This window comes from Streptomyces sp. WMMC940, assembly GCF_027460265.1.
Taxonomy (GTDB): Bacteria; Actinomycetota; Actinomycetes; order Streptomycetales; family Streptomycetaceae; genus Streptomyces.
On the sequence record NZ_JAPZBC010000001.1, the window covers coordinates 3037295 to 3150704 of the forward strand.

The 113410-nt window shown below is 71.2% G+C and carries 106 protein-coding genes, 4 tRNA genes and 5 pseudogenes (2 of these 115 cut by a window edge); 43 read left to right on the forward strand and 72 right to left on the reverse strand.

The features are described 5' to 3' along the window. Positions 1-190, forward strand: partial view of an IS30 family transposase gene (locus O7595_RS13290; RefSeq protein ID WP_269732418.1) — the 3' portion only. Its footprint begins 989 nt before the window's first position; 190 of the gene's 1179 nt are visible here — the last part of the coding sequence; its start codon lies beyond the left edge, outside the window; it ends in the stop codon at positions 188-190. 131 nt (positions 191-321) lie between these two features. After that, entirely contained in the window at positions 322-1374 is a 1053-nt protein-coding gene (locus O7595_RS13295; RefSeq protein ID WP_269728905.1) for an adenosine deaminase, read from the forward strand. A gap of 269 nt (positions 1375-1643) precedes the next feature. On the opposite strand, the gene O7595_RS13300 is transcribed toward O7595_RS13295, so the two are convergent. The 6 genes from O7595_RS13300 to O7595_RS13325 all read right to left on the reverse strand — a co-directional run bounded on the left by O7595_RS13300 (position 1644) and on the right by O7595_RS13325 (position 4412). Then, positions 1644-2699: a UDP-N-acetylmuramate dehydrogenase gene (locus O7595_RS13300; protein ID WP_269728906.1), complete on the reverse strand. Its 1056-nt coding sequence runs from the start codon at positions 2697-2699 to the stop codon at positions 1644-1646. A gap of 263 nt (positions 2700-2962) precedes the next feature. Further along, entirely contained in the window at positions 2963-3391 is a 429-nt protein-coding gene (locus tag O7595_RS13305; RefSeq protein ID WP_269728907.1) for a MaoC family dehydratase, read from the reverse strand. A 4-nt stretch (positions 3392-3395) separates the two neighbouring features. Continuing rightward, complete coding sequence (locus tag O7595_RS13310; protein WP_269728908.1) at positions 3396-3848, reverse strand: MaoC family dehydratase N-terminal domain-containing protein; 453 nt, start codon at positions 3846-3848, stop codon at positions 3396-3398. 120 nt (positions 3849-3968) lie between these two features. Next, entirely contained in the window at positions 3969-4133 is a 165-nt protein-coding gene (rpmG, locus tag O7595_RS13315) for a 50S ribosomal protein L33 (RefSeq protein ID WP_003948671.1), read from the reverse strand. 86 nt (positions 4134-4219) lie between these two features. Next, positions 4220-4292: transfer RNA gene (locus O7595_RS13320), tRNA-Met, on the reverse strand. A 47-nt stretch (positions 4293-4339) separates the two neighbouring features. Further along, positions 4340-4412: transfer RNA gene (locus tag O7595_RS13325), tRNA-Thr, on the reverse strand. Between the two features lie 288 nt (positions 4413-4700). Here O7595_RS13325 and O7595_RS13330 point away from each other — a divergent pair. From O7595_RS13330 to O7595_RS13340, 3 genes are all read left to right on the forward strand, one after another. Then, on the forward strand, positions 4701-5948 hold the full coding sequence (locus O7595_RS13330) for an amidohydrolase family protein (protein ID WP_269728909.1): 1248 nt from the start codon (positions 4701-4703) through the stop codon (positions 5946-5948). 358 nt (positions 5949-6306) lie between these two features. Then, positions 6307-6963: an NAD(P)H-binding protein gene (locus tag O7595_RS13335; protein ID WP_269728910.1), complete on the forward strand. Its 657-nt coding sequence runs from the start codon at positions 6307-6309 to the stop codon at positions 6961-6963. Positions 6964-8073: 1110 nt separating this feature from the next. Beyond that, on the forward strand, positions 8074-8532 hold the full coding sequence (locus O7595_RS13340) for a transglycosylase SLT domain-containing protein (RefSeq protein WP_269728911.1): 459 nt from the start codon (positions 8074-8076) through the stop codon (positions 8530-8532). Positions 8533-8953: 421 nt separating this feature from the next. Here O7595_RS13340 and O7595_RS13345 read toward each other — a convergent pair whose 3' ends face one another. Further along, positions 8954-10735 carry an FAD-dependent monooxygenase gene (locus tag O7595_RS13345; RefSeq protein ID WP_269728912.1) on the reverse strand — a complete coding sequence of 594 codons (1782 nt, stop codon included), beginning with the start codon at positions 10733-10735 and terminating at the stop codon, positions 8954-8956. A 681-nt stretch (positions 10736-11416) separates the two neighbouring features. Here O7595_RS13345 and O7595_RS13350 point away from each other — a divergent pair. Continuing rightward, complete coding sequence (locus O7595_RS13350; RefSeq protein WP_269728913.1) at positions 11417-12652, forward strand: cation:proton antiporter; 1236 nt, start codon at positions 11417-11419, stop codon at positions 12650-12652. 700 nt (positions 12653-13352) lie between these two features. After that, positions 13353-14183, forward strand: coding sequence for an ammonia-dependent NAD(+) synthetase (gene nadE, locus O7595_RS13355; protein ID WP_269728914.1), 831 nt, complete (start codon positions 13353-13355; stop codon positions 14181-14183). 328 nt (positions 14184-14511) lie between these two features. Here the strand turns inward: nadE and O7595_RS13360 are convergent. Further along, positions 14512-14585, reverse strand: a tRNA-OTHER gene (locus tag O7595_RS13360). Positions 14586-15039: 454 nt separating this feature from the next. Between O7595_RS13360 and selD the strand changes: the two genes are divergently transcribed. The 6 genes and pseudogenes from selD to O7595_RS13390 all read left to right on the forward strand — a co-directional run. Beyond that, the gene (selD, locus tag O7595_RS13365; RefSeq protein ID WP_269728915.1) at positions 15040-16101 is read left to right on the forward strand and encodes a selenide, water dikinase SelD; all 1062 of its coding nucleotides are present in this window, start codon (positions 15040-15042) and stop codon (positions 16099-16101) included. 37 nt (positions 16102-16138) lie between these two features. Beyond that, the gene (locus O7595_RS13370; RefSeq protein WP_269728916.1) at positions 16139-16954 is read left to right on the forward strand and encodes a hypothetical protein; all 816 of its coding nucleotides are present in this window, start codon (positions 16139-16141) and stop codon (positions 16952-16954) included. Between the two features lie 92 nt (positions 16955-17046). Further along, positions 17047-18195 (forward strand): hypothetical protein, encoded by a 1149-nt coding sequence (locus tag O7595_RS13375; protein ID WP_269728917.1) that lies wholly within the window; start codon positions 17047-17049, stop codon positions 18193-18195. A gap of 23 nt (positions 18196-18218) precedes the next feature. After that, on the forward strand, positions 18219-19004 hold the full coding sequence (locus tag O7595_RS13380) for a class I SAM-dependent methyltransferase (RefSeq protein ID WP_269728918.1): 786 nt from the start codon (positions 18219-18221) through the stop codon (positions 19002-19004). A 5-nt stretch (positions 19005-19009) separates the two neighbouring features. Continuing rightward, positions 19010-19528: an adenylyltransferase/cytidyltransferase family protein gene (locus O7595_RS13385; protein WP_269728919.1), complete on the forward strand. Its 519-nt coding sequence runs from the start codon at positions 19010-19012 to the stop codon at positions 19526-19528. 78 nt (positions 19529-19606) lie between these two features. After that, positions 19607-20281 (forward strand): annotated as a pseudogene (locus O7595_RS13390) (tyrosine-type recombinase/integrase); the annotation flags it as partial. A 158-nt stretch (positions 20282-20439) separates the two neighbouring features. On the opposite strand, the gene O7595_RS13395 reads toward O7595_RS13390, so the two are convergent. Further along, a tRNA-Tyr gene (locus tag O7595_RS13395) sits at positions 20440-20521 on the reverse strand. A gap of 190 nt (positions 20522-20711) precedes the next feature. Here O7595_RS13395 and O7595_RS13400 point away from each other — a divergent pair. From O7595_RS13400 to O7595_RS13410, 3 genes are all read left to right on the forward strand, one after another. Next, positions 20712-21200, forward strand: a complete 489-nt coding sequence (locus tag O7595_RS13400; protein WP_138053700.1) for a YajQ family cyclic di-GMP-binding protein — start codon at positions 20712-20714, stop codon at positions 21198-21200. A 212-nt stretch (positions 21201-21412) separates the two neighbouring features. Then, the gene (locus O7595_RS13405; protein WP_269728920.1) at positions 21413-21919 is read left to right on the forward strand and encodes a methylated-DNA--[protein]-cysteine S-methyltransferase; all 507 of its coding nucleotides are present in this window, start codon (positions 21413-21415) and stop codon (positions 21917-21919) included. Continuing rightward, on the forward strand, positions 21916-22587 hold the full coding sequence (locus O7595_RS13410) for an alpha-ketoglutarate-dependent dioxygenase AlkB family protein (RefSeq protein WP_269728921.1): 672 nt from the start codon (positions 21916-21918) through the stop codon (positions 22585-22587). Before O7595_RS13405 ends, O7595_RS13410 begins: the two co-directional genes overlap by 4 nt. Positions 22588-22626: 39 nt before the next feature. Here O7595_RS13410 and O7595_RS13415 read toward each other — a convergent pair whose 3' ends face one another. Beyond that, a complete protein-coding gene (locus tag O7595_RS13415) occupies positions 22627-22896 on the reverse strand; it encodes a GlsB/YeaQ/YmgE family stress response membrane protein (protein ID WP_138053703.1) in 270 nt (89 codons plus the stop codon). Between the two features lie 115 nt (positions 22897-23011). Here O7595_RS13415 and O7595_RS13420 point away from each other — a divergent pair, with 115 nt between their 5' ends. After that, entirely contained in the window at positions 23012-24256 is a 1245-nt protein-coding gene (locus tag O7595_RS13420) for an APC family permease (protein WP_269728922.1), read from the forward strand. A gap of 235 nt (positions 24257-24491) precedes the next feature. On the opposite strand, the gene O7595_RS13425 is transcribed toward O7595_RS13420, so the two are convergent. The 13 genes from O7595_RS13425 to O7595_RS13485 form a co-directional block, all read right to left on the reverse strand. Further along, a complete protein-coding gene (locus tag O7595_RS13425; protein ID WP_269728923.1) occupies positions 24492-24884 on the reverse strand; it encodes a YccF domain-containing protein in 393 nt (130 codons plus the stop codon). Further along, positions 24881-25744 carry a zinc metalloprotease HtpX gene (htpX, locus tag O7595_RS13430; RefSeq protein WP_269728924.1) on the reverse strand — a complete coding sequence of 288 codons (864 nt, stop codon included), beginning with the start codon at positions 25742-25744 and terminating at the stop codon, positions 24881-24883. Before htpX ends, O7595_RS13425 begins: the two co-directional genes overlap by 4 nt. 163 nt (positions 25745-25907) lie before the next feature. Then, positions 25908-26366 carry a large conductance mechanosensitive channel protein MscL gene (gene mscL / locus O7595_RS13435; protein WP_138053707.1) on the reverse strand — a complete coding sequence of 153 codons (459 nt, stop codon included), beginning with the start codon at positions 26364-26366 and terminating at the stop codon, positions 25908-25910. Positions 26367-26554: 188 nt separating this feature from the next. Continuing rightward, positions 26555-28093: an NADH-quinone oxidoreductase subunit N gene (locus tag O7595_RS13440; RefSeq protein WP_269728925.1), complete on the reverse strand. Its 1539-nt coding sequence runs from the start codon at positions 28091-28093 to the stop codon at positions 26555-26557. After that, on the reverse strand, positions 28090-29643 hold the full coding sequence (locus tag O7595_RS13445; RefSeq protein ID WP_269732479.1) for an NADH-quinone oxidoreductase subunit M: 1554 nt from the start codon (positions 29641-29643) through the stop codon (positions 28090-28092). Before O7595_RS13445 ends, O7595_RS13440 begins: the two co-directional genes overlap by 4 nt. Positions 29644-29670: 27 nt before the next feature. Then, positions 29671-31662 carry an NADH-quinone oxidoreductase subunit 5 family protein gene (locus O7595_RS13450; protein ID WP_269728926.1) on the reverse strand — a complete coding sequence of 664 codons (1992 nt, stop codon included), beginning with the start codon at positions 31660-31662 and terminating at the stop codon, positions 29671-29673. Further along, on the reverse strand, positions 31659-32018 hold the full coding sequence (nuoK, locus tag O7595_RS13455; RefSeq protein WP_269728927.1) for an NADH-quinone oxidoreductase subunit NuoK: 360 nt from the start codon (positions 32016-32018) through the stop codon (positions 31659-31661). The genes O7595_RS13450 and nuoK (O7595_RS13455) overlap by 4 nt, the downstream gene beginning before the upstream one ends. Next, on the reverse strand, positions 32018-32587 hold the full coding sequence (locus O7595_RS13460; RefSeq protein WP_269728928.1) for an NADH-quinone oxidoreductase subunit J family protein: 570 nt from the start codon (positions 32585-32587) through the stop codon (positions 32018-32020). Before O7595_RS13460 ends, nuoK (O7595_RS13455) begins: the two co-directional genes overlap by 1 nt. Further along, positions 32584-33210, reverse strand: coding sequence for a NuoI/complex I 23 kDa subunit family protein (locus O7595_RS13465; protein WP_269728929.1), 627 nt, complete (start codon positions 33208-33210; stop codon positions 32584-32586). Before O7595_RS13465 ends, O7595_RS13460 begins: the two co-directional genes overlap by 4 nt. After that, positions 33207-34178, reverse strand: a complete 972-nt coding sequence (locus O7595_RS13470) for a complex I subunit 1/NuoH family protein (protein WP_269728930.1) — start codon at positions 34176-34178, stop codon at positions 33207-33209. The genes O7595_RS13465 and O7595_RS13470 overlap by 4 nt, the downstream gene beginning before the upstream one ends. Next, complete coding sequence (locus O7595_RS13475) at positions 34175-35620, reverse strand: NADH-quinone oxidoreductase subunit C (protein WP_269728931.1); 1446 nt, start codon at positions 35618-35620, stop codon at positions 34175-34177. Before O7595_RS13475 ends, O7595_RS13470 begins: the two co-directional genes overlap by 4 nt. Continuing rightward, positions 35617-36321: an NADH-quinone oxidoreductase subunit B gene (locus tag O7595_RS13480; RefSeq protein WP_269728932.1), complete on the reverse strand. Its 705-nt coding sequence runs from the start codon at positions 36319-36321 to the stop codon at positions 35617-35619. Before O7595_RS13480 ends, O7595_RS13475 begins: the two co-directional genes overlap by 4 nt. Continuing rightward, positions 36312-36713, reverse strand: a complete 402-nt coding sequence (locus tag O7595_RS13485; RefSeq protein WP_269728933.1) for an NADH-quinone oxidoreductase subunit A — start codon at positions 36711-36713, stop codon at positions 36312-36314. The genes O7595_RS13480 and O7595_RS13485 overlap by 10 nt, the downstream gene beginning before the upstream one ends. Positions 36714-36886: 173 nt before the next feature. Between O7595_RS13485 and O7595_RS13490 the strand changes: the two are divergent. The 7 genes and pseudogenes from O7595_RS13490 to O7595_RS13525 all read left to right on the forward strand — a co-directional run. Next, positions 36887-37269, forward strand: a pseudogene (locus O7595_RS13490) (sensor domain-containing protein); the annotation flags it as partial. Positions 37270-37618: 349 nt separating this feature from the next. Beyond that, positions 37619-38265, forward strand: a pseudogene (locus O7595_RS13495) (DNA-binding response regulator). A 224-nt stretch (positions 38266-38489) separates the two neighbouring features. Next, complete coding sequence (locus O7595_RS13500; RefSeq protein ID WP_269728934.1) at positions 38490-40436, forward strand: 2-oxoacid:acceptor oxidoreductase subunit alpha; 1947 nt, start codon at positions 38490-38492, stop codon at positions 40434-40436. Next, on the forward strand, positions 40429-41490 hold the full coding sequence (locus O7595_RS13505) for a 2-oxoacid:ferredoxin oxidoreductase subunit beta (RefSeq protein WP_269728935.1): 1062 nt from the start codon (positions 40429-40431) through the stop codon (positions 41488-41490). Before O7595_RS13500 ends, O7595_RS13505 begins: the two co-directional genes overlap by 8 nt. 446 nt (positions 41491-41936) lie before the next feature. Then, positions 41937-42941 carry an EamA family transporter RarD gene (gene rarD, locus O7595_RS13515; RefSeq protein WP_269728936.1) on the forward strand — a complete coding sequence of 335 codons (1005 nt, stop codon included), beginning with the start codon at positions 41937-41939 and terminating at the stop codon, positions 42939-42941. A 130-nt stretch (positions 42942-43071) separates the two neighbouring features. Next, a pseudogene (locus O7595_RS13520) lies at positions 43072-43366 on the forward strand (VOC family protein); the annotation flags it as partial. A 287-nt stretch (positions 43367-43653) separates the two neighbouring features. Continuing rightward, positions 43654-45009, forward strand: a complete 1356-nt coding sequence (locus O7595_RS13525; protein WP_269728937.1) for a M28 family metallopeptidase — start codon at positions 43654-43656, stop codon at positions 45007-45009. A gap of 233 nt (positions 45010-45242) precedes the next feature. Here the strand turns inward: O7595_RS13525 and O7595_RS13530 are convergent, their stop codons facing one another. Further along, a complete protein-coding gene (locus tag O7595_RS13530) occupies positions 45243-46496 on the reverse strand; it encodes a LolA family protein (protein ID WP_269728938.1) in 1254 nt (417 codons plus the stop codon). Between the two features lie 230 nt (positions 46497-46726). After that, a complete protein-coding gene (locus tag O7595_RS13535; RefSeq protein WP_269728939.1) occupies positions 46727-47737 on the reverse strand; it encodes a polyprenyl synthetase family protein in 1011 nt (336 codons plus the stop codon). Positions 47738-48021: 284 nt separating this feature from the next. On the opposite strand from O7595_RS13535, the gene O7595_RS13540 reads away from it, so the two are divergent. Together O7595_RS13540 and fahA are read left to right on the forward strand one after the other, a co-directional pair. Next, positions 48022-50130, forward strand: coding sequence for a CocE/NonD family hydrolase (locus O7595_RS13540; protein ID WP_269728940.1), 2109 nt, complete (start codon positions 48022-48024; stop codon positions 50128-50130). 107 nt (positions 50131-50237) lie between these two features. Further along, on the forward strand, positions 50238-51482 hold the full coding sequence (fahA, locus tag O7595_RS13545) for a fumarylacetoacetase (protein ID WP_269728941.1): 1245 nt from the start codon (positions 50238-50240) through the stop codon (positions 51480-51482). Between the two features lie 282 nt (positions 51483-51764). Here fahA and O7595_RS13550 read toward each other — a convergent pair whose 3' ends face one another. The 16 genes from O7595_RS13550 to O7595_RS13625 form a co-directional block, all read right to left on the reverse strand. Further along, complete coding sequence (locus O7595_RS13550; RefSeq protein WP_269728942.1) at positions 51765-52115, reverse strand: hypothetical protein; 351 nt, start codon at positions 52113-52115, stop codon at positions 51765-51767. Between the two features lie 236 nt (positions 52116-52351). Next, on the reverse strand, positions 52352-52501 hold the full coding sequence (locus tag O7595_RS13555) for a hypothetical protein (protein ID WP_269728943.1): 150 nt from the start codon (positions 52499-52501) through the stop codon (positions 52352-52354). Positions 52502-52696: 195 nt separating this feature from the next. Then, complete coding sequence (gene nuoN / locus O7595_RS13560) at positions 52697-54346, reverse strand: NADH-quinone oxidoreductase subunit NuoN (protein ID WP_269728944.1); 1650 nt, start codon at positions 54344-54346, stop codon at positions 52697-52699. Then, positions 54343-55968 carry an NADH-quinone oxidoreductase subunit M gene (locus O7595_RS13565; RefSeq protein ID WP_269728945.1) on the reverse strand — a complete coding sequence of 542 codons (1626 nt, stop codon included), beginning with the start codon at positions 55966-55968 and terminating at the stop codon, positions 54343-54345. The genes nuoN and O7595_RS13565 overlap by 4 nt, the downstream gene beginning before the upstream one ends. A 5-nt stretch (positions 55969-55973) precedes the next feature. Next, on the reverse strand, positions 55974-57878 hold the full coding sequence (gene nuoL / locus O7595_RS13570) for an NADH-quinone oxidoreductase subunit L (RefSeq protein ID WP_269728946.1): 1905 nt from the start codon (positions 57876-57878) through the stop codon (positions 55974-55976). A 14-nt stretch (positions 57879-57892) separates the two neighbouring features. Continuing rightward, positions 57893-58192, reverse strand: a complete 300-nt coding sequence (gene nuoK / locus O7595_RS13575) for an NADH-quinone oxidoreductase subunit NuoK (protein ID WP_093661653.1) — start codon at positions 58190-58192, stop codon at positions 57893-57895. Further along, positions 58189-59088: an NADH-quinone oxidoreductase subunit J gene (locus O7595_RS13580; protein WP_269728947.1), complete on the reverse strand. Its 900-nt coding sequence runs from the start codon at positions 59086-59088 to the stop codon at positions 58189-58191. Before O7595_RS13580 ends, nuoK (O7595_RS13575) begins: the two co-directional genes overlap by 4 nt. Beyond that, positions 59085-59726: an NADH-quinone oxidoreductase subunit NuoI gene (gene nuoI / locus O7595_RS13585; RefSeq protein WP_269728948.1), complete on the reverse strand. Its 642-nt coding sequence runs from the start codon at positions 59724-59726 to the stop codon at positions 59085-59087. The genes O7595_RS13580 and nuoI overlap by 4 nt, the downstream gene beginning before the upstream one ends. Further along, positions 59719-61128 carry an NADH-quinone oxidoreductase subunit NuoH gene (nuoH, locus tag O7595_RS13590; protein WP_269728949.1) on the reverse strand — a complete coding sequence of 470 codons (1410 nt, stop codon included), beginning with the start codon at positions 61126-61128 and terminating at the stop codon, positions 59719-59721. The genes nuoI and nuoH overlap by 8 nt, the downstream gene beginning before the upstream one ends. Further along, on the reverse strand, positions 61125-63653 hold the full coding sequence (locus tag O7595_RS13595) for an NADH-quinone oxidoreductase subunit G (RefSeq protein WP_269728950.1): 2529 nt from the start codon (positions 63651-63653) through the stop codon (positions 61125-61127). Before O7595_RS13595 ends, nuoH begins: the two co-directional genes overlap by 4 nt. Beyond that, positions 63650-65014 (reverse strand): NADH-quinone oxidoreductase subunit NuoF, encoded by a 1365-nt coding sequence (gene nuoF / locus O7595_RS13600; protein ID WP_269728951.1) that lies wholly within the window; start codon positions 65012-65014, stop codon positions 63650-63652. Before nuoF ends, O7595_RS13595 begins: the two co-directional genes overlap by 4 nt. Beyond that, positions 65014-65820: an NADH-quinone oxidoreductase subunit NuoE gene (gene nuoE, locus O7595_RS13605; RefSeq protein ID WP_269732480.1), complete on the reverse strand. Its 807-nt coding sequence runs from the start codon at positions 65818-65820 to the stop codon at positions 65014-65016. Before nuoE ends, nuoF begins: the two co-directional genes overlap by 1 nt. A gap of 17 nt (positions 65821-65837) precedes the next feature. After that, on the reverse strand, positions 65838-67160 hold the full coding sequence (locus O7595_RS13610) for an NADH-quinone oxidoreductase subunit D (RefSeq protein WP_269728952.1): 1323 nt from the start codon (positions 67158-67160) through the stop codon (positions 65838-65840). Beyond that, positions 67157-67885: an NADH-quinone oxidoreductase subunit C gene (locus O7595_RS13615; RefSeq protein WP_269728953.1), complete on the reverse strand. Its 729-nt coding sequence runs from the start codon at positions 67883-67885 to the stop codon at positions 67157-67159. Before O7595_RS13615 ends, O7595_RS13610 begins: the two co-directional genes overlap by 4 nt. 88 nt (positions 67886-67973) lie before the next feature. Continuing rightward, positions 67974-68528, reverse strand: a complete 555-nt coding sequence (locus O7595_RS13620; protein WP_007383964.1) for a NuoB/complex I 20 kDa subunit family protein — start codon at positions 68526-68528, stop codon at positions 67974-67976. A 14-nt stretch (positions 68529-68542) separates the two neighbouring features. Continuing rightward, positions 68543-68902, reverse strand: a complete 360-nt coding sequence (locus tag O7595_RS13625) for an NADH-quinone oxidoreductase subunit A (protein ID WP_093661633.1) — start codon at positions 68900-68902, stop codon at positions 68543-68545. A 692-nt stretch (positions 68903-69594) separates the two neighbouring features. On the opposite strand from O7595_RS13625, the gene O7595_RS13630 reads away from it, so the two are divergent. After that, positions 69595-70392 (forward strand): C40 family peptidase, encoded by a 798-nt coding sequence (locus O7595_RS13630; protein WP_269728954.1) that lies wholly within the window; start codon positions 69595-69597, stop codon positions 70390-70392. Between the two features lie 227 nt (positions 70393-70619). On the opposite strand, the gene O7595_RS13635 is transcribed toward O7595_RS13630, so the two are convergent. Then, on the reverse strand, positions 70620-71909 hold the full coding sequence (locus O7595_RS13635) for a geranylgeranyl reductase family protein (protein ID WP_269728955.1): 1290 nt from the start codon (positions 71907-71909) through the stop codon (positions 70620-70622). A gap of 98 nt (positions 71910-72007) precedes the next feature. Between O7595_RS13635 and O7595_RS13640 the strand changes: the two genes are divergently transcribed. Then, the gene (locus O7595_RS13640; protein ID WP_269728956.1) at positions 72008-72520 is read left to right on the forward strand and encodes a GNAT family N-acetyltransferase; all 513 of its coding nucleotides are present in this window, start codon (positions 72008-72010) and stop codon (positions 72518-72520) included. Here O7595_RS13640 and O7595_RS13645 read toward each other — a convergent pair. The 6 genes from O7595_RS13645 to O7595_RS13670 form a co-directional block, all read right to left on the reverse strand. Further along, the gene (locus O7595_RS13645) at positions 72510-73418 is read right to left on the reverse strand and encodes a zinc ribbon domain-containing protein (protein WP_269728957.1); all 909 of its coding nucleotides are present in this window, start codon (positions 73416-73418) and stop codon (positions 72510-72512) included. The two genes, O7595_RS13640 and O7595_RS13645, sit on opposite strands and share 11 nt — an antisense overlap. 145 nt (positions 73419-73563) lie before the next feature. Then, positions 73564-74475: a glutaminase gene (locus O7595_RS13650; RefSeq protein ID WP_269728958.1), complete on the reverse strand. Its 912-nt coding sequence runs from the start codon at positions 74473-74475 to the stop codon at positions 73564-73566. 18 nt (positions 74476-74493) lie between these two features. Then, positions 74494-75189, reverse strand: a complete 696-nt coding sequence (locus tag O7595_RS13655) for a demethylmenaquinone methyltransferase (RefSeq protein WP_269728959.1) — start codon at positions 75187-75189, stop codon at positions 74494-74496. A 360-nt stretch (positions 75190-75549) separates the two neighbouring features. After that, positions 75550-76203 (reverse strand): imidazolonepropionase-like domain-containing protein, encoded by a 654-nt coding sequence (locus tag O7595_RS13660; protein ID WP_269728960.1) that lies wholly within the window; start codon positions 76201-76203, stop codon positions 75550-75552. Positions 76204-76210: 7 nt separating this feature from the next. Further along, complete coding sequence (gene mqnC / locus O7595_RS13665) at positions 76211-77410, reverse strand: cyclic dehypoxanthinyl futalosine synthase (protein ID WP_269728961.1); 1200 nt, start codon at positions 77408-77410, stop codon at positions 76211-76213. 149 nt (positions 77411-77559) lie between these two features. Beyond that, entirely contained in the window at positions 77560-79194 is a 1635-nt protein-coding gene (locus O7595_RS13670) for a serine/threonine-protein kinase (RefSeq protein WP_269728962.1), read from the reverse strand. Between the two features lie 206 nt (positions 79195-79400). On the opposite strand from O7595_RS13670, the gene O7595_RS13675 reads away from it, so the two are divergent. Further along, a complete protein-coding gene (locus O7595_RS13675) occupies positions 79401-80420 on the forward strand; it encodes an alpha/beta hydrolase (protein WP_269728963.1) in 1020 nt (339 codons plus the stop codon). Positions 80421-80614: 194 nt separating this feature from the next. Here the strand turns inward: O7595_RS13675 and O7595_RS13680 are convergent, their stop codons facing one another. Continuing rightward, positions 80615-81517: a menaquinone biosynthetic enzyme MqnA/MqnD family protein gene (locus O7595_RS13680; RefSeq protein ID WP_269728964.1), complete on the reverse strand. Its 903-nt coding sequence runs from the start codon at positions 81515-81517 to the stop codon at positions 80615-80617. Between the two features lie 270 nt (positions 81518-81787). On the opposite strand from O7595_RS13680, the gene O7595_RS13685 reads away from it, so the two are divergent. Next, positions 81788-81991, forward strand: a complete 204-nt coding sequence (locus O7595_RS13685; RefSeq protein WP_017948713.1) for a cold-shock protein — start codon at positions 81788-81790, stop codon at positions 81989-81991. Positions 81992-82216: 225 nt separating this feature from the next. On the opposite strand, the gene O7595_RS13690 is transcribed toward O7595_RS13685, so the two are convergent. After that, complete coding sequence (locus O7595_RS13690; protein ID WP_269728965.1) at positions 82217-82699, reverse strand: GNAT family N-acetyltransferase; 483 nt, start codon at positions 82697-82699, stop codon at positions 82217-82219. A gap of 57 nt (positions 82700-82756) precedes the next feature. Between O7595_RS13690 and O7595_RS13695 the strand changes: the two genes are divergently transcribed. Then, the gene (locus tag O7595_RS13695) at positions 82757-83155 is read left to right on the forward strand and encodes a J-domain-containing protein (protein WP_269728966.1); all 399 of its coding nucleotides are present in this window, start codon (positions 82757-82759) and stop codon (positions 83153-83155) included. Positions 83156-83377: 222 nt separating this feature from the next. Here the strand turns inward: O7595_RS13695 and O7595_RS13700 are convergent, their stop codons facing one another. The 8 genes from O7595_RS13700 to O7595_RS13730 form a co-directional block, all read right to left on the reverse strand. Then, on the reverse strand, positions 83378-83998 hold the full coding sequence (locus O7595_RS13700) for a TetR/AcrR family transcriptional regulator (RefSeq protein WP_269728967.1): 621 nt from the start codon (positions 83996-83998) through the stop codon (positions 83378-83380). 184 nt (positions 83999-84182) lie between these two features. After that, positions 84183-84257 (reverse strand): 50S ribosomal protein bL37, encoded by a 75-nt coding sequence (locus O7595_RS33835; protein WP_106430099.1) that lies wholly within the window; start codon positions 84255-84257, stop codon positions 84183-84185. Positions 84258-84397: 140 nt separating this feature from the next. Further along, positions 84398-85729: a dicarboxylate/amino acid:cation symporter gene (locus O7595_RS13705; RefSeq protein WP_269728968.1), complete on the reverse strand. Its 1332-nt coding sequence runs from the start codon at positions 85727-85729 to the stop codon at positions 84398-84400. A gap of 425 nt (positions 85730-86154) precedes the next feature. Beyond that, positions 86155-86445, reverse strand: coding sequence for a DUF4229 domain-containing protein (locus tag O7595_RS13710; RefSeq protein ID WP_269728969.1), 291 nt, complete (start codon positions 86443-86445; stop codon positions 86155-86157). Between the two features lie 106 nt (positions 86446-86551). Continuing rightward, on the reverse strand, positions 86552-87076 hold the full coding sequence (locus O7595_RS13715) for a GNAT family N-acetyltransferase (protein ID WP_269728970.1): 525 nt from the start codon (positions 87074-87076) through the stop codon (positions 86552-86554). 149 nt (positions 87077-87225) lie between these two features. After that, on the reverse strand, positions 87226-88389 hold the full coding sequence (gene mqnE, locus O7595_RS13720; protein WP_269728971.1) for an aminofutalosine synthase MqnE: 1164 nt from the start codon (positions 88387-88389) through the stop codon (positions 87226-87228). A gap of 259 nt (positions 88390-88648) precedes the next feature. Further along, positions 88649-89104: an Lrp/AsnC family transcriptional regulator gene (locus tag O7595_RS13725; protein ID WP_138053755.1), complete on the reverse strand. Its 456-nt coding sequence runs from the start codon at positions 89102-89104 to the stop codon at positions 88649-88651. A gap of 156 nt (positions 89105-89260) precedes the next feature. Continuing rightward, entirely contained in the window at positions 89261-89926 is a 666-nt protein-coding gene (locus O7595_RS13730; protein ID WP_269728972.1) for a UbiX family flavin prenyltransferase, read from the reverse strand. Positions 89927-90018: 92 nt separating this feature from the next. Here O7595_RS13730 and O7595_RS13735 point away from each other — a divergent pair, with 92 nt between their 5' ends. Beyond that, complete coding sequence (locus tag O7595_RS13735) at positions 90019-90618, forward strand: rhomboid family intramembrane serine protease (RefSeq protein ID WP_269728973.1); 600 nt, start codon at positions 90019-90021, stop codon at positions 90616-90618. A 44-nt stretch (positions 90619-90662) separates the two neighbouring features. Here O7595_RS13735 and O7595_RS13740 read toward each other — a convergent pair whose 3' ends face one another. From O7595_RS13740 to O7595_RS13750, 3 genes are read right to left on the reverse strand one after another with little or no spacing between them, the layout of a single operon-like run. Next, entirely contained in the window at positions 90663-91253 is a 591-nt protein-coding gene (locus O7595_RS13740) for a Uma2 family endonuclease (protein WP_269728974.1), read from the reverse strand. Between the two features lie 26 nt (positions 91254-91279). Beyond that, positions 91280-92182 (reverse strand): menaquinone biosynthesis prenyltransferase MqnP, encoded by a 903-nt coding sequence (gene mqnP, locus O7595_RS13745; protein ID WP_269728975.1) that lies wholly within the window; start codon positions 92180-92182, stop codon positions 91280-91282. Beyond that, on the reverse strand, positions 92179-93630 hold the full coding sequence (locus tag O7595_RS13750; RefSeq protein WP_269728976.1) for a menaquinone biosynthesis decarboxylase: 1452 nt from the start codon (positions 93628-93630) through the stop codon (positions 92179-92181). The genes mqnP and O7595_RS13750 overlap by 4 nt, the downstream gene beginning before the upstream one ends. A gap of 85 nt (positions 93631-93715) precedes the next feature. Between O7595_RS13750 and O7595_RS13755 the strand changes: the two genes are divergently transcribed. Both O7595_RS13755 and O7595_RS13760 read left to right on the forward strand, forming a co-directional pair. Beyond that, on the forward strand, positions 93716-94042 hold the full coding sequence (locus O7595_RS13755; RefSeq protein ID WP_269728977.1) for a PLD nuclease N-terminal domain-containing protein: 327 nt from the start codon (positions 93716-93718) through the stop codon (positions 94040-94042). A 19-nt stretch (positions 94043-94061) separates the two neighbouring features. After that, positions 94062-94517, forward strand: a complete 456-nt coding sequence (locus tag O7595_RS13760; RefSeq protein WP_269728978.1) for a nucleoside deaminase — start codon at positions 94062-94064, stop codon at positions 94515-94517. 30 nt (positions 94518-94547) lie between these two features. Here O7595_RS13760 and O7595_RS13765 read toward each other — a convergent pair whose 3' ends face one another. From O7595_RS13765 to hemL, 8 genes are all read right to left on the reverse strand, one after another. After that, positions 94548-95078 carry an SRPBCC domain-containing protein gene (locus O7595_RS13765; RefSeq protein WP_269728979.1) on the reverse strand — a complete coding sequence of 177 codons (531 nt, stop codon included), beginning with the start codon at positions 95076-95078 and terminating at the stop codon, positions 94548-94550. 102 nt (positions 95079-95180) lie between these two features. Next, complete coding sequence (gene ccsB, locus O7595_RS13770) at positions 95181-96260, reverse strand: c-type cytochrome biogenesis protein CcsB (RefSeq protein WP_269728980.1); 1080 nt, start codon at positions 96258-96260, stop codon at positions 95181-95183. After that, a complete protein-coding gene (resB, locus tag O7595_RS13775) occupies positions 96257-98020 on the reverse strand; it encodes a cytochrome c biogenesis protein ResB (protein ID WP_269728981.1) in 1764 nt (587 codons plus the stop codon). Before resB ends, ccsB begins: the two co-directional genes overlap by 4 nt. A 2-nt stretch (positions 98021-98022) precedes the next feature. Continuing rightward, a complete protein-coding gene (locus tag O7595_RS13780; protein ID WP_269728982.1) occupies positions 98023-98763 on the reverse strand; it encodes a cytochrome c biogenesis CcdA family protein in 741 nt (246 codons plus the stop codon). Positions 98764-98765: 2 nt separating this feature from the next. After that, a complete protein-coding gene (locus O7595_RS13785) occupies positions 98766-99365 on the reverse strand; it encodes a TlpA family protein disulfide reductase (protein ID WP_269728983.1) in 600 nt (199 codons plus the stop codon). Between the two features lie 126 nt (positions 99366-99491). Beyond that, a complete protein-coding gene (locus tag O7595_RS13790; RefSeq protein ID WP_269728984.1) occupies positions 99492-100742 on the reverse strand; it encodes a hypothetical protein in 1251 nt (416 codons plus the stop codon). Positions 100743-100857: 115 nt separating this feature from the next. Beyond that, on the reverse strand, positions 100858-101550 hold the full coding sequence (locus tag O7595_RS13795; protein ID WP_269728985.1) for a histidine phosphatase family protein: 693 nt from the start codon (positions 101548-101550) through the stop codon (positions 100858-100860). Next, a complete protein-coding gene (gene hemL / locus O7595_RS13800; RefSeq protein WP_269728986.1) occupies positions 101547-102863 on the reverse strand; it encodes a glutamate-1-semialdehyde 2,1-aminomutase in 1317 nt (438 codons plus the stop codon). The genes O7595_RS13795 and hemL overlap by 4 nt, the downstream gene beginning before the upstream one ends. 126 nt (positions 102864-102989) lie before the next feature. On the opposite strand from hemL, the gene O7595_RS13805 reads away from it, so the two are divergent. After that, complete coding sequence (locus tag O7595_RS13805) at positions 102990-103553, forward strand: hypothetical protein (protein ID WP_138053771.1); 564 nt, start codon at positions 102990-102992, stop codon at positions 103551-103553. A gap of 127 nt (positions 103554-103680) precedes the next feature. Here the strand turns inward: O7595_RS13805 and O7595_RS13810 are convergent. Next, positions 103681-103977, reverse strand: a pseudogene (locus O7595_RS13810) (CorA family divalent cation transporter); the annotation flags it as partial. Positions 103978-104383: 406 nt separating this feature from the next. Here O7595_RS13810 and O7595_RS13815 point away from each other — a divergent pair. Further along, positions 104384-104788, forward strand: coding sequence for a hypothetical protein (locus O7595_RS13815; RefSeq protein WP_269728988.1), 405 nt, complete (start codon positions 104384-104386; stop codon positions 104786-104788). Here O7595_RS13815 and O7595_RS13820 read toward each other — a convergent pair. Beyond that, positions 104709-105278 carry a TIGR03086 family metal-binding protein gene (locus O7595_RS13820; protein WP_269728989.1) on the reverse strand — a complete coding sequence of 190 codons (570 nt, stop codon included), beginning with the start codon at positions 105276-105278 and terminating at the stop codon, positions 104709-104711. The two genes, O7595_RS13815 and O7595_RS13820, sit on opposite strands and share 80 nt — an antisense overlap. Before the next feature lie 62 nt (positions 105279-105340). On the opposite strand from O7595_RS13820, the gene O7595_RS13825 reads away from it, so the two are divergent. The 3 genes from O7595_RS13825 (at position 105341) to O7595_RS13835 (ending at position 107998) form a co-directional block, all read left to right on the forward strand. Then, positions 105341-106309, forward strand: coding sequence for a helix-turn-helix domain-containing protein (locus tag O7595_RS13825; protein ID WP_269728990.1), 969 nt, complete (start codon positions 105341-105343; stop codon positions 106307-106309). A 76-nt stretch (positions 106310-106385) separates the two neighbouring features. Beyond that, the gene (locus O7595_RS13830; RefSeq protein WP_269728991.1) at positions 106386-106910 is read left to right on the forward strand and encodes a GNAT family N-acetyltransferase; all 525 of its coding nucleotides are present in this window, start codon (positions 106386-106388) and stop codon (positions 106908-106910) included. A 353-nt stretch (positions 106911-107263) separates the two neighbouring features. After that, on the forward strand, positions 107264-107998 hold the full coding sequence (locus O7595_RS13835) for a Mut7-C RNAse domain-containing protein (protein ID WP_269728992.1): 735 nt from the start codon (positions 107264-107266) through the stop codon (positions 107996-107998). Positions 107999-108102: 104 nt separating this feature from the next. Here the strand turns inward: O7595_RS13835 and O7595_RS13840 are convergent, their stop codons facing one another. Beyond that, on the reverse strand, positions 108103-108678 hold the full coding sequence (locus O7595_RS13840) for a TetR/AcrR family transcriptional regulator (protein WP_269728993.1): 576 nt from the start codon (positions 108676-108678) through the stop codon (positions 108103-108105). Positions 108679-108851: 173 nt separating this feature from the next. Here O7595_RS13840 and O7595_RS13845 point away from each other — a divergent pair, with 173 nt between their 5' ends. The 4 genes from O7595_RS13845 to O7595_RS13860 form a co-directional block, all read left to right on the forward strand. Beyond that, the gene (locus O7595_RS13845) at positions 108852-110303 is read left to right on the forward strand and encodes an FAD-dependent monooxygenase (RefSeq protein WP_269728994.1); all 1452 of its coding nucleotides are present in this window, start codon (positions 108852-108854) and stop codon (positions 110301-110303) included. A 79-nt stretch (positions 110304-110382) separates the two neighbouring features. Then, positions 110383-110718 carry a YnfA family protein gene (locus O7595_RS13850; protein ID WP_269728995.1) on the forward strand — a complete coding sequence of 112 codons (336 nt, stop codon included), beginning with the start codon at positions 110383-110385 and terminating at the stop codon, positions 110716-110718. 51 nt (positions 110719-110769) lie between these two features. Further along, positions 110770-111537, forward strand: coding sequence for an SDR family NAD(P)-dependent oxidoreductase (locus O7595_RS13855; RefSeq protein ID WP_269728996.1), 768 nt, complete (start codon positions 110770-110772; stop codon positions 111535-111537). Positions 111538-111818: 281 nt separating this feature from the next. After that, a protein-coding gene (locus O7595_RS13860) for an alpha/beta hydrolase (protein WP_269728997.1) crosses the window boundary here: on the forward strand, positions 111819-113410 show its 5' portion. It continues 34 nt past the right edge of the window; only the first 1592 of its 1626 coding nucleotides appear in the window; it begins with the start codon at positions 111819-111821; its stop codon lies off the right edge, out of view.

Sequence of the window (113410 nt, forward strand, 5' to 3'; positions counted from 1 at the left end):
GCAGCGGGGCTCGAACGAGAACACGAACGGCCTGCTGCGGCAGTATTTCCCTAAGGGCACCGACCTGAGCACCCACACCCCCGAGCACCTCCAGGCCGTCGCCGCCGAACTCAACAGCCGCCCACGCAAAACGCTCGACTGGGAAACCCCAGCCGAGCGCCTCGCTAAGCTACTGGACCTAGCCAGCTGACCAGCAGGCCGGGGCCCGTTCTCCTTCCCCGGGCTCCGCCTCCCCCGCCGGGACGCGATTCTTCGTTCGGGCGAGGACTCGATCGGGGAAAGGGGCTGCCGTTCGGCCGGTGTCTGCGGCAAGATCCTGCAATGCTGTGCCCGTCAGGGGGACACCCCCCGAACCCCCCGAGAGTCCGCGATCTCAGCCTGCTGCCCAAGGCCCATCTGCATCTGCACTTCACCGGGTCGATGCGGCCCGGCACCCTGCTCGAGCTCGCCGACAAGTACGGTGTGCACCTCCCCGACGCGCTGACCGGCGGCGAACCGCCGAAGCTCCGGGCGACGGACGAGCGCGGCTGGTTCCGCTTCCAGCGGCTCTACGACATGGCGCGGTCGTGTCTGCGGGAGCCGGAGGACATCCGGAGGCTGGTTCGGGAGACGGCCCAGGAGGACGTCAGGGACGGCTCTGGCTGGCTGGAGATCCAGGTCGACCCCACCTCGTACGCCCCGATGCTGGGCGGGCTGATCCCCGCTCTGGAGATCATCCTGGACTCGGTGGACGAGGCGGCGCGGGAGACGGGGCTGGGGATGCGCGTCGTGGTCGCCGCCAATCGCATGAAGCATCCGCTGGACGCCCGCACGCTGGCGCGGCTGGCCGTGCGCTACGCCGACCGCGGGGTGGTCGGGTTCGGACTCTCCAACGACGAGCGGCGCGGTATGGCCAGGGACTTCGACCGCGCGTTCGCGATCGCCCGCGACGGCGGCCTGCTGGCGGCACCGCACGGCGGCGAACTGACCGGCCCGTCGTCCGTGCGGGACTGCCTGGACGACCTCCACGCCTCCCGGATCGGCCACGGCGTCCGCGCGGCCGAGGACCCGCGGCTGCTGCGCAAGCTCGCGGAGCGCGGTGTGACCTGCGAGGTCTGCCCCGCGTCGAACGTGGCCCTCGGGGTGTACGAGAAGCCCGAGGACGTACCCCTGCGGACGCTGTGGGACGCGGGTGTGCCGATGGCCCTGGGCGCGGACGACCCCCTGCTCTTCGGGTCGCGGCTGGCGGCCCAGTACGAGATCGCCCGTCGCCATCACGGCTTCACCGACGAGGAGCTGGCCGAGCTGGCCCGCCAGTCGGTCCGCGCCTCGGCCGCTCCGCAGCACGTGCGGGACGATCTGCTGGGCGGGATCGACGAGTGGCTGAAGGACTGATCCGGCGGTCCCGCCGCGCTCGGCCCGCGCTCGGCCCGCGCGAGGTCGGGCCGGGGCCGAACCCGGGCGTCCTTGAACCCTTGTGCGGGACCCCCTCCCGGTCCGCCCGCCCGGCACGCGTGCACTCACCGCGTGGCCGCGGTCGCCCGGGGTGCGTCCTGGTGCGTCCGGTACGAGGACGTCCGGATGCTCCGGCCCCGCGACGGAACGCACCGGACGGACGCGCGCCCCGCCCCGCGGGCGGACGGCGCCGGTCCTCGAGCCCGGCCTCAGAGGCCGACGCCGACCGTCACCGGCTCGTTGACGAGGGTGACCCCGAAAGCGTCGCGGACTCCGGCGACCACCTCGCGAGCGAGCGCGAGGAGGTCCTCGGTGGTGGCCTCGCCGCGGTTGGTGAGGGCCAGGGTGTGCTTGGTGGAGATCCGGGCGGGGCCGCTGCCGTAGCCCTTGGTGAAGCCGGCCTTGTCGATGAGCCAGGCGGCGGAGGTCTTGGTGTGCCCGTCACCGGCCGGGTAGGCGGGCGGGGTGACGTCCTCGCCGAGCCGCTCCCGGACCCGGCCGAGGAAGGTCTCGTACTCGGCCGTCGTCAGGATCGGGTTGGTGAAGAAGGAGCCGGCCGACCAGGTGTCGTGGTCGTCCGGGTCCAGGACCATGCCCTTGCCGGCGCGCAGCCTCAGGACCGCCTCGCGGGCCGCCGCCAGCGGTACACGTTCGCCCGGCTCCACCCCGAGCACCCGCGCGGTCTCCGCGTACCTGATGGGCGCGGACAGGCCCCCCGCGTCCTCCAGCCGGAACCGGACGCGCAGCACCACGTGGCGTTCGGGGTCGCCCTTGAAGCGGCTGTGGCGGTAGGAGAAGCCGCAGTCGGCGTTCGGCACGGTGACGGTCCGGCCGCTGCGGCGGTCGTAGGCGACGACCTCGGTGATGGTGCTGGACACCTCCTGCCCGTACGCCCCGACGTTCTGGATCGGGGTGGCGCCGGCCGAGCCGGGGATGCCGGAGAGGCATTCCAGTCCGGCCAGTCCGGCCTCGACGGTGCGGGCCACGGCGTCGGTCCACGTCTCGCCCGCCGCGAGTTCCAGCTCCCCGCCCTCCAGACGGAAGCCGGTGGTGGCGATGCGCAGCGCCGTGCCGTCGAACCCCTTGTCCCCGATCACCAGGTTGCTGCCGCCGCCGATGAGGAGCAGCGGGGTCCCGGCGGCGTCCGCCTCTCGGACGGCGGCGATCACCTCGTCGTCGGTGGTCGCCGTGACGAGACGGGTGGCCGGACCACCCAGGCGGAAGGTGGTCAGCGGGGCGAGAGGCGCGTCATGGAGTTCCAGCACGGGGACAAGGGTACGGTCCGGGCCGCTCCGGTCAGGGAGCGGCCGGGGCCGTGGACGGCGGGTCGTGCTGCGGCCCGTCAGGACGCTTCCCCGCGGGGCGGGACCCGCCCGGCCCGGAATGTGTCCGGGCCCACTCCGGTGCGGGGAGTCCGGCAGCCCGGCCGCCCGGGGCCCGTTCCCACGGCCCGGGGCCGAGCCGTGGGAAGCGTGGAGGACCTGTGCTCCTAGCGGTGGCTCCGGAGCCCGGGGCCGATCGGAGCGCCTCAGGCGAGGCGGACGACCGCCCGGGACATCCCGAGCACCTTCTGCCCCGCCGAGACCGCGGTCAGATCGACGCGCACCCGGTTGTCGTCCAGCTTGGCCGCGACCTTGCCGCTGACCTCGATGACCGCGCCCCGGTCGTCGTTCGGCACGACCACCGGCTTGGTGAAGCGGACCCCGTACTCGACGACCGCGGCCGGGTCGCCCGCCCAGTCGGTCACCACGCGCGCCGCCTCGGCCATCGTGAACATGCCGTGCGCGATCACGTCGGGCAGCCCGACCTCCTTGGCGAACTTCTCGTTCCAGTGGATGGGGTTGAAGTCCCCGGACGCACCGGCGTAGCGGACCAGCGTCGCCCGGGTCACCGGGAAGGTCTGCGCGGGCAGCTCGGTGCCGACCTCGACGTCCTCGTACGCGATCTTCGCCGCCATCGGGTCAGCCCTCCTCGGCGGCACGCGCCACCAGCTTGGTCCAGGCGGTGACGACGTGCTCTCCGGCCTCGTCGTGCACCTCGCCACGGATGTCCAGGATGTCGTTGCCCGCGAGCGACTTGATCGCCTCGATCGTGGAGGTGACCGTCAACCGGTCCCCCGCCCGCACCGGCCGGCTGTACGCGAACTTCTGGTCCCCGTGCACCACACGGCTGTAGTCCAGGCCGAGCTGCGGATCCTCGACGACCTGTCCCGCCGCCTTGAACGTGATGGCGAACACGAAGGTCGGCGGGGCGACCACGTCCGAGTGGCCGAGCCGCTCGGCGGCCTCGGGGTCCGTGTAGGCGGGATTGGCGTCACCGACGGCCTCCGCGAACTCCCGGATCTTCTCCCGGCCGACCTCGTACGGCGCGGTGGGCGGATAGGTCCGCCCGACGAAGGACTGGTCGAGCGCCATGGACTCGCTACCTCCTGGTTTCCGTTCCTGGCGGGTGCCACCGGAACACTCGCCGGTAACCCCGTGACAAACGACGCGAGGCCGCCCCCGAGTGGGGACGGCCTCGCATTCGAGCCTGATTCAGCGCGTCTCGCGGTGCGCGGTGTGCGCGTTGCAGCGCGGGCAGTGCTTCTTCATCTCAAGACGGTCCGGGTTGTTGCGCCGGTTCTTCTTGGTGATGTAGTTCCGCTCCTTGCACTCCACGCAGGCCAGCGTGATCTTCGGGCGGACGTCGGTGGCAGCCACGTGAGTGCTCCTTGGACGGATGGACGGATTGAACGCAGAAAAGAGTAGCCGATCGAAGGACCGACCCCACAATCGGCTACCGTGTGTAGCGGTGACCGGACTTGAACCGGTGACACAGCGATTATGAGCCGCTTGCTCTACCGACTGAGCTACACCGCTTCGGCGCCGGATCCCCTCGCCCGAGGGCGAGGATCATCCAACACCAGAGCCCCAATACGGAATCGAACCGTAGACCTTCTCCTTACCATGGAGACGCTCTGCCGACTGAGCTATTGGGGCGAGCGATGAAGACATTACACGGTCGGTCGCCGATCGCCCAAATCCGTTTACGGGCCACGTTGGCCGCCTTCGTCGCGTACCGGCGGAGCCCCCTCCCGGCCACCTCACGGGACACCGCCGGCCCCGCCGCCACGCCCGTCCCCGTACGCCACTCGTGGTCACACCGGTACGACTATTGCGCTCCTCCTCGATGCGCGGTCGGGGCGCCCCTAGGCTCGGCACACGCCGGGTGATCTTGATCGTCCCGCAGGCCGCCCCCAGGCCACTCCCCCGCCCGTCAGGAGCGCGATGCCCGACAGCCAGGCGCAGCCGCCCGGCGGCGCCACCGCAGACAGCACCACACTGCTCCTGTGCGGCGCCCGGCTCACCGACGGCCGCACGGTCGACGTGCGGCTGAGCGGCGCGCGCATCGAGGCCGTCGGCACCGCCGGCAGTCTCAGCGCCGCGCCGAAGACGTACTCCGCACGTGTGGACCTCGGTGGCTATCTGCTGCTGCCCGCGCCCGCCGAGCCGCACGCCCACGCCGACACCGCCCTGACCGCGCTCGCGCCGGAGGGGCCCGTGTCGTACGCCGCGGAGGACGTGCAACGGCGCGCCACCGAGGCGGCACTGCTCCAGCTCGGGCACGGGGCGACGGCGCTGCGGTCGCACGTGCGGATCGGCGACGTGCAGGGACTCGGCCCGCTCGAGGCCGTACTGGAGGCGCGGCGGGCGCTGCGCGGCCTGGCCGAGGTGACCACCGTGGCCGTGCCCCGGCTGCTCACCGGCGTGGCGGGCGCGGACGGCCTCGCGATGCTGCGGGACGCGCTGAAGACGGGCGCGTCCGTGGTGGGCGGCAGCCCGGACGCCGATCCGGATCCGACGGGGTACACGGAGGCCGTGCTGGAGGCCGCCGCGGAGCACGGCTGCCCCGTCGACCTCCACACCGACGGCGACGACCCGGCCCGGCTGGCCCGGCTGGCCGCGATGGCCGGGGGCCTGCGCCCCGGCGTGTCCATCGGCCCGTGCGCCGGTCTGGCCCGGCTGCCCGCCGACGTGGCGTCCCGGACGGCCGACCAGCTGGCGGCCGCCGGGGTCACGGTCGTCTGTCTGCCGCAGGGCGGCTGCGCGGGCTCCGAACTGCGCGGCGTCGCCCCCGTACGGCTGTTGCGGGCGGCGGGAGTGCCCGTCGCGGCGGGCAGCGGGGCGATGCGGGACGTGACGAACCCCGTGGGCCGCGGCGACCCGCTGGAGGCGGCCTTCCTGCTCGCCTCCCAGGGCGGGCTGCGGGTCCCGGACGCCTACGACGCGGTCAGCTCGGCGGCGCGGGCCGCGATGGGACTGTCGGAGGTGCGGGTGGAGGCCGGCTTCCCCGCCGAGCTCCTCGCGGTCCGGGGCGAACGCCTCGCGGGCGTCCTCTCGCTGGCGTACAGCCGGATCGTCATCCACCGCGGCCGAGTGGTCGCCCGGACCAGCGCGGTACGGGAGTACTGCGACTCCGCCGCGGCGGTGGCGCTGGAACTGCCACGGCAGGGGCGGCCCGACCCGAGGCCGTGAGACGTACCGGGCCGGGCCGGGCCGTGGCGGTCCGGTCCGGGCACCACGCCGACCGCCGGTTTCGGGGCTGCCCGGGCCGTGCGGTCCGGCCAGCCCGGCCCCGGGCGGTGGCCCCGGTACGGGTCGGTGCGGTCGACGGTGCCGGGGCCGATGGGTGGGCCCGGACGCGCCGGGTGAGGGGCCCCGAGCGTCCCGGCGGCCGGCGGCGCCGCCGGGACGGATGGACGCCGTGATCCGCGCCCAGACAGACGGTCACCGGGGGCGTGGACGGACACCGGCACCCGGCGGTGGCCGGAAATGGCCCCGGGTCCAGAACCGTCGCGAGCGTCCGGCGTGGGACGGGCGTACGGTCGGGAGCATGCGCACAGTCATCGCAGGAGGACACGGCCAGATCGCGCTGCGCCTGGCGCGGCTGCTCGCGGCGGGCGGGAACGAGCCGGTGGGCGTCATCCGGAAACCCGAGCACGGTGACGACCTGCGGGAGGCCGGTGCGGAACCGTGCCTGCTGGACCTGGAGTCCGCCTCGGTCGAGGAGGTCGCCGCGGTGCTCCAGGGCGCGGACGCAGCGGTTTTCGCGGCGGGCGCCGGGCCGGGAAGCGGCGCCGAGCGGAAGAGGACGGTGGACCGGGACGCCGCGGTCCTCTTCGCCGACGCGGCCGAACGGGCCCGTGTGCGGCGGCACATCGTCATCTCTTCCATGGGCGCCGACCCCGAGCACCGGGGCGACGAGGTGTTCGACGAGTACCTGCGGATGAAGGGCGAGGCGGACGCCTACGTCAGGGGGAAGGAGAACCTGGACTGGACGATCCTGCGCCCCGGAATGCTGACGAACGACGCCGGAACCGGGCTGGTCCGGCTGGAGGCCCACACCGGGCGCGGACCGATCCCCCGGGACGACGTGGCCGCGGTGATCGCGGAACTGCTGGAGACCTCGGCGACGGCGGGGCTGGTCCTCGACCTGATCGGCGGAAACGTCCCGGTCGCGGTCGCCGTGAAGGCGGTCGCCGGCAACTGACCGCCGGGGCCCGGCCGATGCCGCGGGGCACTGCTCGGCCCGGCCGGGCACGGACGGTGCGCGGTGGGCACGCGCAAGGGGCGGGGCACCGCGGGGCGGGCGCGGGGCCGGGCGGGACGCGTCAGGACCGGACGGCGGGGCGGGACGGCTGCGGGCAGGACCTCGGCGGAGAGTTCGGGCGGGCGGGGCACCCACAGCACGGAAGGGCCCCGACCGACCGATGAATTCCGGCCACGACCGCGGTCTGCGCCGCCATCCGTGAAACCGCAGGCGGCACCAGACCGTCGTGGAGCGGCCGGGCGGACCTCCTACGTGGCCGTCAGGCGTTCCGTCCGCATGGGCGGCTTCGCCGTCATCGTCGAACGCCCGCCGAGGTCTTCGGCCCGCCGATCTCGCACGGCCCCCGCAGGGCCCCCTCCCTTCCGCTCCCCACGGTCGACACGAACGGCCGCGTCGGACGTCGAGACGGGCCCCGTCGTCTCCGGGCCGGCCGCGAGTCGAACCGGAGATGAACGAGTGTGACGTCGAACCGTCCTTCCGCCTCGCCGCCCGGTCATGCGGGACGCGGCACGCCGCCTCGCGTGTCCGCCGCCTCGCGCGTGCCGCAACCCGGAGCACATGCCGCAATCCGGAGCACATGCCTCGGCGCGGTGGCGTCGCGTCCGCCCTTCCGTCTGACGCACTGAATCACCACCGCACACGACCCGATCAGCTATGCGCCACGGCCGGGTGTTCTTCGTTCACCTGATCTACCGTCATCAGCCGCTCGAAAAAAGCGCGTTGCACCCCGGAAGCCCGAACGCCCCCTTGATCGGGCTCCCCACCCCACGACAATTCCCGCAGCATCCCCCCGACGGCGGGAATTGTTGTGTACACACCTAGTGCTGGAGGACCCGACACCCCCTCCCGCCTCATCCCGAACTGCCACGTGACGGGAAGCACATCCCGCTTTACCCCCTATTTATTCCCCTTGTGGCGCCAATCACAGAATTTCCTCTTGTCGTCACCCGCCTCCACTCGGATGCTGAAAACCCCGGCGGAAATCCCCATTCCCGATTAACCGCCTTGCATGGGATCAGAACCCCAAGATTCATGTGAAAGGGCGGCGTCATGCAGCTTTCCCCGCTCCCCCGTCGAGCAACGTCCAAGATCGCCAAGTACCTCGTGGGCGGCGTCGCCGCCGCCGCGGTCGTCACCGGCGTGACCACGGCAGTCGCTCCGGCCGAGGCCTCCGCGGCCCCCGCCAGCGCGCACCGGATCGACGGCTGGATCAAGCACTCCCTCCTGGTCATGAAGGCCAAGGGAATTCCCGGCAGCTACGACGGGATCCACCGCAACCTGATGCGCGAATCGAGCGGCGATCTCTACGCGATCAACCTCTGGGATTCGAATGCAAAGAAGGGCATTCCGTCCAAGGGGCTCATGCAGGTCATTGACCCCACATTTCGGACATACCACGTAGACGGCACCTCGTGGGACATTTATGACCCGATTGCGAATATTACGGCGGCGTGCAATTACGCGGCGAAGCGCTACGGGTCCATCGACAACGTGAACGGCCCCTACTGATCCGCGTCCCGGCGGACTCCGCTTCGCCGGGTCCGAGCAGCGCCGGGGTGTGTCCACGGCCCCGCCGGGGGCCACGGACACGTTCCGTCCGCGGGGCGACCACCCCGACCACGGCGGAGCCCCGACAGGGCTTCTCGCAGCCACGGCCCGGCGGCCGGCCGCTACCCGGACGCGCCCTGATCCGCACCTGGGTTCCCGCCCCTCCGGTCCCGGCTCCGGCTCCGGGACCGCCGCACCACCGATCCCGGTCGATGCGTGTCGATGCGTGTCGATGCGTACGGCCAGGGCGCTCAACCCCGTGTCGAGGGCGCCTGCGCGCGGGCCTGGCCGTCCGACCCCACGACCTCGGTGCCGGTCGGCACGGCACCGTGGACGGCGCGGACGATCACGACGTCAACGTCGCGCCGACGTCGAGGGCCCGCTACAGCCGGAAGACCCGCGCCAGCTCCTCGGACAGCGCGGCGACCGTGCCGGGAACCGTCAGCGGCGCCACACGCGCGCCCAGATGGCCGTCCGGCCGTACGAGGAAGGCCGTGGGGCCCGTCGTGCGGTAGCCGCGCGCGAACTCGCCCCGGCTGTCGAGGAAGGCCGGCAGGTGCCGGCCGTCCGCGTCCGTGACGTAGCCCACGGTCTCCGTGGCATCCCCGGCGCCGGTGCCCGTCGCCACGGCCCCGGACGCCTCACCCGTGGCCGGGCTCGTACCTGTCTCCGTACCCGTTCCCGTACCGCCGTCCGTTCCCGTGCCCGGGGCGAGCAGCACCAGGGCCGTCGCCTGCCCGTCCGTCAGATGACGGATTGCGGCGGCGATCGCACCGCACGCGTGGAGCGCGGCGGCCGAGTCGGCGTGGAGCAGGAGCACATGGCCGCGGTCGCGGAGCAGGTCGTACAACCGCAGGGGGACGGCGGCGACACCGCCGGTGAGACCGCCGCAGTCGGGCGCCCGGTCGCCGGGGCCCGGACCGTCCACTCCCGGCGTGCCCGGGCCCACGACGGGGCTGTCCGGGTAGGCGACGAGCAGCTGGGCCTCGCGCAGCATGACGGTCGTGAAGTCGTCGTGGTCGGCCTGGACGCCTTCTGCGGCGTGCCGGACCGTGCGTCCCACGACCTCCTCACCGACGGGTCGGCGCTCGGAGTCGTAGCTGTCCAGGAGGCGCGGATGCGCGGCGCCCCGCACCGTGAGAGCCAGTTTCCACGCGAGGTTGCAGGCGTCCTGGATACCGGTGTTCATGCCCTGGGCGCCGGTGGGCGGATGGATGTGCGCTGCGTCACCGGCGATGAAGACCCGGCCGTCCGCGTACTTGTTCACCAGGCGGTGGCTGATGCGGAAGACGGAGGACCAGCGCATGGCCGACGCCGTGGTGGGTTCCGGGGACAGCCGGTCGAGGACGGCCTGGATGTGCTCGACGCCGGGTACCCGTCGCCCGGTCTCCAGCCCGTGTGCGACCTCGTCCCCCGGGCCCGCGTCCCCCACGGGCTGCCGTGCGGCGGAGAGTTCGGGCGGGACCAGCATGGACACGCGGTAGCGGCCGCGGCCCGGCAGCGGGATGCAGACGAGCAGGTCGTCGACGGACCCGTCGTCGCCGTGGTGCATGGCGCGGACGCCGTAGCCCGGTGGCAGGCTCCAGTCGACCTCCACGTCCGCGAGCATGTACTCCTCGGGGAAGGCGGCGCCCTCGAAAGTGAGTCCGAGCGTCTTGCGGACGACGCTGTGCGCCCCGTCGCAGCCGACGAGGAAGTGCGACCGGACCTCCTCCTCCCGGCCGTCGACGGTGACGATCCGGCTGAGGACCCCGTCCGTGTCCTGCTTGAACGAGACCAGCTCCGTGCCGCGCTCGATCCGTGTGCCGAACCGGGCGAGGTGGTCCTCGATGACGCGCTCGGTCTCGTACTGCGGCAGTGCGGCGAAGCCGTAGGGGACCTCCGGCGGGAGCCGGAAGTCGATACGCCCCTGCTCGGCACCGTCGGCGTACAGCAGCTGGCCGCGCATCGGCACGGCGGCGTCCAGGGCGTCGTGGACCATGCCCATCCGGTCCCAGATCTCCAGGGTCCGGGGCTGGATCCCCACGGCCTTGGCGTACGGGAGCCGGGCCGGGAGTCTGTCGACGACACGGCAGTCCGCTCCGTGGCGCCGCAGCTCCGCGGCCGCGGTGAGTCCGACGGGTCCGGCCCCCACGATCAGTACATCGGTGTCCACCACTGGCATCTCCCACCGAGAGTCCCCGGCTGCGCTGTCCCTCCATGGTCGGCCGATGAGCCCGGTCCGGCGACTCGGATCCGTCGTCCCCGCCGGTGGAAGGCATGTCGCGGGTCGCGAGTGCCGGGGCCACCGGGCGCGAGTACCGGCCGAGGTCGCGGACGCCGGGGCCGCCGGGGCCGCCGGACGCGAGTGCCGGCCGGACGACGGCGGGTGTTGGGCGCTGCGTCCCACGTCCACGTGCGCCGGACCCGGGCGCTCCTCCCCGGCGCAGCCGTTGCGCGAGCTCCTGGGCCCCCAAATCCGGGTCAGGGGTTGGGGGGTGGGCAGGGGGCCGTTCGGCGCGGCGGATGCTCGGCGTCCAGGCGGGTAGCGAGTGCCGGCTCGACCGGCGGCACGGTCCGGCACCGTGGGCCCGGGGGCCGGGGGCCGCACCCATCGGACTCCTTTCGGACCGCCGTCCTCAATTTCCCCTCCATGGAAACGACTTCACACCGAAGCGCGCACGAGCCTCGTTGTGGAACCGCCGAATACACCCAAGCATGAGGACGACTCTCCGCCTTGCGACGCACCGCGTCCGACGCCGCGCGCTGGTCCCCCAGGGATTGCGGGACAGCCCTTAAGCTCGGTTGCCGAGCCGGCGATGCGAAGAGAAGAGATACGAAGAGAAGAACGGAACTCGGGGGCTGCATGCTTGCCGTCACGGTCATCGCGGGAATTCTCTTCGTCTGGTCGCTGCTGGCGTTCAGGCTTTCGCGCTGGAGTATCACCGCGCCCATCGCGATGATGGCGGCGGGCACCGCCCTGACCGCGGGCTCGAACCCCCCGCTGCATTTCGAACTCGAGACGAACGTCTTCGAACACGCGGTGGAAGTCATCCTGGCCCTGCTGCTGTTCGTCGACGCCATCGAGGTGCCCGGCAGGATCCTGGGCCGCGAGAAGGGCATCGTCCTCCGTCTGCTGGGCGGCGGGCTGCCGTTGACGCTCTGCGCCGCGTTCCTGAGCGGCCTCCTCCTCTTCCCGGGCCAGTCCGGATGGCTGCTCGCGGTGCTGGCGACCGTCGTCGTCCCACTGGACCTCGCCCCCACCGCGTCCGTCGTCCGCGACCCGCGGATCCCCGCGCGGCTGCGCGAGGTCCTCAACGTCGAGGGCGGTCTCAACGACGGCATCGTCTCGCCGGTGTTCCTCCTCTGCATCGCGGTGGCCGTCGAATCGCACGATGTGCACGCCGACTACGGCGACGCGCTGCTGACGGCGGTCGAGGCGGCCGGCTGGGCGCTCGCCACCGGACTCGCCGTCGGCTGGACGAGCGGCTGGCTTCTGCGCAAGTCGTGGTCACGGGGGTGGACGCAGACGTCGGCGATGCGACTGGGCGTGCTCGCCGTCCCGTTGGTGGCGTACACCTTCTCCAGCGCCGTGGGCGGGAACGGGTTCGTCGCGTCCTTCATCGCCGGCGTCGTCTTCGGCCCGGCGGTCCGGGAACTCCCGGAGACCGCAGTGGAGCTGACCGACGACATCGTCACCCTCATGAGCCTCGCGCTGTGGTTCATCTTCGGGCAGATCGTCAACAACGCGTTCTGGCCCGGCTTCCAGGCCTCGGTCGTCCTCTACGCGCTGCTCGCCGTCACCCTGGTCCGCATGCTTCCCGTGCTCCTGGTACTCACGGGGGCGGGGGTGAGCCGGGCCGACAAGCTCTTCCTGGGCTGGATGGGGCCGAGAGGTGTGACGTCCATCGTCTTCGGCTCCCTGGCGGTCATCGAACTCCCGGACGCCAGTGCCGACTTCGTCTCCCGGGTCATGGTGATCACCGTGATGCTCAGCATCGTGCTCCACGGACTGAGCGCCGAGCCGATCGCCCGCTTCTACGCCCTGCGGCGGACCGGGCCACCCCGGCCGGCCGCTCCGGCTGCCGACGCCGGCCCCTGATCTCCGGCGGGCGGGACGCCGGCCCGGGGCCCCGACCGACGACGCGGGCCCGGTCCCGGGAAGCGGCGCGGGCACGGGCCCGGGGAAGCGGCGCGGGCACGGCGTCGACGGCCGCCCGCACGGGTACGGCCCCCGGCCCGAGCCTGCCCGGCAGGACGACGGGGCCAGGTTCTTCCCGTGCGGACCGGACCGCGGGCCGTAGGGACCGCCGCGCCGGAAGAGCGTCCGGGCGCGCAGCACGGACAGTCGTCGTCGAGCGCGGCGTACCTCACCCACGGGCCGGGCTTGTGGGCGATCTCCCGCCATCGCACCAGCGCCCGGTGCGCATCACCGGCCCGGAAACGGCTCCGCTCGATCCGGGCGGTCACGGCAAGCGCCCTGCCCGGGAGCCCGGGAATCACCCGCCGTCCCACGCCCGTGGGACGCGCGGCAGGTCCTGTCTGACCTGCGGGGAGCCCTACGCGGCATCGGCCTTCCGTACGTCGGTCATGCGGCCGATCGTGCACGACCGCGCGCCACCCGCGCAGCGCCTCTTCGTGCCACCTCTCGTCCGTTCCACCCTTCGGGATCCGTGGACGGTCCTTCACCTTGCGGTCCGAGGCTCCGTACGGCCGTGGCCGTACGGGCTCCGGTCCCCCCGAGAGCCCTCGGTAGGGTGGGCGCCACAGCAGCGGACCGTGAACCGGAGCAAGGAGCAGATGTGAGCGAGTCGGCGTCCATCGCCCTGCAGCAGGAGATCGCCCGGGAGCTCCAGGTCGCCGAGACCTTCGAGGCCGAGCGCGAGATCGAGCGACGGGTGGCCTTCCTCGCCGAGCGTCTGACCTCCACCGGTCTGCGCTCGCTCGTGCTCGGCATCAGCGGCGGCGTGGACTCCACCACCACGGGCCGGCTGTGCCAGCTCGCCGTGGAGCGGACCCGGGCGGCCGGCCACGAGGCGCGGTTCTACGCGATGCGGCTGCCGTACGGGGTCCAGGCCGACGAGCACGACGCCCAGCTCGCGCTCTCCTTCATCCGGGCCGACCATGTGCTGACCGTGGACGTCAAGCCCGCGAGCGACGCAGCGCTCGCGGCACTGCCGACCGGGGAGGTGGGCTTCCGCGACGCCCACCACCAGGACTTCGTGCACGGCAACATCAAGGCCCGGCAGCGCATGATCGCCCAGTACGCGGTGGCGGGCGCGCACGACGGCCTGGTCGTCGGCACCGACCACGCCGCCGAGGCGGTCTCCGGCTTCTTCACCAAGTTCGGCGACGGAGCCGCCGACCTGGTCCCGCTGACCGGTCTGACCAAACGCCGGGTGCGCGCCGTGGCGGACGCGCTGGGTGCGCCGGCCGAGCTGGTGTGGAAGACGCCGACGGCCGACCTGGAGACCCTCGACCCGGGCAAGGCCGACGAGGACGCGCTCGGGGTCACGTACGACGACATCGACGACTTCCTGGAAGGCAAGCCGGTGGACGGACGAGCCTTCGAGACGATCGTCCGCCGCTACCGCGCCACCGACCACAAGCGCGCACTGCCCGTCGCCCCCTGAGACCGGTCCTCCCCGGGCTGCTAGGCACTCCGCGGGCGGAGCCCGGAACGCTGCGAGGGACAGCGCGGGATCGGTCCGACCATGACTGGGGTGTCGGTCAGACCGCGATGACGGCCGCGCCCTCGACGACGCAGCCTCCAATGCGGTGTGGGCCTCGGCGACATCGGCAAGAGTGAAGTGCGCGGGGGCGAGCAGCGGTTCGGGCTTCCCGGCGTCGGCGAGTGGGGCCGTCTCACGCATGATCTCGATGCGAGCGCCGCCCGTCCGTGACACGCACGACAACGGCCCCCGATGTGCGTTTCCGCAGATCAGGGGCCGTTCCATCGCGTGGCGGCGCCAGGATTCGAACCTGGGTAGGCTAAGCCGACGGATTTACAGTCCGTGCGACCAGTACAACCCGACCAGCGCTTGAGCGTGCATGTGGCAACCCCACCCCACATCAGCCCCACTGGCAGCCATCACCGGACCCGTGTCGGTGGCCACCCGAAGCCAGACGCGCTCTAGAAGCCTGCCCCGCTCAGGTACGTCTACCGAGCCCCCGCCGTCACGACTTCCTCGCCTTCACCAAGGCATAAGGGCACAGCCGCACGGGCCCACCCCCCGCTGGTCCCTGTCGGACGCGGCAATGCGGCGGTACATGGCGTCGCCCGGAACCTTGAATCCGAGGAACTGCTGGAGAATCTCTGGCGCTAGATCGCGGTTGCCAGGATGTGACAGCCCGTGGAGAAGATCACGAATGGAGCAACTCCCTCTCTTTGGTGAGAACTTACGTCGGGGAGGTCGCCCCTGTGTCATCCTGTCCCAGCCAGATCACAGGCCGTGAGGGTCCGGGACCGGGTGGGGGGCGGGGAGAGTTGTGACCGAAGCAAGACCGATCGACCTACTGGGGCTTTCTCCTGCGGCAGGGTGTGGCTGCAAGGTTCCCCTGCAGAGGCTGAGCGGATTCATGGCCGCTGTGGACGAGATGGTGGGGACGCTCAATGCCACGCATCGTGTGCATACCGACGGCCGGTCCCGGGATGACGCAGCGCTGTACGAAATCACGCCCGACCAGTTGCTGGCCGTCACCGTGGATTTCGGGACGCCAGTCTCTCCGGATGCTGCCACCTGGGGTCGTGTCGCGGCGCTTAACGCCCTCTCTGACATTTTCGCCATGGGAGCGAAACCGATTCTCGCCCTGAGTGTTCTCGGTTGGCCCGATGACATCGGCAAAGCGCCCATGCTGGCACTTACCCGGGCTGCAGTCGAGGCGCTTTCTCAAGCCTCGGCAGTGCTACTCGGGGGGCACACGATCATCTCTCCCACGCCGCTGTTCGGACTCGCCGTCGTCGGGACTGCGAAACTCGGCGGTGTAATGCTGATCCGCAACGCCCAACCTGGGCATCTGCTCATTCTCACAAAACCGCTTGGTACCGGAATCGTGCTGGCCGCGGTGAAAGCAGGAGTGGTCGGCCCGGAAGCGGCCTCGGCAGCCGAAGCGGTCATGAAGTCGTCGAACCAGATGTCCGCCGAACTGGCAGTATCGGCCGGTGTGCGCGCCGCCACCGATGTCACCGGATACGGCCTCGTCGGGCATCTGCACAACATGCTCAGCGCATCGGGGTGCGCGGCTGAGATCGATGCGAAGCGCGTCCCCACGCTGCCCTCAGCCGACCGACTGCTGGAGGAGCACGGTGTCGTACCAAACAGCGCGGAGCGCACCTACTTCGAACTCGAAGAGGAGATCGATTGGGGGCGGACGCCGTTGTCTGTGCGTTTCCTTCTAAGTGACCCGCAGACCTCCGGAGGGCTCCTGCTTGCCGCGGCGCCGGACGTTGCCGAGCGTTTCCTCACCGCCTGCGCGAAGGAGCGACAGTTCGCGGCGGTCATCGGCTCAGTGACGGCGGGACGGCCCGGAGCCGTCCGCGTTAGGGCATAGAAATGACCTATGCAGCAATCACGGAGGCTAACCTCACATGAACGTAGGGGCTCCTCGCCGGATACTCGTCATTGCCGCAGTGGCGGGTCTGCTCGTGTTCACGGCTGGCGTCGCCGTTTCGGTTACCACCAAGGGAATGGTATGGACCATCGTTTCCGTGACACTCCAGTCACTTGGCTCCGCCGTACTTTTTCCCATCCTAGTTTCCTTCGCGTACGACAAGCTGAGGGAGCGGTGGCTCGGGGACGAGGTGTGGCGCCTCTTCAACGAGTTGTCCGACGCTGGCATCACCCGGGTCTACAAGGACCGAGAATTCAATACGAATGCGGACAACGCGCAGACGCGACTCTCCGAGGAATTCCTATCGCATCAAAGCGGTGAGATATATATCATGGGGCCGACTCTGCGCGTTTTCTTTAACCCGCTGGGCCCATTCTACCGAGACATCGAACGGATGCTGCGGAACGCGAACGGTGCTGTCCGAATGCAGGCGTTGATCGAGCGTTCCGACAGTCCGGCAGTGCGGGACAGGACATCGATCGAAGAGCCCAATCTGGCTCCGGGACAGAAGCCCCAGACCGAGCGGGACGCGGACTCCACGATCGCGACCGTGCTGAATGTCTGCTCCACCACGGGGTCCTACATCACACTTCGCCGATTCATGCCAGCCCCGTATTGCACCGTCGTAATCTTTCCCAATATCGCATTCTTCTCGCCCAACATCCTCGCACCGGAAGCACCGGTGAGACTGCCGATGATTCTCTTTCGTTCGGGTTCCCATGGCTACCGCATGCTGAAGGCTTCATTCAACTACTTGTGGGACCACGCCGAGACTATCCAAGCCGTTCCCTAGGACGTGATGTGGAAGCGACAGGACAGCGGATCACTGGACGTTATGCGTCCCTCGCCGTTGACGGACCACCGGCGGAGGCCGCCAGGGACCTGGTGAACCTGGTCAACGTCCAAGGCGCAGGAGAGATCGCGATCACACCGGCATCGAAGCGGAGCCAGGTGAGTGAGGCACTCGAACGGCTTGATCCCACTGGCAGTTGGCGTGCCTGGTGGCATCGGGCGGCGGGTGAACCCGTTGAACTGACCGACGGAAAGCCTTCCCGGCTACTGCCCACACCCGTGCACGGCTTCCGCCCGTTCGAGGGAGAAGCAGATGCGGCTCCTCAGCTCGGGATCAACATCGGCGGCCACTATCTGCGGCTGGTCCGCATCCACTGCGGCGAGGTCGTCGACAGCCGGGAGAAGCGACTGGGCTCAGGACGGCAGTCCTCGCTGTTCGGCATCTCGCTCCGGGCGTTCGTTGAGATGCTGACCGGTGACGAACTCGCCCACGGTATCCGAGGCGTGGGCATCGCCTGGTCGGCGCCCCGCACGCGAGTCGGCCTGCGCTCCATGTCGATCCTTACGGAAGGCGGCGGTGAAGTCGTCGGCCTCCTAGACACGGGCGAGCTCGACTCCGTGCTGACCAAGGCACTTGGCTGCCCAGTCCACAGCTGGAACGATGGAGAGGCCGTCGCGGCTGCGGAGGCCCTTGCTCGACCCGGCGGACCGGATCGCCCGCTGCTCGTCCTCAAACTCGGTACGTCGTTCGCCTCTGGGCTAGCCCTGGGGGCGCATGAGGTGTCGGCTCTGCCGATGCAACTGTCGAAGTGCCTGCCCAGGACAGTGCCACCCGAGCGTTTCGCCCATCCCATGGTCGGACTCCACGGCACGGCACGCGATGCCCTCGGGGCCGCCTGCGTGTCGGAGACCTTCAGACTGCTCACCGGCCGGTCGCGGGCGGACTTCGAGGACTACTGCCTGGCGGCCGTGCAGGGTGATTCTGTGGCCACGCGGCTGGCGCGCTCGGCGGCTCGCATCGTCGCGGAGACGGCTCACTTCGTGAGTTGTCTCTGGTCGCCGGTCGATCTGGTGCTAAGCGGCAGGAGTCTCCGGCAACTGCCCTACCGTCAAAAGTTCACAGAACTCGTGCGGCACGAACTCGCCCTGCTTCCATCCGGCATCACTCTTCTCGACCCGGCCGGCGACGTCAACCTGTCGGCTGCACTGGGCGCGGCAGCCCTCTCACGAGCCCACACCTGAGCCCGACTGAAAGAGAGAGACATATGGACAGCCTGCAGGACGCCATCCGGGTAATTGAGCAGGACCAGATGGATCCCGGCGTTCTCGGCAGAGATGTCGTGGTGGCGGCAGTTGACGAGGTCGTCCGAGGGACCGCGGCGGCGTACACGAAGCAGAGCGCGTCTTACGAGCAGGCACGCGAGGCCGCGCCCTGGAAGTGGGACGAGTACCTGACCGCGACCCTGCTGGAGCGGGTGCGTTCGAGGATCGCCGACGGCAGTCTGCCCCTGGGCGGAGCCACACGGTGGCGGATGCTCGACGTGGGTGCAGGCTACGGGCGGGATGTGCTGCGCTTCGCCGAGGAGCCTGACATTGAACCCGTCGCTCTGGAGAACGCCGGCGGGTTCGTACGGTATCTGCGTCGTGCCCAGGACGAGGGGCGCATCGGTCCGGACGGCGTGATGGTTACGGACATGCGTGACCTCAGTGTCATCGAGGACGGCCGCTTTCACTGCATTCGCGTCCACGCCACCCTCCACCATCTACCCCTGGTGTCGCATGGTCTAGGAGCGGACGCGGCCGTGGCCGGGTTCCGGCGCGTCCTCGCTCCCGGCGGAGTGCTGTATGTGCTCGTTAAGTCCGGCACGGGCGTGAATGTCATCGACACAGGGGAAGGGCTCGGCGGAAGGTTCTTCCAGCTGTTCACGTCGGCTTCCTTGAGGCAGCTGCTGGAACGACATTCCTTTTCCGTCGTCCAGATGGAGGAAGCCGTCGAACCGCGGTCATCCGGCAATGTGGACTGGCTGTTCGCCCTGGCCGTGGCGGAATAGGGGGCATGGTGGCGGAGGTCGCCGTCATCGGACGCTTCCAGCCCTTTCACTGGGGCCACTTCGAGTACGTGACGGAGGCCGCTCGACACCACCACCGGCTCGCCGTGGGCATCACCAACCCGTCACCGGAGCGCACCCGGCACACAGGAGTCGACCCGAACCGCTCCACCGGGGAGGCTAATCCCTTCACCTTCGAGCAGAGGTCCGCCATGGTTTCGACCAGTCTGGCGCGTCTAGCTCCCCATCTGCGTCCACGTATCGTTCCGTGCGACCTGCGGTCGCCCGCCACACTGCGGTCCTCCCTCGGTGATTGTGACGTCGTAGCGCTCACCGTCTACGACGCCTGGGGGCGTGAGAAGCAGGCTCTGGCCGAGGCTGCCGGATACGAGGTCCTGGTGCTCTGGCAGAGAACGGAAAAACTCGTAACCGGGACGGAGGTACGCCGTCGCTGGCGCATGGCCCTCCCCTGGGACCATCTGGTGCCCTCCGGCACGGCGGAGCTGATCTGTTCGCTGAGGGGCTGACCTGCCATGTGCCTCGTATGCAGGCCGCAGGCCGTGCGAGGCCCACGTCGGGCAGAGACCACGGCCTGGACGCGGGCGCAGGTCGACCCCGGCTGTGTCGTGAACCCTCGACAGGCACGCACGCTGCTGGAAGCGGTCGCCATGCAGGGCGCCCGTGGTAAGCACCTGAAGGCGTTCTTCGGGTGTCTGTACCACGCGGGCCTACGCCCGGCAGAGGCTGTCTGGCTGCGTCTTGAGAACTGTGAGTTGCCCGCATCGGGGTGGGGGACGCTACACCTGGACGGCTCCCGTCCGCGCGTCGGTCGCGGGTGGACCGACTCCGGCGAGCGGCACGACAAGCGGGGCCTGAAATGGCGCCCGGAACGGGAGGTCCGGCACGTGCCCATTCCGCCCCACTTCACCACCATGCTCCGCGAGCACATCCAATCGCACGGCATAGCGCCCGATGGACGACTCTTCCGCACGTCACGCGGCGGACTCGTGCAAGAGAGCGGCTACGGCGAGGTCTGGGCCCGCACACGCAAGAAGGCACTGACCCCGCAGCAGCACGCGTCCCCGCTCGCCGCGCGGCCATATGATCTACGCCACGCGTGCGTCTCACTGTGGTTGAACTCCGGGGTCGACCCGGTGGAGATCGCGCGGAGAGCCGGCCACTCAGTGGCTGTTCTTCTAAAGGTCTACGCGAATTGCCTGGACGACGCCACGGCTATGGCGAATGCCCGCATCGACGAGGCGTTGCAGCGCTGGAAATGACCCGGGCTGCCCCACAGATGCCCCACACGCACTAGTCAGCACGCGAGTCAGGGTGAGACAAGTTGGGGCACTCCCCTGCAGATCGCCCCACGATCACTCCGGAAACCGAAAGGGTCTGTGACTCGCATTTCTGCTGGTCACAGACCCTTTCAACCATGTGGCGGCGCCAGGATTCGAACCTGGGTAGGCTAAGCCGACGGATTTACAGTCCGCTCCCATTGGCCACTCGGGCACACCGCCATGGGATGTCGCTCCGGAGCCGCTTTCGCGCGGCGTTCCGTGGCAACGACGTAAACGATACCTGATCCCCAGGGGTGCTCCGCCACCGGATTGATCAGCGCCTCCGGCGGGTGCGGGTGGCTAGGCTTTGCCGTGGCGGTCCGGGCATCCGGCCGTGCGTCTACCCACCCGATACAAGGAGCCACAGGACATGGCCGACTCCAGTTTCGACATCGTCTCGAAGGTCGAGCGGCAGGAGGTCGACAACGCCCTCAACCAGGCCGCCAAGGAGATCTCGCAGCGCTACGACTTCAAGGGCACCGGCGCGACCATCGAGTGGTCCGGCGAGAAGATCCTGATGCAGGCGAGCGGCGAGGAGCGGGTCAAGGCGATCCTCGACATCTTCCAGTCCAAGCTGATCAAGCGGGGAATCTCGCTGAAGGCGCTGGAGGCGGGGGAGCCCCAGCTCTCCGGCAAGGAGTACAAGATCTTCGCGTCGATCCAGGAGGGCATCTCCCAGGAGAACGCGAAGAAGGTCGCCAAGGCCATCCGCGACGAGGGCCCGAAGGGCGTCAAGGCGCAGGTGCAGGGCGACGAGCTGAGGGTCAGCTCGAAGAGCCGCGACGACCTGCAGGCGGTCATCGCGCTGCTGAAGGGGAAGGACTTCGACTTCGCCCTTCAGTTCGTGAACTACCGCTGAGCCGTGACCGCCGCTGAGCCGTCCGGCCGCGCGGAGGCAGGCGCTCGGGGGTGGTGCGGCGCGGCCGCACCACCCCCGCCTCGCGTCCTGGAGCGGGCCGGAGCGCTCAGGGGCCGACGTCCGAATACCACCGGCGCGGGCGGCCCACCACGCCGCAGACTCGTGGACGCGGGACCGCGGAAGGACGCCCCCACGGCGGAGAGGAAAGAGCCATGACGGTGTACGCGACGGTCGACAGCCCGCTCGGTGAGCTGCTGCTGGTCGGCGAGGAGTCCGCGACCGCCGTCGGCGGGACCGCGCTCGTCTCGCTGTCGCTGCCCGGGCAGAAGGGTTCGGCGGAGGTACGGGACGGCCGACGGCCCGCGCCGGAGGAGTTCGAGGAGATCATCGCGCAGCTCCGGGCCTACTTCGCCGGGGAGCTGACGTCCTTCTCGATCGAGTTCGCGCGGGACGCGGGCACGGACTTCCAGCGGCGCGTCTGGCAGGCGGTGGAGGAGATTCCCTACGGGCGGACGGCGACCTACGGCCAGATCGCCGAGCGGGTCGGCGCCGCGGGGCCCGGAGTGCGGGCGGTGGGGACGGCCATCGGCCGCAATCCGCTGCTGATCGTGCGGCCGTGCCACCGGGTGATCGGCGCCGACGGCGCACTGCGCGGTTACGCGGGCGGCCTGCCGAGCAAGGCGCGGCTCCTCGGACTGGAGGGCGCGCTGGTGCCGTGAGCGAGGGACTCTTCCCGCGGGAGCGGGCCGAGCCGGCGCCGGGAGCCGTGCACGTTCCCGGCTGGCTGTCGACCGCCCGGCAGCGCGAACTCGTCGTGGTGTGCCGGGAGTGGGCGCGCGGGCCGGTCCCGATCCGGCACACCAGGCTGCCGACGGGCGGGGTGATGTCCGTGCGGACGGTCTGCGTCGGGTGGCACTGGCAGCCGTACCGGTACGCCCGGACCGCCGACGACGTGAACGGCGCCCGGGTCGCCGGCTTCCCCGACTGGCTTGCGGAGTTGGGACGCGAGGCGCTGGCCGCCGCGTACGGCGACAGCGGGGTGGGCGACGGGAGCGGCAGGGCGTACGCGCCGGACACCGCGCTCGTCAATTTCTACGACGGCGCCGCCAGGATGGGCATGCACCAGGACAAGGACGAGCGGTCCTGCGCCCCGGTGGTGTCGCTCAGCATCGGCGACACATGCGTCTTCCGCTTCGGGAACACCGCGAACCGCGGTCGGCCGTACACGGACGTCGAGTTGGCGTCCGGCGACCTGTTCGTCTTCGGTGGGCCGTCCCGCTTCGCCCACCACGGGGTGCCCAGGGTCCGTCCGGGCACGGCCGATCCCGCGCTGGGTCTGGCCGGCCGGCTGAACATCACCCTGCGCGAGACCGGCCTCCGGGACTGAGCGCGCCGGGTCGGCCGGGAGAGCGCCGGGTCGGCTCCGCTAGCGCGACCGCGAATGGCCGAAGAGGATGCGGTAGGCGATGAGCAGGACGAGCGCGCCGCCGATGGCGGAGACCCAGGTGGCACCGTCGTAGAAGTCCTTGGTGATCGGACGGTCCAGGAAGCGGGACGATATCCAACCGCCCACGAAGGCGCCTGCGACACCGATGAGGGTGGTGCCGATCAGTCCGCCCGGGTCGCGTCCCGGCAGCAGGATCTTGGCGATGATCCCGGCGAGCAGACCGAGGACGATCCAGCTGATGATGCCCATGCCATGACCTGCCTTTCCTCGTGCGCGTCCCCGGACTCCTGCCCGTCACGCGCTGCTGTCATGTCAGACGCCGGCGGTGCGGAGCGCGGTTGCGGCCGTGAGTAGGGTGCGGTGCATGCCACAGGAACTGCGCAGGTCGCTGGGCGTGTTCGACGCTGTTGTCATCGGGCTGGGCTCGATGATCGGCGCCGGTGTCTTCGTCGCGCCGGCGCCCGCGGCCGCGGCCGTCGGCACCGGGCCGCTGCTGCTCCTGGCGCTGGGACTGGCCGCGGTCGTGGCGTACTGCAACGCCACCGCGTCGGCCCGGCTCGCGGCCCGCTACCCGGCGTCGGGCGGGACGTATGTGTACGGGAGGGAACGGCTTGGCCCGTTCTGGGGCTATCTCGCGGGCTGGGGCTTCGTCGTCGGGAAGACCGCCTCGTGCGCGGCGATGGCACTGACCGTGGGTGCGTACCTCTGGCCCGAGCAGGCGCACGCCGTCGCGGTGGCCGCTGTCGTGGCGCTGACGGCGGTCAACTACGGCGGCGTGCAGAAGTCCGCCCGGCTGACCCGGGCGATCGTGGCCGTCGTGCTGGCGGTCCTGGCGGCGGTGGCCGTCGCCGTCCTCTTCTCTCCGTCGGCGGACCCCGGCCGTCTGCTGTCGGGTGGCCCCGGCGGTGGGGTGGGCGGTGTGCTGCAGGCTGCCGGACTGCTGTTCTTCGCGTTCGCCGGGTACGCGCGGATCGCCACGCTCGGCGAGGAGGTGCGGGATCCGGCCCGGACGATCCCCAGGGCGATCCCGCTGGCCCTGGGGATCTCCCTGGGTGTGTACGTGATCGTGGCCTGTGCGGTCCTCTCCGTGCTGGGCGCGGACGGACTCGGCCGGGCGACGGCTCCCCTGGCCGACGCCGTCCGGGCGGCCGGGGCGGACCCGCTGGTCCCCGTCGTACGGGTCGGGGCGGCGGTGGCCGCGCTCGGATCGTTGCTGGCGCTGATCCTCGGTGTCTCCCGGACGACGCTGGCGATGGCCCGGGACGGCCGTCTGCCGCGCGCCCTCGGGGCCGTCCACCCCCGCTTCCGGGTGCCGCACCACGCCGAGCTCGCGGTGGGGTCGGTGGTGGCCGTGGTGGCTGCGACGGCGGACGTGCGGGGCGCGATCGGCTTCTCGTCGTTCGGCGTGCTGGTGTACTACGCCATCGCCAACGCCTCGGCGTGGACACTCGGTCCCCGGGGAAGGGCCCTCACCGTCGTCGGGCTGGCGGGCTGTCTGGTACTGGCTCTCGCACTGCCGTTGGCGTCGGTCGTGGCGGGCGCGGCAGTGCTGGCGGCGGGGGCGGTGGCGTACGCGGTACGGGGGCGGGTCGGCGGAGATCGGCCTTGACGCCCTCGGTCCCGAGGAAGTCGACGACCTCGTGGTCGGACGGCGGATCCGCGAGCCGGGGCGCGTCACGCCGGGACGGCGGCCCGAAGCACGGGGGCGGACGAGGGTGAGCGGCCCCTGCGCGCCGCAGCGCTTCCGGCTCTCAGGGCCGAGACGGGCGGGCCGGGGGCGGGCCCTTCGGGCTCCGTCCGGGCGTGCGGGCGCGGACGGGCTTGCGGGCGCGCGCGGGCTTGCGTCACCTCGCCATGAACGGCTGGTCGCTCGGCACGATCTCCTTGCCGAGCGGCAGCAGCGACACGGGGATCAGCTTGAAGTTCGCGAGGCCCAGCGGGATGCCGATGATGGTGAGGCAGAGGGCGATGCCCGTGACGACGTGCCCGAGCGCCAGCCACCAACCGGCCAGGATCAGCCAGAGCACGTTCCCGATGCAGGAGGGCGCGCCCGCGTCCCTGCGTTCCACCACCGTCTGGCCGAAGGGCCACAGAGCGTAGACGCCGATACGGAAGGCGGCCAGGCCGAAGGGGATGCCGATGATGGTGATGCACAGCAGGACGCCGGCCAGCAGATAGCCGAGGAACATCCAGAAGCCGCACAGGATGAGCCAGATGACGTTCAGGATTGTCTTCATGGGCGGTGACCTGCCATCTGTTCGAGACGGGCGATGCGTTCGGCCATCGGCGGGTGGGTGCTGAACAGCTTTGTGACGCTCTGACCCGGCCGGAAGGGATTGGCGATCATCATATGGCTCGCCGTCTCGATCTTCGGCTCGGGCGGCAGGGGCAACTGCTTGGTGCCCTCCTCCAACTTGCGCAGGGCGCTCGCCAGGGCGAGCGGGTCGCCGGTGAGCCTGGCCCCGTCGGCGTCGGCCTCGAACTCGCGGGAGCGGCTGATGGCGAGCTGGATGACGGACGCCGCGAGCGGACCCAGGATCATGATGAGGAGCAGGCCGAGCAGCCCGGGGCCGTCGTCGTCGTCCGAGCGGCCTATGGGAATCAGCCAGGCGAAGTTCACCAGGAACATGATCACTGAGGCGAGGGCCCCGGCGACGGACGAGATGAGGATGTCCCGGTTGTAGACGTGGCTCAGCTCATGGCCGAGGACCGCCCGCAGTTCCCGCTCGTTGAGGATCCGCAGGATGCCCTCGGTGCAGCAGACCGCCGCGTTGCGCGGATTGCGTCCCGTGGCGAAGGCGTTCGGCGCCTGGGTCGGCGAGATGTACAGCCGGGGCATCGGCTGACGGGCCTGTGTGGAGAGCTCGCGGACGATCCGGTACAGCGCGGGCGCCTCGAACTCGCTGACCGGCCGGGCGCGCATGGCCCGCAGTGCGATCCTGTCGCTGTTCCAGTACGCGTACGCGTTCGTCCCCAGGGCCACGACGACGGCGACGATCAGGCCCGTACGGCCGAAGAGACTGCCGATGACGATGATGAGGGCGGACAGCCCCCCGAGGAGAACGGCAGTCCTCAGTCCGTTGTGCCGGCGGTGCACGGTACGCCCTCCAAGTGGCTCGGCAGGGGAACCCTCTGCGGTCGTGGTCCGCTCTCCAGTGGACCCTCCCGTACTGGTCAACGCCAGGCGGGAGCCGCGGGTTCCCCCGTCGCCACGGGCGGGGAGCCCGGCACCGCTGGGCCGTTCGGGTGACCCGTCCGGCTCAGCGCTGGGACGGGAGCACCCCGGCCTTCTCCAGTGCTTCGGGGAGGGGCTCCACATCGCTCGTGCAGTGCGCGCAGCGGCTGGCGATCGCCGGGATCTCCGTGTAGCAGCGCGGGCAGTCGCGTACCGCCGCCTTGATGCTGACCGGCTCCTCCTTGGTGAAGCGGTTCTGCACCTTCAGCATCGGGACGACGACGCAGAAGTAGAGGACGGCAGCGGTGATCACGAAGGCGATGGTGGCGCTGATGAAGAGGCCGTAGGGGAACTTCACCCCCTGGACCGTGAAGGCCGCCTTGCTGAAGTCCCCGGCGCCCTGCGTGGCCACGCCGATCAGCGGGGTGATGAAGGCGTTGGTGAGCCCCGTGACGACCGCCGTGAAGGCGGAGCCGACCGCGAGGCCGATCGCCATCGTGATCACGTTTCCACGGAGGATGAAGTCCTTGAATCCGCTCAGCACAGCGGTACTCCCTCGTCGTTCTGCGGCCATGTCGTTCCTGCTGCTCGTCCGGATGCGGTCAACACCGTGCCCGCTCGGGGCACCGCTTGTCGAACCGACGGTTCCGCCTGCCCGGCGCAGCGCGTTCCACGGGTACCGGGAGGAGACACGCGTCCGGAGCCGCGCGGGGCGGGCCTGTCGTGAGCCCGTCAGAACAGGTCGACGGCGGCGAAGCGCAGCACCAACTGCGGCCAGCCGGACAGCAGGACCCCCCCGGCTGCGGTGAGCGCGATGGCCGCGGTGACCAGAGCGGGTGCGGGGCGGCGCGGCGGCACGGCCTCCGCCGCGCCCTCGGGCGCCTCCTCCGGCGCCCGGAAGAGCTGGGCGGTCCACTGCAGGTAGTAGTAGAGCGCGATCACCACGTTCACGCCCATGACGACGGCGAGCCAGCCGAGGCCCGCGTCGACCGCGGCCGAGAAGACCGTGACCTTGGCGAAGAGCCCGATGACGCCCGGCGGCAGCCCGGCCAGGCAGAGCAGGAAGAAGGCCAGCGCCAGGGCGGTCACGGGACGGGTCGCGTACAGGCCGCGGTAGTCGGCGATCCGGTTCCGCGGCTCGGTGCGGGCGACCAGGGCGACCACGGCGAAGGCGCCGAGGTTCACGACCGCGTACATGAGGGCGTACGCGACGGTGGAGCCGATCCGGACGTCGCCGGACCAGGCGGCCGCGGCGATCGGGACCAGGATGTAGCCGGCCTGCCCCACGGAGGACCAGGCGAGCAGCCGTACGGCGCTGTTCGCACGGGTGGGCGACTGGCGTACGGCCGCGACGTTGCCGGCGGTCATGGTGAGGGCCGCGAGCACGGCGACGGCGGGACCCCACAGATCAGCGTGGGCGGGGAAGGCGATGACGGTCACCAGGATCAGCCCGGAGAAGCCGACGGCCTTGCCGATGACGGAGAGGTACGCGGCGACGGGCAGCGGCGCGCCCACGTAGGTGTCGGGCACCCAGAAGTGGAACGGAACGGCCGCCGTCTTGAAGGCGAAACCGACCAGGGTGAGCACCACACCCACCTGGGCCAGGGTGTCCAGCTGACCGGGCACCTCGTCCATGCGGGAGGCGATCCGGGTCAGGTGCAGGGTGCCCGTCGTCGCGTACACGAAGCTGACGCCCAGCAGCATCACGGCGGTGGCGGTGACCGAGGACAGGAAGAACTTGAGGGCCGCCTCGCTGGACATCCGGTTGCCGCGGCGCAGTCCGACCAGCGCGAACGCGGGCAGCGAGGCGACCTCGAGGGCGACGACGAGGGTGGCGAGGTCCCGCGCGGCGGGCAGCAGGGCCGCTCCGGCCGCGGAGGACAGCAGCAGGAACCAGTACTCCCCCGCGGGCAGCCGCCTGCGGGTCTCGGTGACGGAGATCAGCGCGGTGACCAGCGCGCCGCCCAGCACCAGGAACTGGATGACGAGCGTGAACCGGTCCGCCGTGTAGCTGCACACGTCGGGGGCGGTGGTCAGGCAGAACGTGGCGCGGTCCGCCCCGCGCAGCGGCAGCAGCGAGACCACGGCGACGGCCAGGGACGCGATGGCCGCGTAGCCGAGGAGCACCTTCCTCCGCTCGGCGACGAAGAGGTCGGCGACCAGGATGAGCAGGGCGGCCACCGCGGCGATGGTGGGCGGGGCGATCGCGAGCCAGTCCACGGACTGGACGACGGGCGCGACGAGCGCCTGCGGTGCGGCGGCCAGGGTCATGCCTTTCCTCCAGCGAGGAGCTTCTGCACGGCCGGGTCGGTGAGGCCGAGGAGGACCGCAGGCCAGAGCCCGGCGAGGACGGTGAGGGCGACGAGCGGCGTCCAGGCGGCGACCTCGTAGCCCTGTACGTCGGCGAGCCGCGGCTCTCCGACGGGCCGGGGGCCGCCCATGCAGACACGGCGGACGACGACGAGCAGGTACGCGGCGGTGAGCAGGGTGCCGAGGCCGCCGATGGCCATGAAGGTGAGGAAGGCGGGGCGGCTGAGGCCGTCGGCGGGGTCGAAGGCGCCGAAGAGGGCGAGCATCTCGCCCCAGAACCCGGCGAGGCCGGGCAGGCCCAGCGAGGCCACGGCGGCGAAGGCGAGCAGTCCGCCGAGGCGGGGCGCGCGGCCGTACAGGGCGGCCCCGGTGGCGCCGGCGAGCGTGTCGAGGTCGGCGGTCCCGTACCGGTCCTTCACGGCTCCGGCCAGGAAGAAGAGCAGACCGGTGATGAGGCCGTGGGCGATGTTGGCGAAGAGCGCGCCGTTGACGCCGGTCGGGGTCATGGTCGCGATGCCCAGGAGCACGAAGCCCATGTGGCCGACGGAGGAGTACGCGATCAGGCGCTTCAGGTCGCCCTTGGAACCGGGCCTGGCGAGCGCGAGGCAGGCGAGGGATCCGTAGATCACGCCCACGACGGCGAAGGCGGCGAGGTACGGGGCGAAGACCTGCATGCCGTCGGGCGCGATCGGCAGGACGATCCGGACGAAGCCGTAGGTGCCCATCTTCAGCAGGACGCCGGCGAGGAGGACCGAGCCGACCGTCGGCGCGGCGGTGTGGGCGTCGGGGAGCCAGCTGTGCAGCGGCCACATCGGGGTCTTCACCGCGAGACCGACCCCGATCGCGAGTACGGCGATGACCTGCACGGACAGGGTCAGGCCGCGGCCGTTGTCAGTGGCGAGTGCCAGCATGTCGAACGTGCCGGCCTGCAGTCCCACGAGGAGCAGGCCGAGCAGCATGACGACCGAACCGAGCAGGGTGAAGAGGATGAACTTCCAGGCCGCGGGGCGGCGGCCGGCGCCGCCCCAGCGGGCGATGAGGAAGTACATCGGGATCAGGACCGTCTCGAAGGCGAGGAAGAACAGCAGCAGGTCGAGGACGGCGAAGGTGGCGAGGGTGCCGCACTCGAGCACGAGGAGCAGCGCGACGAAGGCCTTGGGGGACGGGCCCTCGGGCATCTTGAAGTAGCTGTACAGCGCGCAGAGGAACGTCAGCAGCGCGGTCAGGACGAGGAGGGGGAGGGAAATGCCGTCGGTGCCGAGGTGGATCCGCACGTCCAGTGCCGGGATCCAGCTGATGTCCGTCGTGGCCTGCATCTTCGACGGCTGGTCGTGGTCGAAGCCGAGCGCGAGGACGATCGCGGCGGCGAGGATCGCTCCGGTGACGGTCACACCGTGCCGCAGCACGGCCTGGTCCGGCGACTTCCCCTTCAGCCCGGGCGGGGCGGGCAGGAGGGCCGCGGCCGCACCGATGAGCGGGCCGACGACGATGAACGCGAGAAGGAACTGCATCACGGATTCGCTGATATCGATCACGGCTCACGCTCCCGCGGCGACGAGTACGACGGCGATCGCCAGGACGACGGAGCCGGCCAGCAGTGCGCTGAGGTAGGTCTGTACGTTTCCGGTCTGGGCGCGGCGGACGAGCCACCCGAGCCAGTTGGTGCCGGTGCCCGCGCCACGCACATAGGTGTCGACGACCTCCCGGTCGAGGAACCTCACCAGTTCCGCGCCGGCCGTCACAGGGCGGACGAACAGGGCGCGGTAGACGGCGTCGAGGTGGAAGCCGGCCGCCGCGGGCCGGTGCAGCGGACCGAGCAGCAGCCGGCCGGGGTCGGCCGGGTCGGGCGCGGCCGCGATGTCCCCGTACACGGGTTCGTGGCTGGTGATCGCCTCGGCCTCGGAGACGGCCGGTTCGGCCTCGGGGTGGGCGGCGACGGCACCCATCGGGACACGTGCGGCAGGCGCCGTCGTGTGCCGCCAGGTGGCGTAGGTGACGAGGCCGCCGACGAGGGCGACGCCCGTGCCCAGCACGGCGGTGGTGAGGGTCGGCTGCAGCGGCCGGCCGTCGAACCAGTCGTCGATGAAGCCCGCGGTCAGGCCGAAGGCGAGCGACGGCGCGGCCAGTACCCAGAGGACGGCGGTCATGGCCAGGGGCTGCCGGCCGTGGTCGGGGGCCTCTGCGCCCCGGCCGCGGAACGCCAGCAGCCACAACCGGGTGGCGTACGCCGCGGTGAGCAGGGCGGTGAGCAGGCCGGAGACCAGGACGGCCCAGCCCGCCGCCGGCGGGGCGACGGCGGACTCGCCGAGCGCGCTGTGCTCGGCGGCCACGAGCACCGCCTCCTTGGAGAAGAAGCCGGCGAAGGGAGGAACGGCGACGAGCGCGAGCAGGGCGATCGTCATCGTCCAGTACGCGTCGGGGATCCGCTTGGTCAGCCCGCTCATCCGGGACATGGCGGCCAGCGAGTTGGTGCCCGCGGCATGGATGATCACGCCGGCCGCGAGGAAGAGCAGGGCCTTGAAGGCTCCGTGGGACAGGAGGTGGAAGACGGCGGCGCCCCGGTCCCCGACCGCCAGGGCACCCGACATGTAGCCGAGCTGGCCGATCGTCGAGTAGGCGAGGACCCGTTTGATGTCGTCCTGGGCGAGGGCGGCGAGGGCGGAGCCGACCATGGTGATCGCGGCCATCACGGCGAGGACGATCAGCGCCGCGGCGGAGGCGGCGAAGACGGGGAGGAGCCGGGCGACGAAGTACACGCCGGCGGCGACCATCGTCGCCGCGTGGATCAGCGCGGAGACCGGGGTGGGGCCGGCCATGGCGTCGGGGAGCCAGGTGTGCAGCGGGAACTGGGCGGACTTGCCCGCGACGCCCGCGAGCAGCAGCAGCGCCACCAGGGTCGGGTGGTCGATCGCACCCGCGGCGACGGCTCCGAGGACGCCGGTGATGCGGAACGTTCCGGCGTCCACGGCGAGCGCGAACAGGCCGAAGAGGAAGGGCACGTCGCCGAGCTTGGTGACCAGGAACGCCTTCAGGGAGGCGGCCCGCGCCTCGGGCGTCTCCCAGTAGTGGCCGACCAGGAAGTACGAGCAGATGCCCATGATCTCCCAGCCGACCAGCAGCACCATCAGGTCGCCGGAGTAGACGACGAGCAGCATCGCGGAGGTGAACAGCGAGACCAGGGCGGCATAGGAGGGGTAGCGCGGGTCGTCGCGCAGATAGGCGGTCGAGTAGATCTGCACGCAGGAGGCGACGACGCCGACGAGCACGGCGACCAGGACGGCGAAGCCGTCGAGGTAGAGGGCGAGGTCGACGGGGACCGAGCCGGTGGGAGTGAGCTGGGTGGACGCGCTGATCGGCCGGCCGCCGCCCTGACGCACGGCGACGAGCGCGGCGAGCCCGGTGGCGGCCAGCGTCGGCAGTACGGCAAGGGGCCGGACGAATCCGGGTGCCGAGCGGCCGAGGAGCAGGCCGGCGGCGGCGCCGAGGAAGGGAAGGAGGGGGACGAGAACGGCGAGGGTCGTCGTGGTCACGCGGTGGCCTCGGCCTTCTCCGCCGGCGCGGCGGCATCGGCCGGTTCATGGCCCTCGGCGGTGTCGCGGAGCCTGTCGATGTCCGAGGTGCCGCGGTTGCGGTACACCATCAGGACGATCGCCAGACCGATGCCGATCTCCGCGGCCGCGATGGCGATGGTGAACAGGGTCAGGGCCTGGCCGCTGTGCAGGGCGTCGCGCAGCCAGACGTCGAAGGCGACGAGGTTGAGGTTGACGGCGTTGAGCATGAGCTCGACCGACATCAGGACCAGGATCGCGTTGCGGCGCGCCAGCACCCCGTACAGCCCCGTGCAGAACAGGAGGACGGAGAGCACCGCTGGATAGGCGAGATGCATCAGCTCTTCCCCTCCCGGTCCCGGGAGTCCTTGCGGGACAGGACGATCGCCCCGACCAGGGCGGCCAGGAGCAGCACGGACAGTGCCTCGAACGGCAGCACCCAGTGCCGGAAGAGGATCTCGCCGGAGACCCGGGTGGAGCCCTGGGCCGGTCCTTCGAGGTCGATCCACGTCGTGCGGAACGCGTCGACGACCACCCAGACCAGAGCGGCCGCGGAGGCGACCGCCACGACGAGCGCGGCGGGGCGGTTGCCGGAGTCCGCGTCGGCGGAGCGGCCGATGGGGGCCTTGGTGAGCATCAGTCCGAAGAGGAGGAGGACCACCACGGAGCCGACGTAGATCAGCACCTGCACCCAGGCGATGAACTCGGCGGTGAGCAGGAGGTACTCGACGGCCAGCCCGCCCAGCGCGACGACCAGCCACAGGGCGGCGTGCACCAGCTGCCGGGTCGTGACGGTGAGGACGGCGGCGGCCAGGGTGGCGATGCCGACGAGCAGGAAGGCGATCTCGACGCCCGTCGGGGACAGGAAGCCGTTCCCCGTCTGGGCGACGGCGTGCGCGAGGGTCATGTCCGGCCTCCCTCGGCCGGCGGGGCGGTCGGGCCGGTGGCGTTCGGCGCCCCGGCGGCCTGCTCGGCCTCGGCCCGCGCGGCGGCGAGCTTCTCCGCGGCCTTGCGGGCCGCGGCGAGTTCCTTGGGCTCCTCGGCTGCGGGATCGAGCGCCGGCGGCGCCGGAACCGTCCACATCCACTCGCGGAGCTTGTCCCGTTCATGGGTCAGATCACGGATGTCGGTCTCCGCGTACTCGAACTCCGGCGACCAGAACAGCGCGTCGAAAGGACAGACCTCGATGCAGATGCCGCAGTACATGCACAGGGAGAAGTCGATGGCGAACCGGTCGAGGACGTTGCGGGAGCGCTCACGGCCACCCGGGGCGGCCGCCGGAACCGTCTCCTTGTGGGAGTCGATGTAGATGCACCAGTCGGGGCATTCACGGGCGCAGAGCATGCAGACCGTGCAGTTCTCCTCGAACAGACCGATCACACCGCGCGAGCGGGGCGGGAGCTCGGGCTGCACGTCGGGGTACTGCGCGGTGTGCGCGCGCTTCGTCATCGTCCGCAGGGTGACGGCGAGCCCCTTGGCCAGGCCCGATCCGGGGATACGGGACCGGGAGGGCGGACGGGAGCCGGTCATGACTGCATCACCACCTTGACGACGCCGGTGAGGGCGATCTGGGCGAGGGCGAGCGGGACGAGCGTCGTCCAGGCGAGCCGCTGGAGCTGGTCCTCCCGCAGCCGCGGGTAGGTCACGCGGAGCCAGATCACGATGAAGGCGAGCACCGCGGTCTTCAGCAGGGTCCACAGCCAGCCGAGCCCGTCGGCACCGAAGGGGCCGTGCCAGCCGCCGAGGAAGAGGACCGTGGTCAGACCGCAGAGGACGACGATGCCCGCGTACTCGGCGAGCAGGAACAGGGCGAAGCGCAGTCCCGTGTACTCCGTGTACGCACCGAAGATGATCTCGGAGTCGGCGACCGGCATGTCGAACGGCGGACGCTGCAGCTCGGCGAGACCGGCGACGAAGAAGACCAGGGCACCCACGATCTGCCAGGGCAGCCACCACCACTCGAAGGCGTTCAGGATGCCGGGGAGGGAGACGGTGCCGGCGGCCATCGCGACGGACGCGGCGGCAAGCAGCATCGGCAGTTCGTAGGCGAGGAGCTGCGCGGCGGTGCGCAGTGCGCCCAGGAGCGAGAACTTGTTGGCCGAGGCCCAGCCCGCCATGAGCGAACCGAGCACACCGACGCCCATGACCGCGAGCACGAAGAAGATGCCCGCGTCGACGATGATCCCGACCGCTCCCTCGCTCGGGCCGATCGGGATCGCGACCAGCACGAGCAGGTACGGGAGAAGCGCGACGGCGGGCGCGAGCTGGAAGACGCGACGGTCCGCGTCGGCCGGGACCACGTCCTCCTTCTGTGCGAACTTCACACCGTCCGCGACGAGCTGCGCCCAGCCGTGGAAACCACCGGCGTACATGGGGCCGAGCCGGCCCTGCATATGGGCCATCACCTTGTGCTCGGTCTGCCCGATGACGAGGGGCAGCACCAGGAACACGGCGAAGACGGCCAGGAGCCGCAGGGCGACGTCGAGAGCGTCGTTCACGCGCGGTCGCCTCCCGTGGCGTCGTCCGTCCGCGGCCCGGGTCCTTCATCGGGCCCGCCGTCCGGCCGGGGGGCCGGTGTCGTGGGTGGGGTGGTGCCACCGGCTCCGGGCGTACCGGGTTCGGGTTCGGGTTCGGGTTCGGAGGTGGTGCCACCGGCTCCGGGCGACGGCTCGGGCTCGGACCCCGGCTCTGTGGCACCCGCGCCGCCGGTGTCCACACCAGGCCCGGACTCGGGCGCCTCCGCCTCCGCCTCGGGCCGAGACCCAGGCCCGGAGACAGCCTCGGCGGCCGGCTCCGTCGCGGAGCGGGGCCCGGTCGTGGGCTCCCCGGAGGACCGGGGCTCGACGGCAGGCGCCGTCGGGGCCTCGGCTTCGCCCGGTCCGGGTCGAGCCTCGGGGTCCGTCCTCGTCGGCTCCGGCTCGTCGAAGGCCGGGCGGGCGTGGTGCCAGGGCGCGTCGGCGCTGCGGCCGCGCGGGGCCTGGGCGGGCTGGGGTGAGGCCTCGCCGGACTGGCTCGCCGAGCGGTCCGCGGCGCTGCGCGAACGACGGGGCGCGGGCGCCGCCCCGTCCGCCTCCGGCCGCTGGCTTGCCGAGCCCTCGGATGCCGACCGCGAGCGACGCGCGGGGGCCTGGCTCGCCGAGCCCTCAGCAGCCGTACGCGAACGCCGCACCGGAGCCCCGGACGCCCCGGGGCCGTCCCCCGAAGCCGGCGCCCGGGCCGCAGCACCGGCGCCGGCCGCCGGTGCGGCCTCCGCCGAAGCCGTCGCCTGACTGGCCGAGCCCTCCGAGACGCTGCGGGTGCGGCGCGGCGGGCGTTCACCGGCGGCGCGCGGGGCGCGGGCCGGGCGGGCGGGGGCAGGGGGGAGCTGGCCCTTGAGGGGACCCCACTCGTTCGGGTCCGGGACGCCGGGGGGCAGCATCTGGCGCCGCTTCGGCCCACCGTGTTCGGACTCGCCCGGCTCCTTCGCGCCCGGCCACGCCTTGGCGACCCGCGCCGCGAGCACGAAGTCCTTGCGCAGCGGGTGTCCCTCGAAGGTGTCGGGAAGGAGCAGCGGCACCAGATGCGGATGGCCGGTGAAGTCCACGCCGAACATCTCGTGGGTCTCGCGCTCGTGCCAGCCCGCGCCCGCGAAGACCTCCACGGCGGTGGGGAGCACGGGTGCGTCGTGCGGAACGGTCGTACGCAGCATGAGCCTGCGCACGGACGTCCCTTCCGCGCCCTGCTCCAGCGCGACGACGTGCGCGCAGACACGGAAGCCGGTGCCCGGCTCGTCCACGGCGCTGAGCCAGTCGAAGTAGCTGCAGCCGAGTTCGTCGCGGGCGACTCGCAGCGCGTCGAGCCAGGAGGCCGCCGGAACGTCCACGGTCAGCAGGTCGTACGCCGCCTCGGCGGTGGCCCCGGGGCCGAAGCGTTCGGCGATGTCCGTCTCGAACGTGCTCACGAGGCGGCTCCCCGGTCGGACCCCGGCCCGGACGGTGCCTCGTCCGGCGGTGCGCCGCCGGTGGGGGAGTCCGCGGCGCTCGCGGACGGTGCGGGCGGGGCCACGAGTCCGCTGCGGAGTTCGCCCACCGAGGCCCGTCCGGGAGCGGCGGCGTAACGCTCGCCCAGCGACTCGCGTGCGATCTTCTCCTGCAGCTTGAGGATGCCCTGGAGCAGCGCTTCGGGCCGGGGCGGGCAGCCGGGGACGTACACGTCGACGGGGATGATCTGGTCGACGCCCTTGGTCACGGAGTACGAGTCCCAGTACGGGCCGCCGCAGTTCGAGCAGGCTCCGAAGGAGATGACGTACTTGGGTTCGGGCATCTGCTCGTACAGCCGCTTCACCGCGGGCGCCATCTTGTCGGTGACCGTGCCCGACACGACCATCAGGTCGGCCTGGCGGGGGCCGGGCGCGAACGGGATCACTCCCAGGCGGATGAAGTCGTGCCGGGCCATCGAGGCGGCGATGAACTCGATCGCGCAGCAGGCGAGGCCGAAGTTGAAGACCCACAGGCTGTAGCGGCGGCCCCAGTTCAGGATCACCTTCATCGGCTCGGGTGCGAGCCGGGAGAGGGCTCCCAGCCTCCTGGGCTCGGGCAGCGTCACCGGCTCGGCGGCCGGCACGGCGGCCTCGGCGCCCGGGGTCTGCGGGGTCACGTCCATGTGAGGACGCCCTTCTTCCATGCATAGAGAATTCCCACGGCCAGGAAGCCGAGGAAGATGAACATCTCCACGAGCGTCGTCGCGCCGTAACCCGGTGCGGCGAAGACCGTGGCCCACGGGAAGAGGAAGATCGAGTCGACGGCGAAGATCACGTAGAGGAAGGCGTACACGTAGTAGCGGACCTGGGTGTGCGCCCAGCCCTCTCCCACGGGATCGACTCCGCACTCGTACGTGAGCAGCTTCTCCGGCGTCGGTACGACGGGGCGCAGCAGCCGTCCCGCGCCGAACGCCACGGCGACGAAGAGCACGCCGATCAGGGCGAGCAGTCCGACGACGGAGTAGCTCTGGAAGTAGTCGGCCGCGAGCACGGTCGATTCGGGAAGTTTCCGCACGTCCGCCCCTCGCTCCCTACCCGTTCGACGACCTGTACGCACGGGAGTCTAGGCCCTGTTAAAGAGAAGGTAAGCAGCCGTGCCACTCATCGGACCGGAACGGGCACCGCGCCGGTGCGGACATCCCCACCCCGCCCCCACCCACGTACCCCACGGCGTGCGCGAACTCGACCGTGCAGGCTGTCCCGCACGAGCCCGACCAGCAGCTCTTCCGACGCTTCGGGTACGGGCCCGACGGGCCGCCGTCAGCCCGCTTCGCGTACGACCGGCACACCTGGAAGTAGATCGCCCATCTCCTCTCCGGCCCGCCGGTCGCCCTCGCCGGGTTCGTCCACACGGTGACCGTGCTCGCGGTCGGCGCCGGGCTGTCGGTGACGGTGGTCGGGCTGCCGCTGCTCGTGGGCGGTCCGGCCGGCGCGCCCCTTCTCGGCCGCGAGGAGCGGGCCCGGCCCGGGCGCTGCTCGGCGTGCGGGTGGACGAGCCGAGCAGGCTCCCCCACCGCCCGGGAGCGGGGATCCTCGGCGGACCGTGGAACGGGCTGAAGGACCCGGTGGGCCGTCCTCCGGCTGACGGGGACGGCCCGGCGGGCGGTCGCGGAGGATTCGGACGGGTGCCCACCGGTTCCGGGCACGGACACCGGCCGCACGCCCGGCCTCGCGCCAGGTCCGAGAACCGGCACCCGGCCCGCTCGACCTGCGCCGCCGCGGAGGCGAAACGCCCCGCCCGGCCGTGTGAAGGATGCGATGCTGGGGGCGACCGGAGGGCGACCGCCGGACACAGGCCGAGGACCTCGCACAACGACCGCAGGGGGACGCACCGCCGTGGAGCACTGGACCGAAGCCCTCCCGAGGCACGCCGCGCCGCCCGGTAACGCCGCGACCGGAGCGCACACCGTCCGCGTCGTCATCGCCGAGGACTCAGTACCGCTCCGCGAAGGCCTCACCCGATTGCTCACCGACCGTGGCCACCACGTCCTCGCGGGTTTCGGGGGCGCCGACGCGCTGATCACGACCATCGGGGACCTGGCCGCGCGGGACGACCTTCCCGACGTCGTCGTCGCGGACGTGCGGATGCCGCCCACCCACACGGACGAGCGCGTCCGCGCGACCGTCCGGCTGCGCGGGGACCACCCGGACCTCGGGGTGCTGGTGCTGTCGCAGTACGCGGAGGAGCGGGTACGCCACGGAGCTGCTCGCGGGGAACGGCCGCGGTGTGGGCTGTCCGCTGAAGGACCGGGTCGCCGAGGTCGGGGGGGGCGTCGACGCGGTCGTGCCGGGTGGCCGGCGGCGGGGCGGCGCCGGACCGGAGGTCGTGGCGCAGCTGCTGGGTCGGAGCCGGAAGCAGGAGGTGCTCGCCGGCCCCACTCCCCGGGATCGCGAGGTGCCGGGCCTGATGGCGCAGGGCAGGACGAACTCGGCGATGGCACGACAGCCCGTGGTGAGCGACGGCGCCGGGGGAGCACATGAGCAATGCCTTCCCGAAGCTCGTGCTGTCCCCCGGTGACGCTGATCATCGGCGTGTACTGGCCGTGCTCACGCATCTGGAATCCTGAACAGCTGACACTCTGTCAGGTAACACCGATCGATCACGGGAGAGCGTCTCACCGAACGAAGCGAGGGGGGAACGGAACATGGCAAACCAGGACACGGCGGCATCTCAGATCGACGTCCGACATGTGAGCGGTCCGGGGAAGGCGATGCTCACGGACGTAGGGTTGACCTTGGAGCGACCGGTGCGCCGGCCGCAGCCCAGCCGCCTCGAGGGAGGTCCAGTTCAGTGACCAGCCAGGTCAGCAGCCCAGCAGAACACGCGGACGAGGCAGACGAGGCCGGGGAGGCCCTCGTCGGGGGGCAGCGACGGCCTCCCGGCGAGAAGGAAGTACGACAACTGGACCGGGTGATCATTCGCTTCGCGGGTGACTCCGGTGACGGTATGCAGCTGACGGGTGACCGCTTCACCTCGGAGACGGCGTCGTACGGGAACGACCTGTCGACCCTGCCCAACTTCCCGGCCGAGATCCGGGCGCCCGCAGGCACCCTTCCGGGCGTATCCAGCTTCCAGGTGCATTTCGCCGACCACGACATCCTCACCCCCGGCGACGCACCCCATGTGCTGGTGGCGATGAACCCCGCCGCGCTGAAGGCCAACATCGCCGACGTGCCGCGCGGCGGCGAGATCATCGTCAACACCGACGAATTCGCCAAGCGCGCGATGGCCAAGGTCGGCTACGAGACCTCGCCGCTGGAGGACGGCTCGCTGGACGGCTACAGCGTGCACCCCGTCCCCCTGACCACGCTCACGATCGAGGCGCTCAAGGAGTTCGGACTCTCCCGCAAGGAGGCCGAGCGCTCCAAGAACATGTTCGCCCTGGGCCTGCTGTCGTGGATGTACCACCGGCCGACCGAGGGCACCGAGAAGTTCCTGAGAGCCAAGTTCGCGAAGAAGCCGCAGATCGCCGAGGCGAACGTGGCGGCGTTCCGGGCCGGCTGGAACTTCGGGGAGACGACCGAGGACTTCGCCGTCTCCTACGAGGTCGCGCCCGCCGACACCGCGTTCCCGACCGGCACGTACCGCAACATCTCCGGGAACCTGGCCCTGTCCTACGGGCTGATCGCCGCGTCCCGGCAGGCCGACCTGCCGCTGTACCTGGGCTCGTACCCGATCACCCCGGCCTCGGACATCCTGCACGAGCTCTCCCGGCACAAGAACTTCGGCGTGCGCACCTTCCAGGCGGAGGACGAGATCGCCGGCATCGGCGCGGCGCTCGGTGCCGCGTTCGGCGGCTCGCTCGCCGTGACCACCACGTCCGGACCCGGTGTGGCGCTGAAGTCGGAGACCATCGGCCTGGCGGTGTCGCTGGAGCTGCCGCTGCTGGTCGTCGACATCCAGCGCGGCGGGCCCTCGACCGGTCTGCCGACCAAGACCGAGCAGGCCGACCTGCTGCAGGCGATGTACGGCCGCAACGGCGAGGCTCCGGTGCCGGTCGTGGCGCCCCGCACCCCGGCGGACTGCTTCGACGCGGCGCTCGACGCGGCACGGATCGCGCTGACGTACCGCACCCCGGTGCTCCTGCTGTCCGACGGATACCTCGCCAACGGCTCCGAGCCGTGGCGGATCCCGGACCTCGACGAGCTGCCGGACCTGCGGACCCGGTTCGCCACGGGCCCGAACCACACGCTCGACGACGGCACCGAGGTGTTCTGGCCCTACAAACGGGACCCGCAGACGCTGGCCCGCCCGTGGGCGGTGCCCGGCACGCCGGGTCTGGAGCACCGGATCGGCGGCATCGAGAAGCAGGACGGCACCGGCAACATCTCCTACGACCCGGCGAACCACGACCTCATGGTCCGCACCCGCCAGGCCAAGATCGACGGCGTCGAGGTCCCGGACGCCGAGGTCGACGACCCGGACGGCGCGAGGACGCTGGTCCTCGGCTGGGGTTCCACATACGGGCCGATCACCGCGGCGGTCCGCCGCATCCGCCGGGAGGGCGGCGCCGTCGCCCAGGCCCATCTGCGGCACCTCAACCCGTTCCCCGGGAATCTCGGGGAGGTTCTCGGGCGTTACGACAAGGTAGTGGTGCCGGAGATGAACCTCGGCCAGCTCGCCACGCTGATCCGGGCGAGGTTCCTGGTCGACGCTCACTCGTACAACCAGGTCAACGGAATGCCGTTCAAGGCCGAGCAGCTCGCGGCGGCCCTCAAGGAGGCCATCGATGACTGAGACAGCGTCCACACTGCTGTCCCTGGTTCCCAAGGCCGAGGCCAAGCAGTCCATGAAGGACTTCAAGTCGGACCAGGAGGTCCGCTGGTGTCCGGGCTGCGGCGACTACGCGATCCTCGCCGCCGTGCAGGGCTTCATGCCCGAGCTCGGCCTGGCGAAGGAGAACATCGTCTTCGTCTCCGGCATCGGCTGCTCCTCCCGCTTCCCGTACTACATGAACACCTACGGGATGCACTCCATCCACGGCCGCGCCCCCGCGATCGCGACCGGCCTCGCCTCCTCCCGTCGCGACCTCAGCGTGTGGGTCGTCACGGGTGACGGCGACGCGCTGTCCATCGGCGGCAACCACCTCATCCACGCCCTCCGCCGCAACGTCAACCTCAAGATCCTGCTGTTCAACAACCGGATCTACGGCCTGACCAAGGGCCAGTACTCCCCCACCTCCGAGCTCGGCAAGATCACCAAGTCGACGCCGATGGGCTCGCTGGACGCGCCCTTCAACCCGGTCTCGCTGGCGATCGGCGCCGAGGCGTCGTTCGTGGCCCGCACGATCGACTCCGACCGCAAGCACCTCACCGAGGTGCTGCGCGCGGCGGCGGACCACCCGGGCACGGCACTGGTGGAGATCTACCAGAACTGCAACATCTTCAACGACGGCGCCTTCGAGGCCCTGAAGGACAAGGAGCAGGCCGAGGAGGCGGTGATCCGGCTGGAGCACGGGCAGCCGATCCGCTTCGGCGGCGGCGACTCCAAGGGCGTGGTGCGGGACCGGGCGACCGGCGATCTCAAGGTCGTCACGGTCACCGCGGAGAACGAGTCCCAGATCCTGGTCCACGACGCCCACAGCCCCAGTCCGACGACCGCGTTCGCGCTGTCCCGGCTGGCCGACCCGGACACGCTGCACCAGACGCCCATCGGGGTGTTCCGCAGCGTCGAGCGCCCCGTCTACGACACCCTGATGGCCGATCAGCTCGATGCCGCGATCGAGCAGAACGGCAAGGGCGACCTGGGGGCGCTGCTCGCGGGCAACGACACCTGGACCGTCGTCGGCTGACGCACGGCTCCCCCCGTGGACACGGGCCCGGATCTCCGCCCAGGAGGTCCGGGCCCCGTCGTACTCCGCGTGAGCCCGCTCCACGTCGCCGAGCCGCCGCTCGGTCCACCGCGCCGGCGCCCACACCTGCTCGCCGGCCTCGCGGCCGAGGTCCGTGAGGTGACGACGGGCGGGATGACGGGCTGGGCGTCGCGGCGCACGACCCTTCGCCGCGATCCCCGTCGACGTGGACCGCGCCTTCGAACGTGGTCTGCCGGCCCGCGGCGACGGCGACCTCACCCGCATCATCGGCCGGCCGACCACCCCGCTCGCGGTGACCGTCGCGACGGCCCTGGCGCGCCACCGACCGCCCCGTCATGACCGTATGGCGATACGGACATGACAGCCTGGCTTGCTCGGCGCTACCTTCGACCGGGACAGCGCGGTGCAGTGCGGAGGGAGGGCCAGTGAAGGCGGACAACGAGCAGCGCATGGGCCTGCTGTACGGGATGGGCGCCTACGGGATGTGGGGGCTGGTCCCGCTCTTCTGGCCGCTGCTGAAGCCGGCCGGCGCCGTCGAGATCCTCGCCCATCGCATGGTCTGGTCGCTGGCGGTGGTCGGCGTCGCCCTGCTGGTGCTGCGCCGCTGGGGATGGCTGCGCACTCTGCTGCGCGACCCGCGCAAGGTGGGCCTGATCACCGTCGCCGCCACCGTGATCACGGTCAACTGGGGCGTCTACATCTGGGCCGTCAACGCGGGCCAGGTGGTGGAGGCGTCACTGGGCTACTTCATCAACCCCCTGGTCACCATCGCCATGGGCGTGCTGCTGCTGAAGGAGCGGCTGCGGCCCGCGCAGTGGACGGCCGTCGGCATCGGCCTGGCCGCGGTGCTCGTGCTCACGGTCGGGTACGGACGGCCGCCGTGGATCTCCCTGGTGCTGGCCTTCTCGTTCGCCGTCTACGGGCTGCTGAAGAAGAAGACCAACATCGGCGGCCTGGAATCGCTGGCCGCCGAGACCGCGGTGCAGTTCCTGCCGGCCCTCGCCTATCTCCTGTGGCTGAGCTCCCGGGGAGCGGCCGACTTCGGCGCGCACGGCGCCGGCCACGCCGCACTGCTCGCCGCCACCGGAGTCGTCACCGCCGTACCGCTGATCTGCTTCGGCGCGGCCGCCATCCGGGTGCCGCTGTCGACGCTGGGGCTCCTGCAGTATCTGGCACCGGTGTTCCAGTTCCTGCTGGGCGTCCTCTACTTCCACGAGGCCATGCCCGCCGAGCGGTGGGCCGGCTTCTCACTGGTGTGGCTGGCGCTGACGGTCCTCACCTGGGACGCGCTGCGCAACGCCCGTCGCACCCGGGCCGAGGCGGCGCGCCTCGCGGCCGGTGCCCGGGCCGCGGCCGCGGCGGGCACGGCGCCCCGGGCACCGGCCTCCCCCGAATCCGCGTCCGTGCGGCGGCCGGAACCCGCCGCCTGACGACGGCCGGACGGTCCCCTCACGGCCGTGCGGCCGGCGGCGCGTCAGCTGCCTCCGGGGAGCAATCCGTTCGTCACCCGCTCCACGACCGCCCGCCAGATGCCCGCGCCGCTCCTCTACAACCGGTTGCATGACGCTGCACCGGAAGCTCGTGATCGACGCCACCGATCCGCTCGCCCAGGCCGACTTCTGGGCCGGGGCCTCGGCTACCGGACGGAGGACAGCAGCGCCCTGATCGCGAGGGCCTGCTGGAGCAGGGCGCCGTCCCCGAAGCTCTGACCACCGAGTGGCACGGTCGCCGCGCATGGCGGGATCTGGCCGCCGTCCGGCATCCGGACGACCCGTGGGAGGAGGCGACCGGCACGGGACTCGGCAGGCGGCTGCTGTTCCAGCGGGTGCCGGAGACCAGGACGGCCAACAACCGTCCATACGCCCGCACGCGACCATGGGCGCACAGTGCCCGCAGCGGGGAGGCGCCAGACGGCACTTGCCCAGAAAGCCTTGCGGACTTGCCCGTTCCGAGATGTCCGCCTATCGAACCCGACTGACCGGTTTCCGCCCTTGACGGTCAGTCACCATCTCACTGACCATTCAGCACACAGCCGCACCGCACACTGCCGTACCGCGCACAGCTCCAGCCCCCCGCGACGCCGTCGTCGCAGGGAGTCCCGCACGTTCCGTCCTGTCCCCGTACGGAATCCGGAGCCCCCACATGAGTCACTCCGCGCACAGACGTACCGCCGCCGCAGCGGCACTGGCCCTCGCCGGGCTGCTCACCGCGGCCGTTCCGGCGACCGCGGCACCCGGCGGACCACCCGCCTCCGCACCCGACTCCCTGGCGAGCGCCGCCACTTCCCCGGCGGCGCTCGCCGCGCCGGACATACCACTCGCCAACGTCAAGGCCCTTCTGTCAGAGCTGCAGTCCATCGCCGGCGCCAACGGCGGCAACCGCGCCCACGGCCGACCCGGCTACAAGGCGTCGATCGACTATGTGAAGGCCAAGCTGGACGCCGCCGGATTCACCACCACCGTCCAGCAGTTCACGTCCTCGGGCGCCACCGGCTACAACCTGATAGCCGACTGGCCGGGCGGCGACCCCAACCAGGTGCTGATGGCCGGCGCCCACCTCGACTCCGTGAGCTCGGGACCGGGAATGAACGACAACGGCTCCGGATCGGCCGGCGTGCTGGAGACCGCCCTTGCCGTCTCCAGGGCCCAGTTGCAACCGGCGAAGCACCTGCGCTTCGCCTGGTGGGGAGCGGAGGAACTGGGGCTCGTCGGCTCCCGGTACTACGTCAACAACCTTCCCTCCGCGGAGCGTTCAAAGATCTCCGGCTATCTCAACTTCGACATGATCGGATCGCCGAACCCCGGCTACTTCGTCTACGACGACGACCCGACGATCGAGCAGACCTTCAAGGACTTCTACGCCGGACTCGGTGTGCCGACCGAGATCGAGACCGAAGGCGACGGCCGTTCGGACCACGCCTCGTTCAAGAACGTCGGAATAGCGGTGGGCGGTCTGTTCACCGGCGCCAGCCGCACCAAGTCGAGCGCGCAGGCCCAGAAGTGGGGCGGTACGGCCGGACAGGCCTTCGACCGCTGCTACCACTCGTCCTGCGACACCACGTCGAACATCAACGACACGGCGCTCGACCGGAACAGCGACGCCATCGCACACGCCGTCTGGACGCTGTCCTCCGGGTCGACCGTTCCGCCCGGCGACGTCTACGAGGCCACCGGGGACGTCGCCATCCCGGACAACGGCGCCGCGGTGACCTCGTCCGTCACCGTGTCCGGCCGCACGGGCAACGCGCCGGCCACCCTCAAGGTGGGCGTGGACATCAAGCACACCTGGCGCGGTGACCTCGTCGTCGACCTGCTGGCGCCGGACGGCACCGCGTACCGCCTGAAGAACTCCAGCGGCAGCGACTCCGCGGACAACGTCATCGCGACGTACACCGTGAACGCCTCCAGTGAGGTGGCCAACGGCACCTGGAACCTGCGGGTCCAGGACGTCGCCCGCTACGACACCGGCTACATCGACAGCTGGCGGCTCACCTTCTGAGCCGGCGGCACCGGCGGACCCACCCCCCACAGGCCGCATGCGCACGCGGACACCGTGTGCGCATGCGGCCGTCCGCGGGTCGGACACGCTCAGGTCCCTCCTGGTGAGCCCGCGCGCCCCGACGACGGCGACGCCGGGCCGTCCGTCTCCCTTCGCGAGACGCCCGGTCCCCATGGGCCGGGGTACGCACAGGAGTGCGGGGCGCCGTCGGAGCGCCCCGCACCCGGGTCGTTCTACTTCGCCGCGTTCGCCGCCCTGACGAGGGCGTCCTGGGTGACCGCGCCGACGTACACCGTGCCGTCGTCGGTCATGAGGGCGTTGACCAGACGGGTCTTGAAGACCGTGCCGGTGCCGAAGTCGCCCTTGACCCGGTCGCCGAGGGCGTCCAGGAACTGCTGGGCCTCGGGCGGGGCGTCGCCCGGCTTCGGGGCGGTGGAGCCCTTGCCGCCCGAGGTGGTGATCTCGGCGATGGCGGTCCAGCCCTCACCGATGACGTTCACCCCCCGGCCGTCCCCGCCGGCCGGACCGGCCGGCCCCAGGCCCTCGAGGCCCTTCAGTCCCCCGGCGGGCTTGGGCGCACCCTTCTCGCGGCTGTTGAGCTCGTCGGCCTCGGTGACCTTCGCGCCCTTCGGCGGGCTGAAGTCGAACGTCGACGCGGCGGGCCGGGAGAAGTCGACCTTGGTGAAGCCGGCGTCGACCACGGCCTTTCCACCGCCGCTGGGCAGCAGGGTGAACTTCAGCGGCACGCCGTTCTCCGCGTCCACCGCGATCCTGACGGAGTCGACGGTCGAGCCGCTCTGCTTGGGCTTCACGAGCAGCTGGTACGCGTCGCGGCCCGCGATCCGGGCCGTGCCGTCCACGGTCACCGAGGTGGTGTCGCCGGCCGCCTCCAGCACCTCGTCGGCGAGGTCCTTCGGGGTGGTGGGCAGCTCCTTCGGGGCCCGCTGCTCCCGCTCGGCGCCCGCCCCGGCGTCCTTGCCGTGGAAGACCTCGTTGGACTCGCTGTCGTACGCCCAGACGTCGTCGCCGTTGTGGATGACGCTGTACTCCGCGGCGTCCCCCAGGATCGACAGCTTCTGCCGGTCGGGACCGTCGGCCGCGATCCGCAGTGTGTGGGTGCCGGACGCCAGTTCCATCAGCTTGGCCTCGGGCGAGGCGGACGAACCGCCGTCACCGCCCCCGGGTGCGAGGCTGCCCGCGGCGCCCCCGGCCAGCCCGCCGAGCGACGGGAGTCCCAGGTCGGTGCTGATCTTGACCGTGCCGGACAGCTGCTCGGTGTCCGATGCCGCGATCTTCGCGATGAGTTCCTGTGCGGTGATGTCCGGCAGATCGGGGTCGCCGGACGCGGCGAGCGCCGGGACGAGCCCGATGGTCGCCGCGGCGACTCCCGCCACCGCGACCGGGACGGCGTAGCGCGCCGCCTTGCGGCGGACGACGCCGCCCTCCCCGGCCTCATCGGTGGTCCGTGCGGTGTCGTTCGGTGCCATGGTGTGCCCTACCTCCGTGATCGGCGGCGTCGTCCGTCCAGTGCACGAGTCCACCCCGCGCCGCCATTCTCACCCGTATCGGTCGGTTCGGTGAGGAGTGGTTGTCTCCATCTGACCAAATCGGGCCGTCGCACGCGTCAGCCCCCGGGATCAACTCCGCGTACTGCTGCGGTATGACCCGAGGGCCGGTTCCGTCACCCGTCCAGTAGGGGTCGCAAGGAGGCGGGGCGTCAGCCCGCGCGGTGGACCACCGCGTCGCACAGCTCCTCGAGAGCGGTCCTCGCGGTGCACTCGGGGAGCGCCGCCAGCATCGCGCGGGCCTCCTGCGCGTACCGCACGGTGTCCCGCCTGGCCTGTTCGAGGGCCGAGTGGGCCCGCAGCCTCGCCAGTGCCTCGGCGTGCCGGGCGTCGTCCGTCAGATCGCCGGCGAGCAGCTCGACGAGCTCCACGTCCTCCGGCCGACCGTGCGCGGCCGCCTGCTCCTGCAGCCGGAGCACCGGCAGGGTGGCGATGCCCTCGCGCAGATCGGTGCCGGGGGTCTTCCCGGACTCGTGGGAGTCGGACGCGATGTCGAGGACGTCGTCGGCGAGCTGGAAGGCGACGCCGAGGCGCTCGCCGTACTGGGTGAGGACGTCGGTGATCCGCTCGTCGGCGCCCGACATCATCGCGCCGAAGCGGCAGGACACGGCGACCAGCGATCCCGTCTTGCCCCGGAGGACGTCCAGGTAGTGCTCGACCGGGTCGCGGCCGTCGCGCGGACCGGCCGTCTCCAGGATCTGGCCGGTCACCAGACGTTCGAACGCCTCGGCCTGGATACGGACGGCCTCGGGGCCGAGGTCGGCCAGGATGTGCGACGCGCGGGCGAAGAGGAAGTCGCCGGTGAGGACGGCCAGGGAGTTCCCCCAGCGGGCGTTGGCGCTCGGCACCCCGCGGCGCACCTCGGCCTCGTCCATCACGTCGTCGTGGTACAGCGTCGCCAGGTGGGTCAACTCGACGACGACGGCCGAGGGCACGATCCCCGGTGCGTCCGGGTCGCCGAACCGGGCGGCCAGCATCACCAGCAGCGGCCGGAAACGCTTCCCGCCGGCCCGGACGAGGTGCTGCGCGGCCTCCGTGATGAAGGGCACCTCGCTCTTGGTGGCATCGAGCAGCCCCGACTCGACGGCCGCCAATCCGGTCTGGACATCGGCCTCAAGAGCCTGGTCCCGCACGCTCAGCCCGAACGGCCCGACGACGGTCACGAGAGGTACTCCTGTCTGCTGACGATCACACGGATTGTCGATGTGTCGCTGTCACCACTCAAGTCAGCGTATCCGGTCGCCTTTCGATCACCATGGGCGCCTTCCCGCCTCCCCCGGTATGTTCGTGATCAGCTCATACGACTGGATGTGAGAGCTTTGTCAGGAATCTCGAGGGTGCCCGCCGGGACGTGCGCACACCGGCCCGCCGGAGCCCGCCGTGCCTGCTCCCACCGGGCGGGCGCGGGCGCCCGGAGGGGTGTGCCGGATCCGCCGGGGCCGGCGTCATGAGGATCCGCACCGACTACCCGTACGTGACCCGCCAGGACGACGTCCGCATCCCGGTGCCCGGCGTCTGCGGGGGCACCACCCTGCTCCACGGCCGCGTCTGGCGGCCGGTCACCGACGAGCCCGTCCCCGCCCTGCTCGAATACCTCCCCGACCGGCTGAGCGACCGGACCGCAGCCTCGGACCGGCAGCGCCACCCCTGGTACGCGGGGCACGGCTACGCCTCTGTACGCGTCGACGTCCGCGGCCACGGCAACAGTGAGGGCGTGCCCGGCGACGAGTACGCGGCGACCGGGCCGGCGGACGGGGCGGCCGTCGTCGAATGGCTCGCCCGGCAGCCGTGGTGCACGGGCCGCGTGGGCATGTTCGGGGTCTCCTGGGGCGGCACCGGCGCCCTGCAGATCGCGGCGCTCGCGCCGGAGCCGCTGAAGGCCGTCGTCGCGGTCTGCTCCACCGACGACCGGTACGACAACGACGTGCACCGCGTCGGCGGCGCGGTCGCCGCCGCAGGCACCGCCTCCCGGGCCGCGACCCTGCTCGCCTTCGGCGCCCGGCCGCCCGACCCGCTCTACGCAGGGGAGGACTGGAGCCGGCTGTGGCAGACCCGTTTGGAGGCTCTCGAACCCCTCCACCACACCTGGCTGGCCCACCCCGCCCGGGACGCGTACTGGGAGCGGGGCAGCGTGTGCGAGGACTACGGCGCGATCCGGGCGGCGGTGCTCGCCGTCGGCGGCTGGCAGGACCCGCACCGGGACACCGTGCTGCGGCTGGTCCGCGAGCTGGACCCGGCACGGACGCGGGGGATCATCGGTCCCTGGCCGCACGAGTACCCGGACCAGGAACGGCCCCCGGGCCCCGCGATCGGCTTCCTCCAGGAGACGCTGCGCTGGTGGGACCACTGGCTGCGGGACGACGCCCCGGAGCGCGCCGGGCACGGCGGCACGGGGCGGCCGAGCGCCGCAGGCGCCTCCACCGGCGCGGGCACGGGCACCCCCACCGCTGCGGGCGACGCCATCGGCGTGATGGCGGAACCGCTGCTCCGGATCTGGGTCACCGAGTCCCACCCGCCGGCCACGGCGTACGACGAACTGCCCGGCCACTGGGACGGCGAGCCCGACTGGCCGTCCCCCCGGATCACCCCGGTGGCGTACGCGCTCCAGGGCCCGCCGCTGGTCGTCGACTCGCCGCAGCAGACCGGGATCGACGCCGGAAGCTTCACACCCTGCGGCGAGGACGCCGATCTGCCACCCGACCAGCGGGACGAGGACGCCAGATCCGTGAGCTTCGAGTTCGCGGTCGCGGAGCGGACGGAGATCCTGGGACGTCCGCGCGTGGTCCTGCGGCTCCGACTGGACGTACCGCACGGGCTGGCCGTCGCCCGGATGTGCGACGTGGCGCCCGACGGCTCGTCGACTCTCGTCACACGGGGCGCGCTGGACCTCTCGGCCCGGACCGGGCGGGACCGCTCGGTCGACTGGCCGGCCGGGGCCACCGACGCCGTCTCCTTCGAGCTCGCCGCCGCCGGCCACGCCTTCGCCCCAGGCCATCGCATCCGGCTGGCCGTCTCCTCCGCCTACTGGCCCTGGATCTGGCCCCGTGCGGACTCCGCGGGCTTCACCCTCCACCCGGACGGCTCCTTCCTCGAACTCCCTGTGCGCAGCGGCCCCGCAGGCCCGGAGGCGTTCGGCACGATCGCCTTCGAGGCACCGGAGCACGCCGAGCCGCTCGGCGTCGTCACCCCCGTCACACTCGATCCGCCGCGCCCCGAACGGCTGATCGTCCGCGATGTCGCCAGGGGGGAATGGCGCCTGGAACTCTCCGACGACCGCGGTACCCGCGTCCACCCGGACGGCCTCGAACTCACCGAGCGGAGCACGGAGTCGTACACGATCCGGGAACGGGACCCGCTGTCCGCGGGGGCCCGGTGCGAATGGACGATCCGCCTCCACCGCCCGGAGCAGTCCTGGGACACCACGGTCGAGACCCGCTCCGACATCGGCTGCGACGAGGAGCACTTCATCACCACCGACGAGGTGGTGTGCCGGCACGGCCGCGAGGTGGTCTTCCACCGCACCTGGCAGAGGCGCATCCCGAGGAGCGCGGGCTGACGGGACCGGCGCGCGGGCGTGCGCCGGGTGTCCGAGTGGGCCCTGACGCCGACTGCACGGTCCACGTAACGTGTCCTCCACACACGTGGAAAGCGAGGCAAGCACCGATGCCCGAGCAGAGCCCGCTCGATCTGGCCGAAGGCGATCCCTTCGGCCCGCACAACCTCCCGTACGGCGTCTTCACCACGGCGGACGAGCCGGACCGGCGCCGGCTCGGGGTCCGGATCGGCGGCCACGTGCTCGACGCCGGCGCCGCGGCGCACACGCTCGGCTCCCCGTACGCCGCGCTGCTCGCCCAGCCCGGCCTGGGACCGCTGCTCGCGGCCGGCCGCACCGCCTGGCGGGACGTACGGCGCGCGCTCACCGCATGGGTGACGGTGCCGGCCCACCGCCGGGACATCGAGCCGCTGCTCCACCCGCTCGGCTCGGTGACGCTCCATCTGCCCTACGACGTCGCCGACTACGTCGACTTCTACGCCAGCGAGCACCACGCCACCAACGTCGGCCGCATCTTCCGTCCGGACGGCGAGCCGCTCACGCCCAACTGGAAGCATCTTCCGATCGGTTACCACGGCCGCTCCGGCACCGTCGTCGTCTCCGGCACGGAGGTCGTCCGCCCCTCCGGACAGCGGAAGGCCCCCGCCGACCCCGCTCCCGTCTTCGGCCCGTCGGTCAAGCTGGACATCGAGGCGGAGGTCGGCTTCGTCGTCGGCACACCCTCCGAACTCGGCCGGCCCGTCCCGCTGAACGGTTTCCGCGACCATGTCTTCGGGCTCCAGTTGCTCAACGACTGGTCCGCGCGCGACATCCAGGCCTGGGAGTACGTGCCCCTCGGCCCGTTCCTCGGCAAGTCGTTCGCCACGTCCGTGTCCGCCTGGGTCACCCCGCTGGAGGCCCTCGACGCGGCCCGGGTCACCCCGCCCGACCGGGACTTCGGCCTGCTGCCCTACCTCGACGACTCGGGCGACGAGGAGCCGGGCGGCTTCGACCTGCGTATCTCCGTCGCCGTCAACGGGCAGATCGTGTCCGAGCCCCCGTTCGCCACCATGTACTGGACCGCGGCCCAGCAGCTGGCCCACATGACCGTCAACGGCGCCTCGCTGCGCACCGGGGACCTGTACGGCTCCGGCACGGTCAGCGGCCCCGAAGTGCACCAGCGCGGCTCGCTCCTCGAACTCACCTGGAACGGCCGTGACCCGCTCGAGCTGCCGTACGGGAAGCGGACGTTCCTGGAGGACGGCGACGAGGTCACCATCACGGCCTGGGCACCGGGCCCCGACGGCGTGAAGGTCGGCCTCGGCGAGGTCACCGGCCGGATCGTGCCCGCCGACGAGGGCGTGCTGCAAAAGTAGCGTCGTCCGCCCCCGGCCGGACGGACCTCTCGAAAGACGCCCTGTGCAGGACTCCGTCGGATCGGGGCGGCTCCCCGCACGACCTCATGGCGTCGGGTCGGGGGCCCTCCTCGGGCCTCTGACCGCGCGGTGCCGACGCCCGCATGCTCCCGAGCGGCTCGTGGACGGGGACCGGGCCTGGGCACCGTCGTGGTCCGCCACGCGTACCGTCACGTCCCCGCGAGCGGCCGGGGCCTCGCTCGGCCCGCGGAAGCCGGCCCGCGGGCCGCGCGGCCCGGAGCGTCACCCGTGCTCGGCCAGTCTGAGCACCAGGACCAGCGACCCCGACCCCAGGGCCAGGAGGACCCAGGCGGCGACCCACGGCCTGCGGCCGTTCAGCAGATGCCGTACCGCCGCCGTGCCCTCGACGGCGGCGCAGGCCATGCCCAGCACCCCGATGACGGCCCCCGTCCAGTAGGCCCATCCCTGCTCTCCGAAGAACCTCAGCAGCAGGAGGGCCGGGAGCAGCACCGCCGCCGGCCAGGTGTCCGCACTGCTCGGCTGCTTCGGCTCCTCCCGCCGGCCGGGATCCCGCGCGCGGTCCGGAGGACCCGGCTCCCCGGTCCGCTGCGACTGGTCTACTGGAGCGCCCACGATGTCCCCCCGTGTCCGTGATCAAGGTCCGGCGCCCTGGAGGACGCCGGACCTTGATCGCGGGTTGCCCGGAGCCGGGCGGGAACGTGCCGGCAGGGGGAGGGAGCGCGCCGGAGGCCGGACCGGAACCGTTCGCAGCCGCACGGGACCGGAACCGGGCCGCGCGGGTGCCGGCCCTACCCTCGCGGAGGCCGGATCTCGACCCGGTGGGGGCTGGAACCGGTACGGGCGGGCGGTCAGGTCCTGTCGTCCGTGACGCGCTCGCCCTCGGCCTGGGACGGCGTGGTCCGGTCGACGTCGGGGTGCTGTTCCTCGGTCGACTCCTGGTCCTCGCCCTCGGCCTGGGAGGGGGTGGTGTACTCGGGGTCCTGGTACTGGTCGATCATGACGATCCTCCTCGACCCGACGGCCTCGCCCCGTGATCGAGCGTAGTCGCATTCGGACGGCCCGGCCGGGTGGGCGTGAGCAGCGCGAGGGCCCGGCACCCCACCGAGAAGATGCCGTTGTCGATCAACAACGGCATCACTCCGAGGAGTGCCGGGCCCCGGCGCGGACCGTGCGGGGCATCCCCGAACCGCCGCCTACCGCACGAACACGCTCGCCTGGCCGGCCAGGTCCAGGAAGTACTGCGGTGCCACGCCGAGCACGAGGGTGACCGCGACGCCGACCGCGATCGCCGACGTCGTCAGCGGGGAGGGGACAGCGACCGTCGGGCCCTCCGGCTTCGGCTCGCTGAAGAACATCAGCACGATGACCCGGATGTAGAAGAACGCGGCGATCGCGGAGGAGATCACACCGATCACGACCAGCGCCCCCGCGCCTCCCTCCGCCGCCGCCCGGAAGACGGCGAACTTCCCGGAGAAGCCCGAGGTCAGCGGGATACCGGCGAAGGCCAGCAGGAACACCGCGAAGACGGCGGCGACCAGCGGCGACCGCCTGCCGAGGCCTGCCCACTTGGACAGGTGGGTGGCCTCGCCGCCGGCGTCGCGCACCAGCGTGACCACCGCGAACGCGCCGATGGTGACGAAGGAGTACGCGAGCAGGTAGAAGAGCACCGACGAGACCCCCTCGGGCGTCACCGCGATGACACCGGCGAGGATGAAGCCTGCGTGTGCGATCGAGGAGTACGCCAGGAGCCGCTTGATGTCGGTCTGGGTGATGGCGACGATCGCGCCTCCCAGCATGGTGACGATGGCGATCGCCCACATGACCGGCCGCCAGTCCCAGCGCAGCCCGGGCAGCACCACGTACAGCAGCCGGAGCAGTGCGCCGAAGGCCGCGACCTTCGTGGCCGCCGCCATGAAGCCGGTGACCGGGGTCGGTGCGCCCTGGTAGACGTCCGGGGTCCACATGTGGAACGGCACCGCGCCCACCTTGAAGAGCAGGCCCGTCAGGATCAGCGCCCCGCCGATGAGCAGCAGGGCGTCGTTGCCCATCGTGCCGGCGAGCGCCGGGTCGATGGTCCGGACGGTGCCGTCGACGACGTCGGCGATGCGGGCGTACGCGACCGAGCCCGCGTAGCCGTACAGCAGGGCGATGCCGAAGAGCAGGAACGCGGAGGAGAAGGCGCCGAGGAGGAAGTACTTCACCGCGGCCTCCTGCGACATGAGCCGCTTGCGGCGGGCCAGCGCGCACAGCAGGTACAGCGGGAGGGAGAAGACCTCCAGGGCGATGAACAGCGTCAGCAGGTCGTTCGCCGCGGGGAAGACCAGCATCCCGGCGACGGCGAAGAGGGCCAGGGGGAACACCTCGGTGGTGGTGAACCCCGCCTTGACCGCGGCCTTCTCACTGTCGCTGCCCGGCACGGAGCCGGCCTGTGCGGCGAAGGAGTCGACGCGCTCGCCGTGCGCCGCGGGGTCGAGCCGGCGCTCGGCGAACGTGAACACCGCGACCAGCGACGCCAGCAGGATCGTGCCCTGCAGGAACAGGGCGGGGCCGTCGACCGCGATGGCGCCCATCGCCGCGATGTGCGCCTTGCTCGTGCCGTAGCCGCCGGCGGCCAGGCCGACCACCGCGGCGAACGCGGCGGTCAGCGCCACGACGGCGAGGAACACCTGTGTGTAGTGGCGGCTCCTGCGCGGGACGAAGGCCTCGACCAGCACACCGAGGATCGCCGCGCCGACCACGATCAGCATGGGCGCGAGCTGTGCGTACTCGATGTGCGGCGCCTGGATCCTGTCCAGCGGCTCGGCCGCCGTCGTCCACAGGCTGTGGACAGCTGTCGTGCTCACTTGGCCGCCTCCACCTCGGGCTGGGGGTCCTTCTTCTGGACGTCGGACATGGTGTGTTCGACGGCCGGGTTGACGATGTCCGTCAGCGGCTTCGGATAGACGCCGAGGAAGAGCAGCAGCGCGATCAGCGGCGTGACCACCACCAGTTCGCGCAGCCGCAGATCCGGAAGGCTCCGCACCTCCTCCTTCACCGGTCCGGTCATCGTCCGCTGGTACAGCACCAACGTGTAGAGCGCGGCGAGCACGATGCCGAAGGTCGCGATGACGCCGACGACCGGATAGCGCGCGAACGTCCCGACGAGGACCAGGAACTCACTGACGAACGGCGCGAGTCCCGGCAGCGACAGGGTCGCCAGGCCGCCGATGAGGAAGGTGCCGGCGAGGACCGGCGCGACCTTCTGCACTCCGCCGTAGTCGGCGATGAGCCGGGAACCGCGCCGCGAGATCAGGAAGCCGGCCACCAGCATCAGCGCGGCGGTCGAGATCCCGTGGTTCACCATGTAGAGCGTCGCCCCGGACTGCCCCTGGGTGGTCATCGCGAAGATGCCCATGATGATGAAGCCGAAGTGGGAGATCGACGCGTAGGCGATCAGGCGCTTGATGTCGCGCTGTCCGACGGCGAGCAGCGCACCGTAGACGATGCTGACCAGGGCCAGGGCCAGGACCACCGGGGTCGCCCACTCGGACGCCTCCGGGAACAGCCCGAGGCAGAAGCGCAGCATCGCGAACGTGCCGACCTTGTCGACCACGGCCGTGATCAGCACGGCGACCGGGGCGGTCGACTCGCCCATCGCGTTGGGCAGCCAGGTGTGCAGCGGCCACAACGGCGCCTTCACCGCGAAGGCGAAGAAGAATCCGAGGAACAGCAGCCGCTCGGTGTTGGTGGCCATCTCCAGAGTGCCGTTGGCGCGGGCCTCGGCGATCTCCGTCAGCGAGAAGTTCCCCGCGACCACGTAGAGCCCGATGACCGCGGCCAGCATGATGAGGCCGCCGGCCAGGTTGTAGAGGAGGAACTTCACCGCGGCGTAGGAGCGCTGGGCCGACGCGTTGTCGCCGCCGCCCCCCGCCGCAGCAGCGGCCTGTCGAGCGGGTGCGGCACGGTCCCCGAAGCCGCCGATGAGGAAGTACATCGGGATGAGCATGGCTTCGAAGAGGATGTAGAAGAGGAAGACGTCGGTGGCCTCGAAGGAGAGGATCACCATCGCCTCGACCGACAGGATCAGGGCGAAGAATCCCTGGGTCGGCCGCCACCGGTAGTTCTTCGTCTCGACAGGGTTGTCCCCGCCGGAGGCTGGGGAAGGGTCGGCATCGTGCCAACCCGCCAGAATGATCGCCGGGATCAGCACGGCTGTCAGCGCGATCAGCGCCACCGCGATCCCGTCCACGCCCAGTTCGTAGCGGACCCCGAAGTCCGCGATCCAGGCGTGGGACTCGGTGAGCTGGTAGCGGTCGCCGCCGGGCTCGAAGCGTACGGCGATCACCGCCGCGAGCACGAGCGTGCCCAGGGAGACCAGCAGCGCCAGCCACTTGGCGGCCGTGCGCCGGCGGGCCGGGACGGCGGCGGTCGCGATCGCGCCGAGCGCCGGGAGCGCCGCCGCCGCGGTGAGGAGCGGGAAGGACATGTCGGTTACACCGCCCTCATCAGCAGGGTCGCGGCGATCAGCACCGCCGTACCTCCGAACATCGTGACCGCATAGGTGCGGGCGTAGCCGTTCTGCAGCTTGCGGAGCCGGCCGGAGAGGCCGCCGAACGAGGCCGCCGTGCCGTTGACGACCCCGTCGACCAGGCTGTGGTCCACGTACACGAGAGACCGGGTCAGGTGCTCGCCGCCCCGGACCAGGACCACGTGGTTGAAGTCGTCCTGGAGGAGGTCGCGGCGGGCGGCCCGGGTGAGCAGCGAGCCGCGCGGCGGGGTGACCGGCACCGGGCGGCGGCCGTACTGGAGATAGGCCAGCGCGACGCCGAGAACCATCACCGCGACCGTCGCGGTCGTGACCGTGGCGGCGCTGAGCGGCGAATGGCCGTGTTCGAAGCTGGTGACCGGCTCCAACCACTTCACGAACGACTCGTGCCAGGAGAACAGCCCGCCGGCGAAGACCGAGCCGAAGGCGAGCACGATCATCGGGATCGTCATCGTCCTCGGCGACTCGTGCGGATGGGGCAGTTCGCCCTTGTCGTCGGGCTGCCAGCGCTTCTCGCCGAAGAAGGTCATCAGCATCACGCGCGTCATGTAGAAGGCGGTGATGGCGGCGCCCAGCAGGGCCGCGCCGCCGAGGATCCAACCCTCGGTGCCGCCCTTGGCGAAGGCAGCCTCGATGATCTTGTCCTTGGAGAAGAAGCCGGACAGGCCGGGGAAACCGATGATGGCGAGGTAGCCGAGGCCGAAGGTGACGAAGGTGATCGGCATGTACTTCCGCAGGCCGCCGTACTTCCTCATGTCCACCTCGTCGTTCATGCCGTGCATGACCGAACCGGCACCGAGGAACAGCCCGGCTTTGAAGAAGCCGTGGGTGACCAGGTGCATGATCGCGAAGGCGTAGCCGATCGGGCCGAGGCCTGCCGCCAGGATCATGTAGCCGATCTGGGACATCGTCGAACCGGCCAGCGCCTTCTTGATGTCGTCCTTCGCGCAACCGACGATCGCACCGAAGAGGAGCGTGACCGCGCCGACCGTGACGACGGCGAGCTGGGCGTCCGGGGCGGCGTTGAAGATGGCCCCGGAGCGGGTGATCAGGTAGACGCCTGCGGTGACCATCGTCGCCGCGTGGATCAGGGCCGACACCGGGGTCGGGCCCTCCATCGCGTCCCCGAGCCAGGACTGCAGCGGCACCTGGGCGGACTTGCCGCAGGCGGCGAGCAGCAGGAGCAGGCCCAACGCGGTCAGCGTGCCCTCGGACGCCCTGCCCGTGGACTCCAGCACCGGCCCGAAGGCGAAGGTGCCGAAGGTGGTGAACATCAGCATGATGGCGATGGACAGGCCCATGTCGCCGACCCGGTTGACCAGGAAGGCCTTCTTCGCCGCCGTCGCCGCGCTGGGCTTGTGCTGCCAGAAGCCGATGAGCAGGTACGAGGCGAGGCCGACGCCCTCCCACCCGACGTACAGCAGCAGGTAGTTGTCGGCGAGCACGAGCAGGAGCATCGCCGCGAGGAACAGGTTGAGGTAGCCGAAGAAGCGACGGCGGCGCTCGTCGTGCTCCATGTACCCCACCGAGTACAGATGGATGAGCGAGCCGACGCCGGTGATCAGCAGGACGAAGGTCATCGACAGCTGGTCGAGCTGGAAGGCGACGTCCGCCTGGAAGCCGCCGACCGGGATCCAGCTGAAGAGGTGCTGGTGGAGGGTGCGGTCGTCACCGGGCCGGCCGAGCATGTCGGCGAAGAGCACGACGGCCACGACGAAGGAGGCGGCGGCGAGCGCGGTGCCGATCCAGTGGCCCGAGCGGTCGAGCCGGCGCCCGCCGAGCAGCAGCACGGCCGCGCCGAGCAAGGGCGCCGCGACCAGCAGCGCGATCAGGTTCTCTGCGTTGTCCACGAGTCTGCGACCCCTTACAGCTTCATCAGACTGGCGTCGTCGACCGAGGCCGAGTGGCGGGAACGGAACAGCGACACGATGATCGCGAGCCCGACCACCACCTCGGCGGCGGCGACGACCATCGTGAAGAAGGCGATGATCTGGCCGTCGAGATTGCCGTGCATCCGGGAGAAGGCGACGAGCGCGAGGTTGCAGGCATTGAGCATGAGCTCGATGCACATGAAGACGACGATCGCGTTCCGCCTGATCAGTACGCCGGCCGCGCCGATGGTGAACAACAGGGCGGCGAGGTAGAGATAGTTGACGGGGTTCACCGCTTGGCCTCCTGTCCGTCGCGCCGGCCGTCCCGGCCGGGCTCGTCCCGGTCCCGGTCGAGGCGCTCCTCCGAGCGGCGCTCCAGCGCCCTGAGGTCGTTCAGCGCCTCACGGGACACGTCCCGGACCTGTCCGCGGGAGCGCAGCGTCTTGCTGACGGAGAGCTCCGACGGGGTGCCGTCGGGGAGCAGACCGGGGATGTCCACCGCGTTGTGGCGGGCGTACACGCCCGGGGCGGGCAGCGGCGTCGGAAGCTTCCAGCCGTAGGCCGCGGACGAGGGGTGGCGGTCGGGCGACGGGAGGGCGCTCGCCTCGCGCACGCGCTGCTCGGCCAGTTCCCGCTGCGTCTTCGCGCGCTCGGTGCGCTCCCGGTGGGTGAGCACCATCGCGCCGACCGCCGCAGTGATGAGCAGGGCGCCGGTGATCTCGAACGCGAAGACGTACCTGGTGAAGATCAGTGCCGCCAGGCCCTCGACGTTGCCCGCCGCGTTGGCCTCGCCGAGTCCGATGAAGGACCCGGGGCCCAGTGAGGCGTGGCCGATGCCCGCGATCAGCAGGACACCGAAGCCGATGCCGCAGAGGGCCGCCCACCAGCGCTGGCCCTTCAGGGTCTCCTTGAGGGAGTCCGCGGCCGTGACACCGACGAGCATGACCACGAACAGGAAGAGCATCATGATCGCGCCGGTGTAGACGATGATCTGGACGACGCCCAGGAAGTACGCTCCGTTGGCGAGGTAGAAGACCGCCAGGATGATCATGGTCCCGGCGAGGCACAGCGCGCTGTGCACGGCCTTCTTCATCAGGATCGTGCACAGCGCCCCGACGACGGCGACGGTGCCGAGCACCCAGAACTGCACGGCCTCGCCGGTGGAGGTCGCGGCGGCCAGCGCGCTCATGCGTCGACCTCCTTCTCCGCCGCCGGCTCCTCGGGCCCGAAGGTGGAGGCGGCGTCCTGCGGCTTCTCCCCCTTGGACACGGCGACCTGGCGCTCGGTGCCGGGTGCGGCCTCGGTGACCAGCCCCCGGTAGTAGTCCTGCTCGTCCGTGCCGGGGTGGATCGCGTGCGGGGTGTCGACCATGCCGGGCTCCAGGCCCGCCAGCAGCTGCTCCTTGGTGTAGATCAGGTTCTCGCGGGAGCTGTCGGCGAGCTCGAACTCGTTGGTCATCGTGAGCGCCCGGGTCGGGCAGGCCTCGATGCACAGCCCGCAGAGGATGCAGCGGGCGTAGTTGATCTGGTAGACGCGGCCGTACCGCTCGCCGGGCGAGTACCGCTCCTCCTCGGTGTTGTCCGCGCCCTCCACGTAGATGGCGTCGGCCGGACAGGCCCAGGCGCACAGCTCGCATCCGACGCACTTCTCCAGCCCGTCCGGGTGCCGGTTGAGCTGGTGCCGGCCGTGGAAGCGCGGCGCCGTCGTCTTCTGCTGCTCCGGGTACTGCTCGGTCAGCCGCTTCTTGAACATGGCCTTGAAGGTCACGCCGAAGCCGGCGACCGGGTTCTGGAACGCGCTCCCGGAATCCTCGGGTCGTTCAGACACCGTCAGCCTCCTTTCCGTCACGAGGACCGTCACTGTCAGTATTCACGCCGCCACTGACAATCAGTTCGCGGTCGCGGCGGGGCCGCCTGCGCGGAACCTGCGGCAGCACCTGTCCGGGCAGCGGGGGCACCGGGAAACCGCCGGCCATCGGGTCGAACGCCCCGGGCGCCCCGCCCCGTTCGGCCTCCGCCTCCTCGGCCGCCTCCGCCTCCGCCCGTTCCCTGCGGCCGCGGAAGAGGTCCGCGACGAAGGACAACAGCAGGACGGCGAGGACCGCGCCGCCGACGTACAGCACGATCTGTGAGAAGTCGCGGCCGTCGTTGCGCAGCGCCCGTACGCTCGCGACGAGCATCAGCCAGACGACCGAGACCGGGATGAGCACCTTCCAGCCGAGCTTCATCAACTGGTCGTAGCGGACGCGCGGGAGCGTGCCGCGCAGCCAGATGAAGAAGAAGAGCAGCAACTGCACCTTGGCGACGAACCAGAGCATCGGCCACCAGCCGTGGTTCGCGCCCTCCCAGAAGGTGCTGACGGGCCACGGGGCCCGCCAGCCGCCCAGGAAGAGGGTGACGGAGACCGCCGCGACGGTGACCATGTTCACGTACTCGGCGAGCATGAACATCGCGAACTTGATCGAGGAGTACTCGGTGTTGAAGCCGCCCACGAGGTCGCCCTCGGACTCCGGCATGTCGAACGGAGCCCGGTTCGTCTCGCCGACCATCGTCACGATGTAGATGAGGAACGAGACCGGCAGCAGCAGGACGTACCAGCGGTCCGCCTGCGCCTCCACGATCGTCGAGGTCGACATCGAGCCGGAGTAGAGGAAGACGGAGGCGAACGCGGCGCCCATGGCGATCTCGTACGAGATCATCTGGGCGCAGGAGCGCAGTCCGCCGAGCAGCGGGTACGTCGAGCCGGACGACCAGCCGGCGAGCACGAGGCCGTAGATGCCGACCGAGGCGACCGCGAGGATGTAGAGCATCGCGATCGGCAGGTCGGTGAGCTGCATCGTGGTCCGCTGGCCGAAGATCGAGATCTCGTTGCCGGCCGGGCCGAACGGGATGACGGCGATCGCCATGAAGGCCGGGATCGCCGCGACGATCGGCGCGAGGACGTAGACCACCTTGTCCGCGCGCTTGACGATCACGTCCTCCTTGAGCATCAGCTTGACGCCGTCCGCGAGGGACTGGAGGAGGCCCCACGGACCGTGCCGGTTGGGGCCGATGCGCAGCTGCATCCACGCGACGACCTTGCGCTCCCACACGATGGAGAACAGCACGGTCACCATCAGGAAGGCGAAGCAGAAGACCGCCTTGACGACGACGAGCCACCAGGGGTCCCGCCCGAACAGCGAGAGGTCCTCCGCCGCGAGCAGCGTCTGGTCGAGGAGTGCCGGGTTCACGCGCGCACCTCCGGTACGTCGTCGGGGCCGGCGATCCCGTGGCCGGCCGTTGCCGCCGGGCCGACGCGGACGAGCCGGCCGGGCGTCACGCCCGTGTCGCTCAGCACGCCGCCGCCGGCCGAGTTGAGCGGTAGCCACACCACGTGGTCGGGCATCTCGGTCACCTGGAGCGGGAGTTGCACGGAACCGGAGGGACCGCTGACGGCGAGCAGATCGCCGTCCTTGACCCCGGTCTCGGCCGCGGTGGCGGCGGAGAGCCGGGCGACGGCCGCGTGCCGGGTGCCGGCCAGCGCCTCGTCGCCCTCCTGGAGGAGCCCCTGGTCGAGCAGGAGCCGGTGACCGGCCAGGACCGCCTCGCCCTCGCCGGGGCGGGGCAGCGGCCGGGCGGACTCGGTGGGCTGGTCCGCGCGGGGGCCGGTCCAGCCGCCGAGCCGGTCCAGCTCGCGCCGTACGGACCGGAGGTCGGGCAGGGCGAGGTGCACGTCGAGCGCGTCGGCGAGCATGTGCAGCACCCGCGCGTCCGCCGGCGGCAGCGGGCGGGTCATCTGGTCGGGCTTGAGCGCGGCCTCGAAGAGCCGTGCCCTGCCCTCCCAGTTGAGGAACGTGCCCGGCTTCTCGGCCACGGCCGCGACCGGGAGGACCACGTCGGCCCGCGAGGTGACCTCGGAGGGCCGCAGCTCCAGCGAGACCAGGAAGCCGACCGCGTCCAGCGCCTCCCGGGCGCGTGCCGGGTGGGGCAGGTCGGCGACCTCGACGCCGGCGACGACCAGGGCGGCCAGTTCTCCGTTGGCGGCGGCCTCCACGATCTGCCCGGTGTCCCGGCCGTAGCGGTGCGGCAGTTCGCGTACGCCCCAGGCCGCCGCGGTCTCCTCGCGGGCCCGCGGGTCGGTGGCGGGACGGCCGCCCGGCAGCAGCGACGGCAGGGCGCCCGCCTCGATCGCGCCGCGCTCGCCGGCGCGGCGCGGGATCCAGACCAGCTCGGCGCCGGTCGCCGTGGCGGTGCGCGCGACCGCGCTCAGGGCGCCCGGTACTCCGGCCAGCCGCTCACCGACGACGATCACGGCGCCCTCGGCCCGCAGCGCCTCGGCGGCCGTGGCGCCGTCCCCCTCGAGCCCGGTGCCGGACGCGAGGGCGTCCAGCCACTCGGCCTCGGTGCCGGGGGCCGCCGGCAGCAGCACGCCCCCGGCCTTCGCGAGCCCGCGGGTGGCGTGCGTGGCGAGGGCGAACGTCCGCTGGCCGTGCTTGCGCGCGGCCTTGCGCAGCCGGAGGAAGACGCCTGGGGCCTCCTCCTCCGACTCGAGGCCCGCGAGCAGCACCGCCGGCGCCTTCTCCAGGGAGGTGTACGTGACGCCCTCGCCGTCCAGGTCCCGGCCGCGGCCGGCGACGCGGGCGGCCAGGAAGTCGGCCTCCTCCGAGGAGTGGACCCGGGCCCGGAAGTCGATGTCGTTGGTGCCGAGGGCGATCCGGGCGAACTTGGCGTACGCGTAGGCGTCCTCGACGGTCAGCCGGCCGCCGGTGAGCACCGCGGCCCGGCCGCGCGCCGCCGCGAGTCCGGTGGCCGCCGCCTCCAGCGCCTCCGGCCAGCTCGCGGTCTCCAGCTCACCGGTCTCCCTGTTGCGGACGAGCGGGGTGGTGAGCCGGTCGCGCTGCTGGGCGTAGCGGAAGGCGAACCGCCCCTTGTCGCAGATCCACTCCTCGTTGACCTCGGGGTCCTCGGCGGCGAGCCGCCGCATGACCTTTCCGCGCCGGTGGTCGGTGCGGGTCGCGCAGCCGCCCGCGCAGTGCTCGCAGACGGACGGCGACGAGACGAGGTCGAAGGGCCGGGAGCGGAACCGGTAGGCCGCCGAGGTCAGCGCGCCGACCGGGCAGATCTGGATGGTGTTCCCGGAGAAGTAGGACTCGAAGGGGTCGCCCTCGCCCGTGCCGACCTGCTGGAGCGCACCCCGCTCCAGGAGTTCGATCATCGGGTCGCCGGCGATCTGGTTGGAGAAGCGGGTGCAGCGCGCGCAGAGCACGCACCGCTCGCGGTCGAGCAGCACCTGGGTGGAGATGTTGACCGGCTTCTCGTACGTCCGCTTCCTGCCCTCGAAGCGGGACTCGGCCTGGCCGTGCGAGACGGCCTGGTTCTGCAGCGGGCACTCGCCGCCCTTGTCGCAGACCGGGCAGTCGAGCGGGTGGTTGATGAGCAGCAGCTCCATCACGCCCTTCTGCGCCTTCTCGGCGACGGGCGAGGTGAGCTGCGACCTGACGACCATGCCGTCGGTGCAGGTGATGGTGCAGGAGGCCATCGGCTTGCGCTGGCCCTCGACCTCGACGATGCACTGCCGGCAGGCGCCGGCCGGGTCGAGGAGCGGGTGGTCGCAGAACCGGGGGATCTCGATGCCGAGCTGCTCGGCGGCCCGGATGACCAGGGTGCCCTTCGGCACGGAGATCTCGACACCGTCGATGGTCAGCGTGACCAGGTCCTCCGGCGGGACCGCGGCGCTCCCGCCGCCGGCGTTCGCGGCGGACGTGGTGACGGTCATGCGTCCACCTCCAGGTTCGACACGGCCCAGGCCGTGGACTTCGCGGGGTCGAAGGGGCAGCCCCGGCCGGTGATGTGCTGCTCGTACTCGTCGCGGAAGTACTTCAGCGAGGAGAAGATCGGCGCCGCGGCGCCGTCACCGAGGGCGCAGAACGACTTGCCGTTGATGTTGTCGGCGATGTCGTTCAGCTTGTCGAGGTCCTCCGTCGAGCCCTTGCCCGCCTCGATGTCGCGCAGCAGCTGGACCAGCCAGTAGGTGCCCTCGCGGCAGGGCGTGCACTTGCCGCAGGACTCGTGGGCGTAGAACTCGGTCCAGCGGGTCACGGCCCGGACCACGCAGGTCGTCTCGTCGAAGCACTGGAGCGCCTTGGTGCCGAGCATGGAACCGGCGGCGCCCACGCCCTCGTAGTCCAGCGGCACGTCGAGGTGCTCGTCGGTGAACATCGGGGTGGAGGAGCCGCCGGGCGTCCAGAACTTCAGCCGGTGGCCCGGGCGCATGCCGCCGCCCATGTCGAGCAGCTGGCGCAGGGTGATCCCGAGCGGGGCCTCGTACTGGCCGGGACGGGCGACGTGGCCGCTCAGCGAGTACAGCGTGAAGCCGGGGGACTTCTCGCTGCCCATCGAACGGAACCATTCCTTGCCCTTGTTGAGGATCGCGGGAACGGAAGCGATGGACTCGACGTTGTTCACCACGGTGGGGCAGGCGTACAGACCGGCGACCGCGGGGAAGGGCGGTCGCAGCCGGGGCTGCCCGCGCCGGCCCTCCAGGGAGTCCAGCAGGGCGGTCTCCTCGCCGCAGATGTACGCGCCGGCGCCGGCGTGCACGGTGAGTTCGACGTCGAGTCCGCTGCCGAGGATGTTCTTGCCGAGGTATCCGGCGTCGTACGCCTCGCGGACGGCCTCGTGCAGCCTGCGCAGTACGGGGACGACCTCACCGCGCAGATAGACGAAGGCGTGGCCGGAGCGGATCGCGTAGCAGGCGATCACGATGCCCTCGATGAGGGAGTGGGGGTTGGCGAAGAGGAGCGGGATGTCCTTGCAGGTGCCCGGCTCCGACTCGTCGGCGTTGACGACGAGGTAGTGGGGCTTGCCGTCGCCCTGCGGGATGAACTGCCACTTCATCCCGGTGGGGAAGCCGGCGCCGCCGCGGCCGCGCAGCCCGGAGTCCTTCACGTACGCGATCAGGTCGTCGGGGGCCATGGCGAGGGCCTTGCGCAGTCCCTCGTAGCCCTCGTGCTCGCGGTAGGTCTCCAGGGTCCAGGACTCGGGCTGGTCCCAGAAGGCGGAAAGGACGGGCACGAGCAGCTTCTCGGGGCTGGTCCCGCCGCCGGCCTCCGGCCCGTACTCGGTGGACACGGTCATCACTCCCCCTCCTCGGAAACCGGGCCGGCCGGGTGGGCCGGGTCGGACGCCGACGTGTCCTGTGGTGCGTCGTGCGAGCTGAGGTGCTCGCCCGGGGGCTCGTCCTGCGGAGCGGCGACGCGCGGGTGGACGACCCGCGGCTGGGGGGCCTCGCCCTTGGCCAGCCGGAGGCCGACGAGGGAGGCGGGGCCGGCACCGCCGGTGGCCTCGACGGCTCCGGGGCGCTCGTCGGGGAAGCCGGCCAGGATGCGGGCGGTCTCCTTGAACGTGCACAGCGGGGCGCCGCGGGTGGGTTCGACGCTCCGTCCGGCCCTCAGGTCGTCGACGAGACGGCGGGCCGACTCGGGGGTCTGGTTGTCGAAGAACTCCCAGTTGACCATCACGACGGGAGCGAAGTCGCAGGCCGCGTTGCACTCGATGTGCTCGAGGGTGATCTTGCCGTCCTCGGTGGTCTCGCCGTTGCCGACGCCGAGGTGCTCCTTGAGGCCGTCGAAGATCGCGTCGCCGCCCATCACGGCGCAGAGGGTGTTGGTGCAGACGCCGACCTGGTAGTCGCCGGACGGCTTGCGGCGGTACATCGAGTAGAAGGTCGCGACCGCGGTGACCTCGGCCGTCGTGAGTTCCAGGACCTCCGCGCAGAACCGCATGCCGGTGCGGGTGACGTGGCCCTCCTCCGACTGCACGAGGTGCAGCAGCGGCAGCAGCGCGGACCGGCTGTCCGGGTAGCGGCCGATGATCTGCCGGGCGTCCGCCTCCAGCCTCGTACGCACCTCCGCCGGGTAGTCGGGGGCGGGGAGCTGGGGCATGCCGAGCGATACGTCTGTCACCGGTCGACGCCTCCCATCACGGGGTCGATGGACGCGACGGCGACGATCACGTCGGCGACCTGGCCGCCCTCGCACATCGCCGCCATGGCCTGCAGATTGGTGAAGGACGGGTCGCGGAAGTGGACCCGGTAGGGGCGGGTGCCGCCGTCCGAGACGACATGGACGCCGAGCTCGCCCTTGGGGGATTCGACGGCCGCGTACGCCTGCCCGGCGGGGACCCGGAAGCCCTCCGTCACCAGCTTGAAGTGGTGGATCAGGGCCTCCATGGAGGTGCCCATGATCTTCTTGATGTGGTCGAGGGAGTTGCCGAGGCCGTCCGGGCCGAGCGCGAGCTGCGCGGGCCAGGCGATCTTCTTGTCCTCGACCATCACCGGGCCGGGTGCGAGCCGGTCCAGGCACTGCTCGACGATCCGCAGCGACTGCCGCATCTCCTCCAGCCGGATGAGGAAGCGGCCGTAGGCGTCGCAGGTGTCCGCGGTCGGGACGTCGAACTCGTAGTCCTCGTACCCGCAGTACGGATCGGTCTTGCGCAGGTCGTGCGGGAGGCCGGTGGAACGCAGGATCGGGCCCGTCGCGCCGAGTGCCATGCAGCCGGCGAGGTCGAGGTAGCCGATGTCCTGCATCCGGGCCTTGAAGATGGGGTTCCCGGTGGCGAGCTTGTCGTACTCGGGAAGGTTCTTCTTCATCGTCTTCACGAACTCGCGGATCTGGTCCACCGCGCCCGGGGGCAGTTCCTGGGCCAGGCCCCCGGGGCGGATGTACGCGTGGTTCATCCGCAGGCCGGTGATCAGTTCGTAGATGTCGAGAATGAGTTCACGATCACGGAATCCGTAGATCATGATCGTGGTCGCGCCCAGCTCCATGCCGCCGGTGGCGATGCACACCAGGTGGGAGGAGAGCCGGTTCAGCTCCATCAGGAGCACGCGGATGACCGACGCGCGGTCCGGGATCTGGTCCTCGATGCCGAGGAGCTTCTCCACCGCGAGGCAGTACGCCGTCTCGTTGAAGAACGGTGTGAGGTAGTCCATGCGCGTGACGAACGTGGTGCCCTGCGTCCACGTGCGGTACTCGAGGTTCTTCTCGATGCCGGTGTGCAGGTAGCCGATGCCGCAGCGGGCCTCGGTCACGGTCTCGCCGTCGATCTCCAGGATCAGCCGGAGCACACCGTGGGTGGACGGGTGCTGGGGGCCCATGTTGACGACGATGCGCTCGTCGTCCGCCTTGGCCGCGGTCTGGGCGACCTCGTCCCAGTCACCGCCGGTGACCGTGTAGACGGTGCCTTCGGTGGTCTCGCGTGCGGATGCAGATGGGGTGGTCACGAGTACGACCTCCGCTGGTCCGGAGCCGGGATCTGGGCGCCCTTGTACTCGACGGGGATGCCGCCGAGGGGGTAGTCCTTGCGCTGCGGGAAGCCCTGCCAGTCGTCCGGCATCATGATCCGGGTGAGGGCGGGGTGGCCGTCGAAGACCAGACCGAAGAAGTCGTAGGTCTCGCGCTCGTGCCAGTCGTTGGTCGGATAGACCTCGACGAGCGACGGGACGTGCGGGTCGGTGTCCGGGGCGCTGACCTCCAGCCGGATCAGCCGGCCGTGGGTGAGCGAGCGCAGGTGGTAGACGGCGTGCAGCTCGCGCCCCTGGTCACCGGGATAGTGGACGCCGCTGACCCCCGTGCACAGCTCGAAGCGGAGCGCCGGGTCGTCGCGCAGCGTCCTGGCGACCCGGACGAGGTGCTCGCGCGCGATGTGGAAGGTGAGCTCGTCGCGGTCGACGACGGTCTTCTCGATCGCGTTCTCCGGGACGAGGTCCTGTTCCTCCAGAGCGCCCTCGAGCTCGTCGGCGACCTCGTCGAACCAGCCGCCGTAGGGGCGGGTCGCGGCACCGGGCAGCCGGACGGAGCGGACGAGTCCGCCGTAGCCGGAGGTGTCGCCGCCGTCGCCGGCACCGAACATGCCGCGCTGGACGCGGATCTCCTCGCCGTGCTCACCGCGCTGACCCGGCAGGTTCTGCTCGGAGAGCTCCTTCTCCGGGTTCGGCTGGTCGGTCACTGGTGGACCCCCTTGATCGCTTCCCCGCCCGCACGGGACAGGGGTGCGGGTTTGGTCGTCTGCGGCGCGGCGGCCGTGTGCGCGCCGCTCACCGGAGCAGCCCCTTCATCTCGATCGTCGGGAGCGCCTTGAGTGCCGCTTCCTCCGCCTCGCGGGCCGCTTCCTCCGCGTTCACCCCGAGCTTCGAGCTCTGGATCTTCTGGTGGAGCTTGAGGATGGCGTCCATCAGCATCTCCGGCCGAGGGGGGCAGCCGGGCAGATAGATGTCAACGGGAACAATGTGGTCAACACCCTGCACAATCGCGTAATTATTGAACATTCCGCCCGAGGACGCGCAAACACCCATGGAGATCACCCACTTGGGATTCGGCATCTGGTCGTAGACCTGCCGCAGGACGGGCGCCATCTTCTGGCTCACTCGCCCGGCCACGATCATCAGGTCGGCCTGCCGGGGTGAGCCGCGGAAGACCTCCATGCCGAAGCGGGCCAGGTCGTAGCGGCCGGCGCCGGTCGTCATCATCTCGATGGCACAGCAGGCGAGGCCGAAGGTCGCGGGGAAGACGGACGCCTTGCGCACCCAGCCCGCGGCCTGCTCGACGGTGGTCAGCAGAAAGCCGCTCGGCAGCTTCTCTTCGAGTCCCATTGCTCCTCAGCCCCTCAGTCCCATTCCAGGCCGCCGCGCCGCCAGACGTAGGCGTAGGCGACGAAGACGGTGAGCACGAAGAGCAGCATCTCCACGAGCCCGAAGATCCCCAGGGCGTCGAACGTGACGGCCCATGGATAGAGGAAGACGATCTCGATATCGAAGATGATGAAGAGCATCGCCGTCAGGTAGTACTTGATCGGGAAGCGGCCCCCTCCGGCCGGCGTCGGCGTCGGCTCGATACCGCACTCGTAGGCCTCGAGCTTCGCGCGGTTGTAGCGCTTCGGGCCGACGAGCGTGGCCATGACCACGGAGAAGATCGCAAAGCCTGCCCCTAGGGCGCCGAGCACGAGGATGGGCGCGTAGGCATTCACGCTCCTCGCTCCTTCCAGTCGTCCTTGACCGTTGGACCGCACCGGGACTCGCCTCGCCGCCCCGCGAAGATCATGCTCATGTGAGGCAGTTCACAAGCCCGACTGCTCCGCATCCTATGCCCGCCGGTCTGTGATCTGCGACACGGGGTGCGGCAACGACTTTGTGATCTCCACCACCTGACGAAGGATCATGAAGTCGGATGAGCGGTGATCTTCATACGGGAAGCGCACGAGCGGCTACAAAAGGTGACCATTTTGACCGTTTCCGCTGGTCAGAGGGCGGAGTCACTAGCAGGGGCGACGCCGTCCAGGCAAATTGGCGATGGACCGGACCGAGTGGTAAAGGACGGCCTTCACTCACGCGAGGGGCGAGACGTACGGAGGTGGACGCGTGCACATGTTCACGAGCACCCCGAAGGTCGCCGACGGTGATCATTCTGTGACCTGCGCCACTCGGGCCGCCGCCCGAAAACCCGGGGCTTGGCCATCGGTGTGAAGGGGTGGTAAGCGGCGGGCAATACGGACCTTTTTATGAAAGACCGTGATCACAGCCCTGATCGCGACTGCCCGTTTTGCCCGTTACGGCGTCAATAAAGGCGGCACACAGGCGTATTCGGGCACCCGTGGCGGCAACTGTGGTGGAAGCCACGTTTCTTGAAGGGAACCGCGGAGCCCTGATAGCGGTTGTACCCATGTCCCACACCGCTCACATACGTAGCCACCGGAAGCCCCGCCGCAGCTCCTCGAAGCTCGCGCTGCGCGCCGGAGTTGCCGGTGGCGTCCTCAGCACCATCGCGGTGGCCGGAAGCGCCGGGCCGGCGAACGCCGAGCCGGTGACCGAGACCATCGAGATGCCCGCGCTCACCTTCGACACCCCGGAGCTCGCCGGCGCGGTCGCCCTCTCCGCCGAGGCGACCCAGCAGGCGGCCCTGGACCTCGATCTGCAGACCCAGGAGAACGCCGCCGCGGCCAAGGCCGCCAAGGCCGCGAAGAAGGCCAAGGCCGAGGCCGACCGCAAGGCGGAGGCCGAGCGGAAGGCCGAGGAGGCCGCCCGTGCCGCGGTCGAGGAGCGTTCCTCCCGGTCCGCCGAGCGCACCACCCTCTCCAGCGCCTCGCAGAGCGCCTCCAACGCGTCCGGCTCCGCCGCCACCGTCGTCGCCTTCCTCAAGGCGCAGCTCGGCGACGCCTACGTCATGGGCGCCACCGGCCCCAACTCGTGGGACTGCTCCAGCCTCGTCCAGGCCGCCTTCCGCCAGGTCGGCATCGACCTGCCGCGCGTCTCCCAGGACCAGTCGGTGGCCGGCACCCAGGTCTCCCTGGACAACCTCCAGGTCGGCGACATCCTCTACTGGGGCGGCGCCGGTTCCGCGTACCACACGGGTGTCTACATCGGCGACGGCAAGTACCTCGACGCCGCCAACCCGAGCAAGGGCGTCGTCATCCAGGAGCTGTCGGGCTACCCGGCGAGCGGCGCCGTTCGCGTCCTCTGAGCCGTTCTCGCAGCAGTTCTCCCGGTACGCCCGGTTCGTTACGGGCCGCAGCCGCACGAGGCCACCGTCCCCCCGTCCAGGGGGGACGGTGGCCCTTTCGTCGTCCCTCCGGACGGCCCTCGGGGCCCCTCCGGAGGGCGGCCGGGGCCGGTGGCCCGGAAAAGGGCCGGAGGGCGGGTGCCCGGCTCCGGAGAGCCGGGCACCCGCCCTTCTCCGGGCTTCGCGGGTCAGGCCTTCGGAGCCACCTTCGAGAGACCGTTGATGATCCGGTCCATCGCGTCGCCGCCGGACGGGTCGGTGAGGTTCGCCAGCATCTTCAGCGTGAACTTCATCAGCAGCGGGTGCGTCAATCCCCGCTGCGTGGCGATCTTCATGACCTTCGGATTGCCGATGAGCTTCACGAACGCCCGGCCCAGCGTGTAGTAGCCGCCGTAGGTGTCCTTCAGGACCTTCGGGTAGTTGTGCAGGGCCAGTTCCCGCTGGGCGGGGGTGGCCCGGGCGTGGGCCTGGACGATGACGTCGGCGACGATCTGGCCGGACTCCATGGCGTAGGCGATGCCCTCGCCGTTGAACGGGTTGACCAGACCGCCCGCGTCGCCGACGAGCAGCAGGCCCCTGGTGTAGTGCGGCTGCCGGTTGAAGGCCATGGGAAGCGCGGCGCCGCGGATCGGGCCGGTCATGTTGTCGGGCACATAGCCCCAGTCCTCCGGCATCGAGGCGCACCAGGCCTTCAGGACCTCGCGCCAGTCGAGCTCCTTGAAGGAAGCCGAGGTGTTCAGGACCCCGAGACCGACGTTGGAGGTGCCGTCGCCCATGCCGAAGATCCAGCCGTAGCCGGGCAGCAGCCGGTCCTCCCCGGGACCGCGGCGGTCCCACAGCTCCAGCCAGGACTCCAGGTAGTCGTCGTCGTGCCGCGGGCTGGTGAAGTACGTGCGGACGGCGACGCCCATGGGGCGGTCCTCACGCCGGTGCAGTCCCATGGCGAGGGAGATCCGGGAGGAGTTGCCGTCGGCGGCGACGACCAGTGGGGCGTGGAAGGTCACCTCCCGCTTCTCCTCACCGAGCTTGGCGTGGACGCCGGTGATCCGGCCGGTCCGGTCGTCGATGACGGGCGCGCCGACATTGCAGCGCTCGTACAGCCGCGCGCCGGCCTTCTGCGCCTGCCGCGCCAACTGCTCGTCGAAGTCGTCCCGCTTGCGGACGAGTCCGTAGTCCGGGTAGCTGGCCAGCTCCGGCCAGTCCAGCTGCAGCCGGACACCGCCGCCGATGATCCGCAGGCCCTTGTTGCGCAGCCAGCCGGCCTCCTCGGAGACGTCGATGCCCATGGCGACCAGCTGCTTGGTGGCGCGGGGCGTGAGCCCGTCGCCGCAGACCTTCTCGCGGGGGAACGCCGTCTTCTCCAGCAGCAGTACGTCCAGGCCGGACTTGGCCAGGTGGTAGGCGGTCGTCGAACCGGCCGGGCCTGCCCCGACGACGATCACATCTGCGGTGTGCTCGGAGGGGGTCGTCTCGGTCACGGCGGGTTCTCCCGAAGACTCGAATTCGCGTGCCGTGCGGCACAGGTCATGTGCAGTCTATGGGGCGTACCGACCGGCGACCGAAGGGCTCCCCCGCGATGACCGCAGCGTCTCTCCCCGTCGTACAACTCCGTGTGCCCACCGAGGAGGACGCGTTCGCCTGGCACCGCGTCTTCGACGACCCCGAGGTGATGGAGTTCCACGGGGGCAGGTCCGCCGAGGTGTCCGTGTACGAGGAGCTCACCGCGCGGCAGCGGCGGCACGACGCGGAACGGGGCTTCTGCCTGTGGACGCTGTTCGACGAGGCGGGCGAGGTCTTCGGCTTCACGGGCGCGCAACCCTGGCCGCACGAGTCGTTCGGCCCGGTCGGCGAGATCGAGATCGGATGGCGCCTCGCGCGGCCGTACTGGGGCCGCGGCTACGCGACCGCCGCCGCCCGGACGACCCTGGACCGGCTGCGCGCGGCCGGCGTTCCCTCCGTGGTCGCGATGGTCGACTCCCGCAACCAGCGGTCGATCGCCGTGACCCGGCGCCTGGGCATGGAGCTCTCCGAGACGTACGCCGTCCCGGACTCCGAACGCAAGGGGCTCTGCTTCCGGCTCACCCTGTAGCGAACGCCGGGTCCGCGGTCCAGGTCGACAGGGCCGTCTCGAAGACGTGCGCGGTGTCCGCCCAGTACAGGTCGCGTTCCGTGAAGTAGATCGCGTACTCGGTGCCGTCCTCGGCGATGTACGACTGGTCGACGCCGTGGATCGTCTCGCCCGACTCGGCGTGCGTGTAGGTGTACTCCCAGACCGCCCCGGGGCGTCCGTGGAAGGTGTTCGTCTCCAGCCGCAGCCGCCGGTAGTCGGCGTTCTTCGAACGGGACCTGGCCTCGATTGCGGTGAGGTTCTCCAGGGAGGTGTAGGGGGCGGACCGGACCACGCCGACGAGGATGTGGGACATCCCCGTGGAACCGGCGTAGGTGATCTGCCCGTTCACCTCCTTTTGGCGGTACCAGACGGACGGGATCGCGAAGGAGAAGCCGGCCGGGTCGTTCACGCGCTTGAAGCCCTCGGGCACACCGGCGTCGCCGCCGCCCGGCGCGCCGGTGCGGGCCGGTCCCCCGGTCCGGGCCGGTGCGGCGGCGGGCGGAGACGTCCGGGCGGGCTCGGGGCCGGCGAGCGGTGCGTCCGTGGGGGTCGTGGCGGCCGGTGAGGGTCGCGCCGGGACGGCCGCCGCGGGCCGGTCCCCCGGTCCGGGCCCGGAACCCCCGTCCCCGAGCAGCAGCACGCCCGCGGTGCTGCCCGCGTCGAGCACGAGTGCCGCCGTCAGGGTCCCGCCCCACACGAGCGCGCGGCTGCGCCCCGGACCCGCGGCGGGCGGCACGGCCGGGGGCGGAGCCCCGGGGCCCACCCAGGTGGGGCTGTACGAGGCCGCCGCGGGCTGCGGGCGCTCCCGTCCGCACGTCATGCAGAAGCGCGCCTCGGCCGGGGAGGTGTTCCCGCAGTAAGGGCAGTTCGACGCCAAGGGGAGCTCCAGGGGGAGATCGGATACGGCCGGTGTGAACGACCCGTCTAGCCCGCCGTCCGGTTCCCGTCAACGCGCTTTCCCCACACAGCGGTTGCCCCTCGCGGGCGGGACCGGCGACCGCTCGCGCCGCGCTCCCGTACGGTCAGAACACCGACAGCCCGGTCAGCGTCGTGAATCGGTCCAGCGCCGCCACGCCGGCCACCGAATTCCCCTGCCCGTCCAGCCCCGGGCTCCACACGCACAGCGTGCACCGCCCCGGCACGACCGCCACGATCCCGCCGCCGACCCCGCTCTTGCCGGGCAGCCCGACCCGGTAGGCGAACTCGCCCGCGGCGTCGTAGGTACCGCAGGTGAGCATCACCGCGTTGATCTGCTTCGCCTCGCTGCGGGTCAGCAGCCGGCTGCCGTCGGCCCGCAGTCCGTGACGGGCCAGGAAACGGGCCGCACGGGCGAGATCGGCGCAGTTCATCTCGATCGAGCACTGCCAGAAGTAGTGGTCGAGCAGCGCCGGAACGGAATTGGCGATGTTGCCGTACGAGGCCATGAAGTGGGCCAGCGCGGCATTGCGGTCACCGTGCGCGGACTCGGACCCGGCGACCTCCGGGTCGAAGGCCAGGTCGGGGTTGCCGCTCTCCTGTCGCAGGAACTCCAGCACCTCGCTGCTCGCGTCGCCGGTCAGGGTCAGCAGCCGGTCGGTGACGACGAGGGCCCCGGCGTTGATGAACGGATTGCGTGGAATGCCGTTCTCGTACTCAAGCTGCACCAGGGAGTTGAACGGATTGCCGGAGGGCTCCCGGCCCACGTGCTCCCAGAGGCTGTCGCCGCCCAGGGAGAGCGCGAGGGCCAGGGCGAAGACCTTGGTGACCGACTGGGTGGAGAAGGGCCGCTCCCAGTCGCCGACGCCGTGGACCTTTCCGTCGAGGTCGGCGATGGCCATGCCGAAGTGCCCCGGGTCGACGGCGGCCAGGGCCGGGATGTACTCGGCCGGGGTGCCGCCGCCGACCAGCGGGGCGACGTCCTGCTCGATCCGCTCGAGGATCGCCTGGTAGTCCATGGTGCGGTCCCCGGAGACTTACTGGGACTTGGTGCCGCGGTGCAGCGCGACGATCCCGCCGCTCAGATTGCGCCAGGCCACCTTCGACCAGCCGGCCTTCTGGAGCATCCCGGCGAGGTCCGCCTGCTCGGGCCAGGACCGGATCGACTCGGCGAGGTAGACGTACGCGTCGGGGTTGGACGAGACCGCGCGGGCGACCGGCGGCAGAGCCCGCATCAGGTACTCCTCGTACGCGGTCCGGAACGGCGCCCACGTCGGGTGCGAGAACTCGCAGATGACCACGCGGCCGCCCGGCTTCGTCACGCGGTACAGCTCCCGCAGGGCCCGGTCGGTGTCCTGGACGTTCCGAAGCCCGAAGCTGATCGTCACGGCGTCGAAGGAGTCGTCCCGGAAGGGGAGCGCCGTCGCGTCGCCGGCGGTCAGCGGCAGCCACGGGTGCCGCCTCTTGCCCTCGCGCAGCATGCCGAGCGAGAAGTCGCAGGGCACGACGTACGCGCCGGTGCGGGTGAAGGGCAGCGAGGACGTGCCGGTCCCGGCCGCCAGGTCGAGGACGCGCTCGGCGGGCCGTGCCCCGACCGCCCGGGCGACCTCCCGGCGCCAGCGCCGGTCCTGGCCGAGCGAGAGCACGTCGTTGGTGAGGTCGTAGTTCGCCGCGACATCGTCGAACATCGACGCGACTTCGTGCGGCTGCTTGTCCAGGGAAGCGCGGGTCACTGGCTTTCGGCCTCGCAGTGTCGGGTGCGGACGGTACGCCGGCCATTGTCTCAGGCACACCGCGGCGGGCCCGGCGGGGGCGTGCCGGTGGGTTCCGGAACCGGCCCGGCGCCGAGCAGGGCGAGGTCCGCCCGTCGAGGAGCGTCGTCCGGCGCACGGGGTCTCCCCAGGCCCTCCGGGCCGGGGGAAGGTTCGCAAGGCGCCGGATCGACCTCGCAGTGGGCCCGCTCGGTCGATTCGGCGACGCGCCGGGTAGCCGTGCCGGGCGTCGCGACGGGGGCACGTCGCCTGTGCGGCCCTGGGCGTGTGCCGAAAACAGCGCCGTCCGCCCCCGCCCAGACGGGACTGTCGAAGCACGCCCTAGCGCCGCCGGTGCACCAACCGGCCGCGGAGGACGGTGGCGACGCAGGTGCGGGCGCCGTGCTCGCGCAGCACGCGGTACGGGTCGCCGATCACCGGCACGTCGAAGACGGCGAAGTCCGCGTCGGCGCCCTCGGGACCCAGCGGCACCAGGAACGCCTCAGCCACGGGGCGGTCCGCGAACGGATCCAGGGACGGCGGTCCTTCCGGCTCCGTGAAGCGCTCCTCGCAGCTGAGCCCGACCCGGGTCACCGCGTCGAGGACCGCGCCGCGCCGGAGGTCCCCGGCCACCGCCACCGTTCCGCGCGCCAGCATCCGCTGCGCACCGCGCCGCGCACTGGCTCCCCACCGGGCGTCCGTCATCTCCAGCGCGGCGAGCGCGGCGCCGGTGAGCGGCTCGGTGCCCAGCTCGCCGGCCTCACGAGGGTCGGGGTGGTAGGCCCGTTCCAGCAGCTCAGGCCCGTACGGATTGCACAGGCCCGGCGTCAGCACCCCGGGCCAGCGCCGCACGCGGGCGCCCGGATGGGCGGCGGCCACCTCGGCGTAGGGGCCCACGGCGGCGATCGCGCTCCCCCGGACGGCGACCGCGCCGCCCGGCACGGGAGCTCCCGGACCGCCGGGCAGCAGCAGGTCCGCCGCGTGAATCGTCAGCACGGCGCACTCAGTTGGCGTTCAGCAGCTTCAGTTCCGGGTGCGCCGTGCCGCCCTCGATCGCCGTCGACGAGATGTGCGACACGACGCGGTCGTCGGCCGGGTCGTTCGCCGGGTCGTCGTGCACCACGATGTGCTCGTACGTCGTCGTGCGCTGGGCCGGGACGCGGTCGGCGCGGCGGATCAGGTCGATGATCTCCTGCCGGTTGGAGCGGTGCCTGGCGCCCGCCGAGGAGACCACGTTCTCCTCCAGCATGATCGAGCCCAGGTCGTCCGCGCCGTAGTGCAGCGACAGCTGGCCGATCTCCTTGCCCGTGGTCAGCCAGGAGCCCTGGATGTGGGCGACGTTGTCGAAGAAGAGCCGGGCGATCGCGATCATCCGAAGGTACTCGAAGATCGTCGCCTGGGTCCGGCCCTTGAGGTGGTTGTTCTCCGGCTGGTACGTGTACGGGATGAAGGCCCGGAAGCCGCCCGTCCGGTCCTGTACGTCGCGGATCATCCGCAGGTGCTCGATACGCTCGGCGTTGGTCTCGCCGGTGCCCATCAGCATCGTGGACGTCGACTCCACACCGAGCCCGTGCGCCGCCTCCATGATCTCCAGCCAGCGCTCGCCGGACTCCTTCAGCGGGGCGATCGCCTTGCGCGGCCGCTCCGGCAGCAGTTCGGCGCCGGCACCCGCGAAGGAGTCGAGACCGGCCGCACTGATGCGGCGGACGGCCTCCTCCACGGACACACCCGAGATCCTGGCCATGTGCTCCACCTCGGACGCGCCGAGGGAGTGGATGACCAGCTGCGGGAACTCCTTCTTGATCGCGGCGAAGTGCTTCTCGTAGTACTCGACGCCGTAGTCCGGGTGGTGACCGCCCTGGAACATGATCTGCGTACCCCCGAGCTCCACCGTCTCGGCGCAGCGCCGCAGGATGTCGTCGAGATCGCGGGTCCAGCCCTTGGCGGTGTCCTTGGGCGGGGCGTAGAAGGCGCAGAACTTGCAAGCCGTGACGCAGACGTTGGTGTAATTGATGTTGCGCTCGATGATGTACGTCGCGATGTGCTCGGTACCGGCGTAGCGGCGGCGGCGCACGGCGTCCGCGGCGGCGCCCAGCGCGTGCAGCGGAGCGGAGCGGTAGAGGGTGAGCGCCTCTTCGGGGGTGATCCGCCCGCCCTCGGCGGCACGGTCCAGGACGGACTGGAGGTCGGCCTTCTGGGTCACCGGGGTGTCACCTTTCGGTGGTGGAACAGGGCGTTACCGGACCGTGCCAGCCTACGACAGGCCCTCTGCCCTGCCCTCGGCGGCACCTCGGCGGCACGCCCGGTCCGGCCTCCGCCGGGACTTGGCGCATGCCGGTGGGCGGCCCGCCCTCATCCGCCGCTGCGGGTGAGGTCGCCGACCGGATTGCCCGCGCGGGCGTCGGCCGAGACGTAACGCAGCGTCCCACCGCTCAGTTCGAGACGCAGGCCCTGGGTGCTCTCGCTGCACATGCCCTTGCTGCGCGGCCCGCGCCGGGCGTCGACGACCAGGGTGCGGGCATCGGCGCGGGTGGCGGTCAGCAGGTCCTCGCAGATGAAGTTGCCCAGGATGTCGGTCTGTTCGGCCGTGCCGATCCGCTCCCCGGTGCGCCCGCCGGGCTCGATGGTGACCTTCATCGTGCCCGCGGGCAGTCCGGCCGCCGTAATGCTGCCCTCCCAGGTGCCCGCGAAGGTCTTCGGCACCTCGGCCGGGCCCGTCCCGCCGGCGGAGGGAGCGCCGGTCTCCGAGGACGCGGGCGGCCGGGCCGCGGTGTCGTCGCGGCCGCCGCCACCACCGGGGAAGAGGTCCAGCAGGACCCCGGCGCCCACGGTCACCGCGGCGAGCGCCCCGGCCACGGCGAGGGCCACGGTGCAGCCGGCCTTGCGGGAGCCTCCCTCGCCCTCGCGGCGGGTCGTGACCGAGAGGGACAGACGCCCGCCGGCCTTCGCGTCCGCGGGCACCCGCTGCGGGGGAGGCGTCGGCCGGGGAGGCGGCGAGGCGGGCGCGGGGTCGATCGGCGGACCGAACACGCCCAGGGCCTGGCCGGTGAACGGCACCGGCCCCGAGGCCACCGGGTCCTCGGCGGACGCCGGCTCCAGGTCGAGCAGCAGGACCGCGGTCCTGCTGACCTGCTCCACCAGCGGCCCGGGCAGCCAGCCCGCCGCCACGAGCGCCCCGGCGCCGGCCGGGGCGAGCCGGCGGGCCAGCGCGGTGGGTTCCGGACGGGCGACCGGGTCCTTGGCGAGGCAGCCCGCGACGAGCTCCCGCAGTTCACCCGTGAGCGAGCCCAGTTCGGGCTCCTCGTGGACCACCTTGTAGAGCAGTGCGGCCGAGGAACCGCCGGGGAACGGTGCGGCACCCGTCGCCGCGTAGGCGAGGACCGCGCCGAGCGAGAAGACGTCCGCCGCGCCGGTCACCTCTCCCCCGCCGGTGATCTGCTCGGGCGCCATGTAGCCGGGGGAGCCGACGGAGACGCCGGTCGTGGTGAGGGACGCCGTGCCGTCGGTGGCCCGGGCGATGCCGAAGTCGATGAGTCGGGGACCGTCCAGGGTAAGCAGCACGTTGGACGGCTTCACGTCGCGGTGGACGAGCCCGGCCGCGTGGACGGCGGCCAGCGCCTCCGCCAGCCCGGCGCCCAGGGTCCGGACCGTCTGCTCGGGCAGCGGCCCGTGCCCGGCCACCGCCGCGCCGAGTGCGGGTCCGGCGACGAAGCCGGTGGCCACCCAGGGCACGGGCGCGTCGGGGTCGGCGTCGAGGACGGGAGCCGTCCAGGCCCCTCCCACCCGTCTTGCCGCCTCCACCTCGCGCCGGAACCGTGCCCGGAACTGCTCGTCGAGCGCGAAGTGGGGATGGACGACCTTCACCGCGACCGTACGGCCGCCCTCACTGCGGGCGAGATAGACCCGGCCCATTCCGCCCGCGCCGAGCCTGCCCAGCAGCCGGTAGGCGCCGATGGTCCGCGGTTCGCCGGCTTCCAACGGCTGCATGCGCTTCCCTCCCCCTGTCGCGGCGGCCTGCGGGGCACGTCCGTTCCGTCCAGCAGCGTAGGCCCACGCGGGGTCCGGATCACCGGGATCGGGCCGGGTGCGGGACCAACCGATCGGTCCGAGCCCGCATCTCCCTGGTCGTAAAGCACCCACCGCGCCTGCAACCCCCATGAAGCGCACCCATCACCGCACAAACGGAGTACGCCATGAAACGGCCGTCCAAGGCGCTCGTCGCCACCGTCGCCCTCTGCGCTGTCGCGCTCGCGTCGGGGTGCTCGACCGAGGGGGAGCCGGTCACCTTCGACGGGCCGTCCGCCGTCCCCGCCGGCAGGGACGGCGCGGCCGCCGCGGAGGCCGCCTCGAAGACCCTGATGCCGACCGGCCCGAAGGCCGAATTCACCACGCAGAACACCGTCGACGACGGCACCAGGATCGGCGTCACCACACTGCACGGCAGAAAGTCCGGATTCACGGAAAAGGTCTGGGTGTGGGCGCCGCAGCAGTATTTCGACCCGAAGTACGCGAACAGCGGCTTCCCCGTCCTGATCGCGCTCCCGGGCGGCAACGGCTACCCGAACAATTACTGGATGGGCACCGATCTGAAGCTGCAGAGCAGCATCAGTCGCTGGTCGAAGGAGGGAAGGAGCCTTCCGTTCATCGTGGTGATGCCGGTGCTCAATCCGGATGACAAGTACTACTACGACGGCAGTGACATACCCGGGCAGCCGAAGATGGGCACCTGGATGACCGAGGACGTTCCCGATTTCGTCCGCGCCAATTTCCGTACGTTCACGTCCCGGGACGGCTGGGCGTTCATGGGGTCGTCCTCGGGGGCCTTCGTCGGACTGAAGTCGGTGCTGAAGCACCCCGACCGGTTCAAGGCGGTGATCGCCTCCGGACCCGACATCGTGCCGGACTCCCCGCTGTGGGCCGGGCACGAATCGGAGCGGGCGGCGAACGACCCCGAGAGGCTCGCCAGGGCGCTCGGCGCGAAGCCGGGCGGCAAGGACACGGACGTCTACCTGGCGTTCCAGGCGGGGACCAGGGAGTCGGCGCTGCGGAAGGTGCGGGCCTTCGTCCGGGACCACACCAAGGGCCCCGTGAAGACCCGGTTGCAGGTCATCCAGGACGGCGGGCACAACGCCAGGACCTATGTGAAGGGCATGGGTGACGGGTCGATCGAGTGGATCAGCCGCCATATGCAGGGGCCCATCCCCACACCCTGACCTGCCCCGCCACGGCCCGCACCGGACGGCCGCGAGGATGCGGGGACGCCGCCGACCGGCCTTCCCCGCCGGCGTCCCGGCCTCCGGCCTTCCCGGCCGGCGTCCTCGTTTCCGGCTTGCGGCTTCCGGCTTCCGGCTTCCGGCTTCCGGGACGGAGCCTCCCCGCGCCAGGGGTCCGGGCTCCGGCACGGAGCTCAGACGCCGAGCAGTTCGACCGCCACGTCCGGCGCGAACCCCGTCGTCCGGCCTGTCCTGCGGGCGAACTCCCGGACCCCGGCCAGCTGCTCGGGACCGAAGCGGAAGTCGAGGGTCGTGAAGTAGCGCTCGAGCAGTGCCGCGTCGAACGCCTCCCAGCGCGCCGCCTGCTCGGCGACCTTCGTGACCTCCTGGAGGGAGAGGTCCCGGGAGGCCAGGAACGCCTCGTGGACCTTGCGCACGACCCGGGGCTCCCGCCGCAGGTAGTCCTTGCGGGCCGCCCACACCGCGAAGACGAACGGCAGACCGGTCCAGTCCTTCCACATCTGCCCCAGGTCGTGGACCCGCAGCCCCAGCCTCGGCGCGTCGTGCAGCGACGCGCGCAGCGCGGCGTCGCCGATCAGCACGGCCGCGTCCGCCTCCTGCATCATCACGCCCAGGTCGGGCGGGCAGGTGTAGTAGTCGGGCGCCACCCCGTACTGATCGGCGAGCAGCAGCTGCGCCAGGCGCACCGAGGTCCGGGAGGTGGACCCGAGGGCGACCCGCGCCCCGCCCAACTGCTCCAGCGGCAGCTGCGAGACGATCACGCAGGACATCACCGGACCGTCGCAGCCGACCGCGATATCGGGGAAAGCGACGAGATCGTCGGCGTTGCGCAGATATTCCACGAGGGTGATCGGGCCGATATCGAGATCACCGACGACCAGCCGCTCGGAGAGCTTCTCCGGCGTGTCCTTCGTGAGCTCGAGATCCAGGAGCGTCCCGGTGCGGGCGAGGCCCCAGTACAGGGGCAGGCAGTTCAGGAACTGGATGTGACCGACGCGGGGCCGACTGCGGCGGTCGTGGCCGGAGGCGTTCTCGGCGTGTTCCGCGCGTTCCGCGGGTTCTGCGTGACTGTCCACATCGTGAGGCTAGACCCGGGGACACACCTTCGAATGGCCGGGGCACCCCCACCCAGATCGTCAGCATGTCAAGGCGGCATCAAGCGTCCGGGTGACGTGATCTTTCCCTCTACCCATCTCAAGACCGTGCGTGCTAGGCTCAGCGCAAGTTGCAGTTTGGTTTCCCTTGCAGTGCAGAGCCTGCGGAGCATGTGACCCGCAGGCTTTTGTAGTTTTCAGACTTGTTTGCAGGTTCTGGAGCAGGGCAACCCTTTGGCCCAAGGAGGGCTTATGGCTACCGGAACCGTGAAGTGGTTCAACGCTGAAAAGGGCTTCGGCTTCATCGCCCAGGACGGCGGCGGCCCGGATGTCTTCGTCCACTACTCCGCGATCAACGCGACCGGCTTCCGCTCCCTCGAGGAGAACCAGGTCGTGAACTTCGACGTCACCCAGGGTCCGAAGGGCCCGCAGGCGGAGAACGTCACCCCGGCCTAATGCGCCCGGGTCGGCGATCGCGCACGACTTAGCAGTACCCAAGGGGCCCCGCCCGTACATCGCGTACGGGACGGGGCTCCTGCCTTTCCGGAACCCGTCGGCCGGGCTGCTCCCACCCGGACGGCCGGAAACCCGGAACCGGAAACAAGGCACCGGAAACCCGCGGGGAAAAGGCGGTGAACGGGGAGCGGCGAACGGGAAACGAAAGGGGAGTCGCCGGACGGCTCACAGCTCCCGGAACATGATGTTCAGCCCCACCGCGCCGTGTTCCGGATGCCGGAAAGCGCCCGGCACGGTTCCCACGACGCGGAAACCCAGCGCCTCCCACAGGCGCGTCGCGGGATTCGTCTCCACGACCGCGTTGAAGACCATTCCGGTGTAGCCGTCCCGCCGCGCGCGGTCGATCACGTACTCGGCCAGCCGCCGGCCCACGCCCCGTCCCGCCTGCTCCGGGGCCACCATGAAGCCCGCGTTGGCGATGTGCGCGGCCGGGCCGCCGTAGTTGGGCCGTACATACGCCGACGCGACCACCGCGCCGTCCTCGTCCTCGGCCACGAACACCCGGTGGGAGGGCGCCATCCACAGGGCGCGGGCCGCGGACTCGGAGGTGTCCGGGTCCCAGGCGTAGGTGTCGCCGGCGGACACGATCCGGCGCCAGAACGGCCATATCCGTTCCCAGTCCTGCGCGGTCGCCTCTCTGATCAGCACGGTTCAAGTGTCCCAGAGCCCTGACCTGCGGCCAGGCGCGTCCGTACCCTGGGAGGCATGACGGAGCGCAAGCCCCCGGGCGTCAGTTTCGAATCGTGGGTGGACAAGCAGATCCGCGACGCGCGCGAGCGCGGAGAGTTCGAGGATCTGCCGGGCCTCGGCAAGCCCCTGCCCGACGACCTGGCGCCGTACGACGAGCTCTGGTGGGTCAAGGGCAAGATGCACAAGGAGGGCATCGCCGTCCTGCCTCCCGCCCTCGCCCTGCGCAAGGAGGCCGAGGACGCGCTGGAGAGGGCGTACCGCGCGCCTTCGGAGACCGCGGTGCGCCGGATCATCACGGAGATCAACGAGAAGATCACCGCGATGCTCCTGATGCCGCCCCCGGGCCCGCCGCTCGGCCGCAGGCCGTACGACCTGGACGAGGTCCTCCGGGAATGGCGGCTCCGGCGGGGCTGACGACCCGGGCCCGGCGTCCGCGGTGCGTCCGCCGGAGCTGAGCCGCCCAGGACCGCCGCCACGCACCGTTCGCCTGCCGCGCAGATCGGGATCGGCCCGCGGCCGGGTCCGTCCCGCCCGGCGAGGGCAGGGAGCTCGACGAAGGCGAGAAGCTCGGCGAGGCGAGCTGCGCGGTACCGGCCGCGAGGGCCTGGGACACCTCATCGGGAGGGCGGGGGCATCTCATCGAACGGACGGCGACCAGCGTTCGCCCTTCATGAGGTTCCCCAGGCCCTCCCACGCGAAGTTCATCAGCGTCGCCGCCGCGTCCCTCGCGGAGACGTCAGGCGTGTCGTTGGCCCACCCGGCCAGCGACTCCGCGGCACCGACAAGGGCCTGAGCGAGCCCCGCCACGTCCTTGCCTGCGAGTTCGCCCTCCCCGTGGGTCCCGCGCGCCGCCTCTCCGATCAGCCCCGTCACGAACGCCACGATCTCGTCCCGCATCACCGCCACCTCGGCGGCGAACGGCTCACCGTGGGTACGGGCCTGCCGGTGCAGCACGGCCCACGCGTCCGGGTGCTCGGCCGTGTGCCGGAAGAAGGCCGCGAGGCCCTCCCACAGCTGCCGGTCCGGCGGCAGCCCCGGGTCGACCGCCGCCCGCACGGCCGCGACCAGCGCCGCGGACTCCCGGCGGATACAGGCGGTGAAGAGGTCCTCCTTTGAATTCAGGTAGAGGTAGACGAGCGGTTTGGACACACCCGCGAGCTCGGCGATCTCGTCCATCGACGCCGCGCGGTAACCCCGCTGCCCGAAGGTCTGCACCGCGGCGTCGAGCATCTGCTGCTCCCGCATGACACGCGGCATCCGCTTGCTCCTACCGGCACCATCCACGTCAGACGTCCTCCAGGCCCTGCCCACCGATCTACTGTTCGGTAAGCCTAAGGCCCGCCGCCCGGCGAAAACGCCGAGGACCGGTCCGCACGGTGCACGGACCGGTCCTCGGGCGAACCACGCCGGATCGGCGCGGTCGACGGGTGCGTCGGGGCGGTCAGGCGTTGGGGCGCTTACCGTGGTTCGCCTTCCTCTTCTTCCTGGCCCGCCGCTTGTTGCCTCGCTTCGACATGGTGCGAATCTCCCGCTTCCGGACGAAAACGATGATCTTGCCAGTCTAGGGCGGGCAGTCACGCTCCGCACCCACGGCCCGCCGACGGGTTCCCCACCGCCCGCCGTGGCGGCTCCGGCACAGGCAAGGAGGTGACGGCGTCACGCGGCGGCGGGGACGGCCGCCTTCCGCCCGGGCTCGCGCACCTCGACGTCGTCCACCGGGGAGGACGAGGCCGAGTCGTACGCGTCACGGTCGAGGATCTTCTCGCGGGCCGCGACGATCACCGGGACCACGGCCTGGCCCGCCACGTTCGTCGCGGTCCTGATCATGTCCAGGATCGGGTCGATCGCCATCAGCAGACCCACGCCCTCCAGCGGTAGGCCCAGCGTGGAGAGGGTCAGCGTCAGCATGACCGTCGCTCCCGTGAGGCCCGCGGTGGCGGCGGATCCGACGACCGAGACAAAGGCGATGAGCAGGTAGTCCTGGACGCCGAGCTGCACGTCGAAGATCTGCGCGATGAAGATCGCGGCGAGCGCCGGGTAGATGGCGGCGCAGCCGTCCATCTTGGTCGTCGCGCCGAACGGCACGGCGAAGGAGGTGTACTCCCTCGGGACTCCGAGGCGTTCGGTGACCTTCTGGGTGACCGGCATGGTGCCGACCGAGGAGCGGGAGACGAAGGCGAGCTGGACGGCCGGCCAGGCGCCCTTGAAGAACTGCAGCGGGTTGACCTTGGCGACGGTCGCCAGCAGCAGCGGGTACACACCGAACAGGACCAGCGCGCAGCCGATGTAGACGTCGGCCGTGAAGGTCGCGTACTTGCCGATGAGCTCCCAGCCGTAGTCGGCGATCGCGTGGCCGATGAGACCGACGGTGCCGATCGGGGCGAGCCGGATGACCCACCACAGGGCCTTCTGGAGCAGCTCCAGCACGGACTCGCTGAAGGTGAGGATCGGCTGGGCGCGGTCACCGAGCTTGAGCGCGGCGACACCGGCGACGGCGGCCATGAAGACGATCTGAAGGACATTCAGCTCGGTGAAGGGCGTGATGACGTCCGTGGGGACGACGCCGGTGAGGAAGTCGATCCAGGAGCCGGCCTTCTCCGGCTTCTCGCCGTCCTGCCGCGTGAGGCCGGTGCCCGCACCGGGGTTGGTGAGCAGGCCGATCGCGAGGCCGATCGCCACGGCGATCAACGAGGTGATCATGAACCACAGCAGGGTGCGGCCGGCGAGCCGCGCGGCGTTGTTGACCTTCCGCAGATTGGTGATCGACACCAGGATCGCGAAGAACACGAGCGGTGCGACGGCCAGCTTCAGCAGCTGGACGAAGATGTCGCCGACCTGCTCCAGGGTCGTGCGGAGCCAGGTGACGTCCTGGCTCCGGGCCAGCCAGCCGAGCAGGACGCCGGCGATCAGACCGGCGGCTATCTGGGCCCAGAACGGGACCTTCGGTATGCGGCTGGTGTGGGTGGGCGTCGCGGAGTTCGCGGACACGGACACACTCCGGTGAGGCGTATCGGAAAGGCGGGGGACGAGGATGCGGCACCCGTTCGCTCGGGAGGAGCCGCTGTGTGATGCCGGGTCAGACCGAGCGGCAACAGACCGCGGACATACCGGGGGAGCCCCCGGCACGAGTGCGGCGGGATGCGCGGGGGAGGCGCGGGTCGACACACAGGCGCGTCATGAGCGGGGGGCTCATGACCGTTTCGGGGCACGCTGCTGTCGTCATGGCCCACACGTTAACACTTGAACTTTGAGATCCTCAAAGCCGTACTTTGGGCTGGGATCACACCATCGCGCGTCCGGAAACGGCACCGCCCCGACGCGGGAGCATGTACTCCCGGCCGGGGCGGCGAGGTGTGCGGAGGTCGGTGTGACGAAGGCCACGCGCCGTTGGAGCCACCGGACTCGGTGGCGCGTTACTGGACGTCCTCGCGCGTGCGGTTGGCCTCCAGGCGGGTCTTGGCCCGGTCGACCTTCGCGACGATCTGCTCGGACATCGCCTCGCGCTGCTTGCGCAGCAGGACGAAGCTCAGCGGCGCCGAGACCAGGACGGACAGGACGAGCACCCACAGCAGGTTGGAGTCGCCCAGACCGCGCGGCAGCACGCGCAGGTACACCAGCCCCCACAGGACGAGGAAGCAGCCGGCGAAGACGCCGAGCCTCATGAGGGTGTACCGGAGCGTGGCGCTCGTCTTGCTGTCGGACACGACGGCCCCTTTCCTTCACTGAGTCGCCCGTCCAGTGAAGCACGTCCCCACCGTGGTCTTTCAGGCGGCTCCGGCAGGCCGGGCCCGGACCGCGCCCCGGGGAAGATCACACCAGCGGGAGCAGCATCGTGATGTCGTCGCGGTAGTCGCCGTCGGAGACGCGGATCGCGTCGGGCACCCGCCCGACCTCCTTGTAGCCGCACGAGGCGTAGAACCGCTCCAGTCCCGCACCGCCGCGGCAGGTGAGCCGTATCGCGGTGATCCCGCTCATGCCGCGTGCGGCGCCCGCGGCCGCTGCGAGCAGGTCCCGTCCGTACCCCTTGCCCTGGTGCCGCGGGTGCACCATCACCGTGTAGAGCCAGAGCCAGTGGCGCATCAGCCGGTGCGCGTTGAGCGTGAGGAACGCGGCGGCCGCGACCTGCCCGTCCTCGTCGAGCCCGACGAGCAGCCGCGACCGCCCCTCGGCCATCGCCACCAGGTGCCGCACCAGTTCGGGGCGCACGTCCTCCGTGCTCACCGGCGGTACGAACCCGACGGCCCCGTCGGCGTTGCTCACGTCGGTCCACAGCGCCAGGATCCCGTCGCGGAGCGCGGGGTCGACAGGCGGATCGAGCGTGAATTCCAGAGCCATGACCCGACGATAACAACGCCCCGGCCCCTGCCCGGGGCGCCCCTGGAGAGGGCCGGGCACGCCCTCGCGGGCGGGTGGGACCGGGGCTCGACGGCCTCGACTCCGGCCCCGCGCGGGGCCGGATGCGTGCGGAGCCGGGTGCGGGCGCGTCAGACGCGCATGGGCTGCGGAGACTCGCGGCGGTCGCCGTCGGGGCCGGGGTACTCGCGGATGACCTCGTAGCGGGTGTTCCGCTCGACCGGGCGGAAGCCGGCGTCACGGATGAGCTCCAGCAGATCGTCGCGCGTCAGCTTGTTCGGCGTGCCGTAGTTGTCCGCGTCGTGGGTGATCTTGTACTCGACGACCGAGCCGTCCATGTCGTCCGCACCGTGCTGCAGCGCCAGTTGCGCGGTCTGCACTCCGTGCATCACCCAGAAGACCTTGACGTGGGGGACGTTGTCGAAGAGCAGTCGGGAGACCGCGAACGTCTTCAGCGCCTCGGCGCCCGTCGCCATCGTCGTGCGGGCCTGGAGCCGGTTGCGGACCTTGCCGTCCTTCATGTCGACGAAGTCGTGCTGGTACCGCAGCGGGATGAAGACCTGGAAACCGCCGGTCTCGTCCTGCAGTTCACGCAGCCGCAGGACGTGGTCCACGCGGTGGCGGGGCTCCTCGATGTGCCCGTACAGCATCGTGGACGGGGTCTTCAGGCCCTTCTCGTGCGCGAGGCGGTGGATCCGGGACCAGTCCTCCCAGTGGGTGCGGTGGTCCACGATGTGCTGACGGACCTCCCAGTCGAAGATCTCGGCGCCGCCGCCGGTCAGCGACTCCAGCCCGGCGTCGATGAGTTCGTCCAGGATCTCCGAGGCGGTCAGCCCCGAGATGGTCTCGAAGTGGTGGATCTCGGTCGCGGTGAAGGCCTTCAGCGAGACGTTCGGCAGCGCCTGCTTGAGTTCGCGCAGCGACCGGGGGTAGTAGCGCCACGGGAGGTTCGGGTGGAGCCCGTTGACGATGTGCAGCTCGGTGAGGTTCTCGCTCTCCATCGCCTTGGCGAGGCGGACGGCCTCCTCGATGCGCATCGTGTACGCGTCCTTCTCGCCCGGCTTGCGCTGGAACGAGCAGTACGCGCACGACGCGGTGCAGACGTTCGTCATGTTGAGGTGGCGGTTGACGTTGAAGTGGACCACATCACCGTTCTTGCGCGTACGGACCTCGTGCGCGAGGCCGCCCAGCCAGGCGAGGTCGTCCGACTCGTACAGGGCGATGCCGTCCTCGCGGCTCAGCCGCTCGCCGGCCCGGACCTTCTCCTCCAGCTCGCGCTTGAGCCCCGCGTCCATGCGGCCGCCTCCCAGATGTCCTCGTACTGCGCTTGTCCCGGGGCCTTTTCCCGGGAGCGCCTCCGGGATCGCCGGAGGCCACACCCACGTTACGCCCAAGGGCCGTCCCGCAATCCCCGGGGGACCGGCGCGCGGCGTCGTATGCCGTGCGCCGCAAGGCGGGGAGTCGTCCTCATACCGGGTGTATTCGGGCGATTCGAGGACGCAACGAGACGCCGTGACTGTCCTCGTGCACCCGCCGGGGATCGCGGGACGGCCCTCAGACCTCCTCCGGCAGGTCCCCCACCCGGTTCTCCCACTTGGTGGACAGCACGATGGTGGTGCGCGTCCGCGACACGCCCTTCGTCCCCGACAACCGGCGGATCGTCTTCTCCAGACCGTCGACGTCGCTGGCGCGCACCTTGAGCATGTACGAGTCGTCGCCCGCGATGAACCAGCAGTCCTCGATCTCCGCCAGGTCGCGCAACCGGTGCGCCACGTCCTCGTGGTCCGCGGCGTCGGAGAGGGAGATGCCGATCAGCGCGGTGACGCCGAGGCCGAGCGAGGCGGCGTCGACCGTCGCCCGGTAGCCGGTGATGACGCCTGCGGCCTCCAGGCGGTTGATGCGGTCGGTCACGGAGGGACCGGAGAGTCCCACGAGCCGGCCGAGCTCGGCGTACGAGGCCCTGCCGTTCTCACGCAGGGCCTGGATGAGCTGCCTATCCACGGCGTCCATATGCCTGAGCCTTCCATTATTCATCGCTACCGCAATTTTACGTGTGAAATCCAAGGCATGCAGGGTGAACACCCCGCACTGCCCATGCGTATCCGAACGATCGGGACGGGGACGGCCGGTCCCGCCGGCCGCCCGGTCCCCTCGCCGGCCGGTCGGCTAGTCGGCCCTGGAGCCCCCCAGCTCTCCCTCCCACCGGCGGTACAGGCCGTGCGCGACGCCCGCCGCGTCCAGCGCCCGTCCCGCCACGAAGTCCACCAGGTCCTGGATGTGCGTCGCTCCCGAGTAGAAGGCGGGGGACGCCGGCAGGACCACCGCGCCCGCCTCGTCCAGCGCCACCAGGTGCCGCAGGGTCTGGCCGCCCAGCGGGGTCTCCCGCACGGCCACCACGAGCCTCCGGCGCTCCTTGAGCGTGACGCTCGCCGCCCGCTGGAGCAGGTCCTTGGACAGCCCGAGCGCCACGCCGGCTGCGCAGGCGGTGGACGCCGGCACGATCAGCATCCCCTTCACCGGGTACGACCCCGAGGACGGTCCGGCGGCCAGGTCACCGGCCGGCCAGTGGCGCACCGCGCTCACGTCCACCCGGAAGGTCCCGGGCTTGCCGTCCGCGCCGCGCTCCAGCCAGGTGCGCAGATCGTCCTGCCAGTGCGCGTCCCGGAACGCGATCCCCGTCTCGTCGAGCAGGGTGAGCCGCGAGGCCCTCGACACCACCAGGTCGACGCTCTCACCGGCGTCGAGCAGCCCGCGCAGTACGGCTGCGGCGTAGGGAGTCCCGGACGCCCCGGAGACCCCGACGACCCACGGGGTGCGGTTGGCGTCGTTCATGGGATTGAGCCTATCCGGCCACCGGGTGGCGGAACTGAGTCAGGTGCCCCGGACGTTTCCGGGGGGAGACGCGGGAATCACAGGGGGCCACGATGTCGACAGCCTCGCTCGAACCGAGCCGGACCGACCGGGCGAAGGCGGCCGGCAAGCTGATGCTTGCCTGGGTGGCTCTGCTGTGGGCGCTGGAGGTGGCCGACCACGCCACGGGCCACAGCCTCGACACATACGGGATCACACCGCGCGAGCCCGGCGAGCTGGCCGACGTCGTCCCGGCGTCCTTCCTCCACTTCGGCTTCGGCCATCTGGCGTCGAACACGGTCCCGCTGCTGGTCTTCGGCTTCCTCGCCGCGCTCGGCGGCGTCCGCCGGTTCCTGGCCGTCGCCGCGCTGATCATCATCGCCGACGGCATCGGCGTCTGGCTGATATCGCCGCCGGGCTCGAACACGGCGGGCGCGTCCGGTCTCGTCTTCGGCCTCTTCGGCTATCTGCTGGTCCGCGGTTTCGTGGACCGGCGCCCCCTGGACATCGGCGTCGGTCTGCTCGTCGGCGCGATATGGGGCAGCTCGATCCTGCTGGGTCTCTCCCCCGCCAACACGGGGGTGAGCTGGCAGGGGCACCTCATCGGACTGGTGGCGGGCGTGGTGGCGGCCTTCGTGTTCCGCCGCCGCAGGCCGACCGCGATCACGGCCTGACGGAGCCCGCTCGGGTCCGGGCACGAACCGTGGGCACGGCGCGGTCAGGCCCGGGCCGCGGGATCCACGGGGAGTCCTCCCGTGTCCAGGGTGAGCCTTCCGATGCCCGTCTCCACGACCACCGTCTTGCCGTACGGGAGCGTGTCCCGGCCGAGATAGCCGTCCGGGCCGGGATTCCAGAGCGTGAGGCAGTGAGCCTTGTAGGGATCGAAGACCAGGTAGTGGGGGATGCCGCGCCTCGCGTAGGCCCGGTCCTTGATCTCGTAGTCGTTGCGGACGCTGCCCGGCGAGACCACCTCGACGGCGAGTTCAATGAGGTCGGGCGAGTAGGCGCTCAGGTTCTTCTCGCTCTCGGCCCTCGGGATGACGGCGAGGTCCGGGCAGAACTCGTTCGCGTCGTCGAACGGGATCGTGACGTCGCTGATGAAGTCCCACTCGTCGGAGAGCTGGGCCTCCAGCGCGTTCCACACCGCCCTGATCGTCTTGGCGTGGTGCGGCTTGACGGGACTCATCACGATGGCACCCTCGACGATCTCCGTCCGGTAGCCCGGGAACATGCCCTCGAGCCGGCTGAGCTGCGAGTGCAGACGGTCGATCTCCGAGACGGTGACAGTCACATCGGCCTCCCTGTCCATGCTCTCGATGGTAGGCCGCACGGTAGCTACGGGGTGAGGCCCCGAACGCTCAGATCGATCAGGGCGCACACGAACAGGGCAATGCCGATGAAGCCGTTGACGGTGAAGAACGCGCGGTTCAGCCGGGACAGGTCGTGCGGCGTCACGATCGTGTGCTCGTAGACGAACGCGACCGCGACGATCACCAGACCCAGCCAGAGGAAAGGCCCGGCGCCGGTGGCGAGGGCGTACCAGACGAAGAGGGCCATCGTCACGACGTGGCAGGCCCGGGCGCCCCACAGGGCCGCCGGGATGCCGAAGCGGGCCGGGACCGACTTCACACCCTGGGCCCGGTCGGCCTGCACGTCCTGGCAGGCGAAGATCAGGTCGAAGCCCCCGATCCACACCCCGACCGCCAGCCCGAGGACCACCGCGTCCCACGACCAGGCCCCGGTCACCGCCAGCCAGGCGCCGACGGGACCCATGGCCTGGGCGAGGCCGAGGATCGCGTGCGGGAAGTTCGTGAAGCGCTTCCCGTACGGGTAGACCACCATCGGGACGACCGCGACCGGCGCGAGCGCGAGGCACAGCGGGTTGAGCAGGGCCGCGGCGCCGAGGAAGACCGCGACGGCGACGCCCGCCCCGATCCAGGCGGACCGCACCGACACCGCTCCGGTCACCAGTTCGCGGCCGGCGGTCCGCGGGTTGCGGGCGTCGATCTCCCGGTCGATGATCCGGTTGCAGGCCATGGCGAACGTCCGCAGGCCCACCATGGCGACCGTGACGAGCAGCAGCGTGACCCAGTCGACGCGCCCGTCGCTCTCGAACATCGCGGTGAGGGCGGCGATGTACGCGAACGGCAGCGCGAAGACCGAGTGCTCGATCATCACCAGCCGCAGGAACGCCTTGGTCCGGCCGGGACCCGGTACGGCCGCCGCGGACGCGCTCACAGGCCGTACTCCTTCCACCGGCGGTCGACCAGCGCCGCCGTGTCCGGATCGGAGAGCACCATCTCCGGCCATCCCCCGTCCCGGGTGTAGCCCTCCTCGGGCCACTTCCTCGTCGCGTCGATCCCCGCCTTGCCGCCCCAGAACTGCTGGTAGGAGGAGTGGTCGAGGTGGTCCACGGGCCCCTCCACGACCGTCAGGTCGCGGGCGTAGTCGGTGTTGCCCAGCGCCCGCCACGAGACCTCGTGCAGGTCGTGGACGTCGCAGTCGGAGTCCACGACGACGATCAGCTTGGTCAGCGACATCATGTGCGCCCCCCAGATGGCGTGCATCACCTTCTGGGCGTGCTTCGGGTACTTCTTGTCGATCGAGACGATCGCGCAGTTGTGGAAGCCGCCCGACTCGGGCAGGTGGTAGTCCACGACGTCCGGCACGATGATCTTGAGCAGCGGGAGGAAGAAGCGTTCCGTCGCCCGGCCGAGCGGGCCGTCCTCCGTCGGGGGCCGTCCCACCACGATCGACTGGAGCAGGGGGCGCTTGCGCATCGTCACGCAGTCGATCGTCAGCGCCGGGAAGTCCTCCTGCGGCGTGTAGAAGCCGGTGTGGTCCCCGAACGGGCCCTCGGGAAGCATCTTCCCCGGCTCCAGCCAGCCCTCCAGGACGACCTCCGCCTGCGCGGGCACCTGGAGCGGCACGGTCTTGCAGTCGACCATCTCGATCCGCTTGCCCTGGACGAAGCCCGCGAACAGGTACTCGTCGATGTCCCCGGGGAGCGGCGCCGTCGACGCGTAGGTCACGGCGGGCGGGCAGCCGAACGCGATGGCGACCGGCAGCTTCTCACCCCGCCGCGCGGCCACCTGGTAGTGGTTGCGGCTGTCCTTGTGGATCTGCCAGTGCATTCCGATGGTGCGCTTGTCGTGGCGCTGGAGCCGGTAGAGGCCGAGGTTGCGCACCCCGGTGTCAGGGTCCTTGGTGTGGGTGAGGCCCAGGTTGAAGAAGGACCCGCCGTCGTCGGGCCAGGTGAACAACGCGGGCAGCCGGTCCAGATCGACCTCGTCACCGCGCAGGACCACCTCCTGCACCGGTGCGTCCTTCACCTTCTTCGGCGGCACGTGCGTCATCGCCCCGAGCTTGCCGAACGCCTCGCGCACCCCGACGAATCCGTGCGGCAGCTCCGGCTTCAGCAGTCCGCCGATCTTCGTGCTGATCTCGTCGTACGACTTCAGCCCCAGCGCCTTCAGCAACCGGCGGTCGGTACCGTACACGTTCATCGCGAGGGGCATCGACGAACCGCGTACGTTCTCGAAGAGCAGCGCGGGCCCGCCGGACTTCTGGACCCGGTCGACGATCTCCCCGACCTCCAGGTACGGGTCGACTTCGGCCTTGATGCGCTTGAGGTCGCCCTCGCGCTCCAGTGCCCGGAGCAGCGAGCGAAGATCGTCGTAAGCCATGCCGTCCAGTATCGGCCACTCGCTACGCTGGACTCGTCACGGGGGCCGTTCCACGGCCCCGTTCTCCGCACGCAGGGGGCCGCCAATGCTTCGGGTGCTGATGTTCTTGGTGCCGCTGGCGCTCAGCATCTACGCCTTCATCGACTGCATCTCCACGGACGAGAAGGAGATCCGGCACATCCCCAAGCCGCTCTGGGCGATCCTCGTGCTGCTCTTCCCGCTCGTCGGTTCGATCTCCTGGCTGATCGCCGGAAAGGACCGCGGCGCGCCCCGCTCGACACGGCGGGGCGGCTGGGTGGCGCCCGACGACAACCCCGAGTTCCTGAAGTCCCTCGACGACGAGGGCGGATCCGGGCAGCCCGGGGACCGGGCGAAGGATCCGAAGCGCGACGAGGACCCGGGCACGTCCTGACGACGGGAGGGCCGGGACCATGGACCGGGATCTGGCATTGCGGTGGCTGTCCACGGCCTTCGAGGAGGCGCGCGCCGGCCTCGCGGAGGGCGGCATCCCGATCGGGGCCGCGCTGTACGCGGCGGACGGCTCGCTGCTGGGCCGCGGACACAACCGCCGGGTCCAGGACGGCGATCCTTCGGTGCACGCCGAGACGGACGCGTTCCGCGCGGCGGGGCGTCAGCGCTCGTACCGGGGCACGACGATGGTGACCACCCTCTCCCCCTGCTGGTACTGCGCCGGGCTGGTGCGGCAGTTCGGCATCTCCCGGGTCGTGGTCGGCGAGGCGGAGACGTTCCACGGTGCCCACGACTGGCTGGCGGCGCACGGTGTGGAGGTCGTGGTCCTGGACGATCCCGCGTGCACGGCGCTGATGCGGGAGTTCGTCGAAGACCGTCCGGACCTGTGGCACGAGGACATCGGCGAGGACGGCTGATCCCCGCCGACCCCGTCCCGGCCCGACCGGTCAGGAGCGGGCGGCGTACTCCGCTCGGAGCTGCTCGAAGCGCTCCGGGGTCCAGGCGGACCAGTCCGCGGGCCGGCCGTCGAGCGCGTCGGACAGGTACTCGAAGTGCTGGTGCCAGCCGGCCAGGTTGTCGAGGCGCCGCCCGTCCGGGCCGGAGAACTCGTTGGTGAAGCGCAGCACGGTGGCGAGCGAGTCGGCGGGGGCCGGCTCCATGTGGAAGCGGATGCGGCCGTGCGTCTCGACGGTGTACTCGGCGACGGCCTCCCGGTCCCAGGCCGTGACCCGCCCCGAGACCACGGCCCCGTCGACGCTCTCCTCCGCGTTCAGCCAACGGAGCGTCACCGCGCCGTCCATCCGGGGTTCCAGCAGGTCGGCGGCGGCCAGCCACTGCGGCAGGCCCTCGGGGGTCGCCACGGCGGCCCAGACCCGCACCACCGGGTGCGGCAGATGGAGCACGTAGTGCAGGACGTGGACCGGGCCGTCGTCGCCGGCGCGGGTCTCGCTGGTGCCGTACGGGATCGCTTCCGTCATGGCACCAGCGTCGCCCGCGCGGGCCGGGTCCGCTACCGTGCCTCGCCCACTCGGACGCCTGCCGGGACGTCCCCCGGGGCATCACGGCCCCGGCGCGGCGGCTCAGACCCCCGCGTAGCCGTGGAGGCTGTTCACGAAGAGGTTGACGCCGTAGTAGTTGAAGAGGAAGCAGGCGAAGGCGATCAGCGCGATGTACGCGGCCTTGCGGCCCTTCCAGCCGGCGGTGGCGCGGGCGTGCAGGTACGCGGCGTACGCCACCCAGGTGATGAAGGACCAGACCTCCTTGGCGTCCCAACCCCAGTAACGGCCCCACGCGTCACCCGCCCAGATCGCTCCGGCGATGATCGTGAACGTCCACAGCGGGAAGACCGCCGCGTTGATGCGGTAGGCGAACTTGTCCAGGGACGCGGCGGCCGGCAGGCGCTCCAGCACCGAGCGGGCGAAGGAGCCGGGGCTGCCGCCGTTCACGAGCTTGTTCTCGTAGGAGTCCCGGAAGAGGTACAGCAGGGTGGCGACCGCGCCCAGGTAGAAGACCGCACCGCAGAAGATCGCGGTGGAGACGTGGATCCACAGCCAGTACGAGTGCAGGGCCGGGACGAGCTGGTCGCTCTCGGTGTAGAGCCAGGTGACCGCGATGCCCAGGTCCAGCAGGACCGTGGTGACCAGCGGCAGGCCGATCCAGCGCACGTTCCTCCTGGCGAGGAGGAAGCCGAGGTACGCGCCGACCGCCACCGTGGAGAAGGTGGTGGAGAACTCGTACATGTTGCCCCAGGGGGCGCGCTGCACCGAGACGGCGCGGGTGACGACGCCGGCGGCCTCGACCAGGAAGGCGAGGGCGGTCAGCGAGACCGCGATCCGGCCGTACATGTCGCCCTGCTGGTCGCCGCCGGCCGCGCCGGGGCCGTCGGGCACGTCCCGGGCGCCGACCGCGGCGCGGGTGACGACCGTGGGGCGCTCCAGCACGGCGGTCCCGCCGCCCTTGCGGGCGACCCGGACCTCGGGTGCGGCGGACCCGCCGTCCGCCGTGAGGGCGGCGGCGGTGCGAGCGACCTTGCTGCGGCTGCCGAACGTCCACTCGGCGATGTGCGCGAGGAAGGCCAGGGTGTACACGGCCATGGCCGAGTAGATCAGCACGTTGCTGAACTCGGCGAGGCTCTCGTTGTTGGCGGCGGCGAGATTCACTTCTCAGCCCCTTCGGAGGGAACAGCTTCGGCGGGTTCGGGATCGGGCGCGGTCGGCGCCTCGGCGTTGAGCGACGCGGCCAGGTCGGCCAGTTCCTCGGGGAGCCTCGCGGACTCGCTCCGGCCCAGCCCCGCCATCTCGACGACCGTGACGCCGTCCTCCCCGCGCACGGCGCGCACCCACACGCGGCGGCGCTGGATGAACAGGGAGCCGACGAGGCCGGTGATCGCGGCGACAGCACCGGCGAGGGCGAGTCCGTTGCCCGGCTGCTGGGAGATCTGGAAGCTCGCCCACTCCTTGATCTCCTTCTCGAAGGTGATCGAGCCGGCTCCACCGGGGAGCTTCATCGTCTCGCCGGGCAGCAGGGTCTGCTTGAACACCTCGCCCTTGGCGTCCTCGAACGGCTTCATCTTGCGGGTGTCCAGCTGGTACACGTTCTGCGGGACGCCGGAGTCGACACCCAGACTGCCGTGGTACGCGCTGAGGTTCAGCGCCGGGAAGACCAGGGCCGGGAACTGGGAGAACATCTGGCCGTGGCCCTTGCCCGCGTAGGTGGGCACGAAGAAGGCCGGGAAGCCGAGCTGTTCCTTCTCGCCGTCCTTGTTCCGGTAGCCGTCCAGCACCTTGACGACGCCGGTGGAGCTGACGTTGTCGTCGATGGGCAGCAGCGGCACGGCGGCCCGGTGGACGACCTGGCCCTTGCCGTCGCGGACGGTGACGACGGGCGCGTAACCGTGGGCGAGCAGATAGACCTTGGAGCCGTCGATCTCCAGTGGCTCGTTGACCCGGATGACGGCCTTCTGCTCCCTGCCCTCGGCGCCCTTCGCGTAGGTGACCGCGGCCTCGAAGGTGCGGGGCGTGCCCTTCTGCGGGCCGCTGGGCTCGTACGTGCCGGTGAACTGGTCCAGGGTGAAGCTGAACGGGGCCAGGTCCTCGATGTCGAACATCGACCCGGACCTGAAGTCGTCGTACTGCGTGAGGGTGTTCGCGAAGCCGCCGCCCTCGACGATCAGCTTGCCGCCCTCGGACTTGAAGAGCTGCCCGGCGGCGAAGGCCACGAGCATCACGATCAGGGCGACGTGGAAGAGGAGGTTGCCGACCTCGCGGAGGTAGCCCTTCTCGGAGGCCACGGCGTCCCCGGCGGCATGGGCCCGGAACCGCCGCTTCCTGAGCAGCGCGAGGGCGGCCTCGCGGACCGCCTCGGGCTCGGCCGCGGTGCGCCACGTGGTGTACACGGGCAGCCGGGTGAGTCGCTTGGGCGCAGCCGGCGGACGGCCGCGCAGCTGTCCGGCGAACTGCCAGGTCCTGGGGACGATGCAGCCGATCAGGGAGACGAACAGCAGGATGTAGATCGCGGAGAACCACACCGAGCTGTAGACGTCGAAGAGCTGGAGCTTCTCGAAGATCGGCGTCCAGAACTCGTTGTTCGTCTTCCAGGTGCGGACCTTCACCTCGTCCACGCTGTTCTGCGGGATGAGGGAACCCGGGATCGCGCCGAGCGAGAGCAGGAAGAGCAGGATCAGCGCCACCCGCATGGAGGTCAGCTGGCGCCAGAACCAGCGGATCCAGCCGGTCGTCTCGCGGACGCCCCAGGCGAGCGCGCCCGCGGGACCCGGCGCGCGGCGCCCGCCGAAGGAGCCGGGCACGGCCCGCTCCTGCGGGGCCGTGGACAGCTGCTCACCCGCCCTGCCGAGGTCACCGGCCTCCTCGGCGGCCCGTGCGGCGTCGGTGCTCTCCGTCGTCGTGTCGGTCTTGCTCATCGTCAGATTCCCACCTGGAAGCCACTGGACCAGCTCTGCATCTCCTGCACGAGGATGTCCCACGCGCCGGTGAGCAGCAGCACACCGGTCGCGATCATCATGCCGCCGCCGATCCGCATCACCCAGCCGTAGTGCCGCTTGACCCAGCCGAACGCACCGAGGGCCTTGCGGAAGGCGATGGCCGCGAGCACGAACGGCAGTCCGAGACCGAGGCAGTACGCGGCGGTCAGCAGCGCACCCCGGCCGGCGCTGCCCTGCTGCGCGGAGAGGAACGTCACCGAGGCGAGGGTCGGGCCGATGCACGGGGTCCAGCCGATACCGAAGAGCGCGCCCAGGACCGGTGCGCCCACCAGACCCGTCGCGGGCCGCTTGTGGAAGCGGAACTCGCGCTGGGTGAGGAAGGGCATCAGGCCCATGAAGAACCCGCCCATCACGATCATGAGGACGCCGAGGGCCGTGGTGAGGACCTCGCGGTGCTCCTGGAGGGTCCAGCCGAAGAAGCCGAAGAGGGCCCCTCCGGAGACGAAGACGGCGGAGAAGCCGAGCACGAAGAGCGCGGCCCCGGAGGCCATCCGTCCCTTGCGGGCCTCCGCCAGATCGGTGCCGGTGACACCGGTCACGTACGACAGGTAGCCCGGGACCAGCGGCAGTACGCAGGGGGAGAAGAACGACACCAGGCCCGCCAAAACGGCGACGGGGAGCGCGAGCAGCAGGGCGCCGCTCATGACCGTCTCGTTCTGCATCCCTACTTCTCCGCGACCACGGGGTCGATCATGGAGCGGAGCTGCTTGTCGTCCACTGCCGTCAGGGCGCGGGCCGCGATCTTCCCCTCGCGGTCGATGACGATCGTGCTCGGGATCGCCTGCGGGTTGAGGCTGCCCTTGGGGAACTTGAGAATCAGCTTGCCGATCGGGTCGTGGAAGCTCGGGTAGCCGACCTCGTGGTCCTTCTCGAAGGCGAGCGCCGGTCCCGTCTGCGAGTCGCGGTTGATCCCGATGAACTCCACCCCCTGGCTCCTGGTCTCCTCGGCGACCTTGGCCAGGTAGCGCGCCTCGGCGCGGCAGGGCGCGCACCACGAGCCCCACAGGTTCAGTACGACGACCTTGCCCTTGTAGTCGGCCAGATCGAGCGGCTTGCCCGTGAGGTCCTCGCCGGACAGCCGGGGGGCCGCCATGCGCTTGCCCTCGGCGGCGGTGGAGATCCCACCGGTGTCGGTGACGAAGTTGGTGCCACCACCGCCGAGGGACTTGCCGCCGGCGTCGCCGGCGCATGCCGACAGCGTGAGCGCGGCGGCGAGCGCGCCGAAGGCGAGCAGGATGCGTCGAGGGGCACGGGCGAAGGTCATGTGAAAAGTTTCGCATGAGGGTTCAGGAGATCTTGGCCACCCCCCTTGCTGCCCGTAACGCCCCTTGTCAAGGGTGGTTAAGGAGCGCCGTGCGCCGGATCGGCCCGCCGCTTTCCGCCGTGCCGGCTACACGGCGGTCTTGAGGAAGGCGTTCCAGCCGCCTTCCGGGGACTGTCCGACCTCGAGGGTGCGCAGTTTCGCGAGGATCTTCGGGTCCTGCTCGTCCAGCCAGTCGCAGAACTGCCGGAACGACACCAGCCGCACGTCCTTCTTTCCGGCCATGGACTTCAGGGCCTCCTCGACGGCGTCCATGTATATGCCGCCGTTCCACTGCTCGAAGTGGTTGCCGATGAAGAAGGGCGCGCGATTGGACTCATAGGCCCGCCGGAATCCGCTGAGGTAGGCGTCGGTGGCCTGCCTGCGCCAGCCCGGGTAGCGGGACGGCATGCCGTTGGTCGAATTCCTCGACTGGTTGGCGAGGATGTTGTAGTCCATCGAGAGCACCTCGAAGGAGCGGCCGGGGAACGGCACGGCCTGCAGCGGCAGGTCCCAGACGCCGCCGCGCTTCTCGGGCCATATCTGGCGTCCGCCGGGGGAGCTCGCGTCGTAGCGCCAGCCCAGTTTCTTCGCGGTCGGCAGGAGGTTGTCCTGGCCGAGCAGACAGGGGGTGCGGCCGCCCACGAGTTCCTTGCGGTAGTCGAAGGGCAGCGGCTCGAGGTCCGTCCAGCCGCTGTTGCTCTTCCACCGGGTGACGAAGGACACGGCCTGGTCGATCTCGTTCTCCCATTGGGCCGGCGTCCAATTGCCCACGGAACCCGATCCACCGCAGAAGTGCCCGTTGAAGTGGGTGCCCATCTCGTGGCCCTCGAGCCACGCCTGCCGCACGTACTTCAGGGTGTCCTTGATGTGCGCGTCGGTGAGGTAGCCGATGTCGGAGGCGCCGACCGGATTGTTCGGCGGACGGTAGAGCGATTTCCTGGACTCGGGGAGCAGATAGAGCCCGGAGAGGAAGAACGTCATCGCCGCGTCGTGGTTCCTGGCGAGTTCCAGGAAGCGCGGGAAGAGGCCGTTGCCGACCTCACCCGCGCCGTCCCAGGAAAAGATCACGAATTGCGGCGGGGCCTGCCCCGGTTCGAGCGGAACCGGGGCCTCGGGCTGCTTCGGCTGCTTTCCCGTGTCGGCGGTCGAGCCGTCGCCTATGAGACGCACCGGCTCCTTTCCGGGACCGGGCGCCTTGCCGTCGCCCCCGCCCGCGTCACCGCCGTCCCCCCGCGGCTTTCCCCCGCCGCCCGAACCGACCCCGCAGCCCCCGGCACCGAGGGCCGCGGCGGCACCGAGTCCCGCTCCCAGCAGGCTCCTTCGGGTGATGTTGCGCATGCCGACCGTCCCCGCTTCCCTGTCGCGTCCCCGCACGTACTCGTATGGAGAGAGATGGCGTGCGGAACGGGAAGGTTCCCGGGGCTAGCACGGAGCGTGCGGGACGGCCAGACGGCTATGCGCCAAACGCCTTCGATTTTCCCTTGACCGGTTTGGCACCCGCGAGAAGATGCGCCGGAACGAGATCCCGTGCGGGTTCCGAATACGCGACCGAGACGATCCTGTCGCCCTGGAACGTGAAGGTCGTCAGCGACGCCAGGGTGCACTGCCGCCGGCGCGGGTCGTGCCAGAGCCGACGCTGCTCCACGTAGCTCCGGACGATCCAGATCGGCAGCTGGTGGCTCACCAGGACCGCCTCGTGGCCGCGTGCGGCGTCCCGGGCGGAACCCAGCGCACCCATCATCCGCACCACCTGGTCCACGTACGGCTCGCCCCAGGACGGCCGGAACGGATTGGTCAGGTGCCGCCAGTTGCCCGGCTTGCGCAGCGCGCCGTCGCCGACCCCGAAGGTCTTGCCCTCGAAGACGTTCGCCGCCTCGATCAGCCGCTCGTCGGTGTCCAGGGTCAGCCCGTGCGACTTGGCCACCGGCGCGGCCGTCTCCTGCGCCCGCTCCAGCGGAGAGGCCACCACATGGGTGACGTCGCGGTCGGCGAGGTGCTCGGCGACGCGGTCCGCCATTCGCCGGCCCAGCTCGGAGAGGTGGTAGCCGGGGCGGCGCCCGTAGAGAACGCCGTCCGGGTTGTCCACTTCGCCGTGCCGGATGAGATGGACGACGGTCCTTTCCGTATTCATCCCCGTACCGGTCATGCCGTGGCCTCCGCGGCGGCACGGGCGGCGGCGGGCAGCGCGGCGGCGATGCGCTCGACGGCGGGGTCGTCGTGGGCGGCCGACACGAACCAGGACTCGAAGGCGGACGGCGGAAGGTAGACCCCTTGGGAGAGCATCGAGTGGAAGAAGGCGTTGAAGCGGAAGGCTTCCTGGCGCTTCGCGTCCTCGTAGTCCCGTACCTCGCCGTCGGTGAAGAACACCGAGAACATGTTGCTCGACGTCTGGAGCCGGTGGGCGACGCCCTCCTTGGCCAGCGCGTCCGTGACCAGGCCCCGGACGGCGGCGGAGACCGCGTCGACCCTCTCGTACGCGGCGTCGTCCAGCAGTCGCAGCTGGGCGAGGCCGGCGGCGGTCGCGACCGGGTTCCCGGAGAGGGTGCCCGCCTGGTAGACCGGCCCGGCCGGGGCGAGGTGCCCCATGACGTCGGCACGGCCGCCGAACGCCGCGGCCGGGAAGCCGCCGCCCATGACCTTGCCGAAGGTCATCAGGTCCGGTACGACACCGTCGACGCCGTACCAGCCGGCCTTCGACGTACGGAAACCGGTCATGACCTCGTCGGAGATGTACAGCGCGCCGTTCTCGGCGCAGACGTCCTTGAGGCCCTGGTTGAAGCCGGGCAGCGGTGGGACGACGCCCATGTTGCCCGGCGACGCCTCCGTGATCACACAGGCGATCTCGCCCCGGTGCGCCCGGAAGGCGGCGCGGACCGCGTCCAGATCGTTGTACGGCAGCACGATCGTGTCGCCGGCCTGCGCTCCCGTGACACCCGGGGTGTCCGGGAGCCCGAAGGTCGCGACCCCCGAGCCGGCCGCCGCCAGCAGTGCGTCCACGTGCCCGTGGTAGCACCCGGCGAACTTGATCACCTTGGCCCGCCCGGTGAACCCGCGCGCCAGCCGGATCGCCGACATGGTGGCCTCGGTACCGGACGAGACGAGTCTCACCTGTTCGACCGGGGTCACCCGGGCCACGATCTCCTCGGCGAGCGCGACCTCGCCCTCACCCGGCGTGCCGAACGACGTACCGCGCGCGACGGCCTCCTGCACGGCCGCGGTGACCTCGGGGTGGGCGTGGCCGAGGATCATCGGACCCCAGGAGCACACGAGGTCCACGTACTCGCGGCCGTCCGCGTCCGTCAGGTACGGGCCGGTGCCGGACACCATGAACCGGGGTGTACCGCCCACGGCGCGGAAGGCCCGGACGGGAGAGTTCACGCCGCCGGGCGTCACGAGGGACGCGCGGTCGAAAAGCGTCTGCGAAACTGGGGCGTCATAGGGAAAGCTCACGGAATCCATGGTGTCAGAGGCACGCGACGTTCTTGCGGACAGGTGTTTCACCACACGTCCGTGGGGGAGGTCACTGTCACGATGATCGGGTTGCGCGGCGGGGGCCGTGCGTCCTAAAAGCAGTCGGGTGGAGATATGCATCGCGGTGGCGGACTGGGCGAGGGGACTGACGACCTGGGTCCCGAGCCTGCCCGGCGTGGGAGGCACCGGAGGCACGAGGCGGGTGCGCCCGAGCCCGTGGAGAACAGAGGTGGCCGCGGTATGGGGGTGACCTACAAGTACTTCGGCGCGCCCGACGGCGCGACGGCCGCCCGAGTGCCGATCTCGATGCGCCCCGAGGAGCTGGGCGGTGACGAGCTCGGCATGGGCGGAATGTTCACCAAGATCAAACCCGAGACGATAGCCGCGATGGTTCTCACGGGTATCCAGGGCATGCCCCTGCACAAGGTCCCCCCGCTCGAGCTCGTGGTCCTCCACCCCGATTACGCCGTGGTGAAACTCCCGATGACGGTCGTCGACCCGCTGCGCGACATCGGCGAGGAATCGGTGGGCGCGGCCGCGTTCATCTGGTCCACCGTCCCGGACCGCGGCGGCCCGCGGGACGCCTTCAACGTCTACCAGCTGCTGCACGAGTGGCAGGACTTCAGCCATCGTCTGCACGAGGCGGGGCACCAGCCGTACTGCCTGGTGTGGCCCTGAGCGAGGTCCCGACGGCCGGACCGGCGGCCCGGGAGCACGAGGGTCCGCGCGGCGGGCCCCGGCCGGGCCCGGACGGTGCGCCCGCCGGCCCCTGTCGGCCCCGGCCGCACGGTGGACCCGTCGCGGCTCAGAGCCAGCCGTTGCGGCGGGAGCCGCGGTGGATCACGTGACACGCGACCGCGATGACCGCGAGCACGAGGGGATAGCCCCAGACCGAGCCGGTCGACGGCATGTGCTCGAAGTTCATCCCGTACGCCCCGCAGACCATCGTCGGCACGGCGATGATCGCCGCCCACGCCGTGATCTTGCGCATGTCCTCGTTCTGCGCGACGGTCATCCGGGCCAGGTGCGCCTGCAGGATCGAGTGCAGCAGCGCGTCGTACCCGTGGATCTGCTCACCGGCCCTGGCCGGGTGGTCGGAGACGTGGTGCTTCCCCGGCCAGCCTCTCGAACGCGACGTCGCTTGTAAACGACGGCGGGTGTAAACGACGGCGGGTGTGCGAGGGCTCGACGGCCGGGCGCCCGTGCCCCACCCGGCGCACGAGCCCGGGGCCGGGTGTCCCCGACGGTGCGGGACAGCCCGGACGCCGGGAAGCCGTCCTCGGGCCGGCGGCGTGGGCGGACGGCGAGAGTCCGGTGAGGATCCTGCGTTCCCGGCGCCCTTCGTGCCGTGCACGCGTCGTTGCCGGACATCCTTTTGAGCGGTGAACCAACTCCAGCCGGGCGCCCCGACTGCCGATGTCCGGACTGCGACCGCCGCGAGTCGCTCCGGCGTGCCGTGGCGGTCCTGACAGAAGACACGAGAGTCCCCGAGCCCGAGGAGGTCCGGCGTGGGTGACGTCCTGCTGGCCCTGTGCATCCCGCTGACGCTCTGCGCGAGCGGTCTCTACGCGGTGTGCGACAGCTGGTGGCGGCGGCGCAGGCGCGGGGTGGCGCCCCGTCACCTGTATCCGGGCGTGTGCTCGTACGTCTACGCCTACGAGCACCCTCGCGCGCACGCCGGAGCGCGGCTCGCGGAGCGGGAGATGCTCGCCGCCGCGGAGGAGATCGTCGACGAGGCCTACACGAGGCTGGCCTGGCTGTACGACGGCACGTGCACCGGAGCGGAAGGCGGCACGAGCGCCGACCGGAGCAGCGGCGCCGGCGCCGGCCGGGTCAGCGCGGACTCCACTGCGGATCACGGCCTGTCACGGCCAGCACCCGCGCGAACGGCGGCGCGTCCGCCGGAACACTGACCTTCTCCCCGAACGCGCCGTACCGGCGCGCCTGCGGCGCCATCTCCTCCACGGCCGGGCCGAGTTCCGCGATCACCTCGGGATCCGGCGCGTACTCCTGCCCGGTCGCGCGCGCCAGGTCCCACGCGTGCACGGTCAGATCGGCCAGCACCATGTGCCCCACGCTCCTCGCGGGAAGGCCGAGCGCCCCCGTGGTGCCCTCCTCCGCACCGGGCCGGGCCCAGGCCTCGACCAGGCGCGCGCACTCGTCGGCGAAGGTCTCGCGCCAGTCCCCCTCCGCCGTGCGGTCCGGTGTCGCGGAGAAGTCGGCGTCCTGCTTGGCCGCCAGCGCCTGGAAGTTGACCACGACCTGGAGCAGGTGGTTGATCAGGGCGCGTACGTCGTACTCGGGGCAGGGGGTCGGAGCGGTGAGTGCGTCCCCGGTCACCCCGCGCACCACGGGGAGGGCGCGTTCGGCGGTCGCGGCGAGCAGTTCGCTGATGGTGTTCATACCGCAACCGTGGCGGCACCGGACCCCGGGCGTCTTGAACAAACGCGACATAGGATCGCGCCATGGCGAGCAGGAGCGAGCCCGCAGGAGCCGGCGGGGCGCGTGCGGCCGGCGGACCGGGACCGCGGCACGACACCCGGGGGATCGTGGACGCGCCGGAGCTGTTCGCACGCGTACGGTTCCGGCGTCGGGAACCGGCCCCTCCCCTGCGCCCGTACCTGGAGCACTACTGGCTCGTCGACTGGGACCTGCCCGAGCCCTATGTCACGCACGTCGTGCCCCATCCGTCGGTGAACGCCGTCTTCCAGCGGTACGGCGGCGAGGAACCGTGGGCCGAGGTCGCCGGCATCGGTCTCGGACTCTTCACCCAGAAGCTGCGGGGGCGGGGGCGGGTCTGCGGGGTGCAGTTCCGGCCCGGCGGGTTCCGCCCCTTCGCGCCCGGGCGGCCGGTGTCGGCGTGGACGGGCCGCCGGGTCCCCGCGGCGGACGTGTTCACCGCGACCGGCGGATCCGTTGGGGCAGCGCCGTCGGTGGGCCCCGCGGCCGTCGTCCTCCCCGACGAGGAGGACGCGAGGGTGGCCGCCCTCGACGCCTTCCTCCTCGCCCTGCGGCCGGAGGCGGATCCGCAGGCGGACCACGCGATGGCCCTGGTCGAGCGGGTGCGCACCGACCGCACGATCCGCCGGGTCGCCCAACTCGCCGCGGCCGAAGGGGTGACGGCGCGTACCCTGCAACGGCTGTTCGCGGCGTACGTCGGTGTCGGACCCAAGTGGGTCATTCTGCGCTACCGCATCCACGAGGCGCTCGAGCGGGCCGAGGCGGACGGCCCGGCCGCAGCGGGCGCGGAACGCACCGTCGTGCCGGGCGGGGGCACGGGTGCGGCCGGAGCGCGTTCCCGGGGCGCCGAGCCGGACTGGTCGGCCCTCGCGGCCGAACTCGGCTACAGCGACCAGGCCCATCTCGTACGGGACTTCACCGCGACGGTCGGTGTCCCGCCCACGGCGTACGCGGCGACGAGGACTCCGGGTTGAGCTCCCGGCTCCTGGCGTCGGCGGCCGGGTGGGCGCGTTCCGGGCGCTGTCGGTCCGGGGGCGTACCGTGCGGGGCATGGACGACACGACACCGGTTGTGCGGATCGAGCCCTGGTCGGAGGGCGACTTCGAGCTGCTCCGGGCCCTGAACGCACCGGAGTTGACGGCGCACCTCGGGGGACCCGAGCCGGAGGGCAGGCTGACCGAGCGGCACCGGCGCTACGTGGCCCTGAGCGCGGACCGGTCCGGGGCGGGGCGGATGTACCGCGTGGTGCTGACGGTCGGCGGGGAGCCCGTCGGATCGATCGGGTTCTGGGAGAAGACCTGGCGCGGCGGCGAGGTCTACGAGACGGGGTGGAGCGTCCTTCCCGGCTTCCAGGGGCGGGGTATCGCGACGGCGGCGACGCTGGCCGTCGTGGAGGAGGCCCGCGCGGCGCGGAGGCACCGCCGTCTGCACGCCTTCCCGTCCGTCGACAACGTCCCGTCGAACGCGGTGTGCCGCAAGGCGGGGTTCTCCCTGATCGGGGAGTGCGACTTCGAGTACCCGCCGGGCACGCCGCTGCGCAGCAACGACTGGCGTCTGGACCTCGACGGACCGTAGCCGGAGCGGACCGCGGCCGGAGCGGACCGTGGCCGGAGCGGGACGCGTCGGAACCAGGCGGGAGCGGGCCGGACACGGTACGAGCGGCGACCGGTCCACGAGCGGCAACGCGCCCCGAGACGATGTGCGTTCCGGGCACGGGCGGGACCCGGGGGTGGGAAAGGGTTCGGTCGGGGCAGGGGGTCCGCGCGGTCGGGCGGCGGGACAGCCGGGCGCGGCAGGCGGGGGCCGGGACGCGGGGGCCAGGCACCGTAAGCGTGAGCGCACCCGTCCGGTGCGGCGGCGCCGCCGCACGCCGCCGAGCCGGTGGAAACCGCTGGCTGGGGCCGTCCGCCCGGTGGCATGCTGGCGGCGTGAACGGACCGGAGATCCACATCAGCTTCGCCCCAGAGCTGCGGCTCTTCGTCCCGGCGGAGCGCCGGGACGGGCGGACCTCCCTCGTCACGGACGGGTCGTCGAGTCTCGGGCACGTCGTCGAATCGCTCGGGGTCCCGCTCACCGAGGCCGGGCCGCTGCTGGTGGACGGAAGCCGTGTGGAGACGTCGTACGTCCCCGCGGAGGGCGAGCACGTCCGGGTCCTGGGCGTCGAACGCCCGCAGCGGGTTCCCGGCGCCCCCCTCCGGTTCCTTCTGGACGTCCATCTGGGGACCCTGGCCCGGCGGCTGCGGCTCCTGGGCGTCGACGCCGCGTACGAGAGCGAGGACATCGGTGACGCCGCGCTGGCCGCCCTCTCGGCGCGCGAGCGGCGCGTGATGCTGTCCCGGGACCGGGGACTGCTGCGCCGCCGCGAGCTCTGGGCCGGCGCGTACGTCTACAGCGACCGCCCCGACGACCAGCTCCGTGACGTACTGCAGCGGTTCGCACCCGCGCTCGAGCCGTGGACCCGCTGCACCGCCTGCAACGGCCGTCTCTCGGACACGGACAAGGCGGCGGTGGAGCACCACCTGGAGCAGGGCACGCAGCGTTCGTACGACGTGTTCGCGCAGTGCACGGCCTGTGAGCGGGTCTACTGGCGCGGCGCCCACCACGCCCGGCTGGAGGCGATCGTCGAGGGCGCGCTGCGCGAGTTCGGCGGCGCGATCGCCTAGTCGCGGTCTCTCGGTCGCCCCCTGGTCGCGGTCGCCCGCGCCGGCGGGCCACGGAGCCACCGGCGGCCGTCGTCGCGGGCCCACCGACGGGCGTTGCCGGGCCGCTACGGGCCCTCGGCGGTGAGATACCGCTGGATCGTCGGGGCGAGCCACGCGATCACTTCGTCCCGGGTCATGTCGACCGCCGGCGGGATCCGCAGCACATAGCGGGCGAGGGCCATGCCCAGGATCTGCGAGGTGACGAGCGCTGCCCTGCGCGGAACCTCTTCCGCTACGGGGCACACCCCGTCGGCGATCGGCAGCAGCTGTCCCCGGAACACCTGCGCCATGCGCTCGGCGCCGGCGGCGTTGGTGACACCGACGCGGAGCATCGCCGTCAGCACCTCGTCGTGCTCCCACCGGTCGAGGAAGTGGGAGACGAGCACGGCGCCGATGTGCCGTCCGGGCATCGCCCCCAGCTCGGGAAGCCGCAGGTCGATCTCGGAGGCCGCGGCGAACAGCCCCTCCTTGTTGCCGTAGTACCGCATGACCATCGACGGATCGATCCCCGCGTCCTTGGCGATGGCACGGATGGTGGCGCGCTCGTACCCCTCCGCGGCGAAGCGTTCACGGGCTGCTTCGAGGATCGCGGCGCGGGTGGCGTCGGAGCGGCGCGGGGCGGGAGGTGGTTCCGGGGTCATGCCAACAAATGTAGGCCAACGGCCGTTGACACGCCAGCAGATCCGGGCCTAACGTTGCCTACAAGCGTTGGCCAACATACGTTGACCCGCATGCGCCGACCCAGAGGCCGACCCGTTCCCCGAGATCGGGCATCGGCTCCCCCGGCGCCCGAGTGCTGACAGGAGGCACCGCAATGACCGACCGAACCCGCACCGACCGGACCGCGGACCGGAGCACCGCCACCCCCGCCACCACGGAGACGGACGTGACGGTCGTGGGGGCCGGGCCCACCGGGCTGCTGCTCGCGGGGGACCTGGCGGCAGCCGGCGTCCGCGTCACCGTCGTCGAGCGCCGGCCGCCGACGAGGAGCAATCTGACCCGGGCCTTCGGGGTGCACGCACGCACCCTCGAGCTCCTGGACGCCCGGGACCTCGCCGACGAGCTGGTGTCGAAGGGCACGCCCATCACGGGCCTACGGCTGTTCCGCCGGCTCTCCCTCGATCTCTCCCGGCTGCCCTCCCGCTTCCCGTACCTGCTGATAGCCCCGCAGTACGAGGTGGAGCGACTGCTCGAGCGCCGTGCGCGCGCCGCCGGGGTCGCCTTCCGGTACGGCACGGAACTGCGCGGCCTGCGCCAGGACGCCGGATCGGTCACCGCCGAGCTCCGCGAGGAGGACGGCGGAAACGCGACGCTGAGCTCCCGCTACCTCGTCGGCACGGACGGGATGCGCAGTTCGGTGAGGCAGTCGCTCGGTCTGCCCTTCCCCGGGGTCTCGGCGATCCGCTCGATCCTGCTCGCGGACGTACGGCTCTCCGAGGAGCCGGAGAACCTGCTGACGGTCAATGGCACGGGCCGGGCCTTCGCCTTCATCGCCCCGTTCGGCGACGGGTGGTACCGCGTGATGGGCTGGCGGCGCGACCGCTCCCAGCCGGACGGCCGGCCGGTCGAACTCGACGAGGTGCGCGACATCGCCCGCCAGGCCCTCGGCACCGACTACGGCATGCGGGACGCCCGCTGGCTCTCCCGCTTCCACAGTGACGAGCGCCAGGTCCCCGAGTACCGCCGGGGCAGGGTCTTCCTCGCCGGGGACGCGGCGCATGTGCACTCGCCCGCGGGCGGCCAGGGCATGAACACCGGCCTTCAGGACGCGGCGAACCTGTCCTGGAAACTCGTCGCCGTCCTCCGCGGCGACGCCCCGGACCCCGAAGGGCTCCTCGACACCTACCAGTCCGAGCGGCACCCGGTCGGTGCCCGAGTGGTGCGCAGCAGCGGGGCGATCGTGCGTCTCGCCATGGCGCACTCACCCCTCGAACGCCTCACCCGTGCCCTGGCCACGAGCTTCCTCGACGCGGTCCGGCCCGCAGCGGACAAGGCGATGGGCATGATCTCGGGCACCGGACTCTCCTACGGGGCCCCGCGCGGCGCCCACCGGCTGACCGGCAGGCGCGCACCGGACCTCTCCCTCAGGGAGGGCCGGCTCTACGAGCTGCTGCGCAAGGGCGAGTTCGTCCTGGTGACACCGGACGGCGCGGACACGGCTGCACCGGCGGCGCCCGGCCCCGTCTCCAGGGCCCACTGGCGCGGCCCGGACCGCACGACCCTCCTGGTCCGGCCGGACGGATACATCGCATGGGCCAGGGACTGAGCGTGCGGCACGGCGGCGCCCCGGCGCGGACGCGACCCCGCGTCCCGGTCACGGCGGCCGGACGTGCCAGGCTGACCCCATGGTCGTCGCCCGCTCCGTCCTCCTGTTCGCCGTCGCAGCCGTCTTCGAGATCGGCGGTGCCTGGCTGGTCTGGCAGGGCATGCGGGAGCACCGGGGCTGGCTCTGGATCGGTGCGGGCGTCCTCGCGCTCGGCGCGTACGGCTTCGTGGCCACGTTCCAGCCGCAGGGTGACTTCGGACGGGTCCTCGCGGCCTACGGCGGCGTGTTCGTCGCGGGCTCGATCGCCTGGGGCATGGTGGCCGACGGCTATCGTCCCGACCGCTGGGACGTCCTGGGCGCGCTGGTCTGCCTTGCGGGCATGGCGGTGATCATGTACTCGCCGCGCGGCCGGTGACCCTCTGCCTATCCTGACTTCTGGTATCGATCAGTTGCCCGAGGAGCCGTCATGACCGCCACGCCCATCGCCGTCGTCACCGGAGCGAGCAGCGGAATCGGCGCCGCCACCGCACGGAGCCTCGCCGCGGCCGGCTACCACGTCGTCGTCACCGCCCGGCGCAAGGACCGGGTCGAAGCCCTCGCCGCCGAACTGACGGACGCCGGGCACCGGGCCACCGCCCGCCCCCTCGACGTCACCGACCGTGCCGCCGTCGATGCCTTCGCGGCCTCCCTCGACGGCACCGGCCCGGTGAAGGTCCTGGTCAACAACGCGGGCGGAGCCCTCGGCGCCGACCCGGTCGCGACCGGTGACCCGGCCGACTGGCGTCAGATGTACGAGGTCAACGTCATCGGCACGCTGAACCTCACACAGGCCCTGCTCCCCGCGCTCACCACCAGCGGCGACGGCACGGTCGTCGTCCTCTCGTCCACCGCGGGCCACGCCACGTACGAGGGCGGCGCGGGTTACGTCGCCGCGAAGCACGCCGAGCACGTCCTCGCCGAGACCCTCCGCCTGGAGATCGTCGGCACGCCGGTCCGCGTCGTCGAGATCGCTCCCGGCATGGTCAGGACGGAGGGTTTCGCGACCACGCGCTTCCGGGGCGACACCGAGAAGGCCGCCAAGGTCTACGAAGGCGTGGCCGAACCGCTCACCGCCGAGGACGTCGCCGACACCGTCACCTGGGCGGTGACCCGCCCGCCCCACGTCAACGTCGACCTGCTGATCGTCCGTCCCAGGGCCCAGGCTTCGAACACGAAGGTGCACCGGGAGCGCTGACCGTTCCTCAACACGAGCGGGAGCGGATCCCGATCACCGGGACCCGTGCCCATCCGTGTGCCCCGAACCACTTCGGGCCCGCCGGTCCCCCGCTTTCGCAACGGTTTCCCGGACCTCACGACCGCCGGCCGCTGTGCCCCGGCCCGTCCCGCTGGTTCGGCCATTCGGCTGCGGTCCGCAGGCGCGCCCCGTCAGGGCGCGATGGTGTGGAAACGGTCGCGCACCGGCCTCCATCGCCTGGGGGCATCGGGCGCCCAGGCGTGCTCGAGGAAGGGCGGACCATGCACATACCCGGACATGGAGCGGGCCGTCGGCATCATGCGGCGGCCCTTGCCGCGACGGTGTTCTGCTCGACGCTGTTCATCGGGCCGGACCTCACTCCGGCCGACGGCGCGCCCCCGCCGTCGGTGCCCGCCCCGAAGCTGGACTGGGACACCTGCGTCCCGGGCAGTCCGTTCGACTGCGCGACGGCGAGGGTGCCGCTCGACCACGCGAAGCCGGGTGGCCGCACCATCGAGCTGGCCGTCATCAGACGGAGGGCCACCGACCCGGGCCGCCGCATCGGCACCCTGTTCTTCAACCCCGGCGGCCCCGGTGGGCCCGGCACGGTTCAGATGCCGCAGAACTACGCGGCCTTCCCACGGGAGGTGCGGGAGCGGTTCGACATCGTCAGCTGGGACCCCCGGGGAATCGGCAGCAGCACCGCGGTGAAGTGCTTCGGCAGCCGCGAGGAGGCGGACGCCTGGGCCGCGGGCAAACCGGCCGGCTTCCCGGTCGGCGAACAGGAGCGGGCGGAGTGGACAGCCGCGTACAGGGACCTGTCCCTCCGCTGCCGGCAACGCGACCCCGAGCTGCTGCGCCATGTGTCGACCGCCGACACCGCTCACGACCTCGACCTGCTCCGCGAGGCCGTCGGCGACGCACGGCTCACCTACCTCGGTATCTCCTACGGGACGATCCTCGGCGCCACCTACGCCAATCTCTTCCCCGGCAAGGTCCGCGCGATGACCCTCGACAGCAACATCGACCCGCGGGCGTGGACGAACGACGCCTCCGACAACGCCCGGCTCACGACGTTCCTGCGCATGGGATCGGACCGCAGCGCCGCCTCGACCCTGGACAGGTTCCTCACCCTGTGCGGGTCCACCACCGTCTCCCACTGCGCCTTCTCCGCGGGGAGTCCGCAGGCGACCCGCGGCAAGCTCGACCGGCTTCTGGAGAGGCTCCGGGAACGTCCGGTGGGCCCGTGGACCTACGGCCGCACGGTCGGCGACGTCGTGAGCGGGCTCTACGTCGTCCAGCCCGGCTGGACGGACCTCGCCCGCAGACTCCAGGACCTGTGGCAGGGCCGCGTTCCACAACCGACCCCGCTCCCGCCCGCGCCACCGGTCCCGCACCCGGACCCGTACCTCGGCGAGGAACAGGCCGCCGCGGTGTTCTGCGGCGACAGCCCCAATCCGCGTGACCCCGGGGTCTACCACTCGCTGGAAGAGACCGCCGCCCGCCGCGCGGGCGACGCCGGACGCTTCTGGACCTGGGCGGCCGAGGGGTGTGCCACCTGGCCTTCGTTCGCCGCGAACCGCTACCGCGGCCCGTGGAACAGGAGGACGGCGCACCCCGTCCTGGTGGTCGGCACCACCTACGACCCCTCGACCCCCTACGCTGACGCGCGTGCCATGGCCGACGAGCTGGCCAACGCCCGTCTGCTCACCCACGAAGGGTACGGACACACCGCGCTGGTCAATCCCAGCGCCTGTGTGCAGGCGCACGAAAGCCGGTACTTCATCGAGGGCACCCTCCCTCCGGCCGGAACGACGTGCCGCCCGACCACGCCCCCGTTCTCCGCTCCCAGGCCGAGCGGCGGCATCGCCAC

Excerpts from the sequence above, each read along its gene's own strand:
- O7595_RS13370 (WP_269728916.1), top strand. The coding sequence starts at position 16,139 with ATGAACGTAGGGGCTCCTCGCCGGATACTCGTCATTGCCGCAGTGGCG.
- O7595_RS13415 (WP_138053703.1), bottom strand. The coding sequence starts at position 22,896 with ATGGGCATCATCAGCTGGATCGTCCTCGGTCTGCTCGCCGGGATCATC.
- O7595_RS13400 (WP_138053700.1), top strand. The coding sequence starts at position 20,712 with ATGGCCGACTCCAGTTTCGACATCGTCTCGAAGGTCGAGCGGCAGGAG.
- O7595_RS13780 (WP_269728982.1), bottom strand. The coding sequence starts at position 98,763 with ATGCAGAACGAGACGGTCATGAGCGGCGCCCTGCTGCTCGCGCTCCCC.
- hemL (WP_269728986.1), bottom strand. The coding sequence starts at position 102,863 with ATGGATTCCGTGAGCTTTCCCTATGACGCCCCAGTTTCGCAGACGCTT.
- O7595_RS13380 (WP_269728918.1), top strand. The coding sequence starts at position 18,219 with ATGGACAGCCTGCAGGACGCCATCCGGGTAATTGAGCAGGACCAGATG.
- O7595_RS13540 (WP_269728940.1), top strand. The coding sequence starts at position 48,022 with ATGAGGATCCGCACCGACTACCCGTACGTGACCCGCCAGGACGACGTC.
- O7595_RS13760 (WP_269728978.1), top strand. The coding sequence starts at position 94,062 with ATGGACCGGGATCTGGCATTGCGGTGGCTGTCCACGGCCTTCGAGGAG.
- O7595_RS13330 (WP_269728909.1), top strand. The coding sequence starts at position 4,701 with ATGCCCGACAGCCAGGCGCAGCCGCCCGGCGGCGCCACCGCAGACAGC.
- O7595_RS13845 (WP_269728994.1), top strand. The coding sequence starts at position 108,852 with ATGACCGACCGAACCCGCACCGACCGGACCGCGGACCGGAGCACCGCC.
- O7595_RS13650 (WP_269728958.1), bottom strand. The coding sequence starts at position 74,475 with ATGGACTACCAGGCGATCCTCGAGCGGATCGAGCAGGACGTCGCCCCG.
- O7595_RS13805 (WP_138053771.1), top strand. The coding sequence starts at position 102,990 with ATGCATCGCGGTGGCGGACTGGGCGAGGGGACTGACGACCTGGGTCCC.
- O7595_RS13460 (WP_269728928.1), bottom strand. The coding sequence starts at position 32,587 with ATGACCCTCGCGCACGCCGTCGCCCAGACGGGGAACGGCTTCCTGTCC.
- O7595_RS13350 (WP_269728913.1), top strand. The coding sequence starts at position 11,417 with ATGCTTGCCGTCACGGTCATCGCGGGAATTCTCTTCGTCTGGTCGCTG.
- O7595_RS13310 (WP_269728908.1), bottom strand. The coding sequence starts at position 3,848 with ATGGCGCTCGACCAGTCCTTCGTCGGGCGGACCTATCCGCCCACCGCG.
- O7595_RS13735 (WP_269728973.1), top strand. The coding sequence starts at position 90,019 with ATGTCGACAGCCTCGCTCGAACCGAGCCGGACCGACCGGGCGAAGGCG.
- O7595_RS13565 (WP_269728945.1), bottom strand. The coding sequence starts at position 55,968 with ATGTCCTTCCCGCTCCTCACCGCGGCGGCGGCGCTCCCGGCGCTCGGC.
- O7595_RS13445 (WP_269732479.1), bottom strand. The coding sequence starts at position 29,643 with ATGCAGTTCCTTCTCGCGTTCATCGTCGTCGGCCCGCTCATCGGTGCG.
- O7595_RS13530 (WP_269728938.1), bottom strand. The coding sequence starts at position 46,496 with ATGGCACCGAACGACACCGCACGGACCACCGATGAGGCCGGGGAGGGC.
- O7595_RS13505 (WP_269728935.1), top strand. The coding sequence starts at position 40,429 with ATGACTGAGACAGCGTCCACACTGCTGTCCCTGGTTCCCAAGGCCGAG.
- O7595_RS13620 (WP_007383964.1), bottom strand. The coding sequence starts at position 68,528 with ATGGGACTCGAAGAGAAGCTGCCGAGCGGCTTTCTGCTGACCACCGTC.
- nuoK (WP_269728927.1), bottom strand. The coding sequence starts at position 32,018 with ATGCATCTCGCCTATCCAGCGGTGCTCTCCGTCCTCCTGTTCTGCACG.
- O7595_RS13790 (WP_269728984.1), bottom strand. The coding sequence starts at position 100,742 with ATGCGCAACATCACCCGAAGGAGCCTGCTGGGAGCGGGACTCGGTGCC.
- mqnE (WP_269728971.1), bottom strand. The coding sequence starts at position 88,389 with ATGGACGCGGGGCTCAAGCGCGAGCTGGAGGAGAAGGTCCGGGCCGGC.
- O7595_RS13630 (WP_269728954.1), top strand. The coding sequence starts at position 69,595 with ATGTCCCACACCGCTCACATACGTAGCCACCGGAAGCCCCGCCGCAGC.
- O7595_RS13525 (WP_269728937.1), top strand. The coding sequence starts at position 43,654 with ATGAGTCACTCCGCGCACAGACGTACCGCCGCCGCAGCGGCACTGGCC.
- O7595_RS13295 (WP_269728905.1), top strand. The coding sequence starts at position 322 with ATGCTGTGCCCGTCAGGGGGACACCCCCCGAACCCCCCGAGAGTCCGC.
- O7595_RS13555 (WP_269728943.1), bottom strand. The coding sequence starts at position 52,501 with ATGATCGACCAGTACCAGGACCCCGAGTACACCACCCCCTCCCAGGCC.
- O7595_RS13840 (WP_269728993.1), bottom strand. The coding sequence starts at position 108,678 with ATGACCCCGGAACCACCTCCCGCCCCGCGCCGCTCCGACGCCACCCGC.
- resB (WP_269728981.1), bottom strand. The coding sequence starts at position 98,020 with ATGAGCAAGACCGACACGACGACGGAGAGCACCGACGCCGCACGGGCC.
- O7595_RS13305 (WP_269728907.1), bottom strand. The coding sequence starts at position 3,391 with ATGGCGGCGAAGATCGCGTACGAGGACGTCGAGGTCGGCACCGAGCTG.
- O7595_RS13335 (WP_269728910.1), top strand. The coding sequence starts at position 6,307 with ATGCGCACAGTCATCGCAGGAGGACACGGCCAGATCGCGCTGCGCCTG.
- O7595_RS13580 (WP_269728947.1), bottom strand. The coding sequence starts at position 59,088 with ATGAGCGCGCTGGCCGCCGCGACCTCCACCGGCGAGGCCGTGCAGTTC.
- fahA (WP_269728941.1), top strand. The coding sequence starts at position 50,238 with ATGCCCGAGCAGAGCCCGCTCGATCTGGCCGAAGGCGATCCCTTCGGC.
- O7595_RS13700 (WP_269728967.1), bottom strand. The coding sequence starts at position 83,998 with ATGCCGCGTGTCATGCGGGAGCAGCAGATGCTCGACGCCGCGGTGCAG.
- O7595_RS13730 (WP_269728972.1), bottom strand. The coding sequence starts at position 89,926 with ATGAACGACGCCAACCGCACCCCGTGGGTCGTCGGGGTCTCCGGGGCG.
- O7595_RS13425 (WP_269728923.1), bottom strand. The coding sequence starts at position 24,884 with ATGAAGACAATCCTGAACGTCATCTGGCTCATCCTGTGCGGCTTCTGG.
- O7595_RS13785 (WP_269728983.1), bottom strand. The coding sequence starts at position 99,365 with ATGACCTTCGCCCGTGCCCCTCGACGCATCCTGCTCGCCTTCGGCGCG.
- O7595_RS13420 (WP_269728922.1), top strand. The coding sequence starts at position 23,012 with ATGCCACAGGAACTGCGCAGGTCGCTGGGCGTGTTCGACGCTGTTGTC.
- O7595_RS13715 (WP_269728970.1), bottom strand. The coding sequence starts at position 87,076 with ATGGCTCTGGAATTCACGCTCGATCCGCCTGTCGACCCCGCGCTCCGC.
- O7595_RS13595 (WP_269728950.1), bottom strand. The coding sequence starts at position 63,653 with ATGACCGTCACCACGTCCGCCGCGAACGCCGGCGGCGGGAGCGCCGCG.
- O7595_RS13820 (WP_269728989.1), bottom strand. The coding sequence starts at position 105,278 with ATGAACACCATCAGCGAACTGCTCGCCGCGACCGCCGAACGCGCCCTC.
- O7595_RS13340 (WP_269728911.1), top strand. The coding sequence starts at position 8,074 with ATGCAGCTTTCCCCGCTCCCCCGTCGAGCAACGTCCAAGATCGCCAAG.
- O7595_RS13465 (WP_269728929.1), bottom strand. The coding sequence starts at position 33,210 with ATGACCGGCTCCCGTCCGCCCTCCCGGTCCCGTATCCCCGGATCGGGC.
- O7595_RS13850 (WP_269728995.1), top strand. The coding sequence starts at position 110,383 with ATGGTCGTCGCCCGCTCCGTCCTCCTGTTCGCCGTCGCAGCCGTCTTC.
- O7595_RS13830 (WP_269728991.1), top strand. The coding sequence starts at position 106,386 with ATGGACGACACGACACCGGTTGTGCGGATCGAGCCCTGGTCGGAGGGC.
- O7595_RS13755 (WP_269728977.1), top strand. The coding sequence starts at position 93,716 with ATGCTTCGGGTGCTGATGTTCTTGGTGCCGCTGGCGCTCAGCATCTAC.
- O7595_RS13345 (WP_269728912.1), bottom strand. The coding sequence starts at position 10,735 with ATGCCAGTGGTGGACACCGATGTACTGATCGTGGGGGCCGGACCCGTC.
- O7595_RS13675 (WP_269728963.1), top strand. The coding sequence starts at position 79,401 with ATGAAACGGCCGTCCAAGGCGCTCGTCGCCACCGTCGCCCTCTGCGCT.
- O7595_RS13825 (WP_269728990.1), top strand. The coding sequence starts at position 105,341 with ATGGCGAGCAGGAGCGAGCCCGCAGGAGCCGGCGGGGCGCGTGCGGCC.
- O7595_RS13440 (WP_269728925.1), bottom strand. The coding sequence starts at position 28,093 with ATGACCCTGGCCGCCGCACCGCAGGCGCTCGTCGCGCCCGTCGTCCAG.
- O7595_RS13685 (WP_017948713.1), top strand. The coding sequence starts at position 81,788 with ATGGCTACCGGAACCGTGAAGTGGTTCAACGCTGAAAAGGGCTTCGGC.
- O7595_RS13480 (WP_269728932.1), bottom strand. The coding sequence starts at position 36,321 with ATGGACGTGACCCCGCAGACCCCGGGCGCCGAGGCCGCCGTGCCGGCC.
- O7595_RS13855 (WP_269728996.1), top strand. The coding sequence starts at position 110,770 with ATGACCGCCACGCCCATCGCCGTCGTCACCGGAGCGAGCAGCGGAATC.
- nuoE (WP_269732480.1), bottom strand. The coding sequence starts at position 65,820 with ATGCCCCAGCTCCCCGCCCCCGACTACCCGGCGGAGGTGCGTACGAGG.
- O7595_RS13405 (WP_269728920.1), top strand. The coding sequence starts at position 21,413 with ATGACGGTGTACGCGACGGTCGACAGCCCGCTCGGTGAGCTGCTGCTG.
- O7595_RS13725 (WP_138053755.1), bottom strand. The coding sequence starts at position 89,104 with ATGGACGCCGTGGATAGGCAGCTCATCCAGGCCCTGCGTGAGAACGGC.
- O7595_RS13750 (WP_269728976.1), bottom strand. The coding sequence starts at position 93,630 with ATGGCTTACGACGATCTTCGCTCGCTGCTCCGGGCACTGGAGCGCGAG.
- O7595_RS13695 (WP_269728966.1), top strand. The coding sequence starts at position 82,757 with ATGACGGAGCGCAAGCCCCCGGGCGTCAGTTTCGAATCGTGGGTGGAC.
- O7595_RS13795 (WP_269728985.1), bottom strand. The coding sequence starts at position 101,550 with ATGACCGGTACGGGGATGAATACGGAAAGGACCGTCGTCCATCTCATC.
- O7595_RS13640 (WP_269728956.1), top strand. The coding sequence starts at position 72,008 with ATGACCGCAGCGTCTCTCCCCGTCGTACAACTCCGTGTGCCCACCGAG.
- O7595_RS13765 (WP_269728979.1), bottom strand. The coding sequence starts at position 95,078 with ATGACGGAAGCGATCCCGTACGGCACCAGCGAGACCCGCGCCGGCGAC.
- O7595_RS13740 (WP_269728974.1), bottom strand. The coding sequence starts at position 91,253 with ATGGACAGGGAGGCCGATGTGACTGTCACCGTCTCGGAGATCGACCGT.
- O7595_RS13670 (WP_269728962.1), bottom strand. The coding sequence starts at position 79,194 with ATGCAGCCGTTGGAAGCCGGCGAACCGCGGACCATCGGCGCCTACCGG.
- nuoF (WP_269728951.1), bottom strand. The coding sequence starts at position 65,014 with ATGACCGTGTCCACCGAGTACGGGCCGGAGGCCGGCGGCGGGACCAGC.
- O7595_RS13385 (WP_269728919.1), top strand. The coding sequence starts at position 19,010 with ATGGTGGCGGAGGTCGCCGTCATCGGACGCTTCCAGCCCTTTCACTGG.